Below are 115,343 nucleotides of genomic sequence, written 5' to 3' on the forward strand. Positions count from 1 at the left end.
ACGTCAGTCAGACCCATGCCATTCAGCTTGTTCAGCAGGTCTTTGGTTTTTGGAGCTTCAACAGCGAAGTCCTGAACCACGACCAGACGATCGGTACGTACCAGCTCAGCAAGGATGGAGCGCAGGGCAGCGCGGTACATCTTCTTGTTCAGCTTTTGCGAGTGGTCCTGAGGACGCGCTGCAAAGGTGGTACCGCCGCCGCGCCAGATTGGGCTACGGATGGTACCGGCACGAGCACGGCCAGTACCTTTCTGACGCCATGGGCGCTTGCCGCCACCGGAAACGTCGGAACGGGTTTTCTGCTGCTTGCTACCTTGACGGCCGCCAGCCATGTAGGCCACGACTGCTTGGTGAACCAGCGTCTCGTTGAACTCGCCGCCGAAAGTCAGTTCGGAAACTTCGATCGCTTGAGCGTCATTTACATTTAATTGCATTTCAGCTTCCCCTTAACCGCGAGCCTTGGCTGCCGGACGCACAACCAGGTTGCCGCCGGTAGCGCCAGGAACAGCGCCCTTGACGAGCAGCAGATTGCGTTCAGCGTCGACGCGCACAACTTCCAGGGACTGCACGGTCACGCGCTCAGCGCCCATATGACCGGACATTTTTTTGCCCTTGAATACACGACCAGGAGTCTGGCACTGGCCGATAGAGCCAGGGACGCGGTGGGAAACGGAGTTACCGTGGGTGTTGTCTTGACCGCGGAAGTTCCAACGCTTGATGGTACCGGCAAAGCCTTTACCCTTGGACTGACCGGTAACGTCTACCAGTTGGCCTGCAGCGAAGATTTCAGCATTGATCAAGTCGCCAGCCTGGTACTCGCCTTCTTCAAGGCGGAATTCCCAGACACCGCGACCAGCGGCAACGTTCGCTTTAGCGAAGTGACCTGCTTGAGCAGCAGTCACACGCGAAGCACGACGCTCACCTACAGTGACTTGCACTGCACGATAGCCATCGGTTTCTTCAGTTTTGAACTGGGTGACGCGATTCGGCTCGATCTCAATGACCGTGACCGGAATGGAGACACCTTCTTCGGTGAAAATACGGGTCATACCGCATTTACGACCGACTACACCAATAGTCATGTTGTAAACCTCATGAGTGTACGGGGCTTTCACCCGCTATGGCCGCCCATTTCAGAGCGTTACACGACTAAGACCCGAGTCTTAGCCGAGGCTGATCTGCACTTCCACACCTGCCGCAAGATCAAGCTTCATCAGCGCATCAACGGTTTTATCCGTTGGCTGGACGATGTCCAGAACGCGCTTATGAGTACGGATCTCGTACTGGTCACGCGCGTCTTTGTTGACGTGCGGGGAGACCAGAACGGTGAACCGCTCTTTACGGGTAGGCAGTGGAATTGGACCACGCACTTGAGCACCAGTACGTTTCGCGGTTTCCACGATTTCCTGGGTGGATTGGTCGATCAGGCGATGGTCAAAAGCCTTCAACCTGATACGGATTTGCTGATTTTGCATTGGATTTCAGACTCCAGGCTGCTATTCCCACCGGACGCACTACGCCCGATAAAAGGAGGCGTGATTCTATAGACGGGCCCATTGGGTGTCAACCGAATAAAAAAAACCCCCGCTGAGCGGGGGTTTTTCCTAGCTCATCGATTACTCGATGATCTTGGCTACGACGCCAGCGCCGACGGTACGACCGCCTTCACGGATGGCGAAACGCAGGCCGTCTTCCATTGCGATGGTCTTGATCAGGGTAACAGTCATCTGAATGTTATCACCTGGCATTACCATTTCAACGCCTTCTGGCAGTTCGCAGTTACCGGTCACGTCAGTGGTACGGAAGTAGAACTGAGGACGGTAGCCTTTGAAGAACGGAGTGTGACGACCGCCTTCTTCTTTCGACAGAACGTAGACTTCTGCGGTGAACTTGGTGTGCGGCTTGACCGAACCTGGCTTGACCAGAACCTGGCCACGCTCAACGTCGTCACGCTTGGTACCACGCAGCAGAACGCCGCAGTTCTCACCAGCACGACCTTCGTCCAGCAGCTTGCGGAACATCTCAACACCGGTGCAGGTGGTGGTGGTGGTGTCACGCAGACCAACGATTTCCAGGGCGTCTTGAACGCGGACGATACCACGCTCGATACGACCGGTAACAACGGTACCACGACCCGAGATCGAGAATACGTCTTCGATTGGCATCAGGAACGGCTTGTCGATAGCGCGCTCAGGCTCTGGGATGTAGCTGTCCAGAGTCTCAACCAGCTTCTTGACAGCGGTGGTGCCCATTTCGTTGTCGTCTTTGCCTTCCAGCGCCATACGAGCCGAACCGATGATGATCGGGGTGTCGTCGCCTGGGAAGTCGTAGGTGGACAGCAGGTCGCGAACTTCCATCTCAACCAGTTCCAGCAGCTCAGCGTCGTCTACCAGGTCAGCCTTGTTCAGGAAGACCACGATGTACGGAACGCCTACCTGACGGGACAGCAGGATGTGCTCACGGGTTTGTGGCATCGGACCATCGGCGGCCGAGCAAACCAGGATCGCGCCGTCCATCTGGGCAGCACCGGTGATCATGTTCTTCACGTAGTCAGCGTGACCTGGGCAGTCAACGTGAGCGTAGTGACGAATGTTCGAGTTGTACTCGACGTGCGCGGTGTTGATGGTGATACCACGAGCTTTTTCTTCTGGAGCCGAGTCGATCTTGTCGAACTCAACAACGGCCGAACCGAAAACTTCGGAGCAGACGCGAGTCAGAGCAGCGGTCAGGGTGGTTTTACCGTGGTCAACGTGGCCGATGGTGCCAACGTTTACGTGAGGTAGGGAACGATCAAATTTTTCTTTAGCCACGACAGTGAACTCCTAGCCTAAAGGGGCTGAATCAGCCTTGTTTTTTAACGATAGCTTCGACGATGTTCGACGGAGCTTCGGAGTATTTGGAGAATTCCATAGAGTAGCTCGCGCGACCCTGAGACATGGAACGGACGTCGGTCGCATAACCGAACATCTCACCCAGCGGAACTTCGGCGCGGATAACTTTGCCGGAAACCGTGTCTTCCATACCCTGGATCAGACCGCGACGACGGTTCAGGTCACCCATCACGTCGCCCATGTAGTCCTCAGGTGTTACAACTTCGACCTTCATGATCGGCTCAAGAACAACACCGCCACCTTTGGTAGCCAGTTGCTTGGTCGCCATGGAGGCTGCCACCTTGAACGCCATCTCGTTGGAGTCGACGTCGTGGTAAGAGCCATCGAAAACGGTCGCCTTCAGGCCGATGAGCGGATAGCCGGCAACAACACCGTTCTTCATCTGCTCTTCAATGCCCTTCTGGATAGCAGGGATGTATTCCTTAGGAACCACACCGCCCACTACTTCGTTCACGAATACCAGACCTTCCTGACCTTCGTCTGCCGGAGCAAAACGGATCCAGCAATGGCCGAACTGGCCACGGCCGCCGGACTGGCGAACGAACTTGCCTTCGATCTCACAGTTCTTCGTGATCTTCTCACGGTAAGAAACCTGTGGTTTACCGATGTTGGCTTCAACGTTGAACTCACGGCGCATCCGGTCAACCAGGATGTCCAGGTGCAACTCGCCCATACCCGAGATGATCGTTTGACCAGTCTCTTCGTCGGTCTTGACGCGGAAAGAAGGGTCTTCCTGAGCGAGTTTGCCCAGTGCGATACCCATTTTTTCCTGGTCATCCTTGGTTTTTGGCTCAACGGCAACCGAAATAACCGGCTCCGGGAAGTCCATGCGAACCAGGATGATTGGCTTGTCAGCGGAGCACAGGGTGTCACCAGTGGTGACGTCCTTCATGCCGATCAGGGCCGCGATGTCGCCAGCGCGTACTTCCTTGATCTCTTCGCGGGTGTTTGCGTGCATTTGCACCATACGACCCACGCGCTCTTTCTTGCCCTTGACCGAGTTGATCACGCCGTCGCCGGAGCTCAACACGCCCGAGTAAACGCGAGCGAAGGTCAGGGTACCCACGAATGGGTCGGTAGCGATCTTGAACGCCAGAGCCGAGAACGGCTCGCTGTCGTCTGCATGACGCTCCATGGCAACAGTCTCGTCATCCGGGTCGGAACCCTTGATGGCAGGAATGTCGACAGGTGCTGGCAGGTAGTCGATAACGGCGTCCAGAACCAGGGGCACGCCCTTGTTCTTGAACGAGGAACCGCAAACGGCCAGAACGATTTCGCCGGCGATAGTACGCTGACGCAGGGCAGTCTTGATCTCTTCGATCGACAGCTCTTCGCCTTCCAGGTACTTGTTCATCAGCTCTTCGCTGGCTTCGGCGGCAGCCTCAACCATGTTGCTGCGCCACTCTTCAGCCAGTTCCTGCATGTCGGCAGGGATAGCTTCGCGACGAGGGGCCATGCCCTTGTCAGCGTCATCCCAGTAGACAGCTTCCATGGTCATCAGATCGATCTGACCCTGGAACTCGTCTTCCGCGCCGATTGCCAGCTGGATTGGCACCGGGGTGTGACCCAGGCGCTGCTTGATCTGACCTACAACGCGCAGGAAGTTAGCGCCTTGACGGTCCATCTTGTTGACGTAAACCAGACGTGGAACGCCGTATTTGTTGGCTTGACGCCATACGGTTTCCGACTGTGGCTCAACGCCCGAGGTACCGCAGAACACAACGACAGCACCGTCGAGTACGCGCAGCGAACGTTCTACTTCAATGGTGAAGTCAACGTGGCCGGGGGTATCGATGATGTTGAAGCGGTGCTTCTCGAACTGCTTGACCGAACCTGCCCAGAAGGCGGTAGTAGCAGCGGAAGTAATGGTAATACCCCGCTCCTGCTCTTGCACCATCCAGTCCATGGTCGCGGCGCCATCATGCACCTCGCCCATTTTGTGGTTTACGCCTGTGTAGAACAGGACGCGCTCGGTGGTCGTGGTTTTACCCGCGTCCACGTGAGCAACGATACCGATGTTACGGTAGCGTTTGATATCAGTTGTACGAGCCATAAAGCCCTCGCAAAATAATTGACGCTGGATTTAGAAGCGGTAGTGCGAGAACGCTTTGTTGGCTTCAGCCATACGGTGAACGTCTTCACGCTTCTTAACTGCAGCACCTTTGCCTTCGGCAGCGTCCAGCAGTTCGCCGGCCAAGCGCAGAGCCATGGACTTCTCACCGCGCTTGCGCGCGAAGTCTACCAGCCAGCGCATTGCCAGGGCGTTACGACGGGAAGGGCGAACTTCGACCGGAACCTGGTAAGTAGCACCGCCTACACGGCGCGACTTTACTTCGACCAGCGGAGCGATGGCGTCGAGAGCTTTCTCGAAGATTTCCAGTGGGTCGCTGTTCTTACGTTCTTTAACCTTTTCCAGCGCGCCATAAACGATACGCTCGGCAACGGCTTTCTTGCCGCTTTCCATCACGTGGTTCATGAACTTGGCCAGGATCTGGCTGCCGTATTTTGGATCGTCAAGCACTTCGCGCTTGGCTGCTACGCGTCTTCTTGGCATGGATAAGCCCTCAAACGGTCTTCAGGTTAGCTCGGGACATCCCACCCTGAGGTGCGGGACCCGACCTTACTCTTATCGACTCAGAAAAATAGATAATTGCAATGTGCTGCAAGCGGCCATTACTTCGGACGCTTGGTACCGTACTTCGAACGACCTTGGTTACGACCTTTGACGCCGGAAGTATCCAGGGAGCCGCGAACGGTGTGGTAACGAACACCTGGCAAGTCTTTTACACGACCGCCGCGGATCAGTACCACGCTGTGCTCTTGCAGGTTGTGGCCTTCACCGCCGATGTACGAGGAAACCTCGAAACCGTTGGTCAGGCGCACACGGCATACTTTACGCAGTGCCGAGTTAGGTTTTTTCGGCGTGGTGGTGTACACACGGGTGCACACGCCACGACGTTGCGGGCAGTTCTGCAGCGCAGGTACGTCGGATTTCTCGACGATACGCTTACGCGGCTGACGTACCAGCTGGTTGATAGTTGCCATCTACTAGCTCCACTGTTGTCTTGCGACGCTATTGTCTTGCAAGAAAAGCAAAATGGCAGGACATACGTCCCGCCAGATTTAGGGGTACAAGAGTCTAAAGAGGATCTTGCCCCCAGTCAAGGCAAGGCCCCGCCCTCCCCGACCAGCCGAGCCTGGACATTGTGTGTCCAGGTTCGTCAGTCGCAGACGCCGGGGCCCTGCTCTTTTCAGTTACCGCTGGAGTTCAGCGCTTCAGTCAGTGCCGCTTCGACTTCGCTCGCGCTTACACGCAACGGTTTGTCAGCATCACGGCGACGCTTGCGCTCGCTGTGGTATGCCAGACCGGTACCGGCCGGGATCAGACGACCCACGACCACGTTTTCTTTCAGGCCGCGCAGGTAGTCGCGCTTGCCGGTTACCGCCGCTTCGGTCAGTACGCGGGTGGTTTCCTGGAAGGAAGCCGCCGAGATGAACGATTCGGTGGACAGCGAGGCCTTGGTGATACCCAGCAGCACACGGGTGTACTTGGAGATGAACTTGTCTTCCGATGCCAGGCGCTCGTTCTCGCCCAGTACCTGAGTCAGTTCCATCTGGTCGCCCTTGATGAAGCTGGAGTCACCCGACTCGGCGATCTCGACCTTGCGCAGCATCTGACGCAGGATGGTCTCGATGTGCTTGTCGTTGATCTTCACGCCTTGCAGACGGTAAACGTCCTGGATCTCGTTGACGATGTACTTGGCGAGCGCGCTCACACCCAGCAGACGCAGGATGTCGTGCGGATCGCTAGGACCGTCGGAGATAACTTCGCCGCGGTTCACTTGTTCGCCTTCGAAGACGTTCAGGTGACGCCACTTCGGAATCAGCTCTTCGTACGGATCGCTGCCGTCGTTCGGGGTAATGACCAGGCGGCGCTTGCCCTTGGTCTCTTTACCGAACGCGATGGTGCCGCTGACTTCAGCCAGAATCGAGGCTTCTTTCGGACGACGCGCTTCGAACAGGTCGGCAACGCGTGGCAGACCACCGGTGATGTCACGGGTCTTGGAGGTCTCTTGTGGAATACGGGCGATAACGTCACCCACACCCACTTGCACACCATCCGCAACACCAACGAGGGCGTTGGCCGGCAGGAAGTACTGGGCCGGTACGTCGGTACCTGGCAGCAGCAGATCCTTACCATCGACACCCACCATCTTGACCGCTGGTCGAATTTCTTTACCAGCTGCAGGACGGTCTTTGACGTCCAGTACTTCGATGTTGGTCAGACCGGTCAGTTCGTCGGTCTGGCGCTTGATCGTAATACCTTCTTCCATGCCCACGAAGGTCACGGTACCTTTCATTTCGGTAACGATCGGGTGAGTGTGCGGGTCCCACTTGGCCACGATGGCACCAGCGTCGACCTTGTCGCCTTCCTTCACCGAGATCACGGCACCGTACGGCAGCTTGTAGCGCTCGCGCTCACGACCGAAGTCGTCGGCGATAGCCAGCTCACCGGAACGCGACACAGCAACCAGGTTGCCGTCGGCACGCTCCACGTGTTTCAGGTTGTGCAGACGAACCACACCACCGTTCTTCACCTGGACGCTGTCGGCAGCCGAAGTACGGCTTGCAGCACCACCGATGTGGAACGTACGCATGGTCAGCTGGGTACCCGGCTCACCGATGGACTGGGCAGCGATAACGCCGACCGCTTCACCGATGTTCACCTGGTGACCACGAGCCAGGTCACGACCGTAGCACTTGGCGCAGATGCCGTAGCGGGTTTCACAGCTGATCGGCGAGCGAACGATCACTTCGTCGATGCTGTTGAGTTCGATGAACTCTACCCACTTCTCGTCTACCAGGGTGCCGGCAGGGACGATGACTTCGTCGGTGCCTGGCTTGAACACGTCACGGGCGATAACACGGCCCAGTACACGTTCACCCAGCGGCTCTACAACGTCGCCGCCTTCAATGTGCGGGGTCATCAGCAGACCCTGCTCGGTGCCGCAATCGATCTCGGTAACTACCAGATCTTGCGCCACGTCTACCAGACGACGAGTCAGGTAACCGGAGTTAGCGGTTTTCAACGCGGTATCCGCCAGACCCTTACGAGCACCGTGAGTCGAGATGAAGTACTGGAGTACGCTCAGACCTTCACGGAAGTTCGCGGTAATTGGCGTCTCGATGATCGAACCGTCCGGTTTGGCCATCAGGCCACGCATACCAGCCAGCTGACGAATCTGAGCTGCCGAACCCCGGGCACCGGAGTCAGCCATCATGTACATCGAGTTGAAGGATTCCTGGTCAACTTCGTTGCCGTGACGGTCGATGACCTTCTCTTTCGAGAGGTTGGACATCATCGCCTTGGAAACTTCGTCGTTGGCCTTGGACCAGAGGTCGATCACCTTGTTGTACTTCTCGCCCTGGGTTACCAGGCCGGAAGCGTATTGGCTTTCGATCTCTTTCACTTCGTCGGTCGCGGTACCGATGATGCGAGCTTTCTCATCCGGGATAACGAAGTCGTTAACACCGATGGAAACACCCGAAATCGTCGAGTAGGCGAAACCGGTGTACATCAACTGGTCAGCGAAGATAACGGTCTCTTTCAGACCAACCACGCGGTAGCACTGGTTGATCAGCTTGGAGATCGCCTTCTTCTTCATCGGCGTGTTGACGACGTCGAACGACAGGCCTGGTGGAACAACCTGGAACAGCAGCGCACGGCCGACAGTGGTGTCGACGATACGGGTGTTCTTGACGCTGCCGCCATCACGATCGTTTACAGTCTCGTTGATGCGCACTTTGATTTTTGCGTGCAGAGCTGCTTCGCCGGCGCGGAATACCCGGTCGACTTCCTGCAGGTCGGCAAACACGCGGCCTTCGCCCTTGGCGTTGATCGCTTCACGGGTCATGTAGTACAGACCCAGTACAACGTCCTGCGAAGGAACGATGATTGGCTCACCGTTGGCTGGCGACAGGATGTTGTTGGTCGACATCATCAGCGCACGGGCTTCGAGCTGGGCTTCCAGGGTCAGCGGTACGTGGACCGCCATCTGGTCGCCGTCGAAGTCGGCGTTGTACGCGGCACAGACCAGAGGGTGCAGCTGGATAGCCTTGCCTTCGATCAGTACTGGTTCAAACGCCTGGATACCCAGACGGTGAAGGGTCGGTGCACGGTTGAGCAGCACGGGGTGTTCGCGAATGACTTCGGCGAGCACGTCCCACACCTCTGGCAGCTCGCGCTCGACCATCTTCTTGGCGGCCTTGATGGTGGTCGCCAGACCACGCATTTCCAGCTTGCCGAAGATGAACGGCTTGAACAGCTCCAGGGCCATCTTCTTCGGAAGACCGCACTGGTGCAGGCGCAGGGTCGGGCCTACGGTAATTACCGAACGACCCGAGTAGTCAACGCGCTTACCGAGCAAGTTCTGACGGAAACGACCCTGCTTACCCTTGATCATGTCAGCCAGGGATTTCAGAGGACGCTTGTTGGAACCGGTGATGGCGCGACCGCGACGACCGTTGTCCAGCAGGGCATCGACCGCTTCCTGCAGCATGCGCTTTTCGTTGCGCACGATGATGTCAGGAGCCGACAGGTCCAGCAGACGCTTCAGACGGTTGTTACGGTTGATCACTCGACGATACAGGTCGTTGAGGTCGGAAGTCGCGAAGCGACCGCCATCCAGTGGGACCAGTGGACGCAGGTCTGGCGGCAGAACCGGCAGAACGGTCAACACCATCCACTCAGGCAGGTTGCCGGAACCCTGGAAGGCTTCCATCAACTTCAGGCGCTTGGACAGCTTCTTGATCTTGGTTTCCGAGTTGGTCTGCGGAATCTCTTCGCGCAGGCGGCCGATCTCGTGTTCCAGGTCAATGGCGTGCAGCAGCTCGCGGACAGCCTCGGCACCCATGCGGGCGTCGAAGTCGTCACCGAACTCTTCGAGGGCTTCGAAGTACTGCTCGTCGTTCAGCAGCTGGCCCTTCTCCAGGGTAGTCATGCCCGGGTCGATAACGACGTAGCTCTCGAAGTAGAGCACGCGTTCGATATCACGCAGGGTCATGTCCATCAGCAGGCCGATACGCGACGGCAGCGACTTCAGGAACCAGATGTGGGCAACTGGCGAGGCCAGTTCGATGTGCGCCATGCGCTCACGACGAACCTTGGCCAGCGCGACTTCAACGCCGCACTTCTCGCAGATCACACCACGGTGTTTCAGGCGCTTGTACTTACCGCACAGGCACTCGTAGTCCTTGACTGGGCCAAAGATCTTGGCGCAGAACAGGCCGTCACGCTCGGGTTTGAACGTACGGTAGTTGATGGTTTCCGGCTTTTTAACTTCACCGAACGACCACGAACGGATCATCTCAGGCGACGCCAACCCGATACGGATTGCGTCAAACTCTTCGACTTGACCCTGGTTTTTCAGCAAATTCAGTAGGTCTTTCAAGGCCTTTCCTCCTGGCGGAGCAGGGAGCAGGCTTTAGGGGCCTGCTCCCGATTCGCGTCGCGTGTTATTCGGTTTCCAGATCGATATCGATACCGAGGGAACGAATCTCTTTGATCAACACGTTGAAGGACTCGGGCATGCCCGGCTCCATACGGTGATCGCCGTCCACGATGTTCTTGTACATCTTGGTACGACCGTTCACATCGTCCGACTTCACTGTGAGCATTTCTTGCAGGGTGTAGGCAGCACCGTAAGCTTCCAGTGCCCAGACCTCCATCTCCCCGAAACGCTGACCACCGAACTGAGCCTTACCACCCAGCGGCTGCTGGGTAACCAGGCTGTAGGAACCAGTGGAACGCGCGTGCATCTTGTCGTCCACCAAGTGGTTCAGTTTCAGCATGTACATGTAGCCAACAGTAACGTGACGCTCGAACTTGTTGCCGGTACGGCCGTCGAACAGCTGCATCTGGCCGCTTTCTGGCAGGTCTGCCAGTTTCAGCATGGCCTTGATTTCGCTTTCCTTGGCACCGTCGAATACCGGGGTGGCCATAGGCACGCCGCCACGCAGGTTCTTCGCCAGGTCCAGGATTTCCTGGTCGCTGAAGCTTTCCAGGTTCTCTTGGCGGCCACCGATCTCGTTGTAGATCTCGGTGAGGAACTTGCGCAGTTCGATGACTTTACGCTGCTCTTCGAGCATGCGGTTGATCTTTTCGCCCAAGCCCTTGGCCGCGAGGCCCAGGTGGGTTTCCAGGATCTGACCGACGTTCATACGCGAAGGTACGCCCAGCGGGTTGAGGACCACGTCCACAGGCGTGCCGTTGGCATCGTGTGGCATGTCTTCAACCGGCATGATCACGGAGACCACACCTTTGTTACCGTGACGACCGGCCATCTTGTCGCCCGGCTGGATGCGGCGACGGATTGCCAGGTAAACCTTGACGATTTTCAGCACGCCTGGAGCCAGGTCATCGCCTTGCTGCAGTTTGCGCTTCTTGTCTTCGAACTTGTCGTCCAGCAGGCGACGGCGATCAACGATGTACTGCTGGGCACGCTCCAGCTGTTCGTTGAGGGCGTCTTCGGCCATGCGCAGCTTGAACCACTGGCCGTGCTCCAGACCGTCCAGGACTTCGTTGGTGATTTCCAGACCTTTCTTCAGGCCGGCACCACCATCGACGATCTGGCCAACCAGGGCCTGACGCAGACGTTCGAAGGTTGCGCCTTCGACGATACGGAACTCTTCGTTGAGGTCCTTGCGGATCTCGTCCAGCTGGCTCTTCTCGATCGACAGCGCACGAGCGTCACGCTCAACGCCGTCACGGGTGAAGACCTGCACGTCGATGACAGTACCCTTGGTGCCGGTAGGCACGCGCAGGGAGGTGTCCTTAACGTCGCTGGCTTTCTCGCCGAAGATGGCGCGCAGCAGTTTTTCTTCCGGAGTCAGTTGGGTCTCGCCTTTCGGAGTGACCTTGCCGACCAGGATGTCGCCGGCGCCGACTTCGGCACCTACGTAGACGATACCGGCTTCGTCCAGCTTGTTCAGCGCTGCTTCACCCACGTTCGGGATGTCAGCGGTGATTTCCTCTGGGCCAAGCTTGGTGTCACGGGCCACACAGGTCAGTTCCTGGATGTGGATCGTGGTGAAACGATCTTCCTGAACCACACGCTCCGACAGACAGATGGAGTCTTCGAAGTTGAAACCGTTCCAGGCCATGAACGCGATGCGCATGTTCTGGCCCAGTGCCAGTTCACCCATGTCGGTGGACGGGCCGTCGGCCATGATGTCGCTGCGCTGAACACGGTCACCCTTGCTTACCAGCGGACGCTGGTTGATGCAGGTGTTCTGGTTCGAACGGGTGTATTTGGTCAGGTTGTAGATGTCTACACCGGCTTCGCCTGGCTCGACTTCATCGTCCGCCACGCGAACAACGATACGGCTGGCATCGACGGAGTCGATCACGCCGCCACGACGGGCCACGACGCAAACGCCGGAGTCACGGGCAACGTTGCGCTCCATGCCGGTACCTACCAGCGGCTTGTCGGCGCGCAGGGTCGGTACAGCCTGACGCTGCATGTTGGAACCCATCAACGCACGGTTGGCGTCGTCGTGCTCCAGGAACGGAATCAGCGAGGCTGCGACCGAGACTACCTGCTTGGGCGAAACGTCCATCAGGGTTACGTCTTCAGGCGCCTTCACGGTGAATTCGTTCAGGTGACGTACGGCTACCAGCTCGTCGATCAGGACCTTGTTCTCGTTCATGGTCGCCGAAGCCTGCGCGATCACGTGATCGGCTTCTTCAATGGCGGACAGGAACACGATCTCGTCGGTGACCACACCCTCTTTAACAACGCGGTACGGGCTTTCCAGGAAGCCGTACTGGTTGGTGCGAGCGTATGCAGCCAGGGAGTTGATCAGGCCGATGTTCGGACCTTCAGGGGTCTCGATCGGGCACACGCGACCGTAGTGAGTCGGGTGTACGTCACGGACTTCGAAGCCTGCGCGCTCACGGGTCAGACCACCTGGGCCGAGTGCGGAGACACGACGCTTGTGGGTAATTTCCGACAGCGGGTTGTTCTGGTCCATGAACTGCGACAGCTGGCTGGAACCGAAGAACTCTTTCACCGCGGCCGCTACCGGCTTGGCGTTGATCAGGTCCTGAGGCATCAGGCCTTCGCTTTCGGCCATCGACAGGCGTTCCTTGACCGCACGCTCAACGCGCACCAGGCCAACACGGAACTGGTTCTCGGCCATTTCGCCTACGCAGCGAACACGACGGTTACCCAGGTGGTCGATGTCGTCGACGATGCCCTTGCCGTTACGGATATCGACCAGGGTCTTCAGTACGGCAACGATGTCTTCCTTGCTCAGCACGCCCGAACCTTCGATCTCGGTACGACCGATACGACGGTTGAACTTCATGCGACCTACAGCAGACAGGTCGTAGCGCTCTGGGCTGAAGAACAGGTTGTTGAACAGGGTCTCGGCAGCGTCCTTGGTTGGCGGCTCGCCAGGACGCATCATGCGGTAGATCTCGACCAGCGCTTCCAGTTGGTTGGCGGTGGAGTCGATCTTCAGCGTGTCGGAGATGAACGGACCGCAGTCGATGTCGTTGGTGTACAACGTCTCGATACGGACGACCTGGGCCTTGGCGATCTTCACCAGCAGCTCGGTGCTCAGTTCAGTGTTGCACTCGCAAAGGATTTCACCGGTTGCCGGGTGAACGATGGCCTTGGCGGTAGTGCGACCCAGCACGTAGTCCAGCGGAACTTCCAGCTCTTTGATGCCGGCTTTTTCCAACTGGTTGATGTGACGGGCAGTGATACGACGGCCCTGTTCGACGATGACCTTGCCGGTACCATCGAGGATGTCCAGGACAGCGATTTCACCACGCAGGCGCTGAGGCACCAGCTCCAGGCTGAGCTTTTCGCCCTGCACGTGGAATACGTTGGTGGTGTAGAAGGCATCGAGGACTTCCTCGGTGCTGTAGCCCAGTGCGCGCAGCAGTACCGACGCAGGCAGCTTGCGACGACGGTCGATCCGGACGAATACACAGTCTTTCGGGTCGAATTCGAAGTCCAGCCACGAGCCGCGGTAAGGAATGATGCGGGCCGAGTACAACAGTTTGCCGGAGCTGTGAGTCTTGCCACGGTCGTGGTCGAAGAACACACCTGGCGAACGGTGCAACTGGGAGACGATAACGCGCTCGGTACCGTTGATTACGAAGGTACCGTTTTCGGTCATCAGGGGGATTTCCCCCATGTAGACTTCCTGCTCCTTGATGTCCTTGATCGCTTTGTTCGACGATTCTTTGTCGAAAATGATCAGGCGTACTTTTACCCGCAAAGGTACGGCGTACGTTACGCCACGCAATACGCATTCTTTGACATCAAAGGCCGGTTCGCCCAGGCGATAACCAACGTACTCCAGAGCAGCGTTGCCGGAGTAGCTGATGATCGGGAAAACGGATTTGAAGGCCGCATGCAGACCGACGTCACGGAACTGGTCCTTGGTCGCGCCCGCCTGCAAGAATTCGCGATACGAATCCAGCTGGATAGCCAAGAGGTACGGTACGTCCATGACGTCCGGCAACTTGCTAAAGTCCTTGCGGATACGTTTTTTCTCAGTGTATGAGTAAGCCATCAGCGTTCCCCAGCTTGGTCACCTGCTTGTTTGGCCTCCCCCGACGGGAGCGGCCAGAAAATCGTGCAAACCCCTTGGTTTGCGCCACCGTCATCGGTGGTTGAAGCACGTTAGAGGCGCTGACCTGATCAGCTGCCAATAACGGAAAAAGGCCGGTGGCATGAGCCACCAGCCATCAGCCGTTCGCTTGACGCTCGGGCTGGAGACGCAAGGTCGAAATTACTTGACTTCGACTTTGGCGCCTGCTTCTTCCAGCTTCTTCTTGGCGTCTTCAGCGGCTTCTTTCGAAACGCCTTCAGCAACGACCTGAGGAGCGGTGTCAACTTTCTCTTTGGCTTCTTTCAGGCCCAGACCGGTCAGTTCACGAACTGCCTTGATCACGTTGACCTTCTTCTCGCCGGCTTCAACCAGAACAACGTTGAACTCGGTTTGCTCTTCAACAGCAGCAGCAGCTACAGCTGGGCCAGCCGAAGCAGCGGCAGCGGTAACACCGAATTTTTCTTCGAAAGCTTTGATCAGCTCAACAACTTCCATTACGGACATTGCGCCAACGGCTTCGAGGATTTGCTCTTGAGTAACGGACATGACTCTTTTCCTGAATTGGGGGACGGCCTACGCGACCATCGAAATAAACAAAAAACGCGAGAAGCGAGCGGCCCTTAGGCTGCAGCGGCTTCTTTCTGGTCGCGAAGTGCCGCCAGAGTACGAGCCAGTTTGCTGGTAGCGCCTTGAATCACGCTCATCAGCTGGGAAATGGCTTCGTCACGGGTCGGCAGCGTTGCCAGCACGTCGATCTGATTAGCTGCGAGGAACTTGCCCTCGAACGCAGCTGCCTTGATCTCGAACTTGTCCTGACCTTTAGCGAACTCTTTGAAGATACGAGCAGCAGCGCCCGGATGTTCTTTGGAGAAAGCGATCAAGGTCGGGCCTTTGAACACGTCGTTGAGGATCGAGTAATCGGTGCCTTCAACAGCGCGCTTGAGCAGGGTGTTACGTACGACACGTACGTATACGCCAGCTTCGCGGGCCTCTTTACGGAGTCCGGTCATAGCGCCTACAGTCACACCACGGGCATCAGCCACGACAGCGGACAGGGCACCTTTGGCAGCCTCGTTGACTTCAGCGACGATGGCCTTCTTGTCTTCGAGTTTAATTGCCACGGGTTTAACTCCTGCTTGTTACCGTTTCATCTGGCCTGGGCCGGATGTCGTTTTGGTGTCTAGTTCCAAAAAGGAACCGGGAGCACCATCTGCGTAGGCTTGTGGTTTAAGACTTGCGTCGCCTACGGTCTTGGATAGCCCCCGCAAAGCAGGGACCCCAATTTTTTCAACAGGGGTGATCGCTCACCCCTGCTTTACGTCTTAAGCGGTCAGGGAACCCTGGTCGATGACCAGACCTGGGCCCATGGTGGTGCTCAGGGTAACGCGCTTGACGTAGATACCTTTCGAGGAAGCTGGCTTGATACGCTTCAGATCAGCGATCAGGGCTTCAACGTTTTCCTTCAGCTTGGTGGCTTCGAAGCCAACCTTGCCAACGGAGGTGTGGATGATGCCGTTTTTGTCGGTGCGGTAGCGAACCTGACCAGCCTTGGCGTTTTTAACCGCGGTGGCTACGTCTGGAGTCACGGTACCGACTTTCGGGTTAGGCATCAGGCCACGTGGACCCAGGATCTGACCCAGTTGACCTACAACGCGCATGGCATCAGGCGATGCGATGACTACGTCATAGTTCAGGTCGCCGCCTTTCATTTCGGCAGCCAGGTCGTCCATGCCAACGCGGTCTGCGCCTGCAGCCAGGGCAGCTTCAGCAGCTGGACCTTGGGTGAAGACAGCAACACGTACGGTCTTGCCAGTGCCGTGTGGCAGCACGGTAGCGCTACGTACGACCTGGTCGGATTTACGTGGGTCAACGCCCAGGTTCACGGCGACGTCGAACGACTCGCTGAACTTGACGGTCGACAGCTCAGCCAGCAGAGCGGCGGCTTCTTCGAAGTTGTAGACTTTGCCAGCTTCGATTTTGGAAGCAATAGCCTTTTGGCGCTTGGTCAGCTTAGCCATTACACACCCTCCACGTTGAGGCCCATGCTGCGAGCCGAGCCAGCGATGGTGCGCACGGCGGCGTCCATGTCGGCAGCGGTCAGGTCAGCATTTTTGACCTTGGCGATTTCTTCCAGCTGAGCACGGGTCACGGTACCGACTTTAACGGTGTTCGGACGCGCGGAACCGCTGGTCAGGCCAGCAGCTTTCTTCAGCAGAACCGAAGCTGGGGTGCTTTTGGTTTCGAAGGTGAAGCTACGGTCACTGTAGACAGTGATGATAACTGGAGTTGGCAAGCCGACTTCTTGACCCTGAGTACGGGCGTTGAAGGCCTTGCAGAATTCCATGATGTTCACGCCATGTTGACCCAGAGCCGGGCCGACGGGCGGGCTAGGGTTGGCCTGGCCGGCCTTTACTTGCAGCTTGATGTAAGCCGTGATCTTCTTAGCCATGAGCTACTCCAATATCGGGTACGAACGCCAATTCAGGCTCCCCGGTTGCTTGCGTTTTATCCCAGAGACGACAAAACCCCGCAGCTTACGCCTGCGGGGCATGGGATATGCCTTCAATCAGACCTTTTCGACCTGACTGAACTCGAGCTCTACCGGAGTAGAGCGTCCGAAAATGAGCACGACCACTTGGATCCGGCTCTTTTCGTAGTTGACCTCTTCGACGGTACCGTTGAAATCCGCGAACGGACCATCGGTAACGCGAACAACCTCGCCCGGCTCGAACAGAGTCTTGGGCTTTGGCTTGTCGCTGCCGTCAGCGACGCGACGAAGGATAGCTTCAGCTTCCTTGTCGGTGATTGGTGCAGGCTTGTCAGCGGTACCGCCGATGAAGCCCATCACGCGAGGAGTGTCCTTGACCAAGTGCCAAGTACCCTCGTTCATTTCCATCTGGACCAGCACATAGCCTGGGAAGAACTTACGTTCGCTTTTGCGCTTCTGGCCATTGCGCATTTCTACCACTTCTTCAGTGGGGACCAGAATTTCGCCAAAACCGTCTTCCATGCCAGCCAGCTTTACACGCTCGATCAAAGAGCGCATAACATGCTTCTCGTAACCCGAGTAGGCATGCACAACGTACCAACGCTTAGCCACGGGACACCCTTAGCCGACGATCAAGGAAACAAGCCAGCCGAGCAGGGAATCAAGACCCCACAACAGCAACGCCATGACCAGGACGACCGCCACTACGATCAGCGTGGTCTGCGTGGTCTCTTGGCGAGTTGGCCATACGACTTTACGGATTTCGGTACGAGCTTCCTTTGCCAGGACGAAGAACGACTTGCCTTTGGCGGTCTGCAGCGCGGTGAACGCAGCCACACCAGCAATGACGAGCAGTGCAAGCACCCGGTACAGGATCGGAGATGCGTGGTAATACTGATTACCAACCACGCCAACCACCACCAAAGCGACAACAACCAGCCACTTGAGCAGATCAAAGCGAGAGTCTTGGGCTTCAGCCTTAGGGGTCATCTAGGAGGATCCTGTGAAAAGAAAGCCAGACATCACCGAGTGAAGCTGGCAGGTCAGGAGGGAATCGAACCCCCAACCTACGGTTTTGGAGACCGTCGCTCTGCCAATTGAGCTACTGACCTAGAAACATAATCAGGCCGACCAGTATGCCGGACCGAATAAGCGATTACAACCACTTATAAAACAAAGGCAGATATTTTCATATCTGCCTGTGTAATGGAGCTCTTGAGCGGATTTGAACCGCTGACCTCACCCTTACCAAGGGTGTGCTCTACCAACTGAGCTACAAGAGCGAAACACTTTGCACAACCAGCAAACTTGGAGCGGGTAGCGGGAATCGAACCCGCATCATCAGCTTGGAAGGCTGAGGTTCTACCACTAAACTATACCCGCGGAGCTTGCTGCTCACGCTAAATTGGTGGAGGGGGAAGGATTCGAACCTTCGAAGTCTGAGACGTCAGATTTACAGTCTGATCCCTTTGGCCGCTCGGGAACCCCTCCTGAACGTGGGCGGCATTATCAACCTCTGCCGTCCTTCTGTCAAGCGTTTTTTTCAATTAAATCTGAAAGTTAGCTTCGCTTGACAGTCGCTTCACACCTTGAGCGTTTCCGCTTATCGCTGTGGAGCGGGCGCCATTCTATGCAGGATTCAAGAACCTTGCAACCCCTCACACAACATTATTTTCTGTTTTAAGTCTTTGAAATCATTGGAAAGTCTCTGGAGCAGGGTTTCGTCCAGCAAACGCCGGCTTTCGGGCGCAATTCGCAGCCAGTGAAAAACGCCTTCGGGGCTGCCAACCGGCACCGCGCGAGCGGAAATATCCAGGCTGGTGAGGCGTTGCTCGATAGGAGCCAGCTGTTCAGGCCGCGAAAAGCCGCCCAGGTACAGGCAGTTTTCATCACGCGCCGGCGGCTTGGCTGCAGCCGCAGCACGTGCACGTGCGTCATCGGACTCACTCAGCAGGCGAATATCCTGCTGGGAGCCCTTGTAGAGCGACAGCGAGGTCACTTCCTTGGGCCTCAGCGGCGCTTCCTGCTGGTGCCATACAAAGTAGAAAACGTTGAGTACCAGCAGCAGGAGAAATAACCAGCGCATAATCACCTCAGGCCACCGGACAAGCGATGGCCAGGCCAACGAAGACAAGATCAGGAATGACGCTGGCACCTGGCACTGCATCCTTTACCAGCTCGGCATCGCCACCTGTGAGATACAGGGTGAAATCATCGCCCCACAGCTGCGCCGCCTGCTCGACCTGGGTGAGCACGAAGCCGCGCATCATCTGTGTGCAACCACGCTCCACTGCCTCTACCGTATTGCGCCCGGGCGCCAGGCTGCCGTGGGCGCGCTCGGCGGACTGGCCGTCGTAGCGAATCTTGCGGGTATGGGTGCGCAGCTGCCCGCGCATCAGCGGCATGCCCGGGCAGATGAACCCACCCAGGTGCTCGCCATCCGGGGCGACGAAGTCGGAAGTGACGGCCGTGCCCAGGTCGATGACCACACACGCGCGCCCTGCCAGTTTATAACCCGCTACCAGGGCCACCCAACGGTCCAGCCCCAGGCGTTCGAATTCCTGGTAACCGTTGCGCACCCCCACCAATGTTTGTGCAGGACGCGCACAGACAGGCTGTACGGAGAACTCACTGGCCAGCAACGCCATCAGGCGACTGGTCTCGTCTTCGTTGCGAACGCTCACCAGGCGACAATGCAGCAGCTGCAGGCCATCGATCGACTTCACCGCCTCGACCAGCACCTGGTCGGCGTCCACGACGCCACCGGCAAGGCGTGCACCGCCCTCACCCGCGATGACCCGCCATTTGATGAAACTGTTACCGCAGTCCAGCTCAAGAATCATTGCGCAACCTCAGGCTGAGCTCACCACCGCTAAAGCTTTTTTCCACGCCATCAACCTCGAGGCGCAACGCGCCCTGGTGATTGATGCCCAATACCACGCCGTCTATCTGGTTGACTCCAGCGATCAGCGATACCGCACGCCCTTGCCAGACATGATTGGCCTCCCATAGCGCTTGGATCGCTGCGAAACCCTGCTCGCGATGCAAGGCCAGGTACTGCTCCAGGCGCTGGTTGAGGATGGCCACCAGCTGATTACGATCAATGGCCTTGCCGGCCTCCAGTTGCATGGAGGTCCACTGCTGGTCGACCGCATCGGTTGCCTGCATGTTCACATTGATGCCAATACCCAGCACCACGTGGCAGACATCGGCAGGGTCACCCACCAGCTCCAGGAGAATGCCGGCTATCTTGCGCTGGTCCACCAACAGGTCATTGGGCCACTTCAGCCCGGCCTTGGCGATGCCCAGCTCACGCAGGGCCTGCATCACTGCCACCCCCACGACCAGGCTCAAGCCTTCGAGCTGGCGCAGGCCGCCATCGATGCGCAATACCAGGCTGTAATAGAGGTTTTCCGCGAACGGGCTGACCCAGGTGCGCCCACGACGCCCCCGCCCTGCCGACTGCCGTTCAGCCAGCACCAGGAAAGGCGCACTCTCCCCCCTGCCGATGGCCCGTAGCGCCTCGGCGTTGGTGGAATCAATGGAATCAAAGATCAAGGTCGGCCAGCCTGGGGCGCCCGCATAGGCGTCTATGGCGTCCGCCTCCAACAACGCCAAGGGCGCAGCCAGCTGATAACCGCGGCCGCGGACCTTGTGGATAGGGAGATTGAGCTCGGCCTCCAGGTGCTGCAGCTGCTTCCAGACAGCGCTGCGGCTGATACCCAAGGCGGCTCCCAAGTCCTGGCCGGAATGGAAGCGACCATCCTTCAAGAGATTCAACAACGTCAACATGCCAGATTCGCCTCACAATGAGGCAGGCATGATAGCCATGCTGATGGCCGTTGCATAGAAATGGCCGGAAACATGGCCCGTAGCAGCGGCCACAGGCCGCGTCCGGGGAGTTTTTGCGCACGCCATAAAGACAAAACCCCCACCTGCCTTCGCAGATGGGGGTTTCGGAATTTAATCTTGACGATGACCTACTCTCACATGGGGAAACCCCACACTACCATCGGCGATGCATCGTTTCACTGCTGAGTTCGGGATGGGATCAGGTGGTTCCAATGCTCTATGGTCGTCAAGAAATTCTGTAGCCAGGATGCCCTTTGGGAGGCACTCCAGCGAATCGGGTATGTGATGGTATTTGTGAAATGCAAACTTTCGGTTCGTATCATCTTCACAACACCGCAATCTGGTCATTCGACGCAAATTGCTTGGGTGTTATATGGTCAAGCCTCACGGGCAATTAGTATTGGTTAGCTCAACGCCTCACAGCGCTTACACACCCAACCTATCAACGTCGTAGTCTTCGACGGCCCTTTAGGGAACTCAAGGTTCCAGTGAGATCTCATCTTGAGGCAAGTTTCCCGCTTAGATGCTTTCAGCGGTTATCTTTTCCGAACATAGCTACCCGGCAATGCCACTGGCGTGACAACCGGAACACCAGAGGTTCGTCCACTCCGGTCCTCTCGTACTAGGAGCAGCCCCTCTCAAATCTCAAACGTCCACGGCAGATAGGGACCGAACTGTCTCACGACGTTCTAAACCCAGCTCGCGTACCACTTTAAATGGCGAACAGCCATACCCTTGGGACCGGCTTCAGCCCCAGGATGTGATGAGCCGACATCGAGGTGCCAAACACCGCCGTCGATATGAACTCTTGGGCGGTATCAGCCTGTTATCCCCGGAGTACCTTTTATCCGTTGAGCGATGGCCCTTCCATACAGAACCACCGGATCACTAAGACCTACTTTCGTACCTGCTCGACGTGTCTGTCTCGCAGTCAAGCGCGCTTTTGCCTTTATACTCTACGACCGATTTCCGACCGGTCTGAGCGCACCTTCGTACTCCTCCGTTACTCTTTAGGAGGAGACCGCCCCAGTCAAACTACCCACCATACACTGTCCTCGATCCGGATAACGGACCTGAGTTAGAACCTCAAAGTTGCCAGGGTGGTATTTCAAGGATGGCTCCACGCGAACTGGCGTCCACGCTTCAAAGCCTCCCACCTATCCTACACAAGCAAATTCAAAGTCCAGTGCAAAGCTATAGTAAAGGTTCACGGGGTCTTTCCGTCTAGCCGCGGATACACTGCATCTTCACAGCGATTTCAATTTCACTGAGTCTCGGGTGGAGACAGCGCCGCCATCGTTACGCCATTCGTGCAGGTCGGAACTTACCCGACAAGGAATTTCGCTACCTTAGGACCGTTATAGTTACGGCCGCCGTTTACCGGGGCTTCGATCAAGAGCTTCGCGTTAGCTAACCCCATCAATTAACCTTCCGGCACCGGGCAGGCGTCACACCCTATACGTCCACTTTCGTGTTTGCAGAGTGCTGTGTTTTTAATAAACAGTCGCAGCGGCCTGGTATCTTCGACCGGCATGGGCTTACGGAGCAAGTCCTTCACCCTCACCGGCGCACCTTCTCCCGAAGTTACGGTGCCATTTTGCCTAGTTCCTTCACCCGAGTTCTCTCAAGCGCCTTGGTATTCTCTACCCAACCACCTGTGTCGGTTTGGGGTACGGTTCCCGGTTATCTGAAGCTTAGAAGCTTTTCTTGGAAGCATGGCATCAACCACTTCGTCGCCTAAAGGCAACTCGTCATCAGCTCTCGGCCTTAGGATCCCGGATTTACCTAAGATCCCAGCCTACCACCTTAAACTTGGACAACCAACGCCAAGCTGGCCTAGCCTTCTCCGTCCCTCCATCGCAATAACCGGAAGTACAGGAATATTAACCTGTTTTCCATCGACTACGCTTTTCAGCCTCGCCTTAGGGACCGACTAACCCTGCGTCGATTAACGTTGCGCAGGAAACCTTGGTCTTTCGGCGTGGGTGTTTTTCACACCCATTGTCGTTACTCATGTCAGCATTCGCACTTCTGATACCTCCAGCAAGCTTCTCAACTCACCTTCACAGGCTTACAGAACGCTCCTCTACCGCATCACCCAAAGGTGATACCCGTAGCTTCGGTGCATGGTTTGAGCCCCGTTACATCTTCCGCGCAGGCCGACTCGACTAGTGAGCTATTACGCTTTCTTTAAAGGGTGGCTGCTTCTAAGCCAACCTCCTAGCTGTCTAAGCCTTCCCACATCGTTTCCCACTTAACCATGACTTTGGGACCTTAGCTGACGGTCTGGGTTGTTTCCCTTTTCACGACGGACGTTAGCACCCGCCGTGTGTCTCCCATGCTCGGCACTTGTAGGTATTCGGAGTTTGCATCGGTTTGGTAAGTCGGGATGACCCCCTAGCCGAAACAGTGCTCTACCCCCTACAGTGATACATGAGGCGCTACCTAAATAGCTTTCGAGGAGAACCAGCTATCTCCGAGCTTGATTAGCCTTTCACTCCGATCCACAGGTCATCCGCTAACTTTTCAACGGTAGTCGGTTCGGTCCTCCAGTCAGTGTTACCTAACCTTCAACCTGCCCATGGATAGATCGCCCGGTTTCGGGTCTATACCCAGCGACTAAACGCCCTATTAAGACTCGCTTTCGCTACGCCTCCCCTATTCGGTTAAGCTCGCCACTGAATATAAGTCGCTGACCCATTATACAAAAGGTACGCAGTCACAGAACAAAGTCTGCTCCCACTGCTTGTACGCATACGGTTTCAGGATCTATTTCACTCCCCTCTCCGGGGTTCTTTTCGCCTTTCCCTCACGGTACTAGTTCACTATCGGTCAGTCAGTAGTATTTAGCCTTGGAGGATGGTCCCCCCATATTCAGACAAAGTTTCTCGTGCTCCGTCCTACTCGATTTCATGACCAAGAGATTTTCGCGTACAGGGCTATCACCCACTATGGCCGCACTTTCCAGAGCGTTCCGCTAATCTCAAAGCCACTTAAGGGCTGGTCCCCGTTCGCTCGCCACTACTAAGGGAATCTCGGTTGATTTCTTTTCCTCAGGGTACTTAGATGTTTCAGTTCCCCTGGTTCGCTTCTTGCACCTATGTATTCAGTACAAGATAACCATCTTATGATGGCTGGGTTCCCCCATTCAGACATCTCCGGATCACAGTCTGTTTGCCGACTCCCCGAAGCTTTTCGCAGGCTACCACGTCTTTCATCGCCTCTGACTGCCAAGGCATCCACCGTATGCGCTTCTTCACTTGACCATATAACCCCAAGCAATCTGGTTATACTATGAAGACGACATTCGCCGAAAATTTGCAATTTGAATCACAAATTTTACCTTAGCCTGAATAAACACCAGTGAAAGTGCTATCCAGTCTATCTTTCTATCACATACCCAAATTTTTAAAGAACGATTCTGATAAAGTTCAGAAATCAACATTCGATGCGAATGCTCATTTCTAAGCTTTGTCGGTAGGTGGTGGAGCCAAGCGGGATCGAACCGCTGACCTCCTGCGTGCAAGGCAGGCGCTCTCCCAGCTGAGCTATGGCCCCAACAAGAAACTGGTGGGTCTGGGCAGATTCGAACTGCCGACCTCACCCTTATCAGGGGTGCGCTCTAACCAACTGAGCTACAGACCCAGTTAAGAGCTGTTACCGATATCGTCTTCTTCAATGAATCAAGCAATTCGTGTGGGAGCTCATGATACAGCTGATGTCGTCGATTAAGGAGGTGATCCAGCCGCAGGTTCCCCTACGGCTACCTTGTTACGACTTCACCCCAGTCATGAATCACACCGTGGTAACCGTCCTCCCGAAGGTTAGACTAGCTACTTCTGGTGCAACCCACTCCCATGGTGTGACGGGCGGTGTGTACAAGGCCCGGGAACGTATTCACCGCGACATTCTGATTCGCGATTACTAGCGATTCCGACTTCACGCAGTCGAGTTGCAGACTGCGATCCGGACTACGATCGGTTTTGTGAGATTAGCTCCACCTCGCGGCTTGGCAACCCTCTGTACCGACCATTGTAGCACGTGTGTAGCCCAGGCCGTAAGGGCCATGATGACTTGACGTCATCCCCACCTTCCTCCGGTTTGTCACCGGCAGTCTCCTTAGAGTGCCCACCATAACGTGCTGGTAACTAAGGACAAGGGTTGCGCTCGTTACGGGACTTAACCCAACATCTCACGACACGAGCTGACGACAGCCATGCAGCACCTGTCTCAATGTTCCCGAAGGCACCAATCCATCTCTGGAAAGTTCATTGGATGTCAAGGCCTGGTAAGGTTCTTCGCGTTGCTTCGAATTAAACCACATGCTCCACCGCTTGTGCGGGCCCCCGTCAATTCATTTGAGTTTTAACCTTGCGGCCGTACTCCCCAGGCGGTCAACTTAATGCGTTAGCTGCGCCACTAAAGACTCAAGGTCCCCAACGGCTAGTTGACATCGTTTACGGCGTGGACTACCAGGGTATCTAATCCTGTTTGCTCCCCACGCTTTCGCACCTCAGTGTCAGTATCAGTCCAGGTAGTCGCCTTCGCCACTGGTGTTCCTTCCTATATCTACGCATTTCACCGCTACACAGGAAATTCCACTACCCTCTACCATACTCTAGCTTGCCAGTTTTGGATGCAGTTCCCAGGTTGAGCCCGGGGATTTCACATCCAACTTAACAAACCACCTACGCGCGCTTTACGCCCAGTAATTCCGATTAACGCTTGCACCCTCTGTATTACCGCGGCTGCTGGCACAGAGTTAGCCGGTGCTTATTCTGGCGGTAACGTCAAAACAGCAAGGTATTAGCTTACTGCCCTTCCTCCCACCTTAAAGTGCTTTACAATCCGAAGACCTTCTTCACACACGCGGCATGGCTGGATCAGGCTTTCGCCCATTGTCCAATATTCCCCACTGCTGCCTCCCGTAGGAGTCTGGACCGTGTCTCAGTTCCAGTGTGACTGATCATCCTCTCAGACCAGTTACGGATCGTCGCCTTGGTGAGCCATTACCTCACCAACTAGCTAATCCGACCTAGGCTCATCTGATAGCGCAAGGCCCGAAGGTCCCCTGCTTTCTCCCGTAGGACGTATGCGGTATTAGCGTTCCTTTCGAAACGTTGTCCCCCACTACCAGGCAGATTCCTAGGCATTACTCACCCGTCCGCCGCTGAATCGAAGAGCAAGCTCTTCTCATCCGCTCGACTTGCATGTGTTAGGCCTGCCGCCAGCGTTCAATCTGAGCCATGATCAAACTCTTCAGTTCAATACTGCAATCGGGTTTTGAGAAAACCCTATAAACTTGGCTCAGCAATCGTTGGTTACATCTTTGATTTCTCGCGGAGTAACTTATGATGCTGATAATCTTTTTGACTATCAGTCTGAGTCACAAGCACCCACACGAATTGCTTGATTCAATTGTTAAAGAGCGGTTGGTTGATTCTTTCGTCTCAACCGAGGCGCGCATTCTACGCTTTCCTCAGAGCCTGTCAAGCGTTTATTTTGAAGTTTTTCAGAGAATCTCTAACAACTTCAACCACTTGGCTCGCTTCGATCTCTCGTTAGCGGGAGGCGAATTCTACAGCAACTTGCGTTGCTGTCAACTGCCTTTTTCACCGCTTTCGACGTTGATATCGAAACCTTCCAGAATCGCTTACTTCGGTTAACTCGTTGAATTTCAAGGAGTTTTCCTTTTCGGTTGCGCCGGAAGTGGGGCGAATTATAGAGAGATCCAGGAGCGGGTCAAGCGTTTATTTCAGAAATGTTTCAGCGTGGCTTTCGAGGCCGCCGAAAAGCAAAAAGGCGGGCCTGCCGGCCCGCCTTCTATATAGCTACGCAGCAATCAGCCCTGCTTGAGGGTAATCCGCGCGAAAGCCTTCTTGCCGGCCTGGCAGACATGGGTCGCTCCCAGTGCAAAGACAAAACCACGGTCAACCACCTCACCATCGATACGCACACTACCCGCCGACAACAGATCGCGAGCAGCCGCCGAGTTCTTCACCAGGCCAGCCTGGTTGAGGATCGCGGCGATAGGCATGTCTTCACCACCCGTGAGCTCCACCTCTGGGAGATCTTCCGGCAGCTCGCCATCCTTCATGCGGTTGCCCGCACCACGGTGCGCGTTGGCAGCGGCTTCTTCGCCATGGAAACGCGCGACGATCTCTTCCGCCAGCTTGATCTTGATATCGCGCGGGTTGGCACCGGCCTCGACCTCGGCCTTGAAGGCATTGATCTCTTCCATGGAGCGGAAGCTCAGCAGCTCGAAGTAACGCCACATCAGCGCATCCGGGATGGACACCAGCTTGCTGTACATAACGCCCGGCGCTTCCTGGATGCCGACGTAGTTGCCCAGGGACTTGGACATCTTCTTCACGCCGTCCAGGCCTTCGAGCAGCGGCATGGTCACGATGTTCTGGGCTTCCTGGCCGTAGGCGCGCTGCAGCTCACGCCCCATCAGCAGGTTGAACTTCTGGTCGGTGCCGCCCAGCTCGACGTCTGCCTTCAGGGCAACCGAGTCGTAGCCCTGCACCAGCGGGTAGAGGAACTCGTGGATGGCGATGGACTGGTTGGACTTGTAGCGCTTGTCGAAGTCATCGCGCTCGAGCATCCGCGCCACGGTGTACTGGGACGACAGGCGAATGAAGTCCGCCGGGCTCATGGCGTCCATCCAGGTGGAGTTGAACGCCACCTCGGTCTTGGCCGGATCGAGGATCTTGAACACCTGGGCCTTGTAGGTCTCGGCGTTGGCTAGCACCTGCTCGCGAGTCAGCGGCGGGCGCGTGGCGCTCTTGCCGCTGGGGTCGCCGATCAGGCCGGTGAAATCCCCGATCAGGAAGATCACGTGGTGCCCCAGCTCCTGGAACTGGCGCAGCTTATTAATAAGCACCGTGTGGCCCAGGTGCAGGTCAGGCGCCGTCGGGTCGAAACCAGCCTTGATACGCAGCGGCTGCCCGCGCTTGAGCTTCTCGACCAGTTCAGCCTCGACCAACACCTCTTCCGCACCACGCTTGATCAGCGCTAGCTGCTCTTCAACCGACTTCATAACCTACCCGCAAGGCTTGGATTCAAATGGGGCCAACGATACAAGATCAGACACCAATTACAAGTTTTTGACTTGCGTGTGACCCCGGGGGCGGGTCGAGGCGTCTGCGAGCTTGCTTTGGCAAGGATTTGGTTATATTTTATACAGTTATTTCATCTTTATCATGTCATTCATCTTTTCCATTTCATCTTTTTTCAAAGTCAAAATTACCTATGACCAGCGAACCGCCTAAAGCGCCTCCGCTTTATCCGAAGAGCCACCTGCTGGCTGCAAGCGGCATCGCCGCCCTGCTCAGCCTAGCCATGCTGATATTTCCCTCCAGCGAAGTGGAAGCCAAGCGCAACTCCACGCCGCTGGAGCTGGAGACCCCAGCCGACCAGCTCAAGCAGGCGCAGAAAGACGCGCCAGCCACCGACCTTGGCGAAGAACAGGCCGCGCCAGCGCCCTTCGCGCATATAGACAACGAAGACGACCAGGACCAGGACACCGCACAAGACACCCCGGACAAGCCGGAACCGGTCGCCAGCGCCGCCGATGACGCCCCCAAGAAGGGCCCGAACCACCGCGAAGTCACCGTGCGCAAGGGCGACACCCTGTCCAAGCTGTTCGACGAAGCCGGCCTGCCCGCCTCCGCCGCCCAGGAAGTCATGGCCAGCGACAAACAGGCCAAGCAGTTCGCCCAGCTCAAGAACGGCCAGGTGCTGGAGTTCGAGATCGGCCCGGACGGCCAGCTCGCCAGCCTGCACACCAAGCTCAGCAACACCGAGACCATCCGCCTGGTGCGCGGCGCCAAGGGCTTCGCCTTCAACCGCGACGTGATCAAGCCCGTCATGCGCGAGGCCTACGCCCATGGCGTGATCAAGAACTCGCTGTCGCTGTCCGGCCAGCGCGCCGGCCTGTCGCACAACCAGGTCATGGACCTGGTGCGCATCTTCAACTACGACGTGGACTTCGCCCAGGATATCCGCCAGGGCGACGTGTTCGACGTGATGTACGAACAGAAGGTGCTGAACGGCAAGGTGATCGGCACCGGCAACATCCTCGCCGCGCGCTTCAGCAACCGTGGCAAGACCTACACCGCGGTGCGCTACACCAACAAGCAAGGCACCACCAACTACTACAGCGCCGAGGGCAACAGCCTGCGCAAGGCCTTCGTGCGCTCGCCGGTGGACTTCGCCCGTATCAGCTCGCGCTTCTCGGTGGGCCGCTTCCACCCCATCCTGAACAAGATCCGCGCGCACCAGGGCGTGGACTACGCCGCCCCGCGCGGCACGCCCATCAAGGCCACGGGCGACGGCAAGGTCGAACTGGCCGGGCGCCGTGGCGGCTACGGCAACACCGTGATCATCGAGCACGGCAAGACCTACAAGACGCTGTACGCGCACATGCAGGGCTTCGCCAAGGGCATCCACGCAGGCTCGGTAGTGAAACAGGGCCAGGTCATCGGCTACATCGGCACCACCGGCCTGTCCACCGGCCCGCACGTGCATTACGAGTTCCAGGTGAACGGCGTGCACGTCGACCCGCTGGGGCAGAAGCTGCCCATGGCCGACCCGATTGCGCGCAACGAGAAGAGCCGCTTCATGCAAATCTCGCAGCCGCTGATCGCCCACATGGACCAGGAGAAATCCACCATGGTCGCGAGCAAGAAGTAAGTCATGGCCCTTTATATCGGCGTGATGTCCGGCACCAGCCTCGATGGGCTGGATATTGCGCTGGTTGAGCAAGGCGCCAGCGTGCGCCTGCTGGCCAGCCGGTACCTGCCGATGCCCAGCGGGCTGCGCGGCGACCTGCTGGCCCTGTGCGCCAGCGGCCCGGACGAGATAGCCCGCGCCGCCCTGGCGGAGAACCAGTGGGCCACCCTGGCCGCCGAGGGCATCCATACCCTCTTGCAACAACAGCACCTCACCCCTGCGGATATCCGTGCCATCGGCAGCCACGGCCAGACCGTGCGTCACGAACCGGCACGCGGCTTCACCGTGCAGATCGGCAACCCGGCGCTGCTGGCCGAGTTGACCGGCATCACCACCGTCGGCGACTTCCGCCGCCGTGACGTGGCCGCCGGTGGCCAGGGCGCGCCGTTGGTGCCCGCCTTCCACGATGCCATCTTCGCCAGCCAGGGCCGGCACCTGGCCGTGCTCAACGTAGGTGGTTTCAGCAACCTGAGCCTGATCGAGGCCGACAAGCCGGTCAGCGGTTTCGACTGCGGCCCCGGCAACGTGTTGCTCGACGCCTGGATCAATGCCCGCCAGGGCCTGGACTACGACCGCGACGGCGCCTGGGCTGCCAGCGGCAGCGTACACCCGGCGCTGCTGGCCGAGCTGCTCAGCGACCCGTTCTTCGCCGGCACCGGCCCCAAGAGCACCGGCCGCGAGGTGTTCAACCTGCCCTGGCTGCAGGCACACCTGGCGAAGGTAAACGACGTGGCCGATGCCGACGTGCAGGCAACCCTGCTGGAGTTGACCGCCCGCACCATCGTCGACTCCCTACGCCACGCCCAGCCTCACACCGACGAGCTGCTGGTGTGCGGCGGCGGCGCCCACAACCGCGCGCTGATGCAACGCCTGGCGCAGCTGGTGCCCAACACCCGCGTCGACAGCACCGCTGGCCACGGCGTGGACCCGGACTGGGTGGAAGCCATGGCATTCGCCTGGCTGGCCCATTGCTGCCTGGAAGGCATCCCCACCAACCGCCCCAGCGTCACCGGCGCCCGTGGGTTGCGTGTGCTTGGGGCCATCTACCCCGCCTGAACGCCAGACAGCAAAACGCCGCGTATGAACGCGGCGTCTGGCCTTGCCCTGCAGGTGATCAGATCGAGAACGACTGACCGCAACCGCAAGTGGTAGAGGCATTAGGGTTGTTGATAACGAAACGCGAACCCTCCAGGCCTTCCTGGTAATCCACTTCAGCACCTGCCAGGTACTGGAAGCTCATTGGGTCGACCACCAGGCTCACGCCTTCGCGCTCGACAATGGTGTCATCCTCGGCCACATCTTCATCGAAGGTGAAGCCGTACTGGAAGCCCGAGCAACCGCCACCGGTCACGAAAACCCGCAGTTTCAGACGCTCATTGCCTTCTTCGTCGACCAGGCTCTTCACCTTGTGCGCAGCACCGTGGGTGAATTGCAAAGCCGTGGGTGTGAAGGATTCGACGCTCATGCTGACTCTCTCCCGGCGTAAGCCGCCATAAAACGTAATGGCGGCATTATCCGCTTCTCCTAGAAAAAGGGTCAACAATTGTGCGCTGACCGGCGTTGGGGCTTACGGCAGCATGCCGGCGTGGGACAGGCCCAGGCGCTCGTCGAGGCCGAAGAGGATGTTGAGGTTCTGCACGGCCTGGCCCGATGCGCCCTTGACCAGGTTGTCGATGACCGACAGCACCACCACCAGGTCACCGCCTTGTGGGCGATGCACGGCGATGCGGCAGACGTTGGCGCCACGCACGCTGCGGGTCTCCGGGTGGCTGCCGGCCGGCATGACGTCGACGAACGGTTCATCGGCATAACGCTTCTCGAACAGCGCCTGCAGGTCCACGGCCTTGTCCACCACGGTTGCGTAGAGGGTGGAATGGATACCGCGGATCATCGGCGTCAGGTGCGGCACGAAGGTCAGGCCCACGTCGCCACCGGCAGCGCGGCGCAGCCCCTGGGTGATTTCCGGCAGGTGACGGTGGCCCTTCACCGAGTAGGCCTTCATGCTTTCGCCGGCCTCGCAGAACAGCGAGCCCACGGCAGCGCCACGGCCAGCGCCGCTGACACCGGACTTGCAGTCGGCGATCAGGCGCGAGGCATCGGCCAGGCCAGCTTCCAGCAGCGGCAGGAAGCCCAGTTGGGTGGCGGTTGGGTAGCAGCCAGGCACGGCGATCAGGCGGGCGTTGCGGATCTGCTCGCGGTTCACTTCCGGCAGGCCGTACACGGCGTCCTTCAGCAGCTCAGGCGCGCCGTGGGGCTGGCCGTACCATTTGGCCCACTCTTCGGCGTCCTGCAGGCGGAAGTCTGCCGACAGGTCGATGACCTTGGTGCCCGCGGCCAGCAGCTCGCCCGCCAGGGAGTGCGCGACGCCGTGCGGGGTGGCGAAGAACACCACGTCGCAGGCGCCCAGGGTCTTGGTGTCCGGCACGCTGAAGGCCAGGCCATCGTAGTGGCCGCGCAGGTTGGGGTACATGTCCGCCACGGGCACACCCGCCTCGGAGCGCGAGGTGATGACGGCGACTTCCGCCTGCGGATGCGACGCCAACAGACGCAGCAGCTCGACCCCGGTGTAACCCGTGCCGCCGACAATACCGACCTTGACCATATACCTGCCCCTTTCAACGAACCGACTAGGAAACCGCTGATAATACGGGGCCAGAGCATCTGCTAACAACCGTTGAGGTGACGTGCGGCAGCCTGGGGCACTACTATCGGCGCTACCGTGAACCTGGAAACTTCAAAAAATGCTCTATCTATGGATCAAAGCCCTGCACATCATCAGCATGGTCTGCTGGTTTGCCGGCCTGTTCTACCTGCCGCGCCTGTTCGTCTACCACGCCAGCAGCGAGGATGAGCCCAGCAAGCAACGCTTCATGGTCATGGAGCGCAAGCTGTACCGCGGCATCATGGGCCCTTCGATGATCGCCACCCTGGTGTTCGGCGCCTGGCTGCTCTACCTGCTCCCCGGCTATTTGAGCCAGGGCTGGTTGCACGCCAAACTGACCTTCGTGTTCCTGCTGATTGGCTACCATCATATGTGCGGCGCCCAGGTGAAGCGCTTTGCCCGTGGCGAAAACACCCGCAGCCATGTCTTTTATCGCTGGTTCAACGAAGTTCCCGTGCTGTTTTTGCTGGCTATCGTAATTCTGGTGGTGGTGAAACCGTTCTAGGATCAACCCAACCCACAAGAGAACCCATCATGTCGCTGCCCCCATCGCTGGACCAACGCCTGCGCCTGCCCGTGGTGGCGGCACCGATGTTTCTCATCTCCAACCCGCAACTGGTGCTGGCCTGCTGCCGCAACGGCGTGGTCGGCAGCTTTCCCGCGCTGAACCAGCGTGACAGCGCCGGCTTCAAGGCCTGGCTGGTGGAAATCGAGGCCGGCCTGGCGGCGCTGGACAAGCCGGCGCCCTATGCCGTCAACCTCATCGTGCACAACAGCAACCCCCGCCTGGAAGCCGACCTGGCGATTTGCATCGAACACAAGGTGCCGATTGTCATCACCAGCCTGGGCGCGGTGAAGGAAGTGGTGGATGCCGTGCACAGTTATGGCGGCCTGGTCTTTCACGACGTCACTACCCGGCGCCACGCCGAGAAAGCCGCCCAGGCCGGCGTCGATGGCCTGATTGCCGTGGCCGCCGGCGCCGGTGGCCACGCCGGGACCTGGAGCCCGTTCGCGCTGGTGGCCGAGATTCGCCAGTTCTTCGACAAGACCCTGCTGCTGGCCGGCTGCATCAACCATGGCCGCGAGATTCTTGCCGCGCAGCTGTTGGGCGCCGACCTGGCGTACCTGGGCACGCGCTTTATCGCCTGTCAGGAAAGCCACGCACCCGCAGCCTATAAAGACATGCTGCTGGCAGCCCATGCCGCCGATATCATCCATACCCCTGCGGTGTCCGGGGTGCCGGCCAGTTTCATGCGCAAGAGCCTGGAAGATGCCGGTTTCGACCTGGCCACCCTCGCGGCTGCCGGTGCCCAGGCCAAGCTCAAGCCCATCGATGACGAGGCCAAGGCGTGGAAGACCATCTGGTCCGCCGGCCAGGGTGTCGGCGAGATCGACGATATACCCAGCGCCGATGAGCTGATCGAGCGCCTCGACAACGAATACCGCAAGGCGCTGGTACGGGCCTGCCGCTTGCCCGACCACTGGCCGCGCTGAACCGGCCGCCACTTTCACGACAAGGATGCCAGCATGACAACACTGTTCAAGATCGTCTTCGAAGGCAGCACGCTGCCGGGGGTCGCCCTGGAAACTGCCAAGGCCAACCTGGCCCAGCTGTTCCGTAGCGATCTGTTGGCCGTGGAAAAACTGTTCACCGGGCGCAAAGTGGCGCTCAAGCGCAACCTGTCCCAGGAGACCGCCGAGAAGTACCTGGATGCGTTGCACCGTGCCGGCGTGGAGGCACGTCTGGAGGAGGAAGCGCCGTTGGAGCTGAGCCTGGAAGAAATAGAGCCCAGCCCTGCCCCGCCACCGTTTTCACCCTATGCGCCGCCGCAGTCGGAGGTCGGGCCACCAATTGCCGTCTACGGGCCGCTGAAAGTCATGACCGTACAGGGGCGCATCGGCCGGGTGCGCTACCTGGGCTGGACCATGGCCTTGGTACTGGCTGCTTGCGCCGCCGCGCTGGTGTTCATTCTGCTCATGTCGATTTCCCGCTACCTGGGCATAGGCTTCGGTGCCATCGCCCTGGCCGCCTTCATGACCATCAACGTGCAGATCACCGTGCAGCGCCTGCACGACGCCGGCTGGAGCGGCTGGCTGTGGCTGTTGAATCTGGTACCGCTGGTAGGCAACTTCTTCCCCATCGTGATCATGGCGGTTCCCGGCAACCCGGGCACCAACCAATATGGCCCGCCGGCGCCGCCCAACACCAAGGCGGTGAAAGTGCTGGCCTGGCTGTGGGTGGCCTTCCTGGTCCTGATGTTTATCATTGGCCTGAAGGGCGGCTTCAATTCGCTCGCCCATCATGCGCAGGCCGTGTAAGGACTCGGCACAACTGCGCGGCGCACGGTAGACTAGCGCCCCTGAGTAGACGCCCCCGTGCGCCCCGCCTCATCGACGAGCCGGGGCCGGGGGCGTTCGTATGGAGATTTGCATGACCCGTTACGCCTTGATCACTGGCGCCTCCCGAGGGCTGGGCCTGGCGCTGGCCGAGGCCCTGGCCCGGCGCGGCCGCAACCTGATCCTGGTAGCCCGCCAGCGCGCCCCCCTGGAAGCGGTGGCCATCGAGCTGACCCAACGCTTCGGCGTGGAGGTGCTGTTCCGTGCCTGCGACTTGAGCGAACCCCTGCGCCTGTCCGGCCTGCTGATGGAGCTTGAGGAAAGCGGCCGCCATATCGATCTGCTGGTGAACTGCGCCGGGCTGCGCTCCTACGGGCATTTCCTGGCCCAGGACTGGATGCAGGAGCAGGACCTGATCGAGGTCAACATCCTCGCCCTGGCGCGCCTATGCCATGTGGTCGGCAACGCCATGGCGGTGCACGGCGGCGGGCAGATCCTCAACGTCGCCTCGCTTGCAGCTTTTCAGCCTGGCCCGTGGATGAGCAGCTACGCGGCCAGCAAGGCCTATGTGCTGAGTTTCTCCGAAGGGCTGCGCGAGGAACTGCGCCAGTCGGGGGTCAAAGTGTCGGTACTGTGCCCTGGCCCGGTGCGTTCATCGCAGCGGGTGATAGAACGCCTGAACAACAGCCAACGCGTGCTCAGCCCGGAGGAAGTGGCGCTGTTCACCGTGCGCGCCCTGGCCCGCAACCGCGCGGTGATCATCCCCGGTCGGCGCAACCGCCTGCTCACCTACGGCGCCCGCCTGGGCTCGCGCTGGCTGGTGCGCAAGATCGCCGGCGCCATCAACCTCGCCTACCGCCCACGTTGAGCATTGAGTACACTCGAGCCCGACGTCAAACATGGAGCAACCGTTGTGGATACTCTGTTCACCAAGATCATCAACAGAGAAATACCCGCGAAAATCATCTACGAGGATGACCAGGTACTGGCCTTCCACGATATCGCACCCCAGGCACCGGTTCATTTCCTGGTGATCCCGAAGAAGCCGATCCGCACCCTCAACGACCTCACCGAGGAAGACAAGGGCCTGGCCGGTCACATTCTGTTCACCGCCCAGCGCCTGGCCAAGGAACTGGGCTGCGAGGAAGGTTTCCGCGTGGTCATGAACTGCAATGAATTGGGCGGCCAGACGGTCTACCACATTCACATGCATGTGCTGGGGCAGCGCCAGATGCACTGGCCGCCGGGCTGATCGCCTTGTGGCCGCTGCCTCGGGCAGCGGCCACAGGATTGTGTTGACGTGCCGCAGGCTCTGGCACGGTATTTTGAGTTAAACTGCACCCCGTGATTCTATCCGGAGGTGCCCAATGGCTACCGAACGTCACTACTCCCCCCTCGACCGACTGCTGCTGCAGGCCGACACGGCCATGCGCACGCTGCTGCCTTTCAGCGGCCAGCCGTCGCGGCCGTCCCCGGCCATTGTCCAGCCGGACCCCAAGCTCAGTGATGACGAAACCCGCCATGTGGCCGGCCTGATGCGCATCAACCACACCGGTGAAGTGTGCGCGCAGGCGTTGTACCAGGGGCAGGCGCTGACCGCCAAGCTGCCGCAGGTGCGCAAGGCCATGGAACATGCCGCCGAGGAAGAAGTGGATCACCTGGCCTGGTGCGAGCAACGCATCCGCCAGTTGGGCAGCCACCCCAGCGTACTGAACCCGTTGTTCTACGGCATGTCGTTCGGCATAGGTGCCGTGGCCGGACTGATCAGCGACCGTGTCAGCCTGGGCTTCGTTGCTGCCACTGAACACCAGGTGTGCAAGCACCTGGATGAACACCTGGAACAACTGCCCGTGGAAGACGAGAAGTCACGCGCCATCCTCGAACAGATGCGCGTGGATGAAGAGCAGCACGCCGATTCGGCGCTGGACGCCGGCGGGTTCCGCTTCCCGGCGCCGGTCAGGTTCGGCATGAGCCTGGTGGCCAAGGTCATGACCAAGAGCACCTATCGCATCTGACCAGCCCTGTGGGGGCGGGCCCTGCCCGCTCCCACACGCTTCAACCCAGCTCGACGATCTCGTAGTCGTGGGTGATCTCCACCCCGGCACGGCCCAGCATGATCGAGGCCGAGCAGTACTTCTCAGCCGACAGTTCCACTGCCCGCTTAACCTGGGCTTCCTTCAGGCCGCGGCCCTTGACCACGAAATGCAGGTGGATCTTGGTGAATACCTTGGGGTCCTCGGTGGCACGCTCGGCTTCCAGGAAGGCTTCGCAGCTTTCCACCGGCTGACGCGACTTCTTCAGAATGCTGACCACGTCGAAATTGCTGCAGCCACCCAGGCCCAGCAACAGCATCTCCATGGGGCGCACGCCCAGGTTGCGACCGCCGCTCTCGGGCGGGCCGTCCATCACTACCACATGACCGCTGCCCGACTCGCCAAGAAACATGGCTTCGCCTGCCCACTGGATACGTGCCTTCATCACCAGGACTCCACTGTAAAAAAGGCCGCCAGCTTAGCACAGCAGTTTGCATAAGCCCTGTAGCCCAGCCGTTGCCTGCCGATAAGGTGGTTAGTAAATTGCCTGATACAAACTTGCGTGTCTGATAAGCTGGCGCCAAATCAATGGCGCTTACGCCAGCACTCCTTACCGTTCACTTGCCGTAGACAGTCTTGCCCCGGGATTCAGCCATGGTTGCGCTCACGCGTCCGATCCAGAACATCGATAAACTCTTGGCTCATTGCCAGCGCCGCCGCTATGGCGCCAAGAGCAATATCATCTGCGCCGGCGACCAGTCCGAAACCTTGTCCTACATCATCAAGGGCTCGGTGACGATTCTGATCGAGGACGACGACGGCCGCGAAATGATCATTGCCTACCTCAACGCCGGCGACTTCTTCGGCGAGCTGGGGCTGTTCGAGTCGCCCAACCACGGGCCGCTGCGCAGCGCCTGGGTACGGGCCAAGACCGAATGCGAAGTAGCGGAAATCAGCTACGGCAGGTTCCGCGAAGTGGCGGTGCAGCACCCCGATATCATGTTCGCCCTGGGTTGCCAGATGGCCCAGCGCCTGCGCGATACCACGCGCAAGGTCGGCGACCTTGCGTTCTTCGACGTCACGGGCCGGGTGGCGCGCTGCCTGCTGGAACTGTGCAAGCAACCCGACGCCATGACCCACCCGGACGGCATGCAGATCAAGATCACCCGCCAGGAAATCGGCCGTATCGTCGGTTGCTCGCGGGAAATGGTCGGGCGGGTACTCAAGGACCTCGAAGAGCGCAACCTGGTGAACGTGAAGGGCAAGACCATGGTGGTCTTCGGCACACGCTAGGGCTTGGCGCGAATTTCGGCCAGCAACCGGCCATAGACCTGGGCCAATTCGGCCAGCAGTTGCGGCGCCGGATAGTGTTCATGCAAGGCCACATGGCTCTGCGGGTCACAACGCTGGGGCAGGTCGCACGCCTGGTTGAAGCCATTCACCGCCGCCACCATCGACTCGCGCTGGTTGTCCATCAGCATCGCGCCGTGCACCAGCACTACCGGCCGCGTGCCGCTCAGGCCCTGGCGCCAGCGCTGCGCCGTGCCCACCCATTTGCGCCCACCGATGTTGACGTTGTAGCGACCATCGCAGAACGCCCCCGCCACCTCGCCCACCGACGCCTGCCCGCCCAACGCCGTGACGGCGTCGCACAGCGGCTGACACAGGCGCTGATAAGCGGTTTCGATGCGGTTTTGGTCGCCTTCGCTGCGCGGTGCCACGTACACCAGCGCGACATTGATGGTGGCCGGCGATTGCGGCACCGGCTCGCCGCCGGTTTCACGCAGCAGCACCGGCCAACCGGCTGCGGCCGATGCCGCGCAGGCGGCATCGAACGCCGGCAGGCGGTTCATGCGCCGGGGCATGACAAGGGTTTGATCAGTGGATTGCCAGAACAGCATGCCATCAGGCTGCTCGCCGCGGCAAACGGCGGCAAGCAGCTCCTGTTCGGCCTGCAGCCCCGCCTGGGTGTCGATTCGCAGAGGGTGTTGCATGAGACCTCCGTAGCAGCGGCCGCGAGGCCGCGTCATGGGCCGCGCGATACATGACATCGTCCTGGCACCCCGACGCGGCCTGGCGGCCGCTGCTACGGGCGGGTCAAGACTGGAAGAACAGCCGTTGCAGCTCTTCGCCAGGATGCTCGGCGCGCATGAACGCCTCGCCCACCAGGAACGAATACACCTCGTTGATTTCCATCAGCTCCACGTCGGCGCGGTTGAGGATGCCGCTTTCGGTCACCACCAGGCGCTCACGCGGGATCAGCGGCAGCAGGTCGAGGGTGTTTTCCAGGCTGACTTCGAAGTTGTGCAGGTTGCGGTTGTTCACCCCCAGCAACGGCGACTTCAGGTGCTTGAGCGCACGCTCCAGCTCCTCGGCGTTGTGCACTTCCACCAGCACATCCAGGCCAACACCAAAGGCGACGGACTCCAGTTCGGCCATCTTCGCGTCATCCAGCGCCGCGACGATCAGCAGGATGCAGTCGGCGCCCAGCGCGCGGGATTCGACGATCTGGTACGGGTCGACCATGAAATCCTTGCGGATCACCGGCAGGCTGCAGGCCGCACGGGCCTGCTGCAGGTAGGCGTCGGCGCCCTGGAAGTAATCGATGTCGGTGAGCACGGACAGGCAGGTAGCGCCGCCCTTCTCGTAGCTCTGGGCGATTTCGGCAGGCACGAAGTGCTCACGGATGACGCCCTTGCTCGGCGAGGCCTTCTTGATTTCGGCGATGACCGCCGGCTTCTTGGTCGCCGCCTGGTCGATCAACGCCTTGGCAAAGCCACGCGGTGCATCGGCGGCAGCGGCCAGGCGCTCCAGTTCGGCATAGCTGACACGCTGCAGGCGTTCGGTAACTTCCTGGGCCTTGCGCGCCAGAATCTTCTCCAGAACTGTCGGCACACTCATCCTTCATTCTCCTGCTTGAATACCGCGGTAAAGGCGCCCAGCTCGTCGAGCTTCTCGCGGGCCAGCCCGGTGTGCAGCGCATCGTGGGCCAGGGCCACGCCTTCCTTCAAGGAAGACGCGTGGTCGGCGGCATACAGGGCAGCGCCAGCGTTGAGTACGATCATTTCAGCGGCTTTCTGGCCGTTTTCGGTCTTGCGCCGGCCCAAGGCGTCGCGGATCAATTCCAGCGAAGCCTGCGGGCTTTCCACGGCCAGGCCGTGCAGGGTCTGGCTCTTTATACCGAGGTCTTCGGGTTCTACCCAATACTCGGTTATTTCGCCATTTTTCAGTTCGGCCACGAAGGTTGGCGCGGCCAGGCTGAACTCGTCCAGCCCGTCCTTGGAATGCACCACCAGCACATGCTTGCTGCCCAGGCGCTGCAGCACCTCGGCCAGCGGCCGGCACAGCGCCTGGCTGAACACGCCGACCACCTGGTGCTTGACGCCCGCCGGGTTGGTCAGCGGCCCGACCATGTTGAACAGGGTGCGCAGACCCAGGTCGCGGCGCGGCCCGGCGGCGTGCTTCATGGCGCCGTGGTGCGCCTGGGCGAACATGAAGCCGATGCCCACGCTGTCGATGCAACGCGCTACCTGCACCGGCGTGAGGTTCAGGTACACGCCGGCGGCTTCCAGCAGGTCGGCGCTGCCGCTCTTGCCGGACACTGCGCGGTTGCCGTGCTTGGCCACGGTGCAGCCGGCCGCCGAGATGACGAAGGCCGACGCCGTGGACACGTTGAAGATGTTGGCGCCGTCGCCGCCGGTGCCGACGATGTCGACCACGCCGTCGAGGGTCTTGAGTTCAACCTGGCCTGCCAGCTCGCGCATCACCGAGACGGCACCGACGATCTCGTCGATGCTCTCGCTCTTCATGCGCATGCCCATCAGGAAGGCACCGATCTGTGCGTCGGTGCATTGGCCGGTCATGATCTGGCGCATCACATCGCGCATCTCATCCGTGCTCAGGTCCAGCTGCCCGACGATGCGGTTCAGCGCGCTCTTGATATCCATGATGGTTCCTTAGCCCTGACGGCTGCCGCCGGTCTGCTTGAGAAAGTTGGCGAACAGCTCGTGGCCCTGCTCGGAAAGAATCGACTCGGGGTGGAACTGCACGCCCTCGACGTTCAGCGTCTTGTGGCGCAGGCCCATGATCTCGTCCACGGAGCCATCGGCGTTGGCGGTCCAGGCGGTCAGTTCCAGGCAGTCGGGCAGGGTTTCGCGCTTCACTACCAGCGAGTGATAGCGGGTCACGGTCAGCGGGTGGTTCAGGCCTTCGAACACGCCCTTGTCTTCGTGCACCAGCGGGCTGGTCTTGCCGTGCATGGCAACGCGGGCGCGCACCACGTCACCGCCAAAGGCCTGGCCGATGGACTGGTGGCCCAGGCACACGCCCAGGATCGGCAGCTTGCCAGCAAAGTGCAGGATGGCCTCGATGGAGATGCCCGCCTCGCTCGGCGTGCACGGCCCCGGGGAGACGACGATGCGCTCGGGGTTCATGGCCTCGATGTCGGCGATGGTCACCTCATCGTTGCGCACCACCTTCACGTCCGCGCCCAGCTCGCCCAGGTACTGCACGACGTTGTAGGTAAAAGAGTCGTAATTGTCGATCATCAGCAACATGGTCTGCTTCCTCAGGCGTCTTTCGGGGAGGTTTGTTCGGCCAGCGCTACAGCGCGGAACATCGCGCGGCGCTTGTTCAGGGTTTCCTCCCACTCCAGGGCCGGCACCGAGTCGGCGACGATACCGCCCCCGGCCTGCACATGCAGTTCACCGTTCTTGATCACTGCGGTACGGATCGCAATGGCGGTGTCCATGTTGCCGTTCCAGGCAAAGTAGCCAACCGCGCCGCCGTAGACGCCGCGCTTGACCGGTTCCAACTCGTCGATGATTTCCATGGCACGGATTTTCGGCGCACCGGACAGGGTGCCCGCCGGAAGAATCGCGCGCAGCGCGTCCATCGCAGTGAGGCCGCTCTTCAGCTGCCCGGTGACGTTGGAGACAATGTGCATGACGTTGGAATAGCGCTCGATGACCATCTTCTCGGTCAGTTTCACCGAGCCGATTTCCGAGACCCTGCCCGTGTCGTTGCGGCCCAGGTCGATCAGCATCAAGTGCTCGGCCAGTTCCTTGTCGTCGCTGAGCAGGTCCTTCTCCAGTGCCAGGTCAGCCTCGGCAGTGGCGCCGCGCGGACGGGTACCCGCGATCGGGCGCACGGTGATCTCGTTGTCTTCCACCCGCACCAGCACTTCCGGCGAACTGCCCACCACGTGGAAGTCGCCAAAGTTGAAGAAGTACATGTAGGGCGTGGGGTTGAAGCAACGCAGTGCCCGGTACAGGTCGATGGGCGCGGCCTTGAAGTCGATGGACATGCGCTGGGACGGCACTACCTGCATGCAGTCGCCGGCGAGGATGTATTCCTTGATGGTGTCGACGGCGCGCTCGTAGTCACCTTGGGTGAAGCTTGAGCGGAACACCGGATCCGCGGCAGGCGGACGATCCAGCTCCAGCCCGCGACGCGGGGTGATCGGCTGGCGCAGTTTTTCCATCAGCTCATCCAACTGCGCCTGGCCTTGCTCGTAGGCCTCGGCCTGGGCCGGGTCGGCCAGCACGATGGCGTGCATCTTGCCGGCCAGGTTGTCGAACACCACCACGGCGTCGGAGACCATCAGCAGGATGTCAGGCACGCCGATCGGATCGGGGTTGGGGCACTTGCCCAGGCGCTTCTCGACGTAGCGCACGCAGTCGTAGCCGAAGTAACCCACCAGGCCGCCGTTGAAGCGCGGCAGGCCGGGGATGGTTGGCACGTTGTAGCGGGCCTTGAAGATCTCGACGAAATCCAGCGGGTCCTCGACATGGTCGTGGCGCTCCACTTCGATGCCGTCGCGGGTAATGATCACCTGATGGTCATGCACCCGCAGCACGGTGCGGCACGGCAGGCCGATGATGGAATAGCGGCCCCATTTCTCGCCGCCCTGCACCGACTCCAGCAGGTAGGAGTTGGGCGCATCGGCCAGTTTCAGGTAGATCGACAGCGGGGTGTCGAAGTCAGCCAGGGTTTCGCGGGCAAGCGGAATGCGGTTGTAGCCGGCAGCGGCCAAGCGCAGGAATTCTTCGCGGATCATGATCAGCCTCGTGGCATGAGGGACAAAACGGTCAGGTATGCAAACGCGCCGGCAGGGCCGGCCAGGTAAAAGTCAGGCGCGCCAACGCCAACGGGCCAGGGCCTTGATGACTTTCATCCAGAGTTTGCGAGTGACCACCACGATGGAATCTCTGCGAGGGGTAGGTGTGATATCCCCCAACGTTATCTCAGCTGTGGGATCTAAGCAACTGATCAGGCCCCGCAGGTTGTCAACAACCATTGCCGGGGACTCTTCGGCAATGGGCCTGCCGTGGTTGTAGCCATAGCTCAGGGCCACGCAGGCCACGCCCGCGGCCTTGGCCGCCAGCACGTCGCTGCGCGAATCACCGACGAACAGGGCATCGGCAGGTTTCACCCCGGCCATCTTCATCACGAACAGCAGCGCCGCTGGGTCGGGCTTCTGCTGGGGCAAGGTGTCGCCGCCGATGATCCACTTGAAGAAGCGCCCCAGTTTCAGCTCGTCGAGCAGCGGCGCCACGAACTGTTCCGGCTTGTTGGTGATCAGCGCCATCTTCACGCCGCGCTTCTGCAGCCATTTCAGGCTCTCGCGCACGCCGGGGTAGACCTTGGTCAGCGCGTGGCTGCCGGCATAGGCGTCCATGAACAGCGCCAGCGCCTGGTCGGTGTCGGCCTCGCCTATGGCGGCGTGGTCCATGCCGCCAGCCAGGCCACGGCGCACCAGCACCCGGGCGCCGTTGCCGACGTAGGTGCGGGCGGCGTCGAGGCCGGCCGGCGCGCGGCCGAGCTTGAGCAGCGTGGTGTCCAGGGCGGCGGCCAGGTCGGGGACCGAATCGATCAGGGTACCGTCCAGATCGAACATCACCAGGCGTGGCAGCTTGCCCGGGAACAGCTGCTCGAAGCCGCTCATGGGCGTGCCAGGGCCAGTTCGGCGCGCATCTTGTCGATGACTTCCTTGTAGTTCGGCGCGTTGAAGATCGCCGAACCGGCCACGAAGGTGTCGGCGCCGGCGGCGGCGATCTCGCGGATGTTGTTGACGTTCACGCCGCCGTCGATTTCCAGGCGGATGTCACGGCCACTGGCGTCGATCAGGGCGCGCGCCTCGCGCAGCTTGTCGAGGGTGCCAGGAATGAACTTCTGCCCGCCGAAGCCTGGGTTCACGCTCATCAGCAGGACCATGTCGACCTTGTCCATCACGTACTTGAGCACGTCCAGCGGCGTGGCCGGGTTGAACACCAGGCCGGCCTTGCAGCCGCTGTCGTGGATCAGTTGCAGGGAACGATCGACGTGCAGGGTGGCTTCGGGGTGGAAGGTGATGAAGCTGGCGCCGGCCTCGGCGAAGTCGCCGATGATGCGGTCGACCGGGCTGACCATCAGGTGCGCGTCGATGGGCGCGGTGATGCCGTACTTGCGCAGCGCGGCGCAGACCATCGGGCCGATGGTCAGGTTGGGCACGTAGTGGTTGTCCATGACATCGAAGTGAACGATGTCGGCGCCAGCGGCCAGGACATTGTCGACTTCCTCGCCCAGACGGGCGAAATCTGCGGAGAGAATGGACGGAGCAATTGCAAAGGGCTGCATGACGCACCTTTCTGGGCTGGAATCACGGTGGCGCGCATTGTACATCAGCTTGTAGGGATGGGGGCGCCAAGGTCGACCACCAACCCCGTAGCAGCTGCCGAAGGCTGCGTCCGGGCCCTGGACGCGGCCTGCGGCCGCTGCTACGGGGGTTGTCAATAGGCGCTGCGGTAGATCTGCTCGATATCCCTGGTGCTGAGCTTGCGCGGGTTGTTGCGCATCAGCCGGTCGATGCCACTGGCCTCCCGCGCCATGTCGGGGATGGCTGCCTCGGGCACGCCGAAGCTGCGCAGGCCCTTGGGTATTTCCACCGCCGCGCACAGCTCGGCCATGGCCCGCACCGCAGCGTCGGCGGCTTCCTGGTCGGACAAGCGCGCCACCTGCAGCCCCATGGCCACGGCAATATCGCGAAACCGTTCCAGGCAGGCGAGTTTGTTCCAGGCCATGACATACGGCAGCAACAACGCGTTGCTTATCCCATGGGCGATGTTGAACTGCCCGCCCAGGGGGTACGCCAGGGCATGCACCGCCCCTACCCCGGCGTTGCCGAACGCCATGCCGGCCATCAGGCTGGCGGTGGCCATGTCCTCGCGAGCCTGCAGGTTGGCCGGGTTGGCGTAGGCCTTGGGCAGGGCGCGCACGATCAGGCGGATGGCGCCCAGCGCCAGCGAATCGGTGATGGGCGAGGCGTTCACCGAGATATACGACTCGATGGCATGCACCAGCGCATCGACGCCACTGGCGGCGGTAACCCCGCGCGGGCAGGTCAGGGTCATCTGCGGGCTGACCAGCGCCACGTCGGGCAGCAGGTAATCGCTGACGATGCCTTTCTTCAGGTGCGCGGCCTTGTCGGAGAGAATTGCCACGTTGGTCACTTCCGAACCCGTGCCGGCCGTGGTCGGAATGGCGATCAGCGGTGGCCCCTTGCGCGGCACCAGGCCCACGCCGAACAGGGCCTCCAGCGGACCGTCGTGGCCGGCATAGGCGGCCACGCTCTTGGCGATGTCGATGGCACTGCCGCCGCCCACGCCAATCAGGCCGTCATGGCCGCCCTCGCGGTAGGCCTGCATGCAGTCCTCGACGATGGCTATTTCCGGCTCCGGGCGCACGCGGTCGAACACGCCATGGCGGCGGCCGCCCAGTTGCGCCAGCGCCAGGGCGACAGTGCCGGACTCCACCAGGATGGCATCGGTGACAATCAGCGGGTTATGCACGTTCAGGCGGGTCAGTTCGCCATCCAGTTGCTCGATGGCGGCAGCGCCGGTGAGCAGTTTGCTGGCGATCTTGAAAGCGGAGAGGGTCATGAATACGGCCTTTTTTCCAGACAAGGGCTGTATTCAGACTAGCCGGGGTAGCCGGCCAACGAAGGATCATTGGCCGGCGTGATGACAATCGATCAGGCCTGGGCAGTACGCAGTTTCTCGCTGCGGCCGCGCAGCCATTCCAGGGTCAGCAACAGCACCACGGAGAAGGCGATCAGCAAGGTAGCCGCTGCGGCAATGGTAGGGCTGAGGTTCTCACGGATGCCGCTGAACATCTGCCGGGGCAAGGTGGCCTGTTCCGGGCCGGCCAGGAACAGCGTCACCACCACCTCGTCGAACGAGGTAGCGAAGGCAAACAACGCACCACTGATCACCCCGGGAGCGATCAACGGCAGGGTCACCCGGCGAAACGCGGTCAACGGCGAGGCGCCCAGGCTGGCCGCGGCGCGCACCAGGTTGTGGTTGAAGCCCTGCAGGGTCGCCGACACCGTGATAATCACAAACGGCACGCCCAGCACCGCGTGCACCAGAATCAGCGAAGTGAAGCTGTTGCCCAGCCCCAGCGGCGCGAAGAACAGGTAGCTGGCGACGCCGATGATCACCACCGGCACCACCATGGGCGAGATCACCAGGGCCATCACCAGCGACTTGCCGGGGAAATCCCCACGGGTCAGGCCGATGGCCGCCAGGGTGCCGAAGACCATGGCCAGCACGGTGGCGGCCGGGGCGACGATGATGCTGTTCTGCAGGGCGCGCATCCATTCGGGCGAGGCGAAGAAGTCCTGGTACCAGTGCAGGGAAAAGCCCTGCAACGGGTACACCAGGAAGCTGCCGGCGTTGAACGACAGCGGGATGATCACCAGCACCGGCAGAATCAGAAACAGCAGGATCAAGCCGCAGAGAATACGCAGGCTGTAGAACCACACCCGCTCCACGGGGGACATGTAAGGGCTCAGCATTTTCCTATTCTCCTCAGCTCAGGCGCAGGCGGCTGGCGCCCACCAGCTTGCTGTACACCAGGTACAGCAACACGGTGGCCAGCAACAGCAGGCCGCCCAGCGCGGTGGCCATGCCCCAGTTGATGCTGGTGTTGGTGTAGAAGGCCACGAAATAGCTGACCATCTGGTCGTTGGGGCTGCCCAGCAGCGCCGGGGTGATGTAGTAGCCGATGGCCAGGATGAACACCAGCAGGCAGCCAGCGCCCACGCCTGCGTAGGTCTGCGGGAAATACACGCGCCAGAAGCTGGCGAACGGATGGCAACCCAGCGAGATCGCCGCCCGCATGTAGGTGGGCGAGATGCCCTTCATCACGCTGTAGATCGGCAGGATCATGAACGGCAGCAAAATGTGCACCATGGAGATGTACACGCCGGTGCGGTTGAACACCAGTTCCAGCGGCTTGTCGATGACGCCCATGGCCATCAGCGCGCTGTTGATCAGGCCGCCGGACTGCAGCAGCACGATCCAGGCCGCCACGCGCACCAGGATCGAGGTCCAGAACGGCAGCAGCACCATGATCATCAACAGGTTGCTCTGGCGTGCCGGCAAGTTGGCCAGCAGGTAGGCCAGCGGGTACGCCAGCAGCAGGCAGATGACGGTGATCACCAGGCCCATCCAGAAGGTGCGGGCGAAAATATCCAGGTAGATGGCCTGGTCCGGGGTGGCCGGGGCCACTTCGCCGAGGTCGTCGATACGGTGGTCGACGGCCGCCAGCAGGTAATAGGGGGTGACGTTGCTGGTGTTGCGGCGGATGGCCTGCCAGTACGCAGGGTCGCCCCAGCGCTCGTCAAGGCTTTCCAGCGCATCCTTGTAAGAAGCCGGCGCGGGGGTCAACGGCAACGCCCGGGCGGTTTTCGACAGCAGGCTGCGGTAGCCGGCCAGTTCCATGTTCAGGCGCTTGGACAGGTCGCCCAGGGTCTGATTCTTGCGCGCGTCCACCAGGTCATCGCTCAAGGCCTTGAACACCGCCTCGTCGGGCAGGCTCTTGCCATCCCAGGCCTTCACCGCCACGACGGTACGCGGCAGGCCCTCGACCACTTCCGGGTTGCCGACGCTCTTGTACAACAGCACCGCAATCGGCACCAGGAACACCAGCAGCAGGAACAGCACCAACGGTGCTATCAGCGCCTGGGCCTTGAGACGGTTGAAGCGTTCGGCCCGGGCCAGGCGCTGTTTCAGGTTAGGGCTGGCGACCTCTTTGAGGGGCACTGCAAGGGCCATGGTCAACTCCGCGAATCTTTTGAACTGAAGGCGCGCCACCCACCGGTGGCGCGCCGCCTGCTTGGGCTTACTTGGCAGCCCAGGCGTTGAAGCGCTGTTCCAGTTGCTCACCGTTGTCAGCCCAGAAGCCCACGTCGATCTGCACCTGGTTGGCGATGTTCTCCGGGGTGGTGGGCATGTCCTTCAGGATGCCTTTGTCCAGCAGCGGCACTGCCTGGCTGTTGGCCGGGCCGTAGGCGATGTTCTCGGAGTAGATCTTCTGCTGCTCGGGCTTGACCGTGTAGGCGATGAACTTGCGTGCCTCGTCGGCATTCTTCGCGCCCTTGGGGATGGCCCAGGCGTCGAAGTCGTAGACGCCGCCGTTCCACACCACTTTCAGGTTGCTCTCTTTCTGTACCGCGGCGATGCGGCCGTTGTAGGCCGAGCTCATGACCACGTCACCCGAGGCCAGGTACTGCGGCGGCTGGGCGCCGGCTTCCCACCACTGGATGCTGGGCTTGAGTTCGTCGAGCTTCTTGAAGGCGCGGTCCTGGCCTTCCTTGGTGCCCAGCACCTTGTACACATCCTTGGGCGCCACGCCGTCGGCCATCAGGGCGAATTCCAGGGTGTACTTGGCGCCCTTGCGCAGGCCGCGCTTGCCCGGGAATTTCTTCACGTCCCAGAAATCGGCCCAGCTGGTAGGCGCGGTCTTGAGCTTGTCGGCGTTGTAGGCCAGCACCGTGGACCACACGAAGAAGCCCACGCCGCAGGGCTGGATGGCGCCTTTCACGTAATCCGATTCCTTGCCGAACAGCGCCGGGTCGAGCTGTTCGAACATGCCTTCGTCACAGCCACGCGCCAGCTCCGGCGACTCCACTTCCACCAGGTCCCAGGACACGCTCTTGGTGTCGACCATGGCTTTGACCTTGGCCATCTCGCCGTTGTACTCACCGGCGACGATCTTGCCCTGCCCGGATTTTTCCCACGGCTGGTAGAAGGCTTTCTCCTGGGCGGCCTTATTGGCGCCACCGAACGAAATCACGGTCAGGTCGGCCGCCGCCATGGCCTGGCCCGCGCCCATCAGGCCCAGGGCCAGGGCGGTGAACTGCAAGTGCTTGAGCATGTGTTGTTCTCTCCACAGGGTTAGTGTTGCTTCGGGCGATTGGGCTCGCCTCTAGTCGACTGACAACGGATCCAGCGCACGCGCGTGCTCGACCTGCCAGCCGAGCGGTACCACATCGCCCACGGCCAATGCCGGGTCCAGCTCGGCGATTGGCTGCTTCACGAAGAAATCCGACTTGCCGCACACCTCCAGGCGCACGCGTACGTGGTCGCCCAGGTAGATGAACTCGGCAACCCGGCCAGAGAATCGGTTGCTGCATTGCTCGCTGTGGCCGTTGAGGGACACGCGCTCCGGGCGAATCGACAGGGTCACCGGGTCGCCCGGTTCGCCGACGTTCACCGCCAGGGCGTGGACCTTCTCCCCACGCTCCAGGCCGACGATGCAACGGTCGCCGTCCTGGGTGATCAGGCGGCCGTTGAGGCGGTTGTTCTCGCCGATGAAGTTGGCCACGAAGGTGTTGCGGGGTTCTTCATAGAGGGTGCGCGGCGGGGCGATCTGCTGGATCTCGCCCTGGTGGAACACCGCCACGCGGTCGGACATGGTCAGCGCCTCGCCCTGGTCGTGGGTGACGTACACCACAGTGACGCCCAGGCGCTGGTGCAGGTGCTTGATTTCCATCTGCATGTGTTCACGCAGCTGCTTGTCCAGCGCGCCCAGCGGTTCGTCCATCAGCACCAACTGCGGCTCGAACACCAGCGCCCGCGCCAGGGCCACGCGCTGTTGCTGGCCGCCGGACAGCTGCGCCGGGTAGCGCTGGGCGAACTTGCCCAGCTGCACCATGTCCAGCACGCGCTTCACCCGCTCGGCGATGTCGGTCTTGCTCAGGCCGCGCACCGACAGCGGGAACGCCAGGTTCTCGGCCACGGTCATGTGCGGGAACAGCGCGTAGTTCTGGAACACCATGCCGATATCGCGCTTGTGCGGCGGCACGTTGTTGATGGAGCGCCCGCCCAGCAGGATCTCGCCGGCGGTGGGTGTCTCGAAGCCGGCCAGCATCATCAGGCTGGTGGTCTTGCCCGACCCGGAGGGCCCGAGCAAGGTCAGGAATTCGCCCTTGCGAATGTCCAGGTTGAGGTCTTTGACGATCAGCACTTCACCGTCGTAGCTTTTCTGCACGCCACGGAAGCTGACCAGCACATCGCTCGAATTCACCTCGCTCATACCCCACGCCCTATGTGTTTGACTGCCGTGCATTAAGCCTAGTGAAGGCTGCAGGCCGCGCAAATCGGGGGCTGGGAGAGAATCGCCTCAGGGCGATGGAAGGCTTGTTGTAGGGATTGCCCTACACAGCTGGCGGGGATAGATATGTTTTTCCAGCAATGCCCTGAAACCGGCATTCGCCCTTGTCGCGAACAGACAAACCCCCCGTAGCAGCTGCCGCAGGCGGCGTCAGCAAACACCGCGGTGCGGGGCCGGGTGGCATCACACCAACTTGTGCTCCATGGCGTATTTCACCAGCTCCGCCAGGGAGCTGACGTTGAGCTTCTGCATCAACCGGGCCTTGTGGGTGCTGATGGTCTTGCTGCTCAGCGCCAGCTGCTGGGCAATGTCGTTGACGTTGGCGCCCTGGGCCAGGCGCTCGAACACCGAGAATTCGCGTTCCGACAGCAACGAGTGCAGCGGCCGCGAGTCGGTGAGGCCCACTTCGAAGACCATGCGGTCGGCCAGGTCCGGGTCGATGTAACGCCCGCCATTGGCCACCCGACGAATGGCGGTCAGCAGCAACGCGGGGTCGCTGTCCTTGGTGGCATAGCCGGCGGCGCCCACCTTCAGCGCCCGCGCGGCCATCTGCGCTTCGTCGTGCATGGACAGCACCAGGATCGCCGGCGGGTTGTTCAGCGCGCGGATACGCGGTATCGCTTCCAGGCCGTTGACCCCGGGCATGGAGATATCCAGCAACACCACGTCGCAAGGGGTGTGCCGCAGCGTGTCGAGCAACTGCTCACCGTTGCTGGCCTCGCCCACCACTGCCAGATCCCGGGCCAGCCCGATCAACTGCTTGATGCCCTCGCGCACAATCGTGTGATCTTCCGCCACCAGTACCCGAATCACTGCCCTACCCCCGCCGCCACTCGCTCATGAACCGGTACGCGAACCCGCAAGGTCGTGCCCTGCCCTGGTTCGCTGTGCAACTGCAATTCCCCACCCAGCATCAACACACGCTCGCGCATGCCCACCAGGCCAAACGAGGTGGAGGGCCCGTTGCCCACCACGAAGCCGCGGCCATCATCGCTGATGCTCAGCGCCAGCCAATCCTCTTCGACTTCCAGGGCAATGTCGACTGTATGTGCCTGGGCGTGGCGCATGACGTTGGTCAGCGCCTCCTGCAGGATGCGGAACAGGCCCACGGCCTTGCCGTCGGACAAGGCCGGCACCTGTTCGGGCACCTGCACCAGGCATGGGATCTGCGTGCGCGCCTCGAAGCGCCGGGCCTGCCATTCGATGGCCGAACCGATGCCGGCATCCAGGATCGGCGGGCGCAAGGCGGTGGCCACGTCGCGCACCAGCTGGAACAACTGGGCAATCAGGCGCTTCATGCTGTTGAGGCGCTCCTGCAGGCCCGGGTCGAGGCTGGCGTAGGCCAGTTCACACATGGAGGTCTCCAGCTTGAGCACCGTGAGCATCTGCCCCAGTTCGTCATGCACCTCGCGGGCGATGCGCGCCTTCTCTTCCTCGCGCACGCTCTCCAGGTGCGCCGACAATTCGCGCAGCTGGTCCTGGGAACGCGCCAGCGCCAGCTCGGCCCGTTTGCTTTCGCTGATGTCCCAGACAATACCGTCCCACACCCGGCCCTCGCCCTGGCCCCGGGAGATGGCCTTGATCTCGGCCCAGCGCTCCAGCCCCTCGCGGGTGAGGATACGGCCCTGCCACGACCAGTCGCTGTCGGTGTCCAGCGCCTGGTCCTGGGTGCGGTGATAGCTGGCGCGGTCCTGGGGGTGGACCAGGTTGCGCAGGCCCATGTCCGGGTGGCGCAGGGCCGCCGGCGAGTAGCCCACCAGGCTCTCGCTGCCCTCACTGATGTAGGCAAACTCCAGCAGGCCGCCAGCCTGCAGGCGCTCCAGGCGGAACACCAGGCCCGGCACGTTGGCGGCAATGCCCTGCAGGCGCGCCTCGCTTTCCTGCAGGGCGGCCATGGCCCGGCGGCGCTCGGTGACATCGGTGAGGTAGACCACCAGGTACTCGGCATCATGAAAGCGCAGGAAGCTCAGGGACACGTCCGCCGGCAGCCAACTACCGTCGCCCCGCAGGCACTGGCTCTCGAAACTCAGCGGCTCGCCATCGCTGGCGCGGGCGCGCTTCCACAGGTTCAGCCAGCGGTCCATGTGCAGGTTGGGCTCGAAATCGATCAGCGGGCGGTTCAACACGCCGCCCGCCGCATACCCCAGCATGCTCTCGGCGGCGCGGTTGGCGTAGCGCACGTGGCTGTCCCAGTTGACCCAGAGGATGCCCACGGTGCTCTGGTCGATGGAGAACTGGGTCAGGCGCAACGCTTCCTCCCCCGCCTGGCGCCGGGTCAGCTCGTCCCGAGCCTCCATCAAGCGCCCCTCCAGCCAGTGCTGCTGGCGCCGCTGCCAGAACACGATGGCTATCGCCGAAAGGCCCAGCACCGCGAACAGCAGGCTCAGGTTCTGCCAGAAGCCTGGGGATTCGGTGAGCCTTGGGTAGCGCGGCTGCAACCAGCGGCCATGCAGTTGTTCCAGGTCCTTGCCGGGGATGGCCTGCAACGCAGCCTGCAGCACTGCGGCCAGCTGCGGCCAGTCGCGCCGCGAGGCAATGCGCAGTAGTTGCGGCAAGCCGATGTCGCCGACCACGACCAGGTCGGCAAAATCGCTTTCGCCCGACAACCGTCCCAGCTGCGCCTCATCGATGACCGCGTAGCGCGCCTGCTGGCCGACCAACAGCTGCAAGGCCTGGCGCTCCATGGGCACGCCCTGCAGGTTGAGGTTGGCGTAGGTGCTGCGCAGGTAGTCGGCCACTGCGCTGGGCATGCGCACCGCCACGCGGTCCTTGCTGTCGAGTTTTTCCAGGTCCACGGCCACGGCGCCGGTGCGCTCGCCCACCACCAGTTGCGGGATGCGCATGTAGGGGTCGGAGAACAGCCAGAGGCGCAGCCCCGCAGGGGTCTGGGTCAAGCCGGGAGCCAGGTCGATCTCGTCGTCACGCAGGGCCTGTTCCAGGGCGGCCTGGTCGGGGAAGTTGCGCCAATGCAGCTCCAACTGCAGGCTCTTGGCCAGCCAGTTGATCACCTCCACGTTCACCCCGGACAGTTGCTGCAGGCGCCGGTCGTACTGGGCGAACGGCGCCTGCAGCACCACGCCCACGCGCAGTTCGCGGTGCCGGTCCAGCCACGCCTGCTGCTCGGGCGTCAGCGTCACGGGGGCACCCCGGGCGATCAAGGGAATGAGCAAACAGCCGATAAGCACGCAGCACAGTCGAATCATCGCAACTCTCATCACCCATGAACGACGCTACATTTGGCGGTTCGGGACAAATACCATTAGGCTGCCAGCACTACCCTGGCGTGGAAAATCCGATGTCTTCAATCTACCGCACAACGCTGCCAGCGTTTTGCCTATCGCTGATGCTGCCCCTGGCACTGCCGGCAGTGGCCGACGATGCGGCGCAGAAACCGGCCACCGAGAAGGCCGCCGAGCAACCGAAAGTCGAGCGTCAACCGCTGCTGGAGCGCAGCCAGGAAGACGCCCTGGCCCTGGAGCGCCAGTTGCCCCAGGACGAACAGCAGCAACTGCAAGCCGGCAGCGACAGCTTCCTGGCCCTGTGGAAGCCGGCCAACAGCAGCAACCCGGCCGGCGCCGTGGTGATAGTGCCAGGCACTGGCGAGACCGCCGACTGGCCCAACGCCGTGGCCCCCATCCGCAATAAACTGCCGGACGCCAACTGGAGCAGCCTGAGCATCAGCCTGCCGGACCTGAGCACCGACGCTCCGCAGCCACGGGTCGAGGAAAAGCCGCCCGCGCCCAAGGAAGCCGACAGTAAATCAACGCCGCCGGCCAACCCGTCCGTGGAACAAGCCACTGCCACCGAGCCGGACAAGGCTGCGCCGCAGTCGCCTGACGAGCTGGCCAAGGCGGACGCCGAGCGCATCTTCGCGCGCATCGATGCCGCCGTGACCTTCGCCCAGCAGCAGAAGTCGCGCACCGTGGTGCTGCTCGGCCATGGTACCGGCGCCTACTGGGCAGCCCGCTACCTCAAGGAACGCCCGCAGCCCCATGCCCAGCGCCTGGTCATGGTGGCGCCAATGACGCCGAACAATGCCAGCAAGACCCTGCAGGAATTGGCGCCCAGCCTGAAAGTGCCGACCGCGGACATCTACTACGGCGACAGCCCTACCGCCCAGGACGCCGCCCGCGTGCGCCTGCAGACCAGCAAGCGGTTGAAGGACACCGGCTACACGCAGATTTCCCTGAACGCCCTGCCAGCAGACAAGGCCGCCGAGCAGGAACAGCTGTTCCGCCGCGTGCGCGGCTGGCTCAGCCCCAAGCCTGTGGATTGATGCGGGCCTGTTGTGGGAGCGGGCTCTGCCCGCGAAAAGAACCCCGCGTTCCGTCAGACATATCGCGGTGTAACCTTCGCGGGTAGAACCCGCTCCCACAGGGCGCTCAACGAAAATCCCGACGTTCGCGGATCAACGCATAGGCACTCTGCAATTCCCGGGTACGCTCGGTCGCTTCACGCACCTGAGCCGGGGTCGCCCCGCTGCCCGCCAGCTTGTCCGGGTGGTGGCGGCTAAGCAGCCGGCGGTAGGCCCGCTTGATCTGCGCCGGCTCAGTGGTCGCCCCTACCCCCAGCAGGCGCATGGCCTCTTGATAGCTGCCGCCACTGGTGGCCAGCGGCTTGCGCGCCGGCTCGTAATCGGCGGACAGGCCCTGCACCTGCACTGAACTCCAGCCCAGCCACTTGCCCCATTGCAGGATCAGCTCGCGCTCGCTGCGGCTGGCCTTGCCATCTGCCCACACCATGCGCCAACAGGCGCGCAGCACGCCCTCCGCCGAATTGGGCTGATGCCCCAGGCGCTGCAGGTGATGCTGCAACCGGTCGCGCCCGCCCTTGCCACGGTTGAACGCGGCAATGGCCACCCGCTGCTGCGCCTCGTTCAGCCCCAGCAGACGCATTTCGTGGCGCGCCTGCTGGATATGCTGCTGCACCACCCGTCCATCGCACTTGGCCAGGCGGCCCAGCAGCACGAACAGCACCTGGTCATCGCGCAGCTTCGGCTTGCCGCGCAGCCGGTCGAACAGCTCGCCCCAACTGTGCAACTGCAAGCGCCGGTCGAGCGCCTGCCCCAGCAAGGCGCCCAGCAGCGCCCCGGGGATGCTGGCAATGGCAAAGCCGGCGCCGGCGCCCACCACGGTCCCTGGCCAGAGCATCTCAGCGCTGCCCTTGCACTAGCGCTTCGACTTCCGCCAGGCGCTCGTGGGTGCCGACGTCCACCCAGTGGCCGGTGAAGCGTTCGCCACTGACCTTACCGCCGGCCATGGCCTGGCGCAGCAACGGCGCCAACTTGAAGGCTCCCGCCGAGCAGCCGGCGAACAGCGCCGGGTGCAGCACGGCGATACCGCTGTAGGTAAAGCGCGCGCCGTCGGCCGTGTCGCTGACCGCCCCGGCCTGCAGCGCGAAGTCGCCGCCCGGGTGGTGCGCCGGGTTATCCACCAGCACCAGGTGCGCCAGGCCTGCCAGCGGCAGGCGCAGGCGGCTGAAGTCGTAGTCGGTCCAGATATCGCCGTTGACCACCAGGAACGGCTCCACACCCAGCAGCGGCAGGGCCTGGAAGATGCCGCCGCCGGTCTCCAGCGGCTCGCCCTCGGGGGAGTAGACAATGCTGAGCCCGAACTGCGACCCATCGCCCAGGTGATCCTCGATCTGCTGGCCCAGCCAGGCATGGTTGATGACGATCTCGGTGAACCCTGCCGCCGCCAGGGCGCGCAGGTGGTATTCGATCAACGGCACGCCACCGGCGCGCACCAGCGGCTTGGGGGTATGCAGCGTCAGCGGGCGCAGGCGCTCGCCCTTGCCCGCCGCCAGGATCATCGCCTTCATGCCCGCGCCTCCGCGGCCGCGCGCAGGCTGGCGAGCAGTTCGCCCAGCTCGGCCAGCTCCGGCCGGCGAGCCAGCACTGCTTCTATATAAGCAAAGAAGCGCGGCACGTCGGCCACATAGCGGGGCTTGCCATCCCGGTGGCAGATGCGCGCGAAGATACCGATGACTTTCAGGTGGCGCTGCACGCCCATCAGGTCGCTGGCGCGCAGGAAGTCTTCGAACTGCTCCTGCACCGGGATGCCTGCGGCGCGGGCCTGCTGCCAGTAGCCCAGCAGCCAGGCGTCGACCCGCTCCAGTGGCCAGCTGAGGAAGGCGTCCTTGAACAGGCAGGTGATGTCATAGGTGACCGGGCCATACACAGCATCCTGGAAGTCCAGCACGCCGGGGTTGGGCTCGCTGCGCATCAGGTTGCGGGGCATGAAGTCACGGTGCACCAGCACCTTGGGCTGGGCCAGGGCGCTGTCGATCAGCAGGGCGCTGGCGCGTTGCCACTGTTGCTGCTGGGTTGCGCTGAACTGCAGGCCCAGCTCGCGCGCCACGTACCATTCGGGGAACAGCTCAACCTCGCGGCGCAGCAAGGCCACGTCATAGCTGGGCAGCGGCGCGTCCATGGGCAGCTGCTGGTAGGCCAGCAAGGCATCGATCGCGTCCTCGAACAGTGCGTCGGCATTGTCGCTATCGATCACGTCCAGGTAGGTCTGGTTGCCCAGGTCGTTGAGCAGCAGGAAGCCGCGCTCCAGGTCCTGGGCGTAAATATGCGGCACATTGATGCCGGAAGTCGCCAGCAGGGCAGCGATATCCACGAACGGTTTGCAGTTTTCCTGCGGGGGCGGTGCATCCATGACGATAAAACTGCGGCCACCACCTTCCCAGCGAAAATATCGGCGGAAGCTCGCATCGCTGCTAGCAGCGGTCAGCGAAGACGGGGGTACAGGGCCCCAGCCCCCGGCCACAAAGAGTTTCGACAGTTGCTCGGCGAGCCATGGCTGGAGCTGTTGCAGGCGTACATCTTGATCGGGCATTACAGAGGTCTCCGACGGCGCTAGCCGTCAAGCGGGTCATGCTTTATTATCCAGCATCTTTTTCAGACCATCGAGAGGCGTGCGGCCCCACCGCGGGCAGATGGCACGCAGGAAGCCCGGACTAATAAGATGGCATTGAAATCCCCCGCGTTTCGTAAAAAATTCCCGTTGCTGGTCACCGGCGGTTTGCTGGCGATGCAACCCCTGGCCGTGCCGTTCGCGGTGGCCGCCGAGCAGTATGACTGTACTGTCTCCGCGGCGGGAGCCTGGGATTGCAAACCCAAGGCCCCCGTTGGCGTCCTGCCGCCTCGCCCTGTCCATGACGGCAGCGCGGAATCGTCGGCGCCTGAAAGCGCCGGCGAGACCAAGCCTGGCGCCGAGGACAAGGCCAAGGGCCCCATGCTCGTTACCGAGAGCAAGGGCCGTGGCCTGAAATCGCGCAGCGCCGACTACAGCCATCTCGATTGGGTCCCCCGGGACAAGCTCACGGCCGCCCAGCTGGCCGAGACCGGCCCGTACTGCGAAGGCGCCTATGTGGAGCCGATCCGGCCCGGCATGGACGACAAGACGGCGAAGAAAGACGCGCCGACCTTCATTGGTGCCAAGGTATCGCGCTACGACCAGGAGCAGCAGACCGCTACCCTGGCCGGTGACGTGGTGATGCGCCAGGGCAGCATGCAGGCCGAAGGCGACGAGGCCAGCCTGCACCAGGCCGAGAACCGCGGCGAGATCACCGGCAACGTCAAGCTGCGCGACCAGGGCGCCCTGCTGGTGGGCGACCACGCCGAAATCCAGCTGGACACCGGTGCCGCCCAGGTCGACAACGCCGAGTACGTGCTGCACAAGCAGCGCATCCGCGGCAGCGCCCTGTACGCCAAGCGTGGCGAGAACGCCATCATCCGCCTCAAGGACGGTACCTATACCACCTGTGAGCCGGCGAGCAACGCCTGGGAAATCAAGGGCAACAACATTACCCTGAACCCGGCCACCGGCTTCGGCACGGCGACCAACGCCACCCTGCGCGTGCATGACATTCCGGTCCTGTACACGCCGTACATCTACTTCCCGATCGACGATCGTCGCCAGTCCGGCTTCCTGCCGCCGAGCATCGGCAGCAGCAGCAAGTCCGGCTTCTCGCTGGTCACGCCGTACTACTTCAACCTGGCGCCCAACTACGACGCCACGTTGTACCCGCACTACATGAGCAAGCGCGGCATGTTGACCGAGGGCGAGTTCCGCTACCTGACGCCGACCAGCGAAGGGCAGTTCGGTGGCGCGTACCTGAGCGATTCCGACAACGAGCGCCGGCTGCAGTCGGACTACTCGCAAGATCGCTACATGATCAACTGGCAGCACAAGGGTGACCTGGACAAGCGCCTGACCTACAAGGTCGACTACACCAAGATCAGTGACCCCTACTACTTCCAGGATCTGGAAACCAACCAGATCGGCGTGAAGAACACCGACTACCTGAACCAGCAGGCAGCGGCATACTACCGCGGCGACAACTGGACCGCGGGCCTGAACGTACAGGGCTACCAGCTGACTACCGTGTCGGACATCACCCCGTACAACCGCCTGCCGCAGATTACCTTCAATGGTTCGCTGCCGTATCACCCTGGCGGTCTGGATTTCACCTATCAGACCGAGGCGGTGCGCTTCGAGCGCAGCCTTGAGACCGGCAACTACAGCGACGAAGACGGCAACATCTCGTCGCGGATCGACAATAACGTCCAGGGCCTGGCTCGCGCCAACGGCGACCGCCTGACCCTGGCACCGGCAATGGCGCTGCCGATGACCGCCTCGTGGGGCTACATCAAGCCTTCCGTGCGTTTCATCTACACCGACTACCAACTTGACCTGGACAGCCAGGGCAAGCAGACGCTGGTGAACAACGGCGTGCAGACCGAGGTGTATCACAGCAACCTCGACCGCTCGATCCCGATCTACAGCGTCGACAGTGGCCTGTACTTCGACCGCAATACCTCGATGTTCGGCACCAACTACCGCCAGACACTCGAGCCGCGTGCGTACTATCTGTACGTGCCGTACGAAAACCAGAACAACATTCCGGTCTTCGACACCGCGGAAAACCAGTTCAGCTACTCTTCGCTGTGGCGTGACAACCGCTTCTCCGGCTATGACCGCATCGGCGACGAGAACAAAATCTCGCTGGGTGCTACCACCCGCTGGCTGGAAGACAACGGTTTCGAGCGCCAGAAGTTCAGCTTCGGTGAAGCCTTCTACATGCAGGACCGCAAGGTCCAGCTGCCAGGCATCTACTACAAGGACCGCGCCGAGGCTACCGCCAGCCGTTCCCCGTATGCCCTGGAGTACGAGTACCACTTCAACCGCGACTGGCGCTTCAATTCGGACTTCAACTGGGACCCGGACACCCACAGCACCCGTTCGGGCAGCGCGATGTTCCACTACCAGCCTGAGGACAACCCGAACAAGGTCATCAACGTCGGCTACCGCTACCGCGACGATATCGTTCACTACGATTCGGCCACCGGTAAATGGGGCTTCGGCGGCGACTACGGCACTCCGGGTACCGCGGACTACATCAAGGACTACTACAAGATCCAGCAGCATGACTTCTCGATCATGTGGCCGATCGTTCCGCAGTGGAACGCCATCGCTCGCTGGCAGTACGACTACAACCGCAGCCGTACACTGGAATCCTTCGCCGGTTTCGAGTACGACAACTGCTGCTGGAAACTGCGCTTCATCAGCCGCTACTGGGTCGACTACGACGACTTCAGCCAGTCGCTGCCGCAGAACGAAAAAGGCGACCACGGTGTCTTCCTGCAAGTCGTGCTCAAAGGGCTCGGCGGCGTAGTGGGCAATAAAGTCGAGTCTTTCCTCGACAAGGGCATTCAGGGTTATAAAGAACGTGAAGAGCAAGCTTACTAATTGTTTGCGCCCGCTGCTTCTGGGCGCACTGTTGTTGAGTGGCGCGGCTCATGCCGAGGTTCAACCGCTTGATAGCGTGGTGGCCATCGTCGATAACGACGTGATCATGAAGAGCCAACTGGACCAGCGCGTCCACGAGGTCCAGCAGACCATCGCCAAGCGTGGCGGCGCCAACATGCCGCCTACCGACGTGCTGGAGAAGCAGGTGCTGGAGCGCCTGATCGTCGAGAACCTGCAGCTGCAGATCGGCGAGCGCTCCGGCGTTCGCATCACCGACGAAGAGCTGAACCAGGCCATCGGCACCATCGCCCAGCGCAACAACATGAGCGTGGCGCAGTTCCAGGCGGCCCTGGCCCACGACGGCCTGTCGTACCAGGACGCCCGTGACCAGGTGAAGCGCGAGATGATCATCAGCCGCGTGCGCCAGCGCCGCGTGGCCGAGCGCATCCAGGTGTCGGAGCAGGAAGTGAAGAACTTCCTCGCCTCGGACCTGGGCAAGGCCCAGTTGTCTGAAGAGTTCCACCTGGCCAACATCCTGATCGCCACCCCGGAAAGCGCAAGCTCGGAAGCGATCCAGGCGGCGGCCCACAAGGCAGGCGACATCTACACCCGCCTGAAACAGGGTGCCGACTTCGGCCAACTGGCCGTGGCCAACTCGGGCAGCGACAACGCCCTGGAAGGCGGCGACATGGGCTGGCGTAAAGCTGCCCAACTGCCACCGCCGTTCGACGCCCAGGTCAGTGCCCTGAGCCAGGGTGACGTCACCGAGCCAACCCGCACCCCAGGCGGCTTCATCATCCTGAAGCTGCTGGAAAAACGCGGTGGCGGTACCGTTACCCGTGATGAAGTGCACGTGCGCCACATCCTGCTCAAGCCCAACGAAGTACGCAGCGAAGCGGAAACCAAGGTGCTGGCGGACCGTCTGTACGACCGCATCAAGGGCGGTGAAGACTTCGCCGAACTGGCGAAGAGCTACTCCGAAGACCCGGGTTCGGCCCTCAACGGTGGTGACCTGAACTGGGTCGACCCGCAGTCGCTGGTGCCCGAGTTCCGCCAGGTCATGGCTGACAGCCCGCAAGGCGTCGTGTCCAAGCCGTTCAAGACCCAGTTTGGCTGGCACATCCTGGAAGTGCTGGGCCGTCGTGCCACCGACAGCACCGAACAGGCGCGCGAGCAGCAAGCCATGATGATCCTGCGTAACCGCAAGTACGACGAAGAGCTGCAGAGCTGGCTGCGCCAGATCCGCGACGAAGCCTACGTCGAGATCAAGCTGCCTGGCGCCGAACAGGCTGCCCAGGCCGACCAGTGAAGCCCACGCGCTTCGCGCTGACGCCCGGCGAGCCGGCGGGCATAGGTCCTGACCTGTGCCTGCTGCTGGCCGCGCAACGCCAGCCACACCCCCTGATTGCCATTACCAGCCGCGACCTGCTCATCGAGCGGGCCGCGCAGCTGGGCGTGGCCGTCAGCGTGCTGGCGGTCGACCCCGATGCCCTGCCCGCCCAGCCCGCCGACGCCGGTAGCCTCTACGTGTGGGACACGCCACTGGCGGCGCCCGTCGTCACCGGCCAGCTGGACCGTGCCAACGCAGCCTTCGTCCTCGAAACCCTGACCCGCGCGGGCCAGGGCTGCCTGGACGGCCGTTTCGCCGGCATGATCACCGCCCCGGTGCACAAGGGCGTGATCAACGAGGCCGGCATCGCCTTTTCCGGCCACACCGAATTCCTGGCCGAGCTGACTCACACCGAACAGGTGGTGATGATGCTTGCCACACACGGCCTGCGCGTGGCCCTGGTGACCACTCACCTGCCCCTGCGCGCGGTAGCCGATGCAATCACCGAAGAACGCCTGGAGCGGGTGACCCGCATCCTGCACGCGGATCTCAAGGACAAGTTCGGCATCGCCCAGCCCCGCATCCTGGTCTGTGGGCTCAACCCGCATGCCGGCGAAGGCGGCCACCTGGGCCGTGAAGAGATCGAGATCATCGAACCGACACTGGAACGCCTGCGCAGCGAGGGCATGGACCTTCGCGGCCCGCTGCCAGCCGACACTCTGTTTACCCCCAAATATCTGGAGCACTGCGACGCAGTGCTGGCGATGTACCATGACCAGGGACTGCCCGTACTCAAGTACAAAGGCTTTGGCGCCGCGGTGAATATCACCCTGGGCCTGCCGATCATCCGCACGTCGGTGGACCACGGCACTGCCCTGGACCTGGCCGGCAGCGGCCGGATCGACACCGGCAGCCTCAAGGTCGCGCTGGACACCGCCTACCAGATGGCCGAGACCCGTATATGACCGAGCAATACCAACACCGGGCGCGCAAGCGCTTCGGCCAGAACTTCCTGCACGATGCCGGCGTCATCGACCGCATCCTGCGTTCCATCCATGCCCGCGAAGGCGAGCGCATGCTGGAAATCGGCCCGGGCCAGGGCGCCCTCACCGAGGGCCTGCTGGGCAGCGGCGCACAGCTGGACGTGGTGGAACTGGACAAGGACCTGGTGCCTATCCTCAACCGCCAGTTCGCCGGCCGTGGCAACTTCAACCTGCACCAGGGCGACGCCCTGAAGTTCGACTTCACTACCCTGGGCGCCGCTCCCGGTACTCTGCGCGTGGTCGGCAACCTGCCGTACAACATCTCCACGCCGCTGATCTTCCACCTGCTGGCGAACGCCGAGCTGATCCGCGACATGCACTTCATGCTGCAGAAGGAAGTGGTCGAGCGCATGGCCGCAGGCCCTGGCGGCGGTGACTGGGGCCGCCTGTCGATCATGGTCCAGTACCACTGCCGCGTTGAGCACCTGTTCAACGTTGGCCCCGGCGCGTTCAACCCGCCGCCCAAGGTCGACTCGGCCATCGTCCGCCTGGTGCCGCACACCACCCTGCCGCACCCGGCCAAGGACCACCGCCTGCTGGAGCGCATCGTCCGCGAAGCCTTCAACCAGCGCCGCAAGACCCTGCGCAACACCCTCAAGGCCCTGCTCAGCAGCGAAGCCATCGAAGCCGCCGGCGTCGACGGCAGCAAGCGCCCGGAACAGCTCGACCTGGCCGCCTTCGTGCGCCTGGCCGACAAGCTGTTCGAGCAGACCAGCGCCAGCTGATCGCCCTCATCGTGCGTCCCGGACTACTGCCCGGGCGCACGATGGCCTAGACTCAAGACACCGGCACCCCGAATGCCCTTCGTTTTTTGCAATAAGGCCCCCTTGCATGTCCGATCCCCGCTATCAGATCGACGTCAGCGTCGTCACCCGCTTCCTCGCCGAACAATCGCAGCCTGAACACCAGCGGTTCGCGTTCGCCTACACCGTTACTGTGCGCAATAATGGCCAATTGCCGGCCAAGTTGGTCTCGCGGCACTGGGTCATCACCGACGGCGACGGCAAGGTCGAGGAAGTGCGCGGTGCCGGCGTGGTTGGCCAGCAACCGCTGATTGAAGCTGGCCAGAGCCACACCTACAGCAGCGGCACGGTCATGGCCTCCCAGGTCGGCACCATGCAGGGCAGCTACCAGATGGTGGCCGAGGACGGCAAACACTTCGACGCCATCATCGCGCCCTTCCGCCTGGCCGTGCCCGGGGCCCTGCACTGATGGCGGTGTACGCGGCCGGAGACCTGCAAGGCTGCCTGCAACCGCTCAAATGCCTGCTGGAGAAAGTGCGCTTCGACCCTGCCCACGACCGCCTGTGGCTGGTGGGCGACCTGGTAAACCGCGGCCCCGAGTCCCTGGAAACCCTGCGCTTCCTGTATGGCATGCGCGAGTCGCTGGTGTGCGTGCTGGGCAATCACGACCTGCACCTGCTGGCCGCCGGCCGCAACATCGAGCGCCTGAAGAAAAGCGACACCCTGCGCGAGATTATCGAGGCGCCGGACGCCCCGCAGTTGCTCGACTGGCTGCGCCGGCAAAAGCTGATGCACTACGACGAACAACGCGACATGGCCCTGGTGCACGCCGGCATTCCACCCCAGTGGTCGCTGAAGAAAGCCCTGCGCTGCGCCGAAGAGGTGGAACAGGCGCTGCGCGACGACAACCTGTTCCCGCCGTTCCTGGACGGCATGTACGGCAACGAGCCGGCCAAGTGGCACAACGACCTGACTGGCGTCGAGCGGCTGCGGGTGATCACCAACTACTTCACCCGCATGCGCTTCTGCACCCCCGAGGGCAAGCTCGACCTCAAGGGCAAGGAAGGCGCCGACACCGCGCCACCGGGCTACGCGCCCTGGTTCAAGATTCGCGAGCGCAAGACCCGCGGCCTGAAGATCATCTTCGGCCACTGGGCAGCGCTGGAAGGCAAATGCGACGAACCTGGCATCTTTGCCCTGGACACCGGCTGCGTGTGGGGCGGCGCCATGACCCTGATGAACGTCGACACCGGCGAACGCCATGGCTGCGCCTGTGACGAGCACGGCAACATACGCGGCTCGATAGGGCAACCCTGACGCGGTAGAATCGGTAACAAACGACCTGTGGGAGCTGGCTTGCCAGCGAGCTTTTCGGCGGAACAAAAAGCTCGCTGGCAAGCCAGCTCCCACGGGCTACAAGCCGATCATACTCAGGAGCCTGTCATGACCGAATTCAAACGCATCCCGCCGCAAACGGCCCATGAGCTGCTCGCCAATGGCGCGGCCATCGTCGACGTGCGCGACGCCCAGACCTTCGCCGCCAGCCACATCCCCAACGCGCAGCACCTGGACAACCACTCGGTGCAGGACTTCATCCGCGGCGCCGACCTCGACAAGCCACTGGTCGTGGTCTGCTACCACGGCAACTCCAGCCAGGGCGCCGCCGCCTACCTGGTCAGCCAGGGCTTTGCCGAGGTGTACAGCCTGGATGGCGGCTTCGAGCTGTGGAAAGTCACCTACCCCGAGCAAACCGCGCAGGGCATCGCGGAATAAATTTTTTCTGACGCCAAGCCCCCGCCCCACGGGGCTTCGCGCGGCCTGACGAACGGTCGGCCCATAACATATCGCTCATTGCACCTTGAAGTCTGAGATTCCCAACTATCCTTAGGTTCAGGCCATCCAAAACAGGGGAGAGCCGGTACACCGACGCGCGGGTCATCGGTAGCGACTTAGAGGTGTTCTGGGGGGTATACAGCGGCCGATCGTTTCGACTGCTGCCAGCATCAACTGATTGATCCGACGTCGGCTCCACGTATCGAGCGAGGTGACGTCATGAGTATTTTTAGCCACTTCCAACAGCGTTTCGAGTCCACTCGTCAGGAAGAACTCTCGCTGCAGGAGTATCTCGAGCTCTGCAAAAAGGATCGCAGTGCCTACGCTTCTGCCGCCGAACGCATTCTGATGGCAATCGGGGAACCGGAGTTGCTCGACACGTCGACCAATTCACGGCTGTCGCGCATCTTCTCCAACAAGGTGATCCGGCGCTATCCAGCCTTCGAAGACTTCCACGGCATGGAGGAGTGCATCGACCAGATCGTCTCGTACTTCCGCCACGCCGCGCAGGGCCTGGAAGAGAAGAAACAGATCCTCTACCTGCTGGGCCCGGTGGGCGGCGGCAAATCGTCCCTCGCCGAAAAACTCAAGCAACTGATCGAAAAAGTGCCCTTCTACGCTATCAAGGGCTCGCCGGTGTTCGAGTCGCCCCTGGGGCTGTTCAACGCCACCGAGGACGGTGCCATCCTGGAAGAGGACTTCGGCATCCCGCGCCGCTACCTCAACACCATCATGTCGCCGTGGGCCACCAAGCGCCTGGCCGAGTTCGGCGGCGACATCAGCCAGTTCCGCGTGGTGAAGCTCTACCCGTCCATCCTCAACCAGATCGCCGTGGCGAAGACCGAGCCGGGCGACGAGAACAACCAGGACATCTCCGCGCTGGTGGGTAAAGTCGACATCCGCAAGCTGGAGGAATACCCACAGAACGACGCCGACGCCTACAGCTACTCGGGCGCGCTGTGCCGGGCCAACCAGGGCCTGATGGAATTCGTCGAGATGTTCAAGGCGCCGATCAAGGTCCTGCACCCCTTGCTCACCGCCACCCAGGAAGGCAACTACAACAGCACCGAAGGCCTGGGGGCCATCCCCTACTCCGGCATCCTGCTGGCCCACTCCAACGAATCGGAATGGCACAGCTTCCGCAACAACAAGAACAACGAGGCGTTCATCGACCGGATCTACATCGTCAAGGTGCCGTACTGCCTGCGCGTCAGCGACGAGATCAAGATCTACGACAAGCTGCTGTTCAACAGCTCCCTGTCCAAGGCCCATTGCGCCCCCGACACCCTCAAGATGCTGGCCCAGTTCACCGTGCTGTCGCGCCTCAAGGAGCCGGAAAACTCCAACATCTACTCGAAGATGCGCGTCTACGACGGCGAGAACCTCAAGGATACCGATCCCAAGGCCAAGTCGATCCAGGAATACCGCGACAGCGCCGGCGTGGACGAGGGCATGAACGGCCTGTCGACCCGCTTCGCGTTCAAGATCCTGTCCAAGGTGTTCAACTTCGACCCGCATGAAATCGCCGCCAACCCGGTGCACCTGCTGTACGTGCTGGAACAGCAGATCGAGCAGGAGCAATTCCCGGCGGAGGTGCGCGAACGCTACCTGCGCTACCTGAAGGAATACCTGGCGCCGCGCTACATCGAGTTCATCGGCAAGGAAATCCAGACCGCTTACCTGGAGTCCTACAGCGAATACGGCCAGAACATCTTCGACCGCTACGTGCTGTACGCCGACTTCTGGATTCAAGACCAGGAATACCGCGACCCGGAAACCGGCGAAATCCTCAACCGCGTGGCCCTCAACGAAGAACTGGAGAAAATCGAGAAGCCGGCCGGCATCAGCAACCCGAAGGATTTCCGCAACGAGATCGTCAACTTCGTGCTGCGCGCCCGGGCCAACAACAACGGCAAGAACCCCACCTGGCTCAGCTACGAGAAGCTGCGGGTGGTCATCGAGAAGAAAATGTTCTCCAACACCGAGGACCTGCTGCCCGTCATCAGCTTCAACGCCAAGGCCAGCAAGGAGGACCAGCAAAAACACAACGACTTCGTTACGCGAATGGTCGAACGCGGGTACACCGACAAACAGGTACGGCTGCTCTCCGAGTGGTACCTGCGGGTCAGAAAGTCGCAGTGAAGCAGCGGTAAGCTTCAAGCTGCACGCCTTGGGGCACCGCCACCGCGCCGGTGCCCCGAGGTCGCGGCCTGTAGCTTTTGACTTGCGGCTTGCAGCTTAAGGCTTGCAGCTGCCCGGAGGGCCTATGAGCTACGTGATCGACCGACGCCTGAATGGCAAGAACAAGAGCACGGTGAACCGCCAGCGTTTCCTGCGGCGCTACCGTGACCACATTAAGAAGGCGGTGGAAGAGGCGGTCAGCCGTCGCTCCATCACCGACATGGAACACGGCGAACAGATCAGCATCCCCGGCCGCGACATCGACGAGCCGGTGCTGCACCATGGCCGCGGCGGCAAGCAGACCGTCGTGCACCCCGGCAACAAGGAATTCACCGCCGGCGAGCACATCGCCCGGCCCCAGGGGGGCGGCGGCGGTGGCAAGGGCCCCGGCAAGGCGGGCAATTCCGGCGAAGGCATGGATGAGTTCGTGTTCCAGATCACCCAGGAAGAGTTCCTGGAGTTCATGTTCGAAGACCTTGAACTGCCCAACCTGGTGAAACGCAACCTCAGCGGCACGGACACCTACAAGACCGTGCGCGCGGGCATCAGCAACGAGGGCAACCCCTCACGCATCAACATCATCCGTACCCTGCGTTCGGCCCATGCCCGGCGCATCGCCCTGTCGGGCAGCAGCCGTGCCAAGCTGCGCGAGGCCAAGGCAGAACTGGAGCGGCTGCGACGGGAAGAGCCGGACAACTTCGGCGATATTCAGGAAATGGAGACGGAAATCGAACGTCTCAGCGCGCGCATCCATCGCGTGCCGTTCCTTGATACCTTCGACCTCAAGTACAACCTGCTGGTCAAGCACCCAAACCCCAGCTCCAAGGCGGTGATGTTCTGCCTGATGGACGTGTCGGGGTCCATGACCCAGGCCACCAAGGACATCGCCAAGCGCTTCTTCATCCTGCTGTACCTGTTCCTCAAGCGGAACTACGACAAGATCGAAGTGGTGTTCATCCGCCACCACACCAGCGCCCGCGAGGTGGACGAGGAAGAGTTCTTCTACTCCCGGGAAACCGGCGGCACCATCGTCTCCAGCGCCCTGAAGCTGATGCAGGAGATCATGGCCGAGCGCTACCCCACCAATGAATGGAACATCTACGCGGCGCAGGCTTCGGACGGCGACAACTGGAACGACGACTCGCCCATCTGCCGCGAGATCCTGACCAAGCAGATCATGCCGTTCGTGCAGTACTACACTTACGTGGAGATCACCCCGCGCGAACACCAGGCATTGTGGTTCGAGTACGAACGCATCGGCGAAGCCTTTGCCGACACGTTCGCCCAGCAGCAACTGGTATCGGCCGGGGATATCTACCCGGTCTTCCGTGAACTCTTCCAGCGCAGGTTAGTGACATGACCGCCAGAGAGCAGAAACGCCAACCCCTGTCCACGGGCTCCGAGTGGACCTTCGAACTGATCCAGGCCTACGACCGGGAAATCAGCCGGATTGCCGAGCGTTATGCGCTGGATACCTACCCCAACCAGATCGAGGTGATCACGGCTGAACAAATGATGGATGCCTACGCCTCGGTAGGCATGCCCCTGGGCTACCATCACTGGTCCTACGGCAAGCACTTCCTCAGCACGGAAAAATCCTACACCCGTGGGCAGATGGGCCTGGCCTACGAGATCGTCATCAACTCCGACCCGTGCATCGCCTACCTGATGGAGGAAAACACCATCTGCATGCAGGCGCTGGTGGTGGCCCATGCCTGCTATGGCCACAACAGCTTCTTCAAGGGCAACTACCTGTTCCGCACGTGGACCGACGCCAGCTCGATCATCGACTACCTGGTGTTCGCCAAGCAGTACATCATGCAGTGCGAGGAACGCCACGGCATCGACGCGGTGGAAGACCTGCTGGACTCCTGCCATGCCTTGATGAACTACGGCGTGGACCGCTACAAGCGCCCCTACCCGATCTCCGCCGAGGAAGAGCGGCGGCGGCAGAAAGACCGCGAGGAGCACATGCAGAAGCAGATCAACGATCTGTGGCGCACCATCCCGAAAAGCGCGGACAAGAACAGCGAGCGTGACAACGCCCGCTTCCCGGCCGAACCCCAGGAGAACATCCTCTACTTCATCGAGAAACACGCGCCGCTGCTGGAGCCCTGGCAGCGCGAGGTGGTGCGCATCGTGCGCAAGATCGCGCAGTACTTCTACCCGCAGCGCCAGACCCAGGTGATGAACGAAGGCTGGGCGACGTTCTGGCACTACACCCTGATGAACGACCTGTACGACGAAGGTCTGGTCACCGACGGCTTCATGATGGAATTCCTGCAGTCGCACACCAGCGTGGTGTTCCAGCCCGGCTTCGACAGCCCCTACTACAACGGCATCAACCCCTACGCGCTGGGCTTCGCCATGTACCGCGACATCCGCCGCATGTGCGAAGAACCAACGGAGGAAGATCGCCGCTGGTTCCCTGAAATTGCCGGCACGGATTGGCTTTCTACCATCAAGTTCGCCATGACCAGCTTCAAGGACGAGAGCTTCATCCTGCAGTACCTGTCGCCCAAGGTCATCCGCGATTTGAAACTGTTCAGCATCATGGATGACGACCAGCGCGATGACCTGCTGGTGCCTGCCATCCACGATGAAGGCGGCTACCGCATCATTCGCGAGACCCTGGCGGCGCAGTACAACCTGGGCAACCGCGAACCCAACGTGCAGATCTGGAGCATCGACCGCCGTGGCGACCGTTCGCTGACCCTGCGCCATCAACAACATGACCGCAAACCCCTGGGCGAGTCCACCGACGAGGTGCTCAAGCACCTGCACCGGTTGTGGGGCTTCGACATCCACCTGGAAACCCTGCAGGGCGACCAAGTCATGAAGACTCACCATGTTCCCCCAAAGACGGAACACAGCGAAGGTGACTACGGACGCCTTGACCTCGCTGTCGTTCACCTCTAACCAAGGCATCTGACCTCCCCGGGCCCGGCAGACAGGTTATCCTGTCGGGTCTACGGAGGTTTTTTCATGCAGATTTTCAAAGTCGGCGGCGCGGTGCGCGACCGTCTCCTGGGCCGCGCGGTCACCGACATCGATTGGGTGGTGGTGGGCGCCACCGCCGAGCAGATGCACACCCTGGGCTACCGGCCGGTGGGCGCGGATTTCCCGGTGTTCCTGCACCCGAAAACGGGCGAGGAATACGCACTGGCGCGCACCGAACGCAAGAGCGGCCACGGCTACGGCGGCTTTGTGTTTCACGCCAGCCCCGACGTTACCCTGGAACAGGACCTGATCCGCCGTGACCTGACCATCAACGCCATGGCCGAGGATGATGACGGCAATGTGGTCGACCCCTACCACGGCCAGGCCGACCTCGAACGACGAATTCTACGCCACGTTTCCCCGGCGTTCGCCGAAGATCCCCTGCGCGTGCTACGCGTTGCCCGCTTTGCCGCGCGCTACGCCGAGACAGGATTCACCGTCGCCGCCGACACACTGGATTTGATGCGCGAGCTGAGCGAATCGGGTGAACTGCAAGCACTGACCGCCGAACGCAGCTGGAAGGAAATCGCCCGGGCGCTAATGGAAAACCAGCCACAGGTGTTTATCCAGGTGCTGCACGACTGCGGCGCCCTGAAGCAACTGATGCCGGAACTGGACGCCCTGCCAACTGAACGCGTGGGCGCCCTGGAACAGGCTGCCCGCCACGAACAACCACTGACCGTGCGCTGGGCATGCCTGGCAGGTGGCCTGGGCAAGGCCATCAACGAACGCTTCAAGGTGCCCCGCGACTGCCAGGAGCTGGCGATGCTGGCAGGCCAGTACGGCGAGGATGGCCGCCGCGCGCTGCAACTGGAAGCCGCACAGCTGCTGGAACTGCTGCAGGGCTTCGACGTGTACCGTCGGCCGCAGCGCTTCGAGGAGTTCATCAGGGTGGGAGAGATGGAGGCGCTCGCCCGCGGCGAAAGTTATCCACAGGCCGATTACCTACGCGGCGCAGCGGACGCAGCCCGCGGGGTAGCGGTGAAACCGCTGGTGGAAGCCGGATATACCGGACAACAGTTGGGCGAGGCGCTGAAAGCCGAACGCCTGAAGGCCTTGCAGGCCTACACGGCTTGAACCCGTATCGCCTGCATCGCGACCAAGGTCGGCTCCTACCCAAATCGGCGTAGGAGCCGACCTTGGTCGCGATGCAGGCGACGCCAATTCAGAGACAGGTCAACTGCCGGCCGCGCCACTCGAACGGCGCCGGTGCCAGCACCTGGTCAATCTGCGCCTCGGCCCACACCTGGGCCATGGGCTTGCCCACGCCCGGGTGCAGCACATCCGGCGCTATCAACGCCAACGGCCACAGCACGAAGGCGTTCTTGAGAATCTCTGCCCGTGGCAGCACCAGGCCGTCGAAATTGCCTGCCAGGTCGCCGTACAGCAGCACGTCGATGTCCAGCGGCAAGCCCTTGCGCTCCGGCGCATAGCGGCCGTTGTCGGCCTCGATGAACTTCAGCCGGCGGTCCAGCTCGATCAACGGCAGGTCGGTCAGCGCGCTGACCACCAGGTTGAAGAACGGCCCGCTCTTGATGCCCACCGGCTGGCTTTCGAACACCGCCGAGCAGTGCATGTCCTGGAGGAAGCCGGCCAGCGCATCGAGGCCGGCGCACAGGTGCGCCTCGCGGTCGATGTTGCTGCCCAGGCCCAGGTAAATCCGCGTCAGCGACATCCGCGCTCGATCTCCACGCCAACGCCCTTGGCGGCCGCAACGGCGCCAGGCTTGGTCAGTTTCAGGTGCAGCCAGGGAATATTGAATTCGCTCATCAGCACCTGCGCCAGGCGTTCGGCGAAGGTTTCCACCAACTGGAACTGGCTGGCCTCGGCAAAGGCCTGGATGCGCGTGGAAACACTGGCATAGTCCAGCGCCAGGGTCAGGTCGTCGCCTGCGGCGGCCGGGCGGTTGTCCCAGGCAAAACTCAGGTCCAGGCGCAGGCACTGACGGATGCCACGCTCCCAGTCATAGGCACCGATCACGGTGTCGACTTCCAGACCTTCGATAAACACTCTGTCCAAGCACTTCTCTCCGCAGCACGACAAGGGCGCAATGCGCCGTTAGAATCAGGGGCGTCCTCGCCCGGAATAGTTAGCATGTTTTGGTTACTGGCGATTCTCGCCTACCTGCTCGGCTCGCTGTCCTTCGCCATTGTGCTTAGCCGCGTGACCGGTAACCCTGACCCGCGCATGAGCGGCTCCGGCAACGCCGGCGCCACCAACATGCTGCGCCTGGCCGGCAGGAAACTCGCCATCCTCACCCTGCTGGGCGACCTGTGCAAGGGCCTGCTGCCCGTGCTGGTGGCCCGCCTTGCCGGGCTTGACCTGCAAGCCCAGGCCTGGATCGGCCTGTGTGCGGTGCTCGGCCACATGTTCCCGCTGTATTTCCATTTCCAGGGCGGCAAGGGCGTGGCCACTGCCGCCGGCATGATCCTGGCGCTCTACCCGCCCGCCGCGTTGCTGGCGGTGGCCGCCTGGGCGCTGACGTTCTACCTCACCCGCACCAGCTCGCTGGCCTCGCTGATCGCCACGCCCCTGACCCTGCCGTTGCTGGCCTGGCAGGAGCCCCAGGCGCTGCTGCCCATGAGCGTGCTGACCCTGCTGATCGTATGGCGCCACCGCGGCAACCTGCGCGACCTGCTGGCCGGCCGCGAACGGCATTTCTGAGCCCGGCGAGGGTTACAGCGCCGGCAATTGCTCCATGGGCCAACGGGCCTGCACGCTGATGGCCAGGCTTTCGTGCTGGCCGGCCTGCAGGCGCTGGCAACCGGCGTAGGCGATCATCGCGCCGTTGTCGGTGCAGAACTGCGGGCGCGCGTAGAACACCTTGCCGTTAAACTCGCCCAGCATGCTGTCCAGCGACTCGCGCAGGGCCTTGTTGGCGCTCACGCCACCGGCGATCACCAGGCGGCTGAGGCCGGTCTGTTTCAGGGCACGGCGGCACTTGATGGTCAGAGTGTCCACCACCGCCTGCTGGAACGCCAGCGAGATGTCGCTACGGGTCTGATCGCTGTCGTCCCCAGCTGCCTGGCAGTGCTGCCAGGTGTTCAGCGCCGAGGTTTTCAGGCCGCTGAAGCTGAACGTCAGGCCCGGGCGATCGGTCATCGGCCGCGGGAACGTGAACCGGCCGGGCACGCCCTGGGCGGCCATGCGCGCGATCTCGGGACCGCCCGGGTAATTGAGGCCGATCATCTTCGCGGTCTTGTCGAACGCCTCGCCAGCGGCATCGTCCAGGGTCTCGCCCAGCAGCTCGTACTGGCCAATGCCGTCGACGCGCACCAGCTGGGTGTGGCCACCGGAAACCAACAAAGCGACGAACGGAAATTCCGGCGGTTGCGCCTCCAGCATGGGCGCCAGCAGATGGCCCTCCATGTGGTGCACGCCAAGGGCCGGGATACCCCAGGCGAACGCCAGCGCCTGGGCGCAGGACGCCCCCACCAGCAGCGCGCCCACCAGGCCCGGGCCGGCGGTGTAGGCAATGGCGTCGATCTCGGTGGCCACGCAGTCGGCCTCGGCCAACACCTGGCGGATCAAGGGCAGCATGCGCTTCACGTGGTCACGGGAGGCAAGCTCGGGCACCACGCCGCCATAGGCACGGTGCAGGTCGATCTGGCTGAACAGCGCGTCGGCCAAAAGCCCGCGTTCGCTGTCATAAAGGGCGACGCCGGTTTCGTCGCAGGATGTTTCCAATCCCAGTACTAACATGGGTCATGGCCTTGTTGAGGCTGAATTCGAAGGCGCGCATGATAGTCGCCACTCAGGGCCCCGGCCAGCGGTTTTCGATCAGAGGCTTTGCATTCCGGGCGGGTAAGGGTTAACATCCGCAACCCTTAAAAACCGACGTACTTCAGCGCATGTTTTTGCCATTGGCACGTCGATCCCGGTAATGAATGAAGGTAGCTCTAGATGCCAGCCGTCAAAGTTAAAGAGAACGAACCCTTCGACGTAGCTCTGCGTCGTTTCAAGCGCTCCTGCGAAAAAGCCGGTGTACTGGCTGAAGTTCGTAGCCGCGAATTTTACGAGAAGCCGACTTCCGAGCGTAAGCGCAAAGCAGCTGCTGCTGTTAAGCGTCACGCCAAGAAAGTTCAGCGCGAACAGCGCCGCGCCGTTCGTCTGTACTAATACAGACTGCGTCGCAAGCTTCTGCCTCGCCCGGCCCAAAGCCGGGCTGCCGGCAGTTGTTGCTGTTGCAAGAGCCGTTGTTGCAACACCCCGTTCTGGCCTGGCCCGAGCGGCTGCCGAGGTCGCCTTGTGCACCGAAGCAAACCTGCCTGAAACGTCAGACCTGGCCTCATCGCCAGCGTGCACGTCAGAACTGACGAGCCTTCACGGGCTGCAGACGAGCACACCCCCTTTTTCCTGTTTTCAACGTCCCGCTTCGACACCAGCCCCGGCTGATCGGATGCGACGCCGTTTCCGACAAACAAACAGGAAGGCGATACCGGCACCACGACCGGGGCGCAGTTACACTCCAGCAATGCTTCCTAGCCTGATGATGAGAGAACCATGGCCGGGCTGATTCCCCAGGGCTTCATTGACGACCTTCTGAACCGCACCGACATCGTCGACGTGGTGACTTCGCGCATCCAGATGAAAAAGGCCGGCAAGAATTATTCTGCCTGCTGCCCGTTCCACAAGGAAAAGACCCCCTCCTTCACCGTCAGCCCCGACAAGCAGTTCTACTACTGCTTCGGCTGCGGCGCCGGCGGCAACGCCCTCGGCTTCATCATGGACCACGACAACCTGGACTTCCCCCAGGCCGTGGAGGAACTGGCCAAGGCCGCCGGCATGGAGGTGCCCCGCGAAGAAGGCGGGCGCGGCCACAAGCCCCGGCAGCCTACCGACTCGCCGCTTTACCCGCTGCTGACCGCCGCCGCCGAGTTCTATCGCCAGGCGCTCAAGGGCCATCCGGCGCGCCGCGCCGCCGTGGACTACCTCAAGGGCCGCGGGCTGTCGGGTGAAATCGCCCGCGACTTCGGCCTGGGCTTCGCCCCGCCGGGCTGGGACAACCTGTTCAAGCACCTGGCCAGCGACACCCTGCAGCAGAAGGTGATGATCGACGCCGGCCTGCTGATCGAGAACGCCGACTCCGGCAAGCGCTACGACCGCTTCCGCGACCGGGTAATGTTCCCCATCCGCGACAGCCGCGGCCGGGTGATCGCCTTCGGCGGCCGGGTGCTGGGCGACGACAAGCCCAAGTACCTCAACTCCCCGGAAACCCCGGTGTTCCACAAGGGCCAGGAGCTGTATGGCCTGTACGAGGCACGCAAGCACAACCGCAACCTCGACGAGATCATCGTGGTCGAGGGCTACATGGACGTCATTGCCCTGGCCCAGCAGGGCCTGCGCAACGCCGTGGCGACCCTGGGCACGGCCACCAGCGAGGAGCACCTCAAGCGTCTGTTCCGCGTGGTCCCCAGCGTGCTGTTCTGCTTCGACGGCGACCAGGCCGGCCGCAACGCCGCCTGGCGCGCCCTGGAAGCTGCCCTGCCGAGCCTGCAGGACGGCCGCAAGGCGCGCTTCCTGTTCCTGCCCGAGGGCGAAGACCCGGACACCCTGGTGCGCGCCGAAGGCACCGACGCCTTCAAGGCGCGCATCAACCAGCACGCCCAGCCGCTGGCCGACTATTTCTTCCAGCAGCTGACCGAGGAAGCCGACCCGCGCTCGCTGGAAGGCAAGGCGCACATGGTCACCCTGGCAGCGCCGCTGATCGACAAGGTGGCCGGCGCCAACCTGCGCCAGTTGATGCGCAACCGCCTCGGTGAAATCACCGGCCTGAGTGGCGAAGCCGTCAAGCAGATGGCCCAGAGCGCCCCGGCCGAGGCCCCGCCACCCAGCTACGACCCGGGCTTCGACTACGACTCGGTGCCCGACTACAGCCCCGACTACGGCGATTTCCACGCCCAGCACGCGCCCCAGGAGTTCCAGCCGCAACAGCAGCAGGCCTGGACACCCAACAAGGGCGGCGGCAAGAAAGACTGGAAAGGCAACAAGGACTGGAAGGGCAAGGGCGGGCGCAATTTCGAGCCCCGGGTGCCGCCACGCGTGCCGACTTCGGTGGAACCGCCCACCCTCAGCGCCCTGCGCACCCTGCTGCACCACCCGCAGTTGGCCGAGAAGGTGGAGAACGCCAGCCACTTTGCCGACGAAGAGCACGTCTACGCCCAGCTGTTGGTGGCCCTGCTCGAAGCCCTGCAAAAGAATCCTAAGCTACGCTCTCTACAGTTGATCGCGCGTTGGCACGGCACCGAGCAGGGCAAGCTGCTGCGCGCATTGGCCGAGAAAGAGTGGCTGATTGATGCCGATAACCTTGAACAACAGTTTTTCGACACCATTACTAGCTTGTCCGCTCGCCAACGCGAGCGCTGCCTGGAACATCTGCTCAGGAAAGCTCGTCAAAGTGAATTGAGCGCAGAAGAGAAAAATCAGCTGCGCGAGCTGTTAACTCGCAATGTTCACGCACAAACCCCGACCTCAACTGGCGCGTGAGGTCCTAGCTCGGGTATAATCCTCGGCTTGTTTTTTGCCCGCCAAGACCTTCAGTGGATAGGGTGTTATGTCCGGAAAAGCGCAACAGCAGTCTCGCATCAAAGAGTTGATCACCCGCGGTCGTGAGCAGGGCTACCTGACTTACGCGGAGGTCAACGACCACCTGCCAGAGGATATTTCAGATCCGGAGCAGGTGGAAGACATCATCCGCATGATCAACGACATGGGGATCAACGTATTCGAGAGTGCTCCGGATGCGGATGCCCTTTTGTTGGCCGAAGCCGATACCGACGAAGCCGCAGCTGAAGAAGCTGCCGCGGCGCTGGCGGCCGTGGAGACCGACATCGGTCGCACCACCGACCCGGTGCGCATGTACATGCGCGAAATGGGTACGGTAGAGCTTCTGACCCGCGAAGGCGAAATCGAAATCGCCAAGCGCATCGAGGAAGGTATCCGTGAAGTGATGGGCGCAATTGCGCACTTCCCTGGCACGGTCGACTACATCCTCGGCGAATACGATCGCGTCACCAGCGAAGGTGGCCGCCTGTCCGACGTTCTGAGCGGCTACATCGACCCGGATGACGGCATCGCGCCGCCAGCTGAAGTCCCGCCGCCGATCGACACCAAGGCGCCTGCCAAGGCCGAGTCTGACGACGAAGACGAAGAAAGCGAAGGCAGCGACGACGAGGAAGAGGCCGAAAGCGGTCCGGACCCAGTCGTGGCCGCCCAGCGTTTCGGTGCCGTGTCCGAGCAGTTGGACATCACCCTGAAGGCGTTGAAGAAGCACGGTCGCGACAGCAAGCAAGGCATCGCCGAGATGCTGGCCCTGTCCGAGCTGTTCATGCCGATCAAGCTGGTGCCAAAGCAGTTCGAAGTGCTGGTAGAGCGCGTTCGTGGTGCCCTGGACCGCCTGCGTCAGCAAGAGCGTGCCATCATGCAGCTGTGCGTGCGTGACGCTCGCATGCCGCGTGCCGACTTCCTGCGCCTGTTCCCCAGCAACGAAGTCGACATGACCTGGGCCGGTGACCTGGCCAAGCGCAGCACCAAGTGGGCCGAAGCACTGGGCCGCCTGAACGCCGACATCGTGCGCTGCCAGCAGAAGCTGGTCGACCTGGAGACCGAAACCGGTCTGACCATCGTCGAAATCAAGGACATCAACCGTCGCATGTCGATCGGTGAGGCCAAGGCCCGCCGCGCGAAGAAAGAGATGGTTGAGGCCAACCTGCGTCTGGTGATCTCGATCGCCAAGAAGTACACCAACCGCGGCCTGCAGTTCCTCGACCTGATCCAGGAAGGCAACATCGGCCTGATGAAGGCGGTGGACAAGTTCGAATACCGTCGCGGGTACAAGTTCTCGACGTACGCCACCTGGTGGATCCGTCAGGCCATTACCCGTTCGATCGCCGACCAGGCGCGCACCATCCGTATTCCGGTGCACATGATCGAGACGATCAACAAGCTCAACCGCATTTCCCGGCAGATGCTGCAGGAAATGGGTCGCGAACCGACCCCGGAAGAGCTGGGCGAACGCATGGAAATGCCTGAGGACAAGATCCGCAAGGTGCTGAAGATCGCCAAAGAGCCGATCTCCATGGAAACCCCGATCGGTGACGACGAAGACTCGCATCTGGGCGACTTCATCGAAGACTCCACCATGCAATCGCCGATCGACGTGGCGACCGTGGAAAGTCTGAAGGAAGCCACCCGCGAAGTGCTCGGCGGCCTGACCGCACGCGAAGCCAAGGTGCTGCGCATGCGTTTCGGCATCGACATGAATACCGACCACACGCTGGAAGAGGTCGGCAAGCAGTTCGATGTAACCCGTGAGCGGATTCGTCAGATCGAAGCCAAGGCGCTGCGCAAGCTGCGCCACCCGACGAGAAGCGAGCACCTGCGCTCCTTCCTCGACGAGTAACACCAGAACCCCCGGCCCTGCCGGGGGTTTTGCATTCTGCCGCTGTGGGAGCTGGCTTGCCAGCGAGCTTTTTGGCCCCCATAAGGCTCGCTGGCAAGCCAGCTCCCACAACTCCGCACTCGCTCATCTGCCGTCTACACTCGAAGAACCTTTCCCGGTGCAACGAGGCCCACATGCGCGTGCTGCTATTGCTGCTCCTGCTGTGTTGGACAGCAACAGCCGATGCCCTGACCCTGACCGATCAGGAACGGGCCTGGCTCAAGGACCATCCCGAGTTGCGCCTGGGCGTGGATGCGTCGTGGCCACCGTTCGAGTTTCGTGATGCCAGCGGCCTTTACCAGGGCCTGGCTGCCGACTACATCCACCTGGTGCAGCAGGCGCTGGACGTCAAGCTCACCCCCATCGAACCCACCAGCTGGACCGAAGTGCTGCACCTGGCGCAGAAAGGCCAGGTGGACCTGCTGCCGGGCGTGATGTCCACGCCCGACCGCCAGACCTACATGGCGTTCACCCGCCCCTACCTGGATTTCCCCATCGTCATCCTGGCGCGCAAGAACGGCGCCCAACCGCGCAACCTGACCGATCTCTACGGGCTGAAGGTAGCCGTGGTGGAGAACTACGCCCCCCACGAACTGTTGCGCACCCACCACCCGGACCTCAACCTCGACCCGCAGCCCAACGTCAGCTCGGCCCTCGAAGCCTTGGCCACGGGCCAGGTGGACGCCGTGGTGGGCGACCTGGCGTCCAGCGTCTGGAGCCTGCGGCAGTTGAAATTGCAGGGTATCTACGTCAGCGGCGAGACGCCCTACCGCTACCAGCTGGCCATGGGCGTGCCGGCGGACGAGAAAATCCTAGTGGGCATTCTCGACAAGGCCCTGGCCAGCCTGACCCCGGCGCAACTCAACCAGATCCAGGAGCGTTGGGTGGGCCAGGTCATCGACCATCGCACCCTGTGGCGCGACTACCTCACCTACGGCCTGCCCGCGCTGCTGGTTATCCTCGCCGTGCTGGCCATCGTCATCCGCATCAACCGCCGCCTGAGCTCCGAGATCTCACGGCGGGTAGCCCTGGAACAGGAGCTGCGCGCCAGCGAATATCATTACCGCGGGCTGGTGGAAAGCCTGTCGGCCATTGCCTGGGAGGCGCGCACCAGCGATTTCACCTACAGCTATGTATCGCCCCACGCCGAGGCGCTGCTGGGCTACCCGCTGACGGACTGGCTGAAACCGGGCTTCTGGCGCAGCATCCTGCACCCCGCCGATGCCGCCGGGGCCGAGACCTACTGCACCCGCGAGACCGAGGCCGGCCATGATCACGTGGTCGACTACCGCGTGGTCACGGCGGACGGCCGCCACCTGTGGGTGCGCGATATCGTCAGCATGATCCGCCAGGGCCACCAGCCGGTGATGCGCGGCCTGATGATCGACATCAGCGAGATGAAGCGTACCGAGGAAGCCCTGCGCCAGTCGGAGCAGAAGTTCGCCTCGGTGTTCCGCCAGTGCCCCGACATCCTGGTGATCGCGCGCCTCAGCGATGGCTGCCTGCTGGAGGTGAACAAGGCCTTCGAGGAGCAGATCGGCCTGTACGCCACCGACGTGGTGGGGCGCACCGCCACCGACCTGAACATCTGGGGCATCGACGGCGCTGGCCCGGGCCTGCTGCAGCGCCTGCAGGCCGGCAGCATCCGCAACCTGGAAATGCCGTTCCGGCGCAGCAACGGCGACATGTTCACCGGCTTGATCTCCGCCGAACCCTTCGAGTTGGACACCATCCCGGCGCTGGTGGTGGTGGTGCGCGACATCAGCCAGCTGAAGGAAACCCAGAAGCAGCTGCAGATCAGCGAGGAAAAGTTCGCCAAGGCCTTCCACGCCTCGCCCGATGGCATGCTGCTGACCCGCCAGCGCGACGGCGTGCTGCTGGAGGTGAACGAAGGCTTCACCCGCATCAGTGGCTACGCCAACCATGTGTCCATCGACCACTCCACGCTCGACCTGGGCCTGTGGGTGGACCTCAACGAGCGCAAGCGCCTGCTCGACATCCTCGAACGCGACGGTTTCGTGCGCGACTTCGGCTGCCTGATGCGCCGAAGTGATGGCGCCATTCGCCTCTGCGAGGTGTCCACCAGCCCACTGCCCATCGGCGGCGAGCCGTGCATGCTGACCATCGCCCGCGACATCACCGACCGCCACCTGATGCAGGAAAAGCTGCAGCTGGCAGCCACCGTGTTCGAGAGCACCGCCGAGGGCGTGCTGATCACCGACACCCGCCAGCGCATCACCGCAGTGAACCGCGCCTTCACCGAGATCACCGGCTACAGCGAAAGCGAAGCCCTGGGCGCCACCCCTACCCTGCTCGCCTCGGGCCAGCACGACAGCGCCTTCTACGTCGCCATGTGGCACCGCCTGACCGCAGAGGGCCATTGGCAGGGCGAGATCCACAACCGGCGCAAGAACGGCGAGCTCTACCCCTGCTGGCTGACCATCAGCGCCGTGCGCAACCCCGACTCGGCGCTGACCCACTTCGTCGCCGTGTTCGCCGACATCTCCAGCCTCAAGCACGCCCAGGCCCGCCTCGACTACCAGGCCCACCACGACCCGCTCACCGGCCTGCCCAACCGCACCCTGTTCGAGAGCCGCCTGCAGGCCTCGCTCAACCGCGAGCACGACGTCAGCGGCCAGGGCGCCGTGCTGTTCCTCGACCTGGACCGTTTCAAGCACATCAACGACAGCCTCGGCCACCCGGTGGGCGACCTGCTGCTCAAAGGCATCGCCCAGCGCCTCAAGGAACAGGTGCGCGACATCGACACCGTGGCGCGCCTGGGCGGCGACGAGTTCATCATCCTGCTGCCTGGGCTGCAGCAGGCGGCAGATGCCGAGCACATCGCCAACAAACTACTGGCCTGCTTCGCCGCGCCGTTCCAGGCGGGCGAGCACGAGTTCTTCACCAGCGCCAGCATCGGCACCAGCCTCTACCCCCAGGACGGCACCGACGTGCCCACGCTGATCAAGAACGCCGACGCCGCCATGTACCGCTCCAAGGCCAAGGGCCGCAACCGCGTCGAGTCCTACACCCGCGACCTCACCGCCCAGGCCAGCGAGCGGGTCGCGCTGGAGCATGAACTGCGCCGAGCCATCGAGCGCGGCGAACTGAGCCTGGCCTACCAGCCCAAGTTCAGCGTGCACGACCACAGCCTGGTCGGCGCCGAGGCGCTGATTCGCTGGGCGCACCCCACCTTTGGTGACGTCCCCCCCGAGCGCTTCATCCCCCTGGCCGAGGAAAACGGCATGATCCTGCAGCTCGGCGACTGGGTGCTGGACCAGGCCTGCCGCCAGCTGCACGCCTGGCAGCAGCTGTACGACGGCTTCGGGCCGCTGTCGGTCAACCTCGCCGGCGGCCAGCTGCGCCAGCCCAACCTGCTCAAGCGCATCGACCAGCTGCTGCGCCAGCACCACCTGGCCCCCGGCTGCCTGCAACTGGAGATCACCGAGAACTTCATCATGAGCCAGGCCGAGGAAGCCCTGGCGGTGCTGCACGACCTCAAGCGCCTGGGCGTGCAGCTGGCCATCGATGACTTCGGCACCGGCTATTCCTCGCTCAGCTACCTCAAGCGCCTGCCCCTGGACATCCTCAAGATCGACCAGTCCTTCGTCCGCGGCCTGCCCGCCGACCCCCATGACGCCGCCATCGTGCGGGCGATCATTGCCCTGGGCCGCAGCATGCAACTGACCGTGATCGCCGAGGGCGTGGAGAACGACGACCAGCAGCAATTCCTGGCCCGCGAAGGCTGTGAACAGATCCAGGGCTTCATCTACAGCCTGCCCCTGAACGCCGACGAATTCGCCGCGCGGTTTCTTCGTATGCGTCTTTGCGACTTTTCGGATGGCACTGGCGCGAAACCGTCGTTATAATCCGCGACCTACTGGGGGCCTATAGCTCAGTTGGTTAGAGCAGGGGACTCATAATCCCTTGGTCGCAGGTTCGAGTCCTGCTGGGCCCACCACCTACGAAAAAGCCGCGCATCTGCGCGGCTTTTTGCGTTTCTGGCCAACGCTTTTCAGCCCAGCTGCTTATACGCCCTGCCCGTCTTGTGCAGCGCCTGCTCCAGCGTCAACGGCGGCACCCAGCCCAACAACCGCCGCGCCTTGCCCGAATCCACCTGCAGCGACGCGCACAAGGTGGTGTACATATTCTGCTTGCCCGCCAGCCTGGCCCCCCACCGCATCAGCCCATCGGGCACCGGCACCAGCCGGGGCGAGCGGCCCATGCTGGCGGCCAGGTAGCGGACGATCTGCGCCGTGGAGGCATCCTCGCCATCGGATATCAGGAACAGCTGGTTGCCCGCCGCCGGGTGGCGGGTGCACAGCACGATGAAGTCCACCAGGTTCTCCAGGGCCACCATGCTGCGGCGGTTGTCCACCGCCGCAAACGGCAGCGGCAGGCCGGAGTCCACCAGCTTCAACAACCGCGGGAAGTTGCGCCGGGCGTGGGCGGCGTAGATCAGCGGCGGGCGGATGATGACCACGTCCATGGTCGTGCCCTGCGCCAGCGCCCGCAGGCCCTCCTCGGCTTCGAACTTGGAAATGGCGTAGTCGCCGTCCGGCACCGGTACCGAGGTTTCGTCAAAGGGCGTGCCGGTGGTGAAGGAGCCATTGACCCCTACCGAACTGATGAAGATCAGCCTTCGCACGCCGGCTGCCAGCGCCTGGCGCGCCAGGGCCAGGGTGCCTTCGAGGTTGGTGCGGCGGTATTCGGCCAACGGGTCGGGACTGGTGTCGCCCTGCAAGTTGAGGCGCGCGGCGATGTGCACCACCACCTCGATGCCCTGCAAGGCGCCGGACCAGTCGGTTGCAGCGGCGATATCACCCACGGCAACCAGCGGCACGGGCCCTGCGCCCGCCGAACGGCTGGTGCCCAGCACCTGGTTGTCGTGCTGCGCTGCCAAGGCCTCGCAGACCGCCTGGCCGAGGAAGCCGGTGGCCCCCGTGACGAGTATGTTCATGGCGCTCCTGAAACCTGTTGATTGAAAATCATGATCCACGTTCCTGCACGCCCACCTCGGTGACGCCCTTGCTGGGGGCCCGCTGCGCCAACCGTGCGCCCAGTTGCTGGCCCTTCAGTTCCACGTAGCGATACGTGAGCAAGGACAGCCCTACCACCATCAGCAGCACCGCCACTGCCAGCAGGTTGTTGAGCAACATGCTGCCGGTGTCCACGTAGCGCTTGGGGCCAATGAACGGGGCGAACGGCGTGCCGGTGAGCTTCTGCAGCACCATGAAGCAGGACACCACGCAGAACCACACTGCCGCGTGGGTCATGTAGATGGAGTAGGAAATCTTCCCGATCAAATGAAAGACCCGCCCCTGCAACAGTCGGGAAACGGCACCACCGTCAAACGCATACACAACCACCACCGCGCAGAACAGCACGCGGGCCAGCGGCATTTTGTTGTCGAGGCTGGAGATGAGTAACGCCACCACCAAGGCCACGGACAGCAGTTCAAGCCCGGTGAAGCAGGCAAAACCGGCGCGGATCCGCGTGCTCAGCCGGCGGTAGGCCATGTAGGCCAACGCCCCTCCGAAGAAGCACAACAGCCCACGCAGGGCCTTTGGCGTCAGCCCGCCGAGTTCCAAGTACAGCGCCAGCGCGGCCAGCGCGGCGATGGCTGCCCAGCCCCACAGCCGCGCGCTGCCGCGCAGCAACAACGCCGCCAGGAACACCATGTACATGTAGTATTCGATGCTGATGCTCCAGGCCGGATAGTTGAACGACAGCGCTTCGGTAAAGCCGGTCCACGACTGGACCAGCAGGGCGTTGGGCAATATTTCCGAGAGCGCGGTGGCCCCGCTGAACGGCTTCGAGTTGAACGCGAGCCCCTTGCGCCAGGCAATCGCCTTGCCCACCTCCAGCACGATGAACACCAGCAGCATCACCCAGTGCAGCGGGAACAGGCGCAACGAGCGGGTGATGAAGAAACGGCTGAAGTCCACGCGGTCCTTGCTGCCGTAGGCGTGGGCCAGCACAAAGCCGCTAAGCACGAAGAAAAATTCCACGAACAGGTCGGCGTTGCGGAAAAACTCCAGCTCGGTGAAGCTGCCCGGCAAGCCGATGTGGTACGTCACCACCGCCAGCGCGAACAGGCCGCGAAAGCTGTCCAGCGCCTGGAACCTGTTTGCGCCTTGCATGGCTGCGCCCCATGTGGAACCTGCAAGCCAAGCGTAGCCGCTCAGGCCTGCCTCGCGCGGCCAATCTTCACGACGTTCATCGGGCAAACAGGTACACTGACGCAGCTGTATCAATGTGTTTCGAAAAAAGAAGACGGTCAAAAACCGCCGCGGTCGCGCCACTGTAGTCGGCACCTTGCCGTAAGCCAGACCTTTTTTCGACCTATCCACCGTAACCGGGACGCGTAATCCCTGAGGTAATCATGGCCTATAGCACTACTTCGCAAACCGACATCTCGATTCCGACCATTCCCCTGGGCGAGATCCTGCCCTGGGCGATCTTCGGCGGCCTGCTGCTGATGCTGGCAATCTACTTCGTTGGCGCTGAACAAGGCGCCACCGCGCTGTTCAAGGGCATGTACGTCCACGAGTTCGTGCACGACGGTCGCCACCTGCTGGGCTTCCCCTGCCACTGATCCCTTCGAGGTGTTTCACATGACTGGTCGTTTACTCGTCAGGGGCATGCTCGTCGGTCTGTTGGCCGGCATCCTCGCCTTCGGTTTTGCAACAATATTCGGTGAACCCCAGGTTGACCGTGCCATCGCCTTCGAAGAAGGCATGGCGCACATGCACGGCGACGCCGAGGAACCCGAGCTGGTCAGCCGCGAGGTGCAGAGCACCTTCGGCCTGCTGACCGGCGTGGTGGCCTACAGCGTTTCCCTGGGTGGCATCTTCGCCCTGGTGTTCGCCTACTCCCTGGGCCGCATCGGCAAGGTCGGCCCGCGTGGCCTGTCCGCGCTGCTGGCCCTGGCGGCCTTCGTGGTGCTGATCCTGGTGCCGGAAATCAAATACCCGGCCAACCCGCCGTCGGTGGGCAACCCCGACACCATCGGGCTGCGCACCCAGGTGTTCTTCATGATGCTGCTGGTGTCGGTGGTGGCCGCGGTCATCGCCGTCAACGCCGCGCGCAAGGTCATCGCCAACTCTGGCGTGTGGGCTGGCGCCATCGCCGGCGTGGCCCTGTACCTGGTGATCATGGCCGTGGCCGGTGCGCTGTTCCCCACCATCAACGAAGTGCCGGCGAACTTCTCGGCCGACGTGCTGTGGAAATTCCGCACCTCGTCGCTGGGCATCCAGCTGGTGCTGTGGACCACCGTCGGCCTGGTGTTCGGGCCGGTGGCGGAGCGGTTGCTGCAACCCAAGGCGCGCTTTGCCCACGCCTGATCCACGCTGCTCGAAGAGAACCGCGCTCCGGCGCGGTTTTTTTATGCCTGCAGTCTCGCCCGGCTACCTCCCCGTAGCCGCTGCCGCAGGCTGCGCCGGCCCTAAGCCTCGACGCAAGCTCTCCAGCGTACGACATGGCCAGCGCAGCCTGCCGGCAGCGGCTACGGAGTGCAATCTGGACAGTGAGCCGATTAGCTGACTTAATCGGCTCACAAAATGAGCCGATTAGGGCGTCATTCAAGCCAGTATGGATGGCATATCCGCCACTACAACATGACCGACCTGAGCACCCTCCCCCTCGACGAAATCGACCGCAAGCTGATCGCCGCCCTGCAGATCAACGCCCGCGAAAGCGTGGCCGTGCTCGCTCGCCAGCTGGGCATCGCCCGCACCACGGTGACCTCGCGCCTGGCGCGCCTGGAGAAAGGCAAGGTCATCACCGGCTACGGCGTGCGCCTGGGCCAGCGCCTGGCCGATGGCGGCCTGCAGGCCTACGTGGGCATCACCGTGCAGCCGCGTTCGGGCAAGGAGGTGGTGCGCCGCCTCAGCGCCATGGGCCAGGTGCAACAGCTGTGCGCGGTGAGTGGCGAGTTCGACTACGTGGCCTGGCTGCGCACCGACTCGCCGGAGCAACTGGATCAATTGCTCGATCAGATCGGCAGCGTCGACGGGGTGGAAAAAACCACTACGTCGATCATTCTCAGCAGCAAGGTCGACCGCGGCCAACCAGTCTGATCATGGCTTTCGTCATATTGCAGCGAATCACGTCATTACGACGACACTCTGCGCCTTAATTACGACACGACCGCTCCCTAAAATGGCTGGCATCCCTTTCCTATACTGAAAGATCCGCTCAGTAGCCGCCCATAAGGTCGACCATGACTCAGCACAACCGCCACCCCGCCGACGGCAAGAAGCCGATCACCATCTTCGGCCCGGACTTTCCCTTCGCCTTCGACGACTGGATCGAGCACCCGGCCGGCCTGGGTGTGATTCCCGCCGAGCACCACGGCGCCGAGGTGGCCATTGTCGGTGCGGGCATCGCCGGGCTGGTGGCGGCCTACGAATTGATGAAGCTGGGCCTCAAGCCGGTGCTGTACGAAGCCTCGAAAATGGGCGGCCGGCTGCGCTCGCAAACGTTCGAGGGCACCCAGGGCATCGTTGCCGAGCTGGGTGGCATGCGCTTTCCGGTGTCCTCCACGGCGTTCTACCACTACGTCGACAAGCTGGGGCTGGAAACCCGTCCGTTCCCCAACCCGCTGACCGCCGCCTCCGGCAGCACCGTCATCGACCTCGAGGGCCAGACCCACTACGCCCGCAGCATCGCCGACCTGCCGGCGCTGTTCCAGGAGGTCGCCGACGCCTGGGCCGACGCCCTCGAGGCCGGCTCGCAGTTCAGCGAGATCCAGCAGGCCATCCGCGACCGCGACGTGCCGCGCCTGAAAAGCCTGTGGAACACGCTGGTACCGCTGTGGGACGACCGCACCTTCTATGACTTCGTCGCCACCTCCAAGGCGTTCGCCAAGCTGTCCTTCCACCACCGCGAGGTGTTCGGCCAGGTGGGCTTCGGCACCGGCGGCTGGGACTCCGACTTCCCCAACTCGATGCTGGAAATCTTCCGCGTGGTGATGACCAACTGCGACGACCACCAGCACCTGGTGGTGGGCGGCGTCGAGCAGGTGCCCCTGGGCATCTGGCGCCATGTGCCGGAAAAATGCGCGCACTGGCCTGCCGGTACCAGCCTCAGCTCGTTGCACCACGGCGCGCCACGCTCGGGGGTGAAGAAGATTGCCCGCGACCCGGACGGCCGCTTCGCCGTCACCGACAACTGGGGCGACACCCGCCATTACGCGGCAGTGCTCGCCACCTGCCAGAGCTGGCTGCTGACCACGCAGATCGAGTGCGAGGAGTCGCTGTTCTCGCAGAAGATGTGGATGGCCCTGGACCGCACCCGCTACATGCAGGCGTCAAAAACCTTCGTGATGGTCGACCGGCCGTTCTGGAAGGACAAGCACCCGGAGACCGGCCGCGACCTGATGAGCATGACCCTGACCGACCGCCTCACCCGCGGCACCTACCTGTTCGACCACGGCGACGACAAACCGGGGGTGATCTGCCTGTCGTACTCGTGGATGAGCGATGCGCTGAAGATGCTCCCGCACCCGGTGGAAAAACGCGTGAAGCTGGCGCTGGACGCACTGAAGAAAATCTACCCTGACGTCGACATCGCCGGGCATATCATCGGCGACCCCATCACCGTCTCCTGGGAAGCCGACCCGCACTTCCTCGGCGCGTTCAAGGGCGCGCTGCCCGGCCACTACCGCTACAACCAGCGTATGTACGCGCACTTCATGCAGCAGGATATGGCGGACGAGCACCGGGGCATTTTCATCGCCGGCGACGACGTGTCCTGGACCCCGGCGTGGGTGGAAGGCGCGGTGCAGACTTCGCTCAATGCGGTGTGGGGCATCATGAAACACTTCGGCGGCCACTGCCACGCGGACAATCCGGGGCCGGGCGACGTATTCAATGAAATCGGCCCCATCGCCCTCGCCGAATAAGGAGCGCCCCATGCATGTAGCCTTGTGCCAATGCACGCCGCAGCCGCTGGCCGTGATCGACAACCTGGCCCGCCTGCAGGCCCAGGTGCGCGCCGCCAAGGCACTGGGCGTGCAACTGCTGGTATTCCCGGAGATGTTCCTGACCGGCTACGACATCGGCGTGGCGGCCGTGCAACGCCTGGCTGAAGCCGCCAACGGCCCGTCGGCCCATGTGATCGCTGGCATCGCCGAGGCACATGGCATGGCCATCGCCTACGGCTACCCGGAGCGTGGCGCCGATGGCCAGCTGTACAACAGCGTGCAGTTGTTCGACGGGCGCGGCAACAGCCGGCTCAATTACCGCAAGACCCATCTGTTCGGTGAACTCGACCGTGCCCTGTTCAGCCCTGGTGGCGACCACTACCCGGTGGTGGACCTGGACGGCTGGCGAGTCGGCGTATTGATCTGCTACGACATCGAATTCCCCGAGAACGCCAGAAGACTGGCTCTGGCCGGGGCCGAACTGATACTGGTGCCCACCGCCAATATGCTGCCATTCGAGTTTATCGCCGACGTGACAGTGCGCAGCCGCGCGTTCGAAAACCAGTGCTTCGTGGTCTATGCCAACTACTGTGGGGCAGAGGGATCCCTGCGTTACTGCGGCATGAGCAGCATCGTTGGCCCCGATGGCAAACGCCTGGCCGATGGCGGCGCAGGCCCGGCGCTGAGCCATGCGTTGCTCGATAGAGAGGCATTGTCAAATGCACGCCAGGCCAATGATTATCGCCAGGATCGACGCCCCGAGTTGTACCGTCCACTCAGCGCGCAGTAGTCAATATACCGCCAAGTGCCCAGCCCTCATTCCGAGGGCTTTCGTTTTTTTGGCGTCGGTAAATAATCCGTCGCTGGCGCCCGCCCCCAATGGCCTGCAAGCCAGATGGCACGCCGCCCCCAGCAAATACAAGGGTGGCGCGCTCCGAAATTGGGGAAAACAGGGCAAAGCGCCATGAATCGGTGAAAAAGCCAGCAAAACGCCAGCGTCAACTTTCCTACCTCTATACATATCAATAACTTAACCAGCCCTAACCACCGATTTTACCGGCCGGGCGCATTTTTTGACAAAAGCCATTGACAGCCTGTTGAAGACGGTCGATATATCTCTTCACCCACCGCCAAAAAGTTGTGGGAGAGCCGCACCGAAGAGTACGGCCAGGCAGCAGTCCTGAAGTACTTTGTGTAGTCCTGCCAACACTTAACCTTAATTGCCTTGACTCGCCTTTTCGCGGGTCCGTATGGGTTTTGACAACGCACTGTGCAACAAGCTTGTTTTCACGAGCGGGCGGTAGCTTTGTCCAAATAAAACGTTTTTCGAGTGGGCCGTAAGTGTCGGACCGGGCGGTAGCTTTGCCCACTGAAAGTTGCAAAACAATAAAAGCGTCGTTGTCCCGCCTTCGCGACCTTCCTAATAAAAACCGCAGCGAGTTTGTTGCCATGTCGCCACTGATCCATATCGATGAAGCCACCTCGGCCCGCTTGGTCAATGACATGAACACCCAGGGGCATGCCACCCTGGAGGGCGCCTTGACCGAGGACGGCTTGAACCAACTGCGCGCCTACGTCGAGCAGCAGGCCGCGCGCCACAACAACCAGTACTTCGCCTACCACGGCTACCCGGCGCTGGCCGGCAGTGCCCTGGCGGCGCTGGGCAAGTCCCCGGAATTCAAGGCCATGCTGGCCCGCCTGCACGCCCAGGGCACCGGCCGCGAGGCTGCCAGCGACGAGATCTTCCCGGTGCTGCGGTGCGTGCAGGGCGGCACCGGACGCAAGGAATCCAACGCCTTCCACTACGACGCCACCCTGGTGACCATGCTGGTTCCCATCTTCACCCCCGACCAGGGCGAAGAGCGCGGCGACCTGATCCTGTTCCCCAACCTGCGCAAGGTGCGCTCATGGGTATTGGTAAATGTACTGGAAAAAACATTATTCCAGAATGCACTTTGCAGAAAGTTCATAAGTGCTTGTATTGATCGAAAAATACTAAAACCAAGTACGTTGAGAGTTGTCCCCGGCAACGTGTATTTCTTTTGGGGGTATCGCTCTCTGCATGCCAACCAACCGTGTGACCCGGCGTTCCGCCGGGCCACGGCGTTATTCCACTTTGGCGACCCGCATGCCGGCAGCCTGGTAACGCGGTTGATATTGAAGCTGAACCAGCATCGCGCTCGCAAAGTTGTAGCGCGCACCGATGCACCACTGTCCTGAGTACGCCTTGACGCTGCCACCCTGGGTGGCCCTTGCCGGGAGAATTCCATGATTAACGTGACCAAGTCCTATCTGGGCAACATCGACAAGTTCAAGGCGTACGTGGACCTGATCTACGCCTCGCACTGGATGACCAACCACGGCCCGCTGTGCTGCGAGCTGGAAGAACGCCTGAAAGAGTTCCTGGGCGTGCGCAACCTGATCCTCACCAACAACGGCACCCTGGCCCTGCAAGTGGCCTACCGGGCCCTGGGCCTGAGCGGCAGCGCCGTGACCACGCCGTTCAGCTTCGTGGCCACCAGCAGCACCCTGCAATGGGAAGGCATCCGCCCGGTGTTCGGCGACATCGACCCGCGCACCTGGAACATCGACCCCGAGCAGATCGAGTCGCGCATCGGCTCCGACACCAGCGCCATCGTCGCCACCCACGTGTTCGGCAACCCCTGCGACGTGGAAGGCATCGACGCCATCGCCAAGCGCCGCAACCTCAAGGTGGTGTACGACGGCGCCCATGCCTTCGGCGTGCGCCACGCCGGGCAGTCGGTTTTCAACTGGGGCGACGCCAGCACCCTGAGCTTCCACGCCACCAAGCTGTTCCACACCATCGAGGGCGGCGCCATCGTCACCCAGGACGATGACCTGGCGCGCGAAATCCGCAAGCTGTGCAACTTCGGCATCACCGGCGTGGATCGCATCGAAGGCCTGGGCACCAACGCCAAGCTCAACGAATTCTCCTCGGCCATGGGCCTGTGCGTGCTGGACGACATCGCGCACATCTTCGAGCAGCGCGCCGAGATGGGCCACTACTACGAGGAGAAGCTGCGCGGCCACGTCGACCTGCAAGGCATCAACGACGACAACGACATCAACTACAGCTACTTCCCGGTAGGCCTGCAGAACCAGGCCGAAGCGCTGGCAGTGCGCGACGCGCTGCAGGCCCAGGGCATCAACCCACGGCGCTACTTCTACCCGTCGCTGGACACCCTGGACTACCTGCAGCCCCAGGCCGCGCAGCCACACTCGCGCGGCCTGAGCCAGCGCATCCTGTGCCTGCCGATCTACCCGGGCCTGGAGCGTGCCACCCAGGACCAGGTCATCGACACCCTGCTGCGCCAGCGCGACCAGGCGCAGCCGCAGGATGCGTCGCTGGCCCACGCGGTATAACGGCTATGACCAAGCGCTCGGTGGTGCACAACACCACGATCAGCTACCTGGGCCAGGCCTATGCGCTGCTGGTGGGGATCCTGATCATGCCGTTCTACCTGCGCCACCTGGGCGCCGAAGTGTACGGGGTGATCGGTTTCTACACCGTGCTGCAGGCCTGGCTGACCCTGCTGGACGCCGGCATGTCGCCGTCGCTGGTGCGCGAGGTCGCCCACCATCAGGGCGCGGCCCGTGAACAGCACCTGGCCGGCTGGCTGTTGCGCTCCTTCGAGCTGATCTTCCTGCCACTGGCGCTGCTGTGCGTGCTGGGCACCTGGCTGGCCAGCCCGTGGATCGCCGGCGAATGGTTGAACGCCCAGCACCTGGCCCCGCACACCCTGGCGTTGTGCGTGGCACTGATGGGCCCGCAAGTGGCCTGCCGGCTCTACGCCACCCTGTACAAGAGCGGCCTGCAAGGCCTGGAACTGCACGCCTGGCTCAACGGTGCCAACGTCGCGGTCGCCACCCTGCGCTACTTCGGCGGCCTGGCGCTGGTGGCCTGGGTGTCCCAGGACCCGGTGGTGTTCTTCGTCTTCCAGGCGGCGGTGGGTGTGTTCGAAGCGCTGCTGTTCGCCGCCAAGGCCTGGCGCCGCCTGCCACCGCCACGGCTGGCGAGCGGCTTCAACTGGGCGCTGGTCAAGCCGGTGCTGCCGTTCGCCGCCAGCCTGTCGCTCGCCGCGGTGCTGTGGATTCTGCTGACGCAACTGGACAAGGTGCTGCTGTCGTCGGCCCTGTCCCTCAAGGACTACGGCTACTTCTCGCTGGTGGCGCTGGTCAGCACCGGCATCCTGATGCTGATCAACCCGCTGGTACAGACCCTGCTGCCACGCATGACCGCGCTGATGGCCCAGGGCCGCGAAGCCGACATGCAGCAGCTGTACCTGGCCGCGCACCGCTTCGTCGCCACCTTCATCGTGCCCCTGGGCGTGGTGGTGGCCCTGCACGGCGGGGCGCTGATCTACGCCTGGAGCGGCGACCGCGAGGCCGCCAACTGGGTGGCACCGATCCTGTTCTGGTACGCGCTGGGCAGCGCCATCCTCTGCCTCAGCGGTTTTCAGTTCTACCTGCAATACGCCCACGGCCGCATGCACCTGCACCTGCGCTACAGCCTGGTGTCGGTGGCGGTCACCGTGCCGGTGCTGATGCTGGCCGTGCATTACCAGGGCGCCCTGGGCGCCGCAGTCGCCTGGTTCGTGCTGCGCCTGGTGGCATTCGCGGTGTGGCCGGCCTTCATCCACCGGCGCCTGGCCCCTGGCATCCAGCGGTCGTGGCTGCTGGACGTGCTGCGCATCAGCCTGATGAGTGCCCTGGGCGTGGCCCTGACCCAACCGCTGGTCAACGCCCTGGTCGGTGACAACCGACTGCAGACCTTCTTCGCCCTGGCCCTGTGCGGGCTGGTCACCCTGCTGCTGGTGGCCGGCAGCTACCGGCCCTGGCTGCAACGGGCGGTCCTGATCTTCAACAAACCGAGCACGCAACGATGAACAGCAGACTCGAAAGCGACATCATGAAAAACTGGGGCCCTGCTCGCGACCCGCTGCTGAGCATCGTCTGCCCTACCTACAACCACGAGCGCTTCGTGGCCCAGACCCTGGACAGCTTCCTGGCCCAGCAGACCGATTTCCCCTTCGAGATCGTCATCAACGATGACTGCTCCACGGACGGCACCGCGGCCATCGTCAGCGAGTACGCCAAGCGCTACCCGAACATCATCCGCGCGCTGCTGCAAAGCGAGAACCAGTACCAGCAGGGCAACCACCCTTGCCCCGGGCTGTTCCGCCTGTCGCGCGGCAAGTACATCGCCTTCTGCGAGGGCGACGACTACTGGACCGACCCCTTCAAGCTGCAGAAGCAGGTCGACTTCCTGGAAGCCCACCTGGACTACGTGCTGACCTACCACGACGCCATGGCCTTCAGCGACCAGGGCCTGCAGGGCATCCAGTTGCAAGGCAAGGGCCAGAGCGACGCCACCAGCCTGGAGCTGATGAAGGGCCGGCCCATTTCCACCCTCACCACCTGCTTCCGCAACGTGCTGCACGACATGCCCCGCGAGCTGCGCGGCGCGCCGCTCAATGACCTGGTGTGGTGGTGCCTGCTGGGTGCCCACGGCAAGGGCAAGTACCTGGGTGACATCGCCCCGGCGGCCTACCGGGTGCACAGCGGTGGCGTGTTCTCCATGCGCTCGGACAAGAAAAAGCTGCAGATGACCCTCAACACCTACGCCGCGCTGGCCAACTACTACTTCCGCATCGGCAACCAGCCGCTGTACGAGCACTGCCTGGTGCAGGTGTTCGGGCTGTCGCTGTCGGCGATCTCGCCGGTGAAGAAGCTGCTGGCCCTGGCGCTGATGGCCCGCAACATCAGCGTCAACCTGTTCCGGCGCCTCACCGCGTCCACGGCGCGGGGCTGAGACGGCCATGTTCAGTAACGTCCTGTTTGTCTGCGTCGGCAACATCTGCCGCAGCCCCATGGCCGCCGCGCTGCTGCGCCACCGGGTGGCCGGGCGCCTGGCCGTGAATTCGGCGGGCGTGCAGGCCCACAACGGCGCACACATGGACGTCGAGGCCCGGGCCGTGCTCAAGCAGAACCGCATCAAGGGCGGCGACCACCGCGCCTGCCAGGTTACCCCCGAACTGCTGCACTGGGCCGACCTGGTGCTGCTGATGGAACACGAACAACTGCACCGCGTTGTACGCCTGGCCCCCGAAGTACGGGGCAAGGCGTTCCTGATCGGCAAGTGGCAGAACGACCTGCAGATCGCCGACCCCTACCGTCGCCCCAAGAACGCCTTTCAGCAGACCTACACGCACTTGTCGCGCTGCGTCGATGACTGGATGCCCTACCTGAGTATCGAGGACCAATAAAAATGACTGCAATGAGCCGCTCTTCACTGGAGTACTACCAGGATACTCAGCTGGACCTGGCCACCATCCTGCGCACCCTGTTCGACCACAAGCGCCTGATCGCCTCCGTGGTCGGCAGCTTCGCCGTGGCCGGCCTGGCGTTCGCCATCCTGGCCACGCCGATCTACCAGGCCAACGTGATGATCCAGATCGAACCCAAGCGCGTGGGCCTGGACGCCACTCCGGAAATCAACACCAAGCCCAATGCCGTGTCCCAGGCCACCGCCGAGATCGAACTGATTCGTTCGCGCTCGGTGCTGGGCCAGGTGGTCAGCGAACTGAACCTGGACATCGTCCAGCAGCCCAAGCGGGTACCCGGCATCGGCGGCTACATGGCCCGTCACTTCAAGCCCACCGCCGAACAGCCAGTGGCCGCGCCAGTGCTGGGCCTGGACAGCTTCGCCTGGGGTGGCGAGAAGATCGCCGTGTCCACCCTCGAAGTGCCGGACAGCCTGCTGGGCAAGAAAATGACCCTGGTGGCCGGTGACAACGGTCAGTACCGCGTGCTCGACAGCGACGACAACCTGCTGCTCAAGGGCCAGGTCGGCGTGCTGGCCAGCGCCGGCGATATCAGCCTGAAGGTCGACACCCTGCAAGCCCGCCCGGGCACCGAGTTCAACCTGGCGCGCAACCGCGCCCTGGTGACCCAGCTGGCCTACCAGAACAAGCTGAAGGTGGTGGAAGCCGGCAAGGACTCGGGCATCGTCTACCTGTCGCTGGAAGACCCTGATCCGGTCCAGGCGAACACCGTGCTCAACGACGTCAGCCGCCTGTACCTGCAACAGAACATGCAGCGCACCTCGGCCGAAGCCGAACAGCGCCTGCAGTTCCTGCGCTCGCAACTGCCCATCGTGCGTGGCGAACTGACCAAGGCCGAAGACGCCCTGCATGACTACCAGATGCGCAGCAAGTCGGTGGATATCAGCCAGGAAACCACCGCCCTGCTCAACCAGGTGGTGTCGGTGGACAACACCATTTCCGAGCTCAAGCTCAAACGCCCTGACCTGGACCGCCTGTACACCCGCCAGCACCCCACCCAGGTGGCGCTGACCAACCAGATCAACCAGCTGGAAGCACAGAAAGCCGCCATGCAGGCCAAGGTCCGCGTGCTGCCTGAAACCCAGCAGGAACTGCTGCGCCTGACCCGCGAGCAACAGGTCACCAACCAGACCTACACCCAACTGCTGAACAAGACCCAGGAACAGGACATCATCCGCGCCGGCAACATCGGCAACGTGCGCATCATCGACAAGGCCGACGCCAACGTCGAAGAACCGGTGAAGCCGATGCGCAAGCTGATCGTGCTGCTCTCGGTGCTGCTGGGCGGGCTGGTGGCCGTGGCCATCATCTTCATTCGCCAGGCCTTCGACCGCGGCATCGTGAACCCCGACGACATCGAGAACCTGGGCATCCCGGTGTACGCCTCAGTGCCACTGTCGCGCCTGCAGGAACGCCTGAACAAGGGCCGCCAGCCACGCAGCGGCGGCGCCGACGCCAAGCTGCTGAGCGTCGCAGAACCCACCGAACTGGCGGTCGAGTCGCTGCGCAGCCTGCGCACCAGCTTGCACTTCGCCATGCTCGAGGCGCGCAACAATGTGCTGATGATCTCCAGCCCCAGCCCGGCGGTGGGCAAGTCGTTCGTCAGCGCCAACCTGGCGGTGATCATCGCCCAGACCGGGAAGAAAGTGCTGCTGATCGACGCCGACATGCGCAAGGGCTACCTGCATAAAGTGCTGGGCCTGCAACCGCGCCACGGCCTGTCGGATGCCCTGGCCGCACGCCTGAGCAATCGCGAGGTGATCAACGCCACGGCGGTGGACAACCTGCACTTCATCTCCTGCGGCTTCGCGGCGCCTAACCCGTCCGAACTGCTGATGCACGACAACTTCCACAAGCTGCTGCGCGAGCTGTCGCCCAAGTACGACCTGGTGATCATCGACACCCCGCCGATCATGGCGGTCACCGACGCTGCCCTGGTGGGCCGCCAGGCGGGCACCACGCTGCTGGTGGCGCGCTTCGGCAAAAGCTCGATCAAGGAAGTGGAAAGCGCCAAGCGCCGCCTCGCGCAGAACGGCGTGCTGGTCAAGGGTGCCATTTTCAACGGCATCCAACGCAAGGCTGCCACGGCCGAATACGACTGCTCTGCCTACAACTACGGCCCCTCCAAGAAGTGACCGGCCAGCCATGACCCCAGGCCTTTGACACCCCCCGCGCCACCGCCGGGGGGCAAGCGAGAACAGCACCATGAGCCACTTCACTGACAGTTCCAATTGGTACCTGATCCAGACCAAGCCACGCCAGGAAGGTCGTGCCGAAGAACACCTGATTCGTCAGCAGTTCGAGTGTTTTCGCCCGCTCAAGGCCAACCCCGATAGCGCCCGCAAGGCACGCAAGGCCGTCGAGGAAGAGCTGTTCCCCGGTTACCTGTTCATTCGCCTGGAAGAAGGCGACAGCTGGTACCCGATTCGCTCCACCCGTGGCGTCTGCCGCATCGTGGCCTTCGGCGGCGCGCCCTGCCCGGTGCCCGCCAGCCTGATCGCGCAGATCCGCCAACGCCTGGCCGCGCCGCAACCGGTGCCCAGTTTCAACCAGGGCGAGGCCGTGATGGTGCGCACCGGCAACAGCGAGATCCAGGCCATTTTCCTCAGCGACGACGGCCAGGAACGGGCGGTGATCCTGCTCAACCTGCTGCAACGCGAACAGCGCGTCAGCCTGCCCAAGAGCAGCCTGTCGCGCGTGGCCCTGCCAGCCTGCTGAACCTGCGCCAGCCAAACAACAAGAGGGGGATCCGCCATGCTTGCGACTACCACCCTGGTCACCCTGACCTACGGGGACCGGCTTCACTACCTGACAACACTGATTGAGCGCTCGCTGGCCTGCGCCGAGATCGCCCAGGTGATCGTGGTCAACAACGCCGCCAGCGCCGACCTGGGCCAACTGCTGCGCCGCTGGCCCGTCCAGGTGCAGATCATCGACCTGCCCAGCAACACCGGCTCGGCCAACGGCTACGCCGTGGGCATCAACGCCGCGTTGCAGGCCGGCGCCGAATACATCTGGCTGATGGACGACGACAACGCGCCAACCCCCGGCGCCATCGAACTGCTGCATCAACGCCTGGCCGAGTGCTCGCGCAAGCTGGGCCGTGCCCAGGTAGCCGTGCAAGGCTTCCGCCCCACCCACCAGGCCGACATCGCCGCCGGCGTGCCACGGCGCTTCGCCTTCCCGCACCGTTCCAGCTGCTTCGGCTTCCACATCGCCCAGCTGCCCTACAAGCTGTGGCGGCGCCTGCCCTGGGGCAAGCCCCACGCCGACAGCCTGCACCACAGCCTGGTGAAGCTGCCGTTCGCCACCTATGGCGGCCTGCTGGGCCACCGCGCCATGTACGAGAACATCGGCCTGCCGCGCACCGACATGATCCTGTACGCCGACGACACCGAATACACCCGGCGCATCACCGCCAGCGGCGGGCACATTTTCCTGGTCACCGACGCCCAGCTCGAAGACCTGGAGCACTCGTGGAACATCAAGGCTCGCACCGGCAACATCTACGAGGCCTTCCTGCTCGGCGATTCCGACCTGCGCGCCTACTACACCGCCCGCAACCAGGCCTGGTTCGACAAGTTCGTGTGGGCCCGCTGGGGCTGGATGTACAGCCTCAACCGCGCCGTATTCATGACCCTGCTGCACCTGGTGGCCTGGCGCCGTGGCACCCACGCGCGCTTCGCCCTGCTGCAGCAGGCCATCGCCGATGGCGAAGCCGGCCGCCTTGGCCTCAACAAGTTGTTCCCGCTATGAACGTGCTCTTCCTTTCCAGCCTGTACTCGCCAAACATTGGCGGCGGCGCTGAAATCGTGCTGCAACGCACGGTCGAAGGGTTACACCGGCGTGGCATGAGCGTGTGCGTGCTGACCACCGGCGCCGCGGCCGGCCTGGTCGAGGACCAGGTCAAGGGCGTGAAGGTGTACCGCGCCGGCGTGCTCAACACCTACTGGCACTTCAGCGACCAGCGCCCCAACGCCCTGGCGCGCCTGGGCTGGCACCTGCGCGACCGCTACAACATGGGCATGCGTGCCTATGTGCGGCAGGTGATGCAGCAGGAAAGCATCGACCTGGTGGTGTGCCACAACCTGGGTGGCTGGTCGGTGGCGGTGTGGGATGAAATCGCCAAGGCCGACGTGCCGATCGTGCAGGTGCTGCACGACATGTACCTGCTGTGCCCCGGCAGCCTGATGTTCAAGAAGCGCCAATGCTGCAACGGCCCCTGCACCCTGTGCCAGACCTTGCGCCAGGGCCACGCCGAACGTTCGGCGCAGGTGGACGCGGTGGTGGGCGTCAGCCACTTCCTGCTCGACCGCCTGCACAACGCGCGGTTCTTCCGCAACGCCTCGTCCCATGTGATCTACAACGCCAGCCCGCGGGTGGAAGAAGTCATGCCGCACTGGCCCAAGGGCCGCCTGGCCCACAGCGAGCCGCTGCGCTTCGGCTTCCTGGGCACGCTGTCGGACCACAAGGGCGTGCGCTGGATGATCGAGCAGTTCAAGCGCCTGCCGTTCAACGCCACCCTGCAGATCGCCGGGCGCGGGCAACAGGACTACGAGCGCGAGCTGCGCCAGCTGATCGGCGATGCCGAGAACATTCACCTGGTGGGCTACCAGTCGCCCGAGAGCTTCTACCGGCAGATCGACGTCGCCCTGGTGCCGTCCCTGTGGCACGAGCCCTTCGGCCTGGTCGCGGTGGAAGCCTGCGCGCACTCGGTGCCGGTGATCGCCAGCCACCGCGGCGGCCTGCCGGAGATCATCCGCGAAGGCATCAACGGCCTGCTGTGCAACCCCGACGAGCCCGACTCGCTGGGCCTGGCCATGCTGCGCCTGTACCGCCAGCCCGAGCTGCGCCGGCAACTGGCCGGCCAGGCGCGGGCCAGCGTGGCCCCCCTGCTGGACATCGATCGCATGCTCGACAGTTACCAACAGCTGTTCTTCCAGGTTTACCAGAACCGAGGCGCCCATCATGCAAACCAGCCTGCCTCCGAATCGCTCTAGCCGCGCACCGCGCATCGCGCTCAGCAAGTCGCTGATCGTGGTGCTGGTGGCCATCAGCCTGATCGTGGTGGAGACGTTCTCCGGCGCCCTGCGCTTCTACCTCGACCAGGCCGGCGCCTCGGCGCTGCTGTACCTGCCCAAGGCCGCCTGCCTGGCGCTGTTCGCCGTGGAGCTGCTGACGTTCAAGGGCAGCCGCAGCTTCTGGATCACCCTGTTGCTGTTGGTCAGCGCGGCACTGCTGGGCATGCTCCACGGGGCGGCGCTGAACAACGTCGGCTTCGCCTTCTACATGTACGCCCCGTTCCTGTTCGCCCTGGTGTGCGGCACGCACCTGGAGCACCGCAAGCGCCTGCTGGCGGTGGTGGTACTGCTGTGCCTGGCGGCGTCGCTGGCAGGCCTGGCCCTGGACAAGTACACCGCGGTGCCCTGGAAGGGCTACAGCTACAGCATCGGCGACACCGAGGTCAGCGCCAACATGAGCTGGAATGAAAACGGCGTGGACCGCATCGCCGGCTTCACCCGCATGTCCACGGTGCTGTCGGTGATGATCGCCGTCTTCAGCCTGTACCTGACCGCCTTCATGCGCTCCAACATCCTCAAGCTGCTGATGTTCGGCACCTGCATGGTGGCCATCTACCTCACCACCAACAAGTCCACCGCCGTGGCCTACGCCTGCACCGTGCTGATGTTGCCCCTGCTGCAACACCGCCTGACCTGCCGGGTGATCTTCACGGTAGTGGTGGCCATGGGCATCGCCCTGCCGGTGATGGGCCTGATGATGACCTTCGACAACAACGCGGACTCGGCCCAGAGCGGCGTGCTGGCGTCGTTTTACGACCGCCTGATGAACACCTGGCCGAACCTGGTGTTCAACCAGTGGAGCCAGGGCTGGACCTGGCTGGGCGCAGGCTTCGGCATGGTCGGCAGCACTGCCAGCGCCTTCCCCATCTACAGCGCCAGCGCGCCGGTGGTGGCCGACAACAGCGCGCTGTACCTGTGGGCCACCTTCGGTGCCGCGGGCCTGGTGGTGTACTGCCTGATGATCGCGCTGATGATCGGCCTGCGTGACAAGAGCACGCGCCTGTCCAGGGCGCTGGTCAGCGTGTGCTTCTGCCTGACCCTGATCAGCTGGACCACCGACGTGCCCGAAGCCTCGGTCGCCGCACTGTTCCTGGGCTTCGCGGTGTCGGTGGCCCTGCGCCGCAAGGCCATGCCTGCCGCAGCCCGTCGCGCCAACCCACTGCCCAGACTCCGACCCCCAGCCCTTGCCCTGCCCGTGCGAGCCCTGTGAGCGATCATGCGAAGACTGCCTCTCTATCTGGCCCTGGCCGTCCAGGGCGCCATGACCACCGGAGTGGTGGCAGCCGCCGAGCCGTTCATCGTCGGTACCACCACCCATTTGATGGACGGCTCGCCGCTGCTGGCGCGCCAGTTTCAGCTGGCCAGCGAAGCCGGCATCAACTCGGTGCGCGAGGACGCGTACTGGGCCCGCGTGGAACTGGCCCCGGGGCAGTTGCAGTTCCCCACCAGCTGGCGCGAGTACGACGCGGCCAGGACTGGCCGGGGCATGGCCAACCTGGTGATCCTCGACTACGGCAACCAGTTCTACGAGAACAACGCGCTGCCGCGTACCCCGGCGGTCAGCAATGGCTTCGCCAGCTACGTGGACTTCGTCACCCGCGCCATGGCCGGGCGGGTGAACCTGTACGAGGTGTGGAACGAGTGGGACCTGGCCGGCGCGGGCGACCGCAGGCTGAGCGACGACTACCTGGCCCTGGTCAAGCTGACCAGCCGGCAGATCCGCCAGAACGACCCCAAGGCCAAGGTGCTGGCCGGCGCCGTCACCACCGCAGGCATCAACGAAGGGTTTGCCGACCGGCTGGTGCAGGGCGGCGTCGCGGACTGGGTCGACGGCCTGTCCCTGCACCCGTACGTGCACTGCTACGGCGACAGCGACGTGCGCAAGACGCCGGAAGGCTGGATTCAGTGGATGACCGCGGTGGACCAGCGCCTGACCCGCCTGGCCGGCAAGCCAGTGCCGCTGTACCTGACCGAGATGGGCTGGCCGACCAACACCGGCAAATGCGGCATCGATGAAGACACCCAGGCCCAGTACCTGGCCCGCGCCTACTTCCTGGCCAAGACCCGGCCCAACATCCGCGGCATGTGGTGGTACGACCTGGTCGAGGACGGCACCGACGCGGAGGAGTTCGAGCACCACTTCGGCCTGCTGCGCCCCAACCTCGCGCCCAAGCCGGCCTACAACGTGCTCAAGGCCATCAGCCCGGTGCTCACCCAGTACCGCTACGACAGCCTCAAGAGCCTGCAGGCCGGTGACCTCTACCTGCTCAATTTCGCCAAGGGCGACGAGCAGGTGCTGGTGGCCTGGACCGTCGGCCAGCCGCGCCAGGTCAAGATCGAAGCCAACGGCCGGCAGCAGGGCCCGGTACAGACCCTGGACACCCGCCACCCCGAGCGTGGCCGGGTCACTTCGGGGCAATGGCAGTGCCCCAAGGCTGAAGAAGAACACTGCACCACGGTCATCACGCTGGACGTTTTCCCCCGAATCATCAGCCTGGGCACAGCCAGTTGGCTGTTCACCCGCTGAGCGACAAGGCCAAGCCTTGAAGGAACGAACGATGGTTGTCATCAATGCTCGTTTTCTCACCCAGGAGCTGCGCGGCGTGCAGCGCTTCGCCGAACAGGTGAGCCTGGCCCTGCAGGCCCGGCGCCAGGACGTGGTGTTCGTCTGCCCCGACCGCATCCAGATGCACGACACCGCCCGGCGCCTCAATGTGCAAACCGTCGGCCGCCATGGCGGCCACCGCTGGGAACAGCTGGAGCTGCCGCGCTACCTGCGCAGCCAGGGCTCGCCGCTGCTGGTGTCGTTGGGCGCCACCGCACCGCTGATGTACCGCAACCAGATCGCCACGCACCACGACATCACCTACGTGCGCCACCCCAGGAGCTACACCTGGGCGTTCCGCACCAGCTACCGGGTGATGACGCCGATTTTGCTGCGGCACCTGAAAAACCTGATCACCGTGAGCGACTTCTCGCGGCGGGAAATCTCAGAGTTCTATGACTTTCCCAAGGAACGCATCCTGGTGGTGCCCAACGCCGTCAGCGACGAATTCCAGCCCGGCGTTGCCGGCAAGCAGCGCAGCCCCTACCTGCTGGCCGTGTCATCGCCCAGCGAGCACAAGAACTTCACCCGCATGATCCAGGCCTTCCTGCAGCTGCGGGGCCACGAGCGCGTGCAGTTGCGCATCGTCGGCGGCGCCAACGGCATCTTCGCCGACGCCAACCTGGAGCGCCTGGCCAACAGCGACCCGCGCATTCGCTTCCTTGGCCGCCTCAGCGACGAAGAGCTGATTACCCAGTACCAGGGCGCCGCGGCCTTCGTCTTCCCCTCGCTGTACGAGGGGTTCGGCATCCCGCCCCTGGAGGCCCAGGCCTGCGGCTGCCCGGTGCTGGCCGCCAACGCCGCCTCGATTCCCGAAGTGCTGCAGTCCAGCGCGCTGTACTTCGACCCCCTGGACGTGGAGCACATCAGCCAGGCCATGAACCTGGTGCTGACCAACCAGTGCATCCGCCAGCAACTGCGCACCCTGGGCCTGCACAACGTGTCGCGTTTCGACTGGGAGCGCTCGGCGGCGCTGGTCAGCGAACGCATCGACACCCTGCTCGCCGAACCGCCCCCACACCGCGGCGCACTGCCCTTGAACGCCAGCGTACCCAAATAATCGCGGGGCCCCGGCCCTGCCATAACAACAATTGGTGGCATCATGAAAATCGCAATCGTCCATGACTGGCTGGTGACTTACGCAGGTGCCGAGCGCGTGTTGGCCGCACTGCTGAAAATCTGGCCCGACGCCGACCTGTTCTCGGTCATCGATTTCCTCAGCGACGAGGACCGCGCCCACCTGGGTGGCAAGCGCGCCCAGACGACCTTCATCCAGCACCTGCCCAAGGCCCGTACCCGCTACCAGCAGTACCTGCCGCTAATGCCGCTGGCCATCGAGCAACTGGACCTGTCGGGCTACGACCTGATCATTTCCAGCAGCCACGCCGTGGCCAAGGGCGTGCTCACCGGCCCCGACCAGCTGCACATCAGCTACGTGCACTCGCCCATCCGCTACGCCTGGGACCTGCAGCACCAGTATCTGAACGAGGCTGGCCTGAGCCACGGCCTCAAGAGCAAGGTGGCGCGCATGATCCTGCACTACATGCGCATGTGGGACCAACGGACCGCCGCCGCCGTGGACGAGTTCATCGCCAACTCGCAGTTCATCGGCCGGCGCATCGACAAGGCCTACCGCCGCCACTCCACGGTGATCTACCCGCCCGTGGACACCCAGGGCTTCGACCTGCAACCGGTGAAGCAGGAGTACTACCTGACCACCTCGCGCATGGTGCCCTACAAGCGCGTGCCGATGATTGTCGAGGCTTTCCGTGCCATGCCCGACAAGCACCTGATCGTGATCGGCGACGGCCCGGAAATGGAAAAATGCCAGGCCGTGTGCGGGTCCAACGTCACCCTGCTGGGCTACCAGCCCTTCGCCGCCCTGCGCGAGTACCTGCGCAACGCCAAGGGCTTCGTCTTCGCCGCCGAGGAAGACTTCGGCATCAGCCCGGTGGAAGCCCAGGCCTGCGGCACGCCGGTGATTGCCTTCGGCCGTGGCGGCAGCCTGGAAACCGTGCACGGCCTCGATCACGAGCAACCCACCGGGGTGTTCTACCACCAGCAGACCATGGCCGCGATCATCGAGGGCGTCTGCGAGTTCGAGCGCAATGCCCACCGCATCACCCCCCAGGCCTGCCGCGAGAACGCCGAGCGCTTCTCCGAACAACGCTTCGAGCGGGAAATGCGCCAGTTCGTCGAGAGCCGCTGGGCCCAGGAGCATCCGCCAGTGGCCCTGCCCCTGGCCGCCAACGGCCCGCGCCTGAGCCTGGCCCCCGTGCTGGCTGCCAGCGTGAAAACCTTGTGAGTGGGGAGGTCTGTCATGGCAACACCCTTCAAAGGCATCCTCCAGGCCCACCAGTCGGCCTTGTCCCTGGCCCATCGTGCCCTCGACCTGGCCGTGATCGCGGCCTGCAGCCTGTGGTTCGCCTGGCTGCAGGGCCGCCTGCACGACAGCGACACCTGGCTGCGCCTGATGGCCACGGTGATGATCTTCCACTGGCTGTGCGAGTACCACCAACTGTACGGCTCGTGGCGCGGCGAGCGGGTCAAGCGCGAGCTGATGCGGGTCTTCAACTACTGGGCGCTGACCTTCTGCTGCGTGATGCTGGCTGACTACCTGCTGACCGGGCCCGAGATTGTCCTGGACCGCCAGCGCATCGCCTGGTTCGCCCTGATACTGTTCGCCCTGTGCGGCTACCGCCTGCTGATCCGCAGCACCCTGCAGGCCTTGCGCCGCCGCGGCTTCAACACCCGCAGCGTGGCCATCGTCGGCACCGGCACCGTGGGCGAGCGGCTGGCCTGCTCCATCGCCGCGGCGCCCTGGATGGGCCTGCGCCTGCTGGGTTTCTACGACGATGCGCCGCAGCAGATGGCCCTGGACCAGCTCAACCGCCGGATCCCCGTGCTCGGCGGCCTCGACCAACTGGTGCTGGACGCCCGCGCCGGGCGCATCGACAAGGTCTACATCACCCTGGCCATGAGCTGCGAGCCGTCGCTGTGCACTCTGGTCAAGGGCCTGAGCGACACCACGGCGTCGGTCTACCTGATTCCCGACGTGTTCATGTTCGACCTGCTGCATGCCCGCAGCGAAAGCATCAACGGCCTGACCAGCATCAGCCTGGTGGACACGCCGATGGACGGCTCCAGCCAACTGGTGAAGCGCTTCGAGGACATCGTCGTCAGCAGCCTGATCCTGGCGATGATCGCCCTGCCAATGCTGTTGATCGCCCTGGGCATCAAATTGACCTCCGCTGGCCCCGTGTTTTTCCGCCAGACACGCTATGGTTTAGATGGGCGACCGATCATGGTCTGGAAGTTCCGCAGCATGACCGTGCAGGAAAACGGCCACGAGGTGGTGCAGGCCAGCCGCAACGATTGCCGGGTAACGCCTTTCGGGGCCTTCCTGCGGCGCACGTCCCTGGACGAGTTGCCTCAGTTTTTCAATGTGTTGCGCGGCGACATGTCGATCGTCGGCCCTCGCCCCCATGCAGTGGCGCACAACGAGCAGTACCGCAAGCAGGTCAACGGCTACATGTTGCGGCATAAGGTCAAGCCCGGCATCACCGGCTGGGCTCAAGTCAACGGATGGCGCGGGGAGACCACGACCTTGGACAAAATGCAGAAACGCATCGAGTTCGACCTCGATTACATCGAACACTGGTCCGTCTGGCTGGACCTGAAAATCATTGTGCTGACCCTGGTGAAGGGTTTCGTGCACAAAAACGCTTTCTGACTCCTATAAGACCAATGCCGGAGAAAATGCCTTCTCCAAGGAAGACTTTGCCATGAAGCGATCGATACTCGGCGTGTTGCTCATTACCGCGCTGGTCCAAGGGTGCGCTTTCGCCCCCGGCCAGCACATGACCCCCGATGATGCGCAAGACCAGGACACCGGGCCGGTGACAGTGGTGCCGATTACCTCGGCCACCGTCAACCAGCAGCGAACCATCTACAAGCCGCAGCCCATACCCGCTGCCCTCACCAGCTACCGGCCCGGTGACTACCGCATCGGCCCGGGTGACAACCTGATCATCACCGTGTGGGAACACGCCGAGCTGAACTCGCCCACCACCCAGACCCAGGTCGAGGCCAGCGCCCGCGTGGTGCGCCTGGACGGCACGCTGTACTACCCCTACATCAACTCGATCAAGGCCGGCGGCCTGACCGTGCCGGAGTTCCGTTCCAACCTGCAGAAAGCCCTGGGCCAATACCTGACGGGCGCCCAGGTGGACGTCAACATCCAGGCTTACGACAGCCAGAAGGTGATCATCTCCGGGGCGGTGAAAAACCCCGGGCCGCAGTCGCTGAACAACATCCCGCTGAACCTGGTGAACGCCATCAGCCGCGCGGGGGGCGAGACCAGCGACGCCAACCTGGCCAACCTGATCCTCAAGCGTGATGGCCATGAATACGTCATGGACATCGACACCCTGAACCGCACCGACTCGCGCCTGAACGAGATCTACCTCAAGGACGGCGACCAGCTGCACCTGGGCAACGACCACGCCAACAAGGTCTACGTGCTGGGCGAGGTGCAGAAGCCCCAGGTGATGAACTACGGCACCAGTACCTTCAACCTGATGGAAGCCATCGGCAACGCCGGCGGCCTGAGCCAGGAAACCGCCAACGCCGAGGCCATCTACGTGATCCGCGGCGCGCAGGATGGCAACGGCCAGCCGCCGACGGTGTTCTACCTCAACGCCAAGAAGCCCACGGCGTTCCTGCTGGCGCGCCAGTTCGACCTGCGGACTTCGGACGTGGTGTTCGTCGGCCCGGCCAACATTACTCGCTGGAACCGCTTCATCAGCCAGCTGCTGCCGTCGGCTACTGTCGTAGGGACGACGGCCGCGTTCAGCCACTAAGGCAGATGCTGGCCGGCAACTGATCCTGACCTTGATCTAGATCTGCCGTTGATCTGGCTTTTGATCTGCTGTTGATCTGCTGTTGATCTGCTGTTGATCTGGCTCTTGATCTTGATTGTATGCCCCGTAAAGCGCCAGGGCCGACTGGAGGCGTCGATCAACGGGCTGCCCGAAGGGCCGAGGCCGCAGGCCGAAGAGACGGTAACCCGCAGGCTTCTATAGCGGGTGCCGTCTGCCCGTTGAGCGGCGCCGGAAGGAGGGGACCCGTAGCGCAGCGGAGGGCCCAAGCAGGGGCAAGCGTTTTTTGCTTACTTTTTTTGGCGTTTGAAAAAAAGTGAGTCGCCGTAAGGGCGAAACGGTCGGTGATCGCACCGCGAAAATGGATATGTCCGAAACCCTCAAAAGCGGGATCCACATATCGTGAACATATCCATTACCGAGGGTGATGCACAATCACCTTTTCGGCCTTACGCCGAGTCACTTTTTGACAGACGCCTCAAAAAGTAACCAAAAAAGGCTTGCCCCTGCTTGGTCCCTACGCTTCGCTGCGGGTCCCCTCCTTCCGGCGTCGCCCAAGCGGCCGACGGCCCGGAATAGAAGCGCCTCCGGTTCCGTCTTCCCCGGCTACGCCAGGGACCGCTTGGCCAACGCCTCCAGTCGGCCCTGGCGCTTTACGGGGCACACAATCAAGATCAAGGGCCGCACGGGATCAAGATCAAAAGCAGCACGCGGTGTTATCAGTTCATTCCCAAAAGCCCGCCGGCAACCCGGCGGGCTTTTTGCGTTATATGCCTTGGCAAACTTCCGCTAGCATTAGCCACATACCGCAATGCCAACGGAACCGTCATGCCCGATGCCGCCCCCCCTGAATTCGCCTCCCTGGTGCTGGACAACGGCCTGCGCGTGCAGCTGCGCCACGACCCGCGTCTGAAACGCGGCGCCGCCGCCCTGCGCGTGGCGGCCGGCAGCCATGACACCGACCCGGCGTTCCCCGGCCTGGCGCACTTCCTCGAACACCTGTTCTTCCTGGGCACCGCGCGCTACCACGACGACAACGCGCTGATGCCGTTCGTCCAGCGCCACGGCGGGCAACTGAACGCCAGCACCCGCGAGCGCACCACCGACTTCTTCTTCGAGTTGCCCACCGAGTCCTTCCCCGGCGCCCTCGAGCGCCTGTGCGAAATGCTCGCCCAGCCACGCCTGGAGCGCGAATACCAGCTGCGCGAACGCGAAGTGCTGCATGCCGAGTTCATCGCCTGGAGCCGCGACCCCCAAGCCCGTCACCTGCAGTGGCTGACCGCGCCCCTTGCCGCCAGCCACCCGCTGCGCGCCTTCCACGCGGGCAACCGCTACAGCCTGCCGGTGCCGCGCGAGGCATTCCAGTACAGCCTGCTGGCGTTCTACCAGCGCTTCTACCAGGCCGGGCAGATGACCCTGTGCCTGGCCGGGCCGCAGCCGCTGGACGAGCTACGGCAACTGGCGCACAAGGCCGGCGCGCAGCTGCGTGCCGGCAGCCTCAGCCCGCGCAAGGCCAGCCCGGCCCTGCTGGACACCGCGCCTACGGCCATGGACGTCTTGGACCCCAGCCGGCTGAACCTGGTGTTCGCCTGCCATGAGGTGCCGGGCGACAGCGCTACCGCCATCGACTTCCTGGCCACCTGGCTGACGTCGCAGCAACCCGGCGGCCTGCTGGCCGAGTTACAGCGCCGCGGCCTCGCGGAAGGCCTGAGCCTGACGCCGCTGTACTGCTTCGACGACCAGGCGGTGCTGAACATCGAGTGCAAGCTGACCGCCGCCGGCGAGCCCATGCGCCCGCTGATCAGCGAGCTGTGCCTGGCCTGGCTGGAGTTTTTCCAGTCCCACGACGACTGGCAGAGCCTGCGCGAGGAATACCGCCTGCTACGCCAGCGCCGGCAGCTGGTGAGCACCGCCCTGGAACTGGCGCGCCACGACAGCGAGCACTTCGGCCAGGGCCATGACCTGGGCATCGGCCAGCCCGCCATCAACGCCCTGCGCGCCCTGCTCGGCCAGTTGCGCGGCGACACCATCCTGCATGGCCCGCTGGCACGCCTGGCCACCGACACCGACGTCAAATGGCGCCTGCCCCAGCGCAACCGCTTCCTGCGCCCCAGCCGCCGCCCGGACCAGATGGTGCCGCCACCCGCCTGCCTGGACGTGGTCAACACGCCGCAGTCGGCCAGCGCCGAGGGCTGCCTGTACCTGCGCTGGCGGGTCAAGTCAGCCCAGCGCGCCAGCCTCTGGCGGCTGCTGGACCACAACCTGGCCAAGCTGCGCGCAGAGGCAAGCCAGGCCGGCGTGCAGATGACCTTCACCAGCCTGGGCGACGACTGGCAGCTGCGCCTGTGCGGGGTGCAGGAGCCTATGCCGGCGCTGGTCGAGCAGGCGCTGGAAAACCTTACGCAGCCGGCCCCCGAAGTGTGGCGCCAGGCCAGCCAGCTAAGCGCGCCTGCGCCCCTGATTCCCATCCGCGAGCTGCTCAAGCGCTTGCCGGAGCACAGCCTGGGTTATTTCCAGGCGCCTTCACGCGGCCGCGACGAGCAACTGCAACCGCCGTTGCTGCAGCGCCTGTGGCACGAAGCCCGCTGGGACGGGCTGGCCGTGGGCCTGGGCATGGGTGTCAGCCAGGCCATCAACGTGGCGCTGCTGCGCATGCCCGGCCGCGCCGACGGCCATTTGTGCCAGCCCCCGCTGCCGCTGCACGGCCGCACCTGGAGCCAGGTGGCCACCGAGTCCAATGAGCAGGCACTGCTGCTGTTCTGCCCGGCGGCCGGCGAAGACATCATCGACCAGGCCGCCTGGCAGATGCTCGGGCAACTGTGCCAGGCGCCGTTCTATCAGCGCATGCGCGTCGAGCTGCAGCTGGGCTACGCGGTGTTCAGCGGCTTCCGGCAGATAGCCGGGCGCCCGGGCCTGCTGTTTGGCGTGCAGTCGCCCAGCACGCCGATGGCCGAGATCCTGGGGCATATCGAGACGTTCCTGGCCGCGCTGCCAGCGCTGATCCGGGCCCAGGCCGGCACCTCGTTGAGCAACCAGTGCCGCGACCTGGCCGCGCGCACCAGTCTGGCTGACATGGAACTGGGCCAGGCCGCCGAAAGCCTTTGGCAAGCGCGTCTGGGTGGCCATTCGTCCGATTTCATCGATCAACTGCGCAAGGCCTTCGGGCGCCTGCGCAGCGATTCACTGCTGCAGGCCGCCGGGCAATTGCTGGAGGCTCAAGCTGGCTGGTTGTGCCTGGCCAACGGCCCCGCGGTGGGCGCGCAGTGGCAAGTGGCGGAGTGATCATTACGCAGGCTGTAATGAGCTTTCTCAGCCGTGTTAATGCAATTTAACGTTTCAGTACACCGGAATTTAGTAAGATAGGGCCCTAAGCAGATGAACATCTCCCAGCGGAGATGGCTCTGATGTGTTGCACCAGTACCACTTTCATCCATCACCCAGAAGGAGTCACCCTATGTGGACCAAACCAGCTTTCACCGACCTGCGCATCGGCTTTGAAGTCACCATGTACTTCGCCAGCCGTTGATTTTTATCGCAGTACAGCGCCTCGGTCAGCCGGGGCGTTTTTATTTTTGCTGTCCATCCTGAAGTCAGACGTCACAGGCCTCCCATGTACATCCAGATTCTAGGTTCTGCCGCCGGTGGCGGTTTCCCCCAGTGGAACTGCAACTGCGTGAACTGCAAGGGCTACCGCGACGGTACCCTGAATGCCAAGGCGCGTACCCAATCCTCGATCGCCCTGTCCGATGACGGCGTGCACTGGGTCCTGTGCAACGCCTCGCCAGATATCCGCGCCCAGCTGCAGGGCTTTGCGCCCATGCAACCGGCCCGCGCCCTGCGCGACACCGGCATCAACGCCATCATCCTGCTGGACAGCCAGATCGACCACACCACCGGCCTGCTGAGCCTGCGCGAAGGCTGCCCGCACCAGGTGTGGTGCACCGACATGGTCCACCAGGACCTGACCACCGGCTTCCCGCTATTCAACATGCTCAGCCACTGGAACGGTGGCCTGCAGTGGAACCGCATCGAGCTGGAAGGCAGCTTCACCATCCCCGCCTGCCCGAACCTGCGCTTCACCCCGTTCCCGCTGCGCAGCGCCGCACCGCCCTACTCGCCGCACCGCTTCGATCCGCACCCGGGTGACAACCTGGGCCTGCGCGTAGAAGACCTGCGCACCGGCGGCAAGCTGTTCTACGCCCCAGGCCTGGGCCAGGTGGACGACACGCTGCTGGGGCACATGGCCGATGCCGACTGCCTGCTGGTGGACGGCACGCTGTGGGAGGATGATGAGATGCAGCGCCGTGGCGTGGGGACCCGCACCGGCCGCGAGATGGGCCACCTGTGCCAGAACGGCCCCGGCGGCATGCTGGAAGTGCTTGACGGGCTGAGCAAGCCGCGCAAGGTGCTGATCCACATCAACAACACCAACCCGATCCTCGATGAAGACTCGCCCGAGCGCGCCGAAGTGACCCGCCGCGGCGTGGAAGTCGCCTTCGATGGCATGAGCATCGAACTGTAGGAGTGTGAGCATGACCGACGCCAAGGCAATGTCCCCGGCCGAATTCGAGCAGGCCCTGCGCGCCAAGGGTGCGTACTACCACATCTACCACCCGTACCACGTGGCGATGTACGAAGGCCGCGCCACCCGCGAGCAGATCCAGGGCTGGGTGGCCAACCGTTTCTACTACCAGGTCAACATCCCCATGAAGGATGCCGCGATCCTGGCCAACTGCCCGGACCGTGAAGTGCGCCGCGAGTGGATTCAGCGCCTGCTGGACCACGACGGCGCCCCGGGCGAGGACGGCGGCATCGAGGCCTGGCTGCGCCTGGGCCAGGCCGTGGGCCTGGACCCCGACCAGCTGCGCTCCCAGGAACTGGTGCTGCCCGGCGTGCGCTTCGCCGTGGACGCCTACGTCAACTTTGCCCGCCGCGCCAGCTGGCAGGAAGCGGCCAGCAGCTCGCTGACCGAACTGTTCGCGCCGCAGATCCACCAGTCGCGCCTGGACAGCTGGCCACAGCATTACCCGTGGATCGACCCGGCCGGCTACGAATACTTCCGCACCCGCCTGGGCCAGGCCCGGCGTGACGTGGAGCATGGCCTGGCCATCACCCTGCAGCACTACACCACTGCCGAGGGCCAGCAGCGCATGCTGGAGATCCTGCAGTTCAAGCTCGACATCCTGTGGACCATGCTCGACGCCATGACCATGGCCTACGAGCTGAACCGTCCGCCCTACCACAGCGTCACCGACCAGCGCGTCTGGCACAAGGGGATAGCCTTATGAGTTTCGATCGCAACCTGACACCCAAATGGCGCCCCGGCTATCGCTTCCAGTACGAGCCGGCGCAGAAAGGCCACGTGCTGCTCTATCCTGAAGGGATGATCAAGCTCAACGACAGCGCCAGCGCCATCGGCGGCCTGATCGATGGCCAGCGCAACGTCGCCGCCATCATCGCCGAGCTGGACAAGCAGTTCCCCGGCGTACCTGAGCTCGGTGACGACATCGAGCAATTCATGGAGGTCGCTCGTGCAGAGCACTGGATCGAACTTGCCTGAGCTGCCGGCCAAGCCTGCGGTCGGCCTGCCCCTGTGGCTGCTGGCCGAGCTGACCTACCGCTGCCCGTTGCAGTGCCCGTACTGCTCCAACCCCCTGGACTTCGCCGCCCAGGGCAAGGAACTGACGACCGAGCAATGGTTCAAGGTATTTCGTGAAGCCCGGGAAATGGGCGCTGCACAGATCGGTTTCTCCGGTGGCGAGCCGCTGGTGCGCCAGGACCTCGCCGAGCTGATCCGTGAGGCGCGGCAGCTGGGGTTCTACACCAACCTGATTACTTCGGGCATCGGCCTCACCGAGCAGAAAATCGCCGACTTCAAGACCGCCGGCCTGGATCACATCCAGATCAGCTTCCAGGCCAGCGACGAGCAGGTCAACAACCTGCTGGCCGGCTCGAAAAAGGCGTTCAAGCAGAAGCTGGAGATGGCCCGCGCGGTGAAAGCCCATGGCTACCCCATGGTGCTGAACTTCGTCACCCACCGGCACAACATCGACAAGATCGACCGCATCATCGAGCTGTGCATCGCGCTTGAAGCCGACTTCGTCGAGCTTGCCACCTGCCAGTTCTACGGCTGGGCCGAGCTCAACCGCCTGGGCCTGCTGCCCACCAAGGAGCAGCTGGTGCGCGCCGAGCGCATCACCAACGAGTACCGGGAAAAGCTGGCAGCCGAGGGCAACCCCTGCAAGCTGATCTTCGTCACCCCGGATTACTACGAGGAACGCCCCAAGGCGTGCATGAACGGCTGGGGCAGCATCTTCCTCACCGTGACCCCGGACGGCACCGCCCTGCCCTGCCACGGCGCGCGGCAGATGCCGATCCAGTTTCCCAATGTGCGCGAGCACAGCATGCAGCACATCTGGTACGAGTCTTTCGGCTTCAACCGCTTCCGTGGTTATGATTGGATGCCGGAGCCATGCCGCTCCTGCGACGAGAAAGAAAAGGACTTCGGTGGCTGTCGTTGCCAGGCTTTCATGCTGACCGGCGATGCCAGCAATGCCGACCCCGTGTGCAGTAAATCGGCGGACCACGGGATCATCCTCAAGGCCCGTGAAGAGTCCGAGACTGCCACGCAGACGATCGAACAACTGGCCTTCCGTAATGAACGAAACTCGAGAATCATCGCCAAGGCCTGACCTGTTCAGCGCCGCCCAGGCCGTTGCCGCCGGCACCGACTTCGCCGAACTGGCGGTCGGCCCGGCGGGGCTGTTCTGGAACGAATTCCGCCCCCAGGATGCCGCCTGCCGGATCTGGCGGTGGCAGGGCGAACAAGCGCGCTGCCTGACGCCTGATGGCTTCAGCGTGCGCAGCCGTGTCTACGAATACGGCGGTGGCTCGTTCTGCCTGGCCGGCGACGGCCTGGTGTTCGTCAACGAAGCCGACCAGCAGCTCTACTTCCAGGACCTGGCGGGCACCGTGCCCCGCCGCCTCAGCCACAACGACTGCCGCTACGGTGGCCTGCAGGCCAACGCCGAGTGGGTATTCGCCGTGGAGGAAAGCCACCACGGCGCGCAGGTCGAACACCGCCTGGTGAGCCTTGCCCTGGCCGACGGCACGCGCCAGGTGCTGGCCGCAGGCGCTGATTTCTACGCCACGCCCAGCGTCAGCGACGATGGCCAACGCCTGGCCTGGGTGGAGTGGAGCCGGCCCCACCAGCCCTGGACCCTTACCCGCCTGATGACCTGCCGACGGCTGCCTTCGGGCGCCTGGGGGCAGCCTGAGCAAGTGGGTGGCGATCACGAACAATCGCTGCAGCAGCCGCGCTTCGATGCCGACGGCCGCCTGTGCTGCCTGTCCGACGTGGATGGCTTCTGGCAACCCTGGGGCGAGACGGCAAACGGCTGGGCCTTGTTGCCCTCGCGCCGGGCCGACCACGCCGGCGCCCCCTGGCAGTTGGGCGCCAGCACCTGGCTGCCACTGGCGGGTGAGCGTTTTCTCGCCACGTGGTTCGAGGACGGCTTCGCCCGCCTGGGCATCTGCCAGCACGACGGCGTGATCCACGACTACAGCGGCGACTTCAACCGCTTCCGTTGCCTGGCCATCGACGCGCAGTTCATCTACGCCATCGCCGCCTCTGCCACCTGCCCGCCAGCGGTCATCGCCATCGACCGCGCCAGCCGTCAGGCACGGGTGCTGGCCGGCGGCGTGCTACCGCTGCCCGCCGAACAGGTCAGCCGCCCGCAACCGCTGCGCTATGCCAGTGGCGACGGCCATGCCCACGGCTTCTTCTACCCGGCCATGAACGGTGACCGCCAGCCGCCGCTGGTGGTGTTCATCCACGGCGGCCCTACCTCGGCCTGCTTCCCGGTGTTCGACCCGCGCATCCAATACTGGACCCAGCGTGGCTTCGCCGTTGCCGACCTCAACTACCGCGGCAGCAGCAGCTACGGCCGCGCCTACCGCCAGGCCCTGCACCTGCGCTGGGGTGAAATCGACGTGCAGGACGCCTGCGCGGTGGTCGGCCACCTGGCCGACCGCGGCCTGATCAACCCGCACCAGGCGTTCATCCGCGGCGGCAGCGCCGGCGGCTACACCA

The 115,343-nt window shown here is 62.7% G+C and carries 97 protein-coding genes, 7 tRNA genes and 3 rRNA genes (2 of these 107 only partly in view); 54 read left to right on the forward strand and 53 right to left on the reverse strand.

Going from position 1 to position 115,343, the window contains the following annotated elements; translation table 11 throughout:
- The 28 genes from rplD to tyrS form a co-directional block, all read right to left on the reverse strand.
- Positions 1-434, reverse strand: partial view of a 50S ribosomal protein L4 gene (rplD, locus tag AC0J42_RS27845; protein ID WP_008374167.1) — the 5' portion only. It extends 169 nt beyond the left edge of the window; 434 of the gene's 603 nt are visible here — the first part of the coding sequence; its start codon is at positions 432-434; the stop codon falls past the left edge of the window.
- A 12-nt stretch (positions 435-446) separates the two neighbouring features.
- On the reverse strand, positions 447-1,082 hold the full coding sequence (gene rplC, locus AC0J42_RS27850) for a 50S ribosomal protein L3 (protein ID WP_007924205.1): 636 nt from the start codon (positions 1,080-1,082) through the stop codon (positions 447-449).
- Between the two features lie 81 nt (positions 1,083-1,163).
- Positions 1,164-1,475, reverse strand: a complete 312-nt coding sequence (gene rpsJ / locus AC0J42_RS27855) for a 30S ribosomal protein S10 (RefSeq protein ID WP_003186070.1) — start codon at positions 1,473-1,475, stop codon at positions 1,164-1,166.
- A 141-nt stretch (positions 1,476-1,616) separates the two neighbouring features.
- Entirely contained in the window at positions 1,617-2,810 is a 1,194-nt protein-coding gene (gene tuf / locus AC0J42_RS27860) for an elongation factor Tu (protein WP_010220303.1), read from the reverse strand.
- A gap of 31 nt (positions 2,811-2,841) precedes the next feature.
- Entirely contained in the window at positions 2,842-4,944 is a 2,103-nt protein-coding gene (gene fusA, locus AC0J42_RS27865) for an elongation factor G (protein WP_416427123.1), read from the reverse strand.
- Between the two features lie 30 nt (positions 4,945-4,974).
- Positions 4,975-5,445 carry a 30S ribosomal protein S7 gene (gene rpsG, locus AC0J42_RS27870; RefSeq protein WP_002555493.1) on the reverse strand — a complete coding sequence of 157 codons (471 nt, stop codon included), beginning with the start codon at positions 5,443-5,445 and terminating at the stop codon, positions 4,975-4,977.
- A 119-nt stretch (positions 5,446-5,564) separates the two neighbouring features.
- The gene (gene rpsL, locus AC0J42_RS27875; RefSeq protein WP_003186084.1) at positions 5,565-5,936 is read right to left on the reverse strand and encodes a 30S ribosomal protein S12; all 372 of its coding nucleotides are present in this window, start codon (positions 5,934-5,936) and stop codon (positions 5,565-5,567) included.
- Between the two features lie 206 nt (positions 5,937-6,142).
- Positions 6,143-10,342, reverse strand: a complete 4,200-nt coding sequence (rpoC, locus tag AC0J42_RS27880) for a DNA-directed RNA polymerase subunit beta' (RefSeq protein WP_268147895.1) — start codon at positions 10,340-10,342, stop codon at positions 6,143-6,145.
- Between the two features lie 64 nt (positions 10,343-10,406).
- Positions 10,407-14,480, reverse strand: a complete 4,074-nt coding sequence (gene rpoB, locus AC0J42_RS27885; protein ID WP_416427124.1) for a DNA-directed RNA polymerase subunit beta — start codon at positions 14,478-14,480, stop codon at positions 10,407-10,409.
- 219 nt (positions 14,481-14,699) lie between these two features.
- Complete coding sequence (gene rplL / locus AC0J42_RS27890; RefSeq protein WP_416427125.1) at positions 14,700-15,065, reverse strand: 50S ribosomal protein L7/L12; 366 nt, start codon at positions 15,063-15,065, stop codon at positions 14,700-14,702.
- A gap of 74 nt (positions 15,066-15,139) precedes the next feature.
- Entirely contained in the window at positions 15,140-15,640 is a 501-nt protein-coding gene (rplJ, locus tag AC0J42_RS27895; RefSeq protein ID WP_416427126.1) for a 50S ribosomal protein L10, read from the reverse strand.
- Between the two features lie 201 nt (positions 15,641-15,841).
- Entirely contained in the window at positions 15,842-16,537 is a 696-nt protein-coding gene (rplA, locus tag AC0J42_RS27900) for a 50S ribosomal protein L1 (RefSeq protein ID WP_416427127.1), read from the reverse strand.
- Positions 16,537-16,968 carry a 50S ribosomal protein L11 gene (gene rplK, locus AC0J42_RS27905; protein WP_416427128.1) on the reverse strand — a complete coding sequence of 144 codons (432 nt, stop codon included), beginning with the start codon at positions 16,966-16,968 and terminating at the stop codon, positions 16,537-16,539. Before rplK ends, rplA begins: the two co-directional genes overlap by 1 nt.
- A gap of 117 nt (positions 16,969-17,085) precedes the next feature.
- Positions 17,086-17,619: a transcription termination/antitermination protein NusG gene (gene nusG / locus AC0J42_RS27910; protein ID WP_473004648.1), complete on the reverse strand. Its 534-nt coding sequence runs from the start codon at positions 17,617-17,619 to the stop codon at positions 17,086-17,088.
- 9 nt (positions 17,620-17,628) lie between these two features.
- Complete coding sequence (gene secE / locus AC0J42_RS27915) at positions 17,629-17,997, reverse strand: preprotein translocase subunit SecE (RefSeq protein ID WP_027981997.1); 369 nt, start codon at positions 17,995-17,997, stop codon at positions 17,629-17,631.
- A 46-nt stretch (positions 17,998-18,043) separates the two neighbouring features.
- Positions 18,044-18,119: transfer RNA gene (locus AC0J42_RS27920), tRNA-Trp, on the reverse strand.
- Between the two features lie 95 nt (positions 18,120-18,214).
- Positions 18,215-18,290: transfer RNA gene (locus tag AC0J42_RS27925), tRNA-Thr, on the reverse strand.
- Positions 18,291-18,316: 26 nt separating this feature from the next.
- Positions 18,317-18,390: transfer RNA gene (locus AC0J42_RS27930), tRNA-Gly, on the reverse strand.
- A gap of 23 nt (positions 18,391-18,413) precedes the next feature.
- A tRNA-Tyr gene (locus AC0J42_RS27935) sits at positions 18,414-18,498 on the reverse strand.
- Positions 18,499-18,646: 148 nt separating this feature from the next.
- A complete protein-coding gene (locus tag AC0J42_RS27940) occupies positions 18,647-19,093 on the reverse strand; it encodes a hypothetical protein (RefSeq protein WP_416427129.1) in 447 nt (148 codons plus the stop codon).
- 7 nt (positions 19,094-19,100) lie between these two features.
- On the reverse strand, positions 19,101-19,850 hold the full coding sequence (locus tag AC0J42_RS27945; RefSeq protein ID WP_473004649.1) for a pantothenate kinase: 750 nt from the start codon (positions 19,848-19,850) through the stop codon (positions 19,101-19,103).
- Positions 19,840-20,799, reverse strand: coding sequence for a bifunctional biotin--[acetyl-CoA-carboxylase] ligase/biotin operon repressor BirA (birA, locus tag AC0J42_RS27950; protein ID WP_473004651.1), 960 nt, complete (start codon positions 20,797-20,799; stop codon positions 19,840-19,842). Before birA ends, AC0J42_RS27945 begins: the two co-directional genes overlap by 11 nt.
- A 175-nt stretch (positions 20,800-20,974) precedes the next feature.
- A 5S ribosomal RNA gene (gene rrf, locus AC0J42_RS27955) occupies positions 20,975-21,090 on the reverse strand.
- A gap of 142 nt (positions 21,091-21,232) precedes the next feature.
- Positions 21,233-24,125 (reverse strand): 23S ribosomal RNA (locus AC0J42_RS27960).
- Positions 24,126-24,341: 216 nt separating this feature from the next.
- Positions 24,342-24,417, reverse strand: a tRNA-Ala gene (locus AC0J42_RS27965).
- Between the two features lie 10 nt (positions 24,418-24,427).
- Positions 24,428-24,504, reverse strand: a tRNA-Ile gene (locus tag AC0J42_RS27970).
- Between the two features lie 84 nt (positions 24,505-24,588).
- Positions 24,589-26,125: ribosomal RNA gene (locus tag AC0J42_RS27975) — 16S ribosomal RNA — on the reverse strand.
- Together the 16S, 23S and 5S rRNA genes with 2 tRNA genes alongside form the textbook arrangement of a ribosomal RNA operon.
- A gap of 576 nt (positions 26,126-26,701) precedes the next feature.
- Complete coding sequence (tyrS, locus tag AC0J42_RS27980; RefSeq protein WP_416427132.1) at positions 26,702-27,901, reverse strand: tyrosine--tRNA ligase; 1,200 nt, start codon at positions 27,899-27,901, stop codon at positions 26,702-26,704.
- A gap of 212 nt (positions 27,902-28,113) precedes the next feature.
- Here tyrS and AC0J42_RS27985 point away from each other — a divergent pair, with 212 nt between their 5' ends.
- Both AC0J42_RS27985 and AC0J42_RS27990 read left to right on the forward strand, forming a co-directional pair.
- Positions 28,114-29,556: an OapA family protein gene (locus AC0J42_RS27985; RefSeq protein ID WP_473004652.1), complete on the forward strand. Its 1,443-nt coding sequence runs from the start codon at positions 28,114-28,116 to the stop codon at positions 29,554-29,556.
- Between the two features lie 3 nt (positions 29,557-29,559).
- Entirely contained in the window at positions 29,560-30,651 is a 1,092-nt protein-coding gene (locus AC0J42_RS27990) for an anhydro-N-acetylmuramic acid kinase (protein ID WP_473004653.1), read from the forward strand.
- Between the two features lie 58 nt (positions 30,652-30,709).
- On the opposite strand, the gene erpA is transcribed toward AC0J42_RS27990, so the two are convergent.
- A complete protein-coding gene (gene erpA, locus AC0J42_RS27995) occupies positions 30,710-31,060 on the reverse strand; it encodes an iron-sulfur cluster insertion protein ErpA (protein ID WP_416427135.1) in 351 nt (116 codons plus the stop codon).
- 102 nt (positions 31,061-31,162) lie between these two features.
- The gene (gene argC, locus AC0J42_RS28000; protein WP_416427136.1) at positions 31,163-32,197 is read right to left on the reverse strand and encodes an N-acetyl-gamma-glutamyl-phosphate reductase; all 1,035 of its coding nucleotides are present in this window, start codon (positions 32,195-32,197) and stop codon (positions 31,163-31,165) included.
- Between the two features lie 139 nt (positions 32,198-32,336).
- Here argC and hemJ point away from each other — a divergent pair, with 139 nt between their 5' ends.
- The 6 genes from hemJ to coq7 all read left to right on the forward strand — a co-directional run bounded on the left by hemJ (position 32,337) and on the right by coq7 (position 36,609).
- Positions 32,337-32,762 (forward strand): protoporphyrinogen oxidase HemJ, encoded by a 426-nt coding sequence (hemJ, locus tag AC0J42_RS28005; RefSeq protein WP_416427137.1) that lies wholly within the window; start codon positions 32,337-32,339, stop codon positions 32,760-32,762.
- Positions 32,763-32,791: 29 nt separating this feature from the next.
- A complete protein-coding gene (locus tag AC0J42_RS28010) occupies positions 32,792-33,751 on the forward strand; it encodes an NAD(P)H-dependent flavin oxidoreductase (RefSeq protein WP_473004655.1) in 960 nt (319 codons plus the stop codon).
- Between the two features lie 33 nt (positions 33,752-33,784).
- Positions 33,785-34,576, forward strand: coding sequence for a DUF805 domain-containing protein (locus AC0J42_RS28015; RefSeq protein WP_416427139.1), 792 nt, complete (start codon positions 33,785-33,787; stop codon positions 34,574-34,576).
- Positions 34,577-34,688: 112 nt separating this feature from the next.
- A complete protein-coding gene (locus AC0J42_RS28020; RefSeq protein ID WP_473004656.1) occupies positions 34,689-35,462 on the forward strand; it encodes an SDR family NAD(P)-dependent oxidoreductase in 774 nt (257 codons plus the stop codon).
- 45 nt (positions 35,463-35,507) lie between these two features.
- The gene (locus AC0J42_RS28025) at positions 35,508-35,846 is read left to right on the forward strand and encodes a histidine triad nucleotide-binding protein (protein ID WP_027980374.1); all 339 of its coding nucleotides are present in this window, start codon (positions 35,508-35,510) and stop codon (positions 35,844-35,846) included.
- Positions 35,847-35,961: 115 nt separating this feature from the next.
- The gene (gene coq7 / locus AC0J42_RS28030; RefSeq protein ID WP_416427141.1) at positions 35,962-36,609 is read left to right on the forward strand and encodes a 2-polyprenyl-3-methyl-6-methoxy-1,4-benzoquinone monooxygenase; all 648 of its coding nucleotides are present in this window, start codon (positions 35,962-35,964) and stop codon (positions 36,607-36,609) included.
- Between the two features lie 40 nt (positions 36,610-36,649).
- On the opposite strand, the gene AC0J42_RS28035 is transcribed toward coq7, so the two are convergent.
- Positions 36,650-37,072, reverse strand: a complete 423-nt coding sequence (locus tag AC0J42_RS28035; protein WP_416427142.1) for an OsmC family protein — start codon at positions 37,070-37,072, stop codon at positions 36,650-36,652.
- Positions 37,073-37,281: 209 nt separating this feature from the next.
- Between AC0J42_RS28035 and crp the strand changes: the two genes are divergently transcribed.
- Positions 37,282-37,920, forward strand: coding sequence for a cAMP-activated global transcriptional regulator CRP (gene crp / locus AC0J42_RS28040; protein ID WP_416427143.1), 639 nt, complete (start codon positions 37,282-37,284; stop codon positions 37,918-37,920).
- On the opposite strand, the gene AC0J42_RS28045 is transcribed toward crp, so the two are convergent.
- The 14 genes from AC0J42_RS28045 to AC0J42_RS28110 all read right to left on the reverse strand — a co-directional run bounded on the left by AC0J42_RS28045 (position 37,917) and on the right by AC0J42_RS28110 (position 53,267).
- Positions 37,917-38,621 (reverse strand): lipoate--protein ligase family protein, encoded by a 705-nt coding sequence (locus AC0J42_RS28045; RefSeq protein WP_473004658.1) that lies wholly within the window; start codon positions 38,619-38,621, stop codon positions 37,917-37,919. The two genes, crp and AC0J42_RS28045, sit on opposite strands and share 4 nt — an antisense overlap.
- Before the next feature lie 103 nt (positions 38,622-38,724).
- Positions 38,725-39,528, reverse strand: coding sequence for an indole-3-glycerol phosphate synthase TrpC (trpC, locus tag AC0J42_RS28050; RefSeq protein WP_473004660.1), 804 nt, complete (start codon positions 39,526-39,528; stop codon positions 38,725-38,727).
- A complete protein-coding gene (trpD, locus tag AC0J42_RS28055) occupies positions 39,525-40,574 on the reverse strand; it encodes an anthranilate phosphoribosyltransferase (RefSeq protein ID WP_473004661.1) in 1,050 nt (349 codons plus the stop codon). The genes trpC and trpD overlap by 4 nt, the downstream gene beginning before the upstream one ends.
- 9 nt (positions 40,575-40,583) lie before the next feature.
- Positions 40,584-41,183, reverse strand: coding sequence for an aminodeoxychorismate/anthranilate synthase component II (locus AC0J42_RS28060; protein ID WP_416427147.1), 600 nt, complete (start codon positions 41,181-41,183; stop codon positions 40,584-40,586).
- Positions 41,184-41,194: 11 nt separating this feature from the next.
- Entirely contained in the window at positions 41,195-42,685 is a 1,491-nt protein-coding gene (trpE, locus tag AC0J42_RS28065) for an anthranilate synthase component I (protein WP_473004662.1), read from the reverse strand.
- 72 nt (positions 42,686-42,757) lie between these two features.
- A complete protein-coding gene (locus AC0J42_RS28070; protein WP_416427149.1) occupies positions 42,758-43,573 on the reverse strand; it encodes a phosphoglycolate phosphatase in 816 nt (271 codons plus the stop codon).
- Entirely contained in the window at positions 43,570-44,244 is a 675-nt protein-coding gene (gene rpe, locus AC0J42_RS28075; protein ID WP_416427150.1) for a ribulose-phosphate 3-epimerase, read from the reverse strand. The genes AC0J42_RS28070 and rpe overlap by 4 nt, the downstream gene beginning before the upstream one ends.
- A gap of 152 nt (positions 44,245-44,396) precedes the next feature.
- Positions 44,397-45,545, reverse strand: a complete 1,149-nt coding sequence (locus AC0J42_RS28080; protein WP_473004663.1) for an iron-containing alcohol dehydrogenase — start codon at positions 45,543-45,545, stop codon at positions 44,397-44,399.
- Between the two features lie 92 nt (positions 45,546-45,637).
- Complete coding sequence (locus tag AC0J42_RS28085) at positions 45,638-46,462, reverse strand: ABC transporter permease (RefSeq protein ID WP_416427152.1); 825 nt, start codon at positions 46,460-46,462, stop codon at positions 45,638-45,640.
- Between the two features lie 13 nt (positions 46,463-46,475).
- The gene (locus AC0J42_RS28090; protein ID WP_416427153.1) at positions 46,476-47,723 is read right to left on the reverse strand and encodes an ABC transporter permease; all 1,248 of its coding nucleotides are present in this window, start codon (positions 47,721-47,723) and stop codon (positions 46,476-46,478) included.
- A 67-nt stretch (positions 47,724-47,790) separates the two neighbouring features.
- Positions 47,791-48,825 carry an ABC transporter substrate-binding protein gene (locus AC0J42_RS28095; protein WP_416427154.1) on the reverse strand — a complete coding sequence of 345 codons (1,035 nt, stop codon included), beginning with the start codon at positions 48,823-48,825 and terminating at the stop codon, positions 47,791-47,793.
- A gap of 51 nt (positions 48,826-48,876) precedes the next feature.
- Positions 48,877-49,986: an ABC transporter ATP-binding protein gene (locus AC0J42_RS28100; protein ID WP_416427155.1), complete on the reverse strand. Its 1,110-nt coding sequence runs from the start codon at positions 49,984-49,986 to the stop codon at positions 48,877-48,879.
- Positions 49,987-50,247: 261 nt separating this feature from the next.
- On the reverse strand, positions 50,248-50,877 hold the full coding sequence (locus AC0J42_RS28105) for a response regulator (RefSeq protein ID WP_416427156.1): 630 nt from the start codon (positions 50,875-50,877) through the stop codon (positions 50,248-50,250).
- Complete coding sequence (locus tag AC0J42_RS28110; RefSeq protein WP_473004665.1) at positions 50,874-53,267, reverse strand: PAS domain-containing sensor histidine kinase; 2,394 nt, start codon at positions 53,265-53,267, stop codon at positions 50,874-50,876. Before AC0J42_RS28110 ends, AC0J42_RS28105 begins: the two co-directional genes overlap by 4 nt.
- A gap of 92 nt (positions 53,268-53,359) precedes the next feature.
- Here AC0J42_RS28110 and AC0J42_RS28115 point away from each other — a divergent pair, with 92 nt between their 5' ends.
- Positions 53,360-54,340 (forward strand): alpha/beta hydrolase family protein, encoded by a 981-nt coding sequence (locus AC0J42_RS28115; RefSeq protein ID WP_473004666.1) that lies wholly within the window; start codon positions 53,360-53,362, stop codon positions 54,338-54,340.
- Positions 54,341-54,446: 106 nt separating this feature from the next.
- Here the strand turns inward: AC0J42_RS28115 and AC0J42_RS28120 are convergent, their stop codons facing one another.
- Genes AC0J42_RS28120 through AC0J42_RS28130 form a run of 3 tightly spaced genes read right to left on the reverse strand, consistent with a single transcriptional unit; the run spans position 54,447 to position 56,906 of the window.
- Positions 54,447-55,214, reverse strand: coding sequence for a TerB family tellurite resistance protein (locus AC0J42_RS28120; RefSeq protein WP_473004667.1), 768 nt, complete (start codon positions 55,212-55,214; stop codon positions 54,447-54,449).
- A gap of 1 nt (position 55,215) precedes the next feature.
- A complete protein-coding gene (gene murU, locus AC0J42_RS28125) occupies positions 55,216-55,884 on the reverse strand; it encodes an N-acetylmuramate alpha-1-phosphate uridylyltransferase MurU (protein WP_473004668.1) in 669 nt (222 codons plus the stop codon).
- The gene (locus AC0J42_RS28130) at positions 55,881-56,906 is read right to left on the reverse strand and encodes an aminoglycoside phosphotransferase family protein (protein ID WP_473004669.1); all 1,026 of its coding nucleotides are present in this window, start codon (positions 56,904-56,906) and stop codon (positions 55,881-55,883) included. Before AC0J42_RS28130 ends, murU begins: the two co-directional genes overlap by 4 nt.
- A 129-nt stretch (positions 56,907-57,035) precedes the next feature.
- Between AC0J42_RS28130 and AC0J42_RS28135 the strand changes: the two genes are divergently transcribed.
- The 11 genes from AC0J42_RS28135 (at position 57,036) to AC0J42_RS28185 (ending at position 71,029) form a co-directional block, all read left to right on the forward strand.
- Positions 57,036-59,822 (forward strand): LPS-assembly protein LptD, encoded by a 2,787-nt coding sequence (locus AC0J42_RS28135; protein WP_473004670.1) that lies wholly within the window; start codon positions 57,036-57,038, stop codon positions 59,820-59,822.
- Positions 59,803-61,131: a peptidylprolyl isomerase gene (locus AC0J42_RS28140; RefSeq protein WP_416427163.1), complete on the forward strand. Its 1,329-nt coding sequence runs from the start codon at positions 59,803-59,805 to the stop codon at positions 61,129-61,131. Before AC0J42_RS28135 ends, AC0J42_RS28140 begins: the two co-directional genes overlap by 20 nt.
- Positions 61,128-62,117 carry a 4-hydroxythreonine-4-phosphate dehydrogenase PdxA gene (gene pdxA, locus AC0J42_RS28145; RefSeq protein WP_473004671.1) on the forward strand — a complete coding sequence of 330 codons (990 nt, stop codon included), beginning with the start codon at positions 61,128-61,130 and terminating at the stop codon, positions 62,115-62,117. The genes AC0J42_RS28140 and pdxA overlap by 4 nt, the downstream gene beginning before the upstream one ends.
- A complete protein-coding gene (gene rsmA, locus AC0J42_RS28150; protein ID WP_416427165.1) occupies positions 62,114-62,920 on the forward strand; it encodes a 16S rRNA (adenine(1518)-N(6)/adenine(1519)-N(6))-dimethyltransferase RsmA in 807 nt (268 codons plus the stop codon). Before pdxA ends, rsmA begins: the two co-directional genes overlap by 4 nt.
- Before the next feature lie 106 nt (positions 62,921-63,026).
- Positions 63,027-63,407 (forward strand): Co2+/Mg2+ efflux protein ApaG, encoded by a 381-nt coding sequence (gene apaG / locus AC0J42_RS28155; protein ID WP_416427166.1) that lies wholly within the window; start codon positions 63,027-63,029, stop codon positions 63,405-63,407.
- On the forward strand, positions 63,407-64,255 hold the full coding sequence (locus AC0J42_RS28160) for a symmetrical bis(5'-nucleosyl)-tetraphosphatase (protein ID WP_473004672.1): 849 nt from the start codon (positions 63,407-63,409) through the stop codon (positions 64,253-64,255). The genes apaG and AC0J42_RS28160 overlap by 1 nt, the downstream gene beginning before the upstream one ends.
- 126 nt (positions 64,256-64,381) lie before the next feature.
- The gene (glpE, locus tag AC0J42_RS28165; RefSeq protein WP_416427168.1) at positions 64,382-64,711 is read left to right on the forward strand and encodes a thiosulfate sulfurtransferase GlpE; all 330 of its coding nucleotides are present in this window, start codon (positions 64,382-64,384) and stop codon (positions 64,709-64,711) included.
- A gap of 279 nt (positions 64,712-64,990) precedes the next feature.
- Positions 64,991-66,913: a PrkA family serine protein kinase gene (locus AC0J42_RS28170; protein WP_158153224.1), complete on the forward strand. Its 1,923-nt coding sequence runs from the start codon at positions 64,991-64,993 to the stop codon at positions 66,911-66,913.
- 124 nt (positions 66,914-67,037) lie between these two features.
- Positions 67,038-68,312, forward strand: a complete 1,275-nt coding sequence (locus AC0J42_RS28175; RefSeq protein WP_416427169.1) for a YeaH/YhbH family protein — start codon at positions 67,038-67,040, stop codon at positions 68,310-68,312.
- The gene (locus AC0J42_RS28180; protein ID WP_473004674.1) at positions 68,309-69,871 is read left to right on the forward strand and encodes a SpoVR family protein; all 1,563 of its coding nucleotides are present in this window, start codon (positions 68,309-68,311) and stop codon (positions 69,869-69,871) included. Before AC0J42_RS28175 ends, AC0J42_RS28180 begins: the two co-directional genes overlap by 4 nt.
- Positions 69,872-69,937: 66 nt before the next feature.
- Positions 69,938-71,029, forward strand: a complete 1,092-nt coding sequence (locus AC0J42_RS28185; RefSeq protein ID WP_473004675.1) for a tRNA nucleotidyltransferase/poly(A) polymerase-related protein — start codon at positions 69,938-69,940, stop codon at positions 71,027-71,029.
- 88 nt (positions 71,030-71,117) lie between these two features.
- On the opposite strand, the gene folK is transcribed toward AC0J42_RS28185, so the two are convergent.
- On the reverse strand, positions 71,118-71,627 hold the full coding sequence (folK, locus tag AC0J42_RS28190; RefSeq protein ID WP_416427172.1) for a 2-amino-4-hydroxy-6-hydroxymethyldihydropteridine diphosphokinase: 510 nt from the start codon (positions 71,625-71,627) through the stop codon (positions 71,118-71,120).
- Positions 71,618-71,971 (reverse strand): dihydroneopterin aldolase, encoded by a 354-nt coding sequence (gene folB, locus AC0J42_RS28195; protein WP_416427173.1) that lies wholly within the window; start codon positions 71,969-71,971, stop codon positions 71,618-71,620. Before folB ends, folK begins: the two co-directional genes overlap by 10 nt.
- 75 nt (positions 71,972-72,046) lie before the next feature.
- Between folB and plsY the strand changes: the two genes are divergently transcribed.
- Positions 72,047-72,616, forward strand: coding sequence for a glycerol-3-phosphate 1-O-acyltransferase PlsY (plsY, locus tag AC0J42_RS28200; protein ID WP_416427174.1), 570 nt, complete (start codon positions 72,047-72,049; stop codon positions 72,614-72,616).
- 12 nt (positions 72,617-72,628) lie between these two features.
- Here plsY and tsaD read toward each other — a convergent pair whose 3' ends face one another.
- The gene (gene tsaD / locus AC0J42_RS28205) at positions 72,629-73,654 is read right to left on the reverse strand and encodes a tRNA (adenosine(37)-N6)-threonylcarbamoyltransferase complex transferase subunit TsaD (RefSeq protein ID WP_416427175.1); all 1,026 of its coding nucleotides are present in this window, start codon (positions 73,652-73,654) and stop codon (positions 72,629-72,631) included.
- Between the two features lie 201 nt (positions 73,655-73,855).
- On the opposite strand from tsaD, the gene rpsU reads away from it, so the two are divergent.
- The 5 genes from rpsU to AC0J42_RS28230 all read left to right on the forward strand — a co-directional run bounded on the left by rpsU (position 73,856) and on the right by AC0J42_RS28230 (position 82,353).
- Entirely contained in the window at positions 73,856-74,071 is a 216-nt protein-coding gene (gene rpsU, locus AC0J42_RS28210) for a 30S ribosomal protein S21 (protein WP_002551877.1), read from the forward strand.
- Between the two features lie 384 nt (positions 74,072-74,455).
- A complete protein-coding gene (gene dnaG / locus AC0J42_RS28215; RefSeq protein ID WP_473004677.1) occupies positions 74,456-76,438 on the forward strand; it encodes a DNA primase in 1,983 nt (660 codons plus the stop codon).
- 67 nt (positions 76,439-76,505) lie between these two features.
- The gene (gene rpoD, locus AC0J42_RS28220) at positions 76,506-78,353 is read left to right on the forward strand and encodes an RNA polymerase sigma factor RpoD (RefSeq protein WP_416427177.1); all 1,848 of its coding nucleotides are present in this window, start codon (positions 76,506-76,508) and stop codon (positions 78,351-78,353) included.
- A 173-nt stretch (positions 78,354-78,526) separates the two neighbouring features.
- The gene (locus AC0J42_RS28225) at positions 78,527-82,261 is read left to right on the forward strand and encodes a bifunctional diguanylate cyclase/phosphodiesterase (protein ID WP_473004678.1); all 3,735 of its coding nucleotides are present in this window, start codon (positions 78,527-78,529) and stop codon (positions 82,259-82,261) included.
- Positions 82,262-82,276: 15 nt separating this feature from the next.
- Positions 82,277-82,353 (forward strand) — tRNA-Ile (locus tag AC0J42_RS28230).
- A 54-nt stretch (positions 82,354-82,407) separates the two neighbouring features.
- Here AC0J42_RS28230 and AC0J42_RS28235 read toward each other — a convergent pair.
- Both AC0J42_RS28235 and AC0J42_RS28240 read right to left on the reverse strand, forming a co-directional pair.
- Entirely contained in the window at positions 82,408-83,352 is a 945-nt protein-coding gene (locus AC0J42_RS28235; protein ID WP_416427179.1) for an NAD-dependent epimerase/dehydratase family protein, read from the reverse strand.
- Positions 83,353-83,380: 28 nt separating this feature from the next.
- Positions 83,381-84,535: an acyltransferase family protein gene (locus AC0J42_RS28240; protein ID WP_473004679.1), complete on the reverse strand. Its 1,155-nt coding sequence runs from the start codon at positions 84,533-84,535 to the stop codon at positions 83,381-83,383.
- Positions 84,536-84,777: 242 nt separating this feature from the next.
- On the opposite strand from AC0J42_RS28240, the gene AC0J42_RS28245 reads away from it, so the two are divergent.
- The 27 genes from AC0J42_RS28245 to AC0J42_RS28375 form a co-directional block, all read left to right on the forward strand.
- Positions 84,778-84,990, forward strand: coding sequence for a CbtB domain-containing protein (locus tag AC0J42_RS28245; RefSeq protein ID WP_268147755.1), 213 nt, complete (start codon positions 84,778-84,780; stop codon positions 84,988-84,990).
- Positions 84,991-85,036: 46 nt separating this feature from the next.
- Complete coding sequence (locus AC0J42_RS28250; RefSeq protein WP_473006908.1) at positions 85,037-85,738, forward strand: CbtA family protein; 702 nt, start codon at positions 85,037-85,039, stop codon at positions 85,736-85,738.
- A gap of 273 nt (positions 85,739-86,011) precedes the next feature.
- A complete protein-coding gene (locus AC0J42_RS28255) occupies positions 86,012-86,473 on the forward strand; it encodes an Lrp/AsnC family transcriptional regulator (RefSeq protein WP_473004680.1) in 462 nt (153 codons plus the stop codon).
- A gap of 143 nt (positions 86,474-86,616) precedes the next feature.
- Positions 86,617-88,299: a flavin monoamine oxidase family protein gene (locus AC0J42_RS28260; RefSeq protein WP_473004682.1), complete on the forward strand. Its 1,683-nt coding sequence runs from the start codon at positions 86,617-86,619 to the stop codon at positions 88,297-88,299.
- Between the two features lie 10 nt (positions 88,300-88,309).
- Positions 88,310-89,110 carry a carbon-nitrogen hydrolase family protein gene (locus tag AC0J42_RS28265; protein ID WP_473004683.1) on the forward strand — a complete coding sequence of 267 codons (801 nt, stop codon included), beginning with the start codon at positions 88,310-88,312 and terminating at the stop codon, positions 89,108-89,110.
- Between the two features lie 659 nt (positions 89,111-89,769).
- Positions 89,770-90,540 carry a hypothetical protein gene (locus AC0J42_RS28270; protein ID WP_416427185.1) on the forward strand — a complete coding sequence of 257 codons (771 nt, stop codon included), beginning with the start codon at positions 89,770-89,772 and terminating at the stop codon, positions 90,538-90,540.
- A gap of 48 nt (positions 90,541-90,588) precedes the next feature.
- Complete coding sequence (locus AC0J42_RS28275) at positions 90,589-91,704, forward strand: DegT/DnrJ/EryC1/StrS family aminotransferase (RefSeq protein ID WP_416427186.1); 1,116 nt, start codon at positions 90,589-90,591, stop codon at positions 91,702-91,704.
- A 5-nt stretch (positions 91,705-91,709) separates the two neighbouring features.
- A complete protein-coding gene (locus tag AC0J42_RS28280) occupies positions 91,710-93,227 on the forward strand; it encodes an oligosaccharide flippase family protein (RefSeq protein WP_416427187.1) in 1,518 nt (505 codons plus the stop codon).
- Positions 93,224-94,153, forward strand: coding sequence for a glycosyltransferase family 2 protein (locus tag AC0J42_RS28285; RefSeq protein WP_473004684.1), 930 nt, complete (start codon positions 93,224-93,226; stop codon positions 94,151-94,153). The genes AC0J42_RS28280 and AC0J42_RS28285 overlap by 4 nt, the downstream gene beginning before the upstream one ends.
- Positions 94,154-94,160: 7 nt before the next feature.
- The gene (locus AC0J42_RS28290) at positions 94,161-94,607 is read left to right on the forward strand and encodes a low molecular weight protein-tyrosine-phosphatase (RefSeq protein WP_416427189.1); all 447 of its coding nucleotides are present in this window, start codon (positions 94,161-94,163) and stop codon (positions 94,605-94,607) included.
- A 2-nt stretch (positions 94,608-94,609) separates the two neighbouring features.
- Positions 94,610-96,820 (forward strand): polysaccharide biosynthesis tyrosine autokinase, encoded by a 2,211-nt coding sequence (locus tag AC0J42_RS28295; protein WP_416427190.1) that lies wholly within the window; start codon positions 94,610-94,612, stop codon positions 96,818-96,820.
- Between the two features lie 70 nt (positions 96,821-96,890).
- Positions 96,891-97,403: a transcription/translation regulatory transformer protein RfaH gene (rfaH, locus tag AC0J42_RS28300; protein ID WP_416427191.1), complete on the forward strand. Its 513-nt coding sequence runs from the start codon at positions 96,891-96,893 to the stop codon at positions 97,401-97,403.
- Positions 97,404-97,439: 36 nt separating this feature from the next.
- Positions 97,440-98,441 (forward strand): glycosyltransferase, encoded by a 1,002-nt coding sequence (locus AC0J42_RS28305; protein ID WP_473004685.1) that lies wholly within the window; start codon positions 97,440-97,442, stop codon positions 98,439-98,441.
- Entirely contained in the window at positions 98,438-99,685 is a 1,248-nt protein-coding gene (locus tag AC0J42_RS28310) for a glycosyltransferase family 4 protein (protein ID WP_416427193.1), read from the forward strand. The genes AC0J42_RS28305 and AC0J42_RS28310 overlap by 4 nt, the downstream gene beginning before the upstream one ends.
- Positions 99,654-100,976 carry a hypothetical protein gene (locus tag AC0J42_RS28315; RefSeq protein ID WP_473004687.1) on the forward strand — a complete coding sequence of 441 codons (1,323 nt, stop codon included), beginning with the start codon at positions 99,654-99,656 and terminating at the stop codon, positions 100,974-100,976. The genes AC0J42_RS28310 and AC0J42_RS28315 overlap by 32 nt, the downstream gene beginning before the upstream one ends.
- 6 nt (positions 100,977-100,982) lie before the next feature.
- Entirely contained in the window at positions 100,983-102,293 is a 1,311-nt protein-coding gene (locus AC0J42_RS28320) for a glycoside hydrolase 5 family protein (protein ID WP_416427195.1), read from the forward strand.
- A 31-nt stretch (positions 102,294-102,324) separates the two neighbouring features.
- A complete protein-coding gene (locus tag AC0J42_RS28325; protein ID WP_473004688.1) occupies positions 102,325-103,431 on the forward strand; it encodes a glycosyltransferase family 4 protein in 1,107 nt (368 codons plus the stop codon).
- Between the two features lie 42 nt (positions 103,432-103,473).
- Positions 103,474-104,676, forward strand: coding sequence for a glycosyltransferase family 4 protein (locus tag AC0J42_RS28330; protein ID WP_416427197.1), 1,203 nt, complete (start codon positions 103,474-103,476; stop codon positions 104,674-104,676).
- 15 nt (positions 104,677-104,691) lie between these two features.
- Complete coding sequence (locus AC0J42_RS28335; protein ID WP_473004689.1) at positions 104,692-106,104, forward strand: undecaprenyl-phosphate glucose phosphotransferase; 1,413 nt, start codon at positions 104,692-104,694, stop codon at positions 106,102-106,104.
- 52 nt (positions 106,105-106,156) lie between these two features.
- A complete protein-coding gene (locus AC0J42_RS28340) occupies positions 106,157-107,233 on the forward strand; it encodes a polysaccharide biosynthesis/export family protein (RefSeq protein WP_473004691.1) in 1,077 nt (358 codons plus the stop codon).
- Between the two features lie 846 nt (positions 107,234-108,079).
- A complete protein-coding gene (pqqF, locus tag AC0J42_RS28345) occupies positions 108,080-110,533 on the forward strand; it encodes a pyrroloquinoline quinone biosynthesis protein PqqF (protein ID WP_473004693.1) in 2,454 nt (817 codons plus the stop codon).
- A gap of 172 nt (positions 110,534-110,705) precedes the next feature.
- Complete coding sequence (pqqA, locus tag AC0J42_RS28350) at positions 110,706-110,777, forward strand: pyrroloquinoline quinone precursor peptide PqqA (protein WP_010209364.1); 72 nt, start codon at positions 110,706-110,708, stop codon at positions 110,775-110,777.
- Between the two features lie 84 nt (positions 110,778-110,861).
- Complete coding sequence (gene pqqB, locus AC0J42_RS28355; protein ID WP_416427201.1) at positions 110,862-111,773, forward strand: pyrroloquinoline quinone biosynthesis protein PqqB; 912 nt, start codon at positions 110,862-110,864, stop codon at positions 111,771-111,773.
- Between the two features lie 10 nt (positions 111,774-111,783).
- Positions 111,784-112,539 (forward strand): pyrroloquinoline-quinone synthase PqqC, encoded by a 756-nt coding sequence (gene pqqC, locus AC0J42_RS28360; protein WP_416427202.1) that lies wholly within the window; start codon positions 111,784-111,786, stop codon positions 112,537-112,539.
- Entirely contained in the window at positions 112,536-112,811 is a 276-nt protein-coding gene (gene pqqD, locus AC0J42_RS28365) for a pyrroloquinoline quinone biosynthesis peptide chaperone PqqD (RefSeq protein ID WP_416427203.1), read from the forward strand. Before pqqC ends, pqqD begins: the two co-directional genes overlap by 4 nt.
- Positions 112,783-113,943, forward strand: coding sequence for a pyrroloquinoline quinone biosynthesis protein PqqE (gene pqqE, locus AC0J42_RS28370; RefSeq protein ID WP_416427204.1), 1,161 nt, complete (start codon positions 112,783-112,785; stop codon positions 113,941-113,943). The genes pqqD and pqqE overlap by 29 nt, the downstream gene beginning before the upstream one ends.
- Positions 113,909-115,343 carry the 5' portion of a S9 family peptidase gene (locus AC0J42_RS28375; RefSeq protein ID WP_473004694.1) on the forward strand. Its footprint extends 401 nt past the window's final position, so 1,435 of the gene's 1,836 nt are visible here — the first part of the coding sequence; the start codon lies at positions 113,909-113,911; its stop codon lies beyond the right edge, outside the window. The genes pqqE and AC0J42_RS28375 overlap by 35 nt, the downstream gene beginning before the upstream one ends.

Source organism: Pseudomonas sp. Tav-5-1A (assembly GCF_055755055.1).

Excerpts from the sequence above, each read along its gene's own strand:
- rplC (WP_007924205.1), bottom strand. The coding sequence starts at position 1,082 with ATGACTATTGGTGTAGTCGGTCGTAAATGCGGTATGACCCGTATTTTC.
- rpsJ (WP_003186070.1), bottom strand. The coding sequence starts at position 1,475 with ATGCAAAATCAGCAAATCCGTATCAGGTTGAAGGCTTTTGACCATCGC.
- fusA (WP_416427123.1), bottom strand. The coding sequence starts at position 4,944 with ATGGCTCGTACAACTGATATCAAACGCTACCGTAACATCGGTATCGTT.
- rpsG (WP_002555493.1), bottom strand. The coding sequence starts at position 5,445 with ATGCCAAGAAGACGCGTAGCAGCCAAGCGCGAAGTGCTTGACGATCCA.
- rpsL (WP_003186084.1), bottom strand. The coding sequence starts at position 5,936 with ATGGCAACTATCAACCAGCTGGTACGTCAGCCGCGTAAGCGTATCGTC.
- rpoB (WP_416427124.1), bottom strand. The coding sequence starts at position 14,480 with ATGGCTTACTCATACACTGAGAAAAAACGTATCCGCAAGGACTTTAGC.
- rplL (WP_416427125.1), bottom strand. The coding sequence starts at position 15,065 with ATGTCCGTTACTCAAGAGCAAATCCTCGAAGCCGTTGGCGCAATGTCC.
- rplA (WP_416427127.1), bottom strand. The coding sequence starts at position 16,537 with ATGGCTAAGCTGACCAAGCGCCAAAAGGCTATTGCTTCCAAAATCGAA.
- rplK (WP_416427128.1), bottom strand. The coding sequence starts at position 16,968 with ATGGCTAAGAAGATCACGGCTTACATCAAGCTGCAAGTAAAGGCCGGC.
- secE (WP_027981997.1), bottom strand. The coding sequence starts at position 17,997 with ATGACCCCTAAGGCTGAAGCCCAAGACTCTCGCTTTGATCTGCTCAAG.
- AC0J42_RS27940 (WP_416427129.1), bottom strand. The coding sequence starts at position 19,093 with ATGCGCTGGTTATTTCTCCTGCTGCTGGTACTCAACGTTTTCTACTTT.
- AC0J42_RS27945 (WP_473004649.1), bottom strand. The coding sequence starts at position 19,850 with ATGATTCTTGAGCTGGACTGCGGTAACAGTTTCATCAAATGGCGGGTC.
- birA (WP_473004651.1), bottom strand. The coding sequence starts at position 20,799 with ATGTTGACGTTGTTGAATCTCTTGAAGGATGGTCGCTTCCATTCCGGC.
- tyrS (WP_416427132.1), bottom strand. The coding sequence starts at position 27,901 with ATGAAGTCGGTTGAAGAGCAGCTAGCGCTGATCAAGCGTGGTGCGGAA.
- AC0J42_RS27985 (WP_473004652.1), top strand. The coding sequence starts at position 28,114 with ATGACCAGCGAACCGCCTAAAGCGCCTCCGCTTTATCCGAAGAGCCAC.
- AC0J42_RS27990 (WP_473004653.1), top strand. The coding sequence starts at position 29,560 with ATGGCCCTTTATATCGGCGTGATGTCCGGCACCAGCCTCGATGGGCTG.
- erpA (WP_416427135.1), bottom strand. The coding sequence starts at position 31,060 with ATGAGCGTCGAATCCTTCACACCCACGGCTTTGCAATTCACCCACGGT.
- argC (WP_416427136.1), bottom strand. The coding sequence starts at position 32,197 with ATGGTCAAGGTCGGTATTGTCGGCGGCACGGGTTACACCGGGGTCGAG.
- hemJ (WP_416427137.1), top strand. The coding sequence starts at position 32,337 with ATGCTCTATCTATGGATCAAAGCCCTGCACATCATCAGCATGGTCTGC.
- AC0J42_RS28010 (WP_473004655.1), top strand. The coding sequence starts at position 32,792 with ATGTCGCTGCCCCCATCGCTGGACCAACGCCTGCGCCTGCCCGTGGTG.
- AC0J42_RS28015 (WP_416427139.1), top strand. The coding sequence starts at position 33,785 with ATGACAACACTGTTCAAGATCGTCTTCGAAGGCAGCACGCTGCCGGGG.
- AC0J42_RS28020 (WP_473004656.1), top strand. The coding sequence starts at position 34,689 with ATGACCCGTTACGCCTTGATCACTGGCGCCTCCCGAGGGCTGGGCCTG.
- coq7 (WP_416427141.1), top strand. The coding sequence starts at position 35,962 with ATGGCTACCGAACGTCACTACTCCCCCCTCGACCGACTGCTGCTGCAG.
- AC0J42_RS28035 (WP_416427142.1), bottom strand. The coding sequence starts at position 37,072 with ATGAAGGCACGTATCCAGTGGGCAGGCGAAGCCATGTTTCTTGGCGAG.
- crp (WP_416427143.1), top strand. The coding sequence starts at position 37,282 with ATGGTTGCGCTCACGCGTCCGATCCAGAACATCGATAAACTCTTGGCT.
- AC0J42_RS28045 (WP_473004658.1), bottom strand. The coding sequence starts at position 38,621 with ATGCAACACCCTCTGCGAATCGACACCCAGGCGGGGCTGCAGGCCGAA.
- trpC (WP_473004660.1), bottom strand. The coding sequence starts at position 39,528 with ATGAGTGTGCCGACAGTTCTGGAGAAGATTCTGGCGCGCAAGGCCCAG.
- trpD (WP_473004661.1), bottom strand. The coding sequence starts at position 40,574 with ATGGATATCAAGAGCGCGCTGAACCGCATCGTCGGGCAGCTGGACCTG.
- AC0J42_RS28060 (WP_416427147.1), bottom strand. The coding sequence starts at position 41,183 with ATGTTGCTGATGATCGACAATTACGACTCTTTTACCTACAACGTCGTG.
- trpE (WP_473004662.1), bottom strand. The coding sequence starts at position 42,685 with ATGATCCGCGAAGAATTCCTGCGCTTGGCCGCTGCCGGCTACAACCGC.
- AC0J42_RS28070 (WP_416427149.1), bottom strand. The coding sequence starts at position 43,573 with ATGAGCGGCTTCGAGCAGCTGTTCCCGGGCAAGCTGCCACGCCTGGTG.
- rpe (WP_416427150.1), bottom strand. The coding sequence starts at position 44,244 with ATGCAGCCCTTTGCAATTGCTCCGTCCATTCTCTCCGCAGATTTCGCC.
- AC0J42_RS28080 (WP_473004663.1), bottom strand. The coding sequence starts at position 45,545 with ATGACCCTCTCCGCTTTCAAGATCGCCAGCAAACTGCTCACCGGCGCT.
- AC0J42_RS28085 (WP_416427152.1), bottom strand. The coding sequence starts at position 46,462 with ATGCTGAGCCCTTACATGTCCCCCGTGGAGCGGGTGTGGTTCTACAGC.
- AC0J42_RS28090 (WP_416427153.1), bottom strand. The coding sequence starts at position 47,723 with ATGGCCCTTGCAGTGCCCCTCAAAGAGGTCGCCAGCCCTAACCTGAAA.
- AC0J42_RS28095 (WP_416427154.1), bottom strand. The coding sequence starts at position 48,825 with ATGCTCAAGCACTTGCAGTTCACCGCCCTGGCCCTGGGCCTGATGGGC.
- AC0J42_RS28100 (WP_416427155.1), bottom strand. The coding sequence starts at position 49,986 with ATGAGCGAGGTGAATTCGAGCGATGTGCTGGTCAGCTTCCGTGGCGTG.
- AC0J42_RS28110 (WP_473004665.1), bottom strand. The coding sequence starts at position 53,267 with ATGATTCGACTGTGCTGCGTGCTTATCGGCTGTTTGCTCATTCCCTTG.
- AC0J42_RS28115 (WP_473004666.1), top strand. The coding sequence starts at position 53,360 with ATGTCTTCAATCTACCGCACAACGCTGCCAGCGTTTTGCCTATCGCTG.
- AC0J42_RS28120 (WP_473004667.1), bottom strand. The coding sequence starts at position 55,214 with ATGCTCTGGCCAGGGACCGTGGTGGGCGCCGGCGCCGGCTTTGCCATT.
- murU (WP_473004668.1), bottom strand. The coding sequence starts at position 55,884 with ATGAAGGCGATGATCCTGGCGGCGGGCAAGGGCGAGCGCCTGCGCCCG.
- AC0J42_RS28130 (WP_473004669.1), bottom strand. The coding sequence starts at position 56,906 with ATGCCCGATCAAGATGTACGCCTGCAACAGCTCCAGCCATGGCTCGCC.
- AC0J42_RS28135 (WP_473004670.1), top strand. The coding sequence starts at position 57,036 with ATGGCATTGAAATCCCCCGCGTTTCGTAAAAAATTCCCGTTGCTGGTC.
- rsmA (WP_416427165.1), top strand. The coding sequence starts at position 62,114 with ATGACCGAGCAATACCAACACCGGGCGCGCAAGCGCTTCGGCCAGAAC.
- apaG (WP_416427166.1), top strand. The coding sequence starts at position 63,027 with ATGTCCGATCCCCGCTATCAGATCGACGTCAGCGTCGTCACCCGCTTC.
- AC0J42_RS28160 (WP_473004672.1), top strand. The coding sequence starts at position 63,407 with ATGGCGGTGTACGCGGCCGGAGACCTGCAAGGCTGCCTGCAACCGCTC.
- glpE (WP_416427168.1), top strand. The coding sequence starts at position 64,382 with ATGACCGAATTCAAACGCATCCCGCCGCAAACGGCCCATGAGCTGCTC.
- AC0J42_RS28170 (WP_158153224.1), top strand. The coding sequence starts at position 64,991 with ATGAGTATTTTTAGCCACTTCCAACAGCGTTTCGAGTCCACTCGTCAG.
- AC0J42_RS28175 (WP_416427169.1), top strand. The coding sequence starts at position 67,038 with ATGAGCTACGTGATCGACCGACGCCTGAATGGCAAGAACAAGAGCACG.
- AC0J42_RS28180 (WP_473004674.1), top strand. The coding sequence starts at position 68,309 with ATGACCGCCAGAGAGCAGAAACGCCAACCCCTGTCCACGGGCTCCGAG.
- AC0J42_RS28185 (WP_473004675.1), top strand. The coding sequence starts at position 69,938 with ATGCAGATTTTCAAAGTCGGCGGCGCGGTGCGCGACCGTCTCCTGGGC.
- folK (WP_416427172.1), bottom strand. The coding sequence starts at position 71,627 with ATGTCGCTGACGCGGATTTACCTGGGCCTGGGCAGCAACATCGACCGC.
- plsY (WP_416427174.1), top strand. The coding sequence starts at position 72,047 with ATGTTTTGGTTACTGGCGATTCTCGCCTACCTGCTCGGCTCGCTGTCC.
- tsaD (WP_416427175.1), bottom strand. The coding sequence starts at position 73,654 with ATGTTAGTACTGGGATTGGAAACATCCTGCGACGAAACCGGCGTCGCC.
- rpsU (WP_002551877.1), top strand. The coding sequence starts at position 73,856 with ATGCCAGCCGTCAAAGTTAAAGAGAACGAACCCTTCGACGTAGCTCTG.
- dnaG (WP_473004677.1), top strand. The coding sequence starts at position 74,456 with ATGGCCGGGCTGATTCCCCAGGGCTTCATTGACGACCTTCTGAACCGC.
- rpoD (WP_416427177.1), top strand. The coding sequence starts at position 76,506 with ATGTCCGGAAAAGCGCAACAGCAGTCTCGCATCAAAGAGTTGATCACC.
- AC0J42_RS28225 (WP_473004678.1), top strand. The coding sequence starts at position 78,527 with ATGCGCGTGCTGCTATTGCTGCTCCTGCTGTGTTGGACAGCAACAGCC.
- AC0J42_RS28235 (WP_416427179.1), bottom strand. The coding sequence starts at position 83,352 with ATGAACATACTCGTCACGGGGGCCACCGGCTTCCTCGGCCAGGCGGTC.
- AC0J42_RS28240 (WP_473004679.1), bottom strand. The coding sequence starts at position 84,535 with ATGCAAGGCGCAAACAGGTTCCAGGCGCTGGACAGCTTTCGCGGCCTG.
- AC0J42_RS28245 (WP_268147755.1), top strand. The coding sequence starts at position 84,778 with ATGGCCTATAGCACTACTTCGCAAACCGACATCTCGATTCCGACCATT.
- AC0J42_RS28250 (WP_473006908.1), top strand. The coding sequence starts at position 85,037 with ATGCTCGTCGGTCTGTTGGCCGGCATCCTCGCCTTCGGTTTTGCAACA.
- AC0J42_RS28255 (WP_473004680.1), top strand. The coding sequence starts at position 86,012 with ATGACCGACCTGAGCACCCTCCCCCTCGACGAAATCGACCGCAAGCTG.
- AC0J42_RS28260 (WP_473004682.1), top strand. The coding sequence starts at position 86,617 with ATGACTCAGCACAACCGCCACCCCGCCGACGGCAAGAAGCCGATCACC.
- AC0J42_RS28265 (WP_473004683.1), top strand. The coding sequence starts at position 88,310 with ATGCATGTAGCCTTGTGCCAATGCACGCCGCAGCCGCTGGCCGTGATC.
- AC0J42_RS28270 (WP_416427185.1), top strand. The coding sequence starts at position 89,770 with ATGTCGCCACTGATCCATATCGATGAAGCCACCTCGGCCCGCTTGGTC.
- AC0J42_RS28275 (WP_416427186.1), top strand. The coding sequence starts at position 90,589 with ATGATTAACGTGACCAAGTCCTATCTGGGCAACATCGACAAGTTCAAG.
- AC0J42_RS28280 (WP_416427187.1), top strand. The coding sequence starts at position 91,710 with ATGACCAAGCGCTCGGTGGTGCACAACACCACGATCAGCTACCTGGGC.
- AC0J42_RS28285 (WP_473004684.1), top strand. The coding sequence starts at position 93,224 with ATGAACAGCAGACTCGAAAGCGACATCATGAAAAACTGGGGCCCTGCT.
- AC0J42_RS28290 (WP_416427189.1), top strand. The coding sequence starts at position 94,161 with ATGTTCAGTAACGTCCTGTTTGTCTGCGTCGGCAACATCTGCCGCAGC.
- AC0J42_RS28295 (WP_416427190.1), top strand. The coding sequence starts at position 94,610 with ATGACTGCAATGAGCCGCTCTTCACTGGAGTACTACCAGGATACTCAG.
- rfaH (WP_416427191.1), top strand. The coding sequence starts at position 96,891 with ATGAGCCACTTCACTGACAGTTCCAATTGGTACCTGATCCAGACCAAG.
- AC0J42_RS28305 (WP_473004685.1), top strand. The coding sequence starts at position 97,440 with ATGCTTGCGACTACCACCCTGGTCACCCTGACCTACGGGGACCGGCTT.
- AC0J42_RS28310 (WP_416427193.1), top strand. The coding sequence starts at position 98,438 with ATGAACGTGCTCTTCCTTTCCAGCCTGTACTCGCCAAACATTGGCGGC.
- AC0J42_RS28315 (WP_473004687.1), top strand. The coding sequence starts at position 99,654 with ATGCAAACCAGCCTGCCTCCGAATCGCTCTAGCCGCGCACCGCGCATC.
- AC0J42_RS28320 (WP_416427195.1), top strand. The coding sequence starts at position 100,983 with ATGCGAAGACTGCCTCTCTATCTGGCCCTGGCCGTCCAGGGCGCCATG.
- AC0J42_RS28325 (WP_473004688.1), top strand. The coding sequence starts at position 102,325 with ATGGTTGTCATCAATGCTCGTTTTCTCACCCAGGAGCTGCGCGGCGTG.
- AC0J42_RS28330 (WP_416427197.1), top strand. The coding sequence starts at position 103,474 with ATGAAAATCGCAATCGTCCATGACTGGCTGGTGACTTACGCAGGTGCC.
- AC0J42_RS28335 (WP_473004689.1), top strand. The coding sequence starts at position 104,692 with ATGGCAACACCCTTCAAAGGCATCCTCCAGGCCCACCAGTCGGCCTTG.
- AC0J42_RS28340 (WP_473004691.1), top strand. The coding sequence starts at position 106,157 with ATGAAGCGATCGATACTCGGCGTGTTGCTCATTACCGCGCTGGTCCAA.
- pqqF (WP_473004693.1), top strand. The coding sequence starts at position 108,080 with ATGCCCGATGCCGCCCCCCCTGAATTCGCCTCCCTGGTGCTGGACAAC.
- pqqB (WP_416427201.1), top strand. The coding sequence starts at position 110,862 with ATGTACATCCAGATTCTAGGTTCTGCCGCCGGTGGCGGTTTCCCCCAG.
- pqqC (WP_416427202.1), top strand. The coding sequence starts at position 111,784 with ATGACCGACGCCAAGGCAATGTCCCCGGCCGAATTCGAGCAGGCCCTG.
- pqqD (WP_416427203.1), top strand. The coding sequence starts at position 112,536 with ATGAGTTTCGATCGCAACCTGACACCCAAATGGCGCCCCGGCTATCGC.